Genomic DNA, 115,343 nt, shown 5'->3' on the forward strand with positions numbered 1-115,343 from the left:
AAACCCCACGGAAAGGGAAGTGGGCAGCCGGAGTGGTGGTCAAGCAGTAGCTATTATTCCATAATAGCTACTAGAGGAAGCGTAAATCTGAGCATTTAGTGATAAGGACTGAGCGAATTTTGCTCAGGTTTTCTAATGAAAATGCTATCTACATTGATAAGCAAGTGGAAATGTAAACTAGGACCACTGTCAAGAGCATACGTTTAGATGGAACTACAAAAATACTAGCTTTTTAAGTACGTTTTTCCTTCTCTTTGCTCTACCTTGCCATTTTTCATTAATTTTCCTAAAGCTCGTTTGAAAGCAGCCTTACTAATATGAAAAGTTCCTCGTATATCATCTGGATCACTTTTATCACTGAAAGGTATAACTCCTCCATTAGCTTCTAGATGCTGTAAAATAGCTTCTGCATCTTCGTGCATACTTTCTTGCTTTAATGGGCGTAGAGATATGTTTAATGTACCATCTGGTTTAACTTCAATGACTCGGCCATTTACTTGCTGACCAAGACGAGGTTCTTTCCTTCTTTCACTGTGATGAATAAAACCACGATAAAAATCACCCGTGATTAGAGCAGATCCTTCTCTACTAGTACGATATACTGTTCCTTCAATCATTGTATTTAAGAGGGAATCAGGCGCTAATTCCAATTCTCTAGCAATAACCCCTTCGCTAGCAGGAAGAGCAAGCAATTTCCCTTTTTGATCCTTACCTAAGGTAACAAAAAGCCTATCTCCAATTTGTGGCCATACCTGATCAAATAAGGGAAGGTCATCTTTAGATACAAGAATATCTTTTGTTGTACCAATGTCTACAAATACGCCAAGATTTGGAATAACATTTTTGACCTCTGCCCAATCGTATATATCCATTTTTATATGTGGAAGCTTTGTTGTAGCTACAACCTTTCCTTTCTTGTCCATATAGATAAATACGTCCACTTCTTGATTGGGTTCTAATATGGTATTGGTTTCGTTGTGATGTAATAGAAATTCATTCATTTCAAAGGTTAATACATATCCTGTTTCAATGGTCCGATCTACTGTCATCGTTTGAATGGTACCAACTAATTGATTCATTATGTAACCTACTTTCATTTGTATGTATATTGGAAAAGGGGCACTCACTTTTAAGAGTACCCCTTTAATACTAAAGTAACACATAAGTTTTATTTTTATTTATCCCCAAAATAATCTTCGGGTGGGAAATTCTTTGATATCAGATGTTGTTTAGCTTATACTTAAGCATTTCTAAGAAATATGCAACATAACATAATAATGTTATTCACTTTGGAAATCGTCTAAATAGATTTCCGTGTAGAATTTCACGTTAACCGCGGTAAAACTTCCACTGGATGTTCTCTAACTTAAGCAACGTAAGCCCTACCTGCTCTTACGTCCTTGCGACCCCTTAGTCGCGCCAGTGTGAATAAGCATCTTCAAAAACATTGTAGAATGCCAGATCACTTATCTGTTACTCCATTTTGTTAACTCTATCATAATCTCATAAAATTATTGGGTTGTCAAGTAAGATGGAGTTGTAATGTTTGATAAGGGAATGAATGTTTCTAAAGGTTGTATGAAGGGTATTTAGCTAACACGTATAAAACGAAAGGATGAGAAGATGCTACGTATGCTTTTAATGATTATTGGAGCGATTGTTGTTATTGGTTGGATAATCTCATTATTCTAAATAAAATATGTTAATAAGTTAACTCGAAATACTTCCTTTTAAAATATATTAGGAGTGATTTCGAGTTTTTATATGGAAAAGGAGATGGCTAAATGGATATGCAATACTGCCAGTAAATGTCCGATTGGTTTAAGGGCCTTTAGGTCATACCCTTGTGGTACTAACAATCCGTGGGGGAAAAAATCACCCCCCACGGATTGAAGTTTCACTTTATCCCGCATATAACTGGCAGTAAGCTCCCACTTCAAGCAAGGAAGTGAACGCAATATGGAGAAGAGTGATCAACTGCCAGTAAATGTCCGATTGGTTTAACTAACAATCCGTGGGGGAAAAAATCACCCCCCACGGATTGAAGTTTCACTTTATATGGCTTGATACGTTGGAAGCATTCTTCACATCATAAAGAACAGATTGTTCTCTAAGTTTTAGGGGTGATAGCTCTAAGCTATTTGTTGAGAATTTGAATAAGGAGAGTCCCCAGTAAACTCATGCAAAAAAGTAAACTGCTAAGCTCCATTCTTTTCAGCTTAAGCAGTTTACTAGATATTAGTATATTCACATTTTATTTGATAGGGTACAGTTCAACTTGTGTTTTCCGTAACCTAATGTATTAAGCTAGTTATTCCAAGGGCAATTAATAAAAGTGGTGGAAGAAAAGTCATACGCTGTAATTGTCTGCTCTTCGCTAACCATATCCCTGCTTTTAATCCACAGAATAAAAATGTACCACTCATAATTGCAATTAAACCGGCTGTTAAAAATGCTCCATAACCTAACATAGAGGCACCAATTCCAGCACCAAATGCATCAAGTGCTAATGCAGAACCTAGCAGGATTGCCTCCATTGGAGAAATAACGCCAGAATGATCCAAATCAGCCTTACCAGGGGTAGATAGAACGGTCGATAAGATATTTTGATTTGTATCTGTCTCTTCCAGCTCTTTTCTGGGAACGATGCAATTAAATAATGCAAAGCTACCTAGTATAATTAGTATGCTTCCACCAAGCATACTAGCAATATTCGGGGAAAGAATGGAGGTCAACATATTTCCAATCGTCATGGATAGCAAAACGATAATTCCTGAACATAGCATGATAATAATTAACGCATTTAGTGGTACACGAATATTTCGCATGCCATAAGTTATCCCTACACCAAATCCATCTAAGCTAACTGCAATAACTAAAAAAATTAAACCAGTATAAAAAAGCATAGCACCAATTCCTTTATCTATTTCTAAGGTATTGTATGGTTATTTTATAATTGTTGTGCGTATCCAACTTTTTAAAGTGATGTAATAAAGGAGGCCCAAGAGTGTGACGATAAAAATGGGGAAGTCTAAAATTTTGATTAACTACTCCGATCTGAAACGCAGGTTGAAATATGATAAAATAATGGATAGGTCTTTTTAGAAAGGAATTTAAAGATGAGTAAAATAGTTGTATTAGCAGAAAAGCCTTCCGTAGGGCGAGATATTGCCCGCGTATTACATTGTCATAAAAAAGGCAATGGTTTTATAGAAGGTTCCAAATATATCGTAACGTGGGCTCTCGGCCACTTAGTTACATTAGCGGATCCAGAAGTGTATGATAATAAATACAAAACGTGGAAGCTTGAAGATTTGCCCATGTTACCTGTCCATCTAAAACTAGCTGTTATTAAGAAGACAGGAAAACAATTTCAAGCTGTAAAGGCACAGCTTCAGCGTAAAGATGTGAAGGAAATTGTCATTGCTACTGATGCTGGAAGAGAGGGAGAGCTTGTTGCCCGCTGGATATTGGAGAAAGCACGTGTTCAAAAACCACTAAAGCGTTTATGGATTTCTTCTGTAACGGATAAAGCAATCCGTGATGGATTCAATCGATTAAAATCAGGCAAAGAATTTGAGAATTTATATGCTTCAGCGGTCGCACGATCTGAAGCAGATTGGTATGTTGGATTAAATGCAACAAGAGCATTAACAACTAGATTTAATGCGCAATTATCAACGGGAAGAGTGCAAACCCCAACACTTGCAATGATTGCTGCACGAGAAGCTGAAATTAAATCATTTAAACCGAAGAAATTTTATGGCTTAGCTGCGAAAACGAAACGAGGCTTTTCGTTAACATGGCAAGACAAAAAGAATAATAAGCGTATCTTTTCAAAAAAAGCGGCTGAAGCTTTACAAAAAAAGGTGCAAAACAAGCCGTTAACAATTACACATATTGATAAGCAATATAAAAAGAAATCAGCTCCACAGCTTTATGATTTAACGGAACTACAGCGTGATGCAAATCGTATCTTTAATTTCTCAGGAAAACAGACTTTATCAATTATGCAGAAATTATATGAGCAGCATAAAGTCTTAACGTATCCAAGAACGGATTCTCGTGTACTTTCATCTGATATTATTTCGACTTTAAAGGACCGTGTTAAAGCTTGTGGTGTCGATCAATACGCTCGTACTGCGAATAAAATTCTTAGGAAAGATTTAAAGCTATCTAAGTCTGTCGTAGATAATGCAAAGGTATCCGACCACCATGCGATTATTCCAACTGAACAATCAGTAGTTCTTGAAGATTTAAATGATAAAGAACGGAAGATTTATGATTTGGTTGTAAAACGATTTTTAGCTGTTTTGTCTGACCCGTACGAATTTGAACAAACAACCGTGCTTGCTGAAACAGAAGGAGAACAGTTTACAGCAAACGGAAAAATTATCAAAAAACAAGGCTGGAAAGAAGTATACCATAACCGTTATGATGACGGAGAATCGGCGGATGATCAACAGTTACCTGCTTTAGAAAATGGCCAGACACTTACGGTTAGTACCTATACCATTACGGCAGGGGAAACGAAGCCACCAGAGCGTTTTACAGAGGGGTCCCTACTACAAGCAATGGAAAACCCAGTACGTTATTTAGGTACAACGAATAAAAAACATGCAAGCACTTTAAATAAAACAGGTGGCATTGGCACGGTAGCTACCAGAGCTGATATTATTGAAAAATTATTTAATAATATGTATATGGAAATGAAAGGGAAATATATATTTATCACTTCAACTGGTAAACAATTACTCGATTTAGTACCAGAGGAATTGCGTTCACCGGCATTAACGGCTGAATGGGAAGATAAACTAACACAAATTGCTGAGGGTAAATTGAATAAAAAGCAATTCATATCTGAGATTAAAGGATACACGAAACAGGTAGTTCAGGAAATTAAAACAAGTAAAGAAACATTCAAGCATGATAATATGACAGGAACAAAATGTCCAGAATGTGGAAAATTAATGCTGGAAATAACAAATAAAAAAGGTAGAATGCTTGTTTGCCAGGATCGTTCCTGTGGCCATAAAAAAAATATAGCAAAACAAACCAATGCACGTTGTCCAAATTGTCATAAGCGTCTCGAATTACGAGGTGAAGGTGACGGACAAATATTTATCTGTAAGTGTGGTCATCGTGAAAAACTGGCTACATTTAATGCACGAAAACAAAAAGAGAAGAAACATAACGTTTCCCGTAAAGAAGTTAATAAATATTTGAAAAAGCAAGAGGATGGTTTTAGTAATAATGCGCTTGCTGAACAACTTGCAAAGTTAAAAAATAAATAATCACCAAAAAGCGTGCCAGAATAGATCTGACACGTTTTTTGGTTTAATAACTTGTTTCTTCAACAACGTTATGGAATCTATCTAAGATCGTTACTTTACTTGGACTATTCTCCTGTGCCATTTCTACCGCCACTGCAATTGCTTCATCTTTTGCATCATATAACTCCTCAGGTGCTACATTTTCTAACTTCACAAACCATCCTGTTGCATCGACATTTGGTATTACGGTATATGATTTCATCTGTAAAAACTCCTTTCCTTTACTTAAAAAAATTTTATTACACATATAACAGGCAGTAATACCCCCATTTCAAGCAATAAAATAGGTGGGCTATCGACTACCAGTAAATGTCTATGGGTTCAAAGCCCTTTAGGTCATACCCTAGTGGTACGAACAATCACTGTGGGATAAATAAAACCTCCAACTGATCGAAGTTTAACTTTATTTATAATTATGTAATTCCCAGTTATTTTATAATTAAAACGAAATTGGCAATGAATACATATTTATAAATTTTCATAATATAATATACATTGTCGAATTTTTTTTGTATACTTCTGATATGCCGAATTTTATCGAAAAATGAAACAGAGGGGGCATGGGAATGACAAATGTTCTAAAAGAACAAATAAGAGAAATCCAAGATGATGTTATTAGAATACGACGTTATTTACACCAGAATCCTGAATTGAGTAATCATGAAGCGGCAACCTCCCGTTTTATTCAAGAGAAACTAACTGAATACGGCATAGCTTTTCAAACGGGTTATGCTAAACATGGCGTATTAGGAATTATTAAAGGAACACAACCTGGTAAAGTCGTAGCGCTACGTGCAGATATGGATGCTTTACCAATACAGGAGCTAAATGATCATCCTTTCACATCCAATTATGCAAATGTTATGCATGCGTGTGGTCATGACGCACATACGGCAATGCTGTTGGGAGCAGGTCATGTTCTTCAACAAATGCGTGAACAGTTAAAAGGAACAATTCTATTAGTTTTTCAACCTGCTGAAGAGGATTCACCTATTGGAGGATCTAAAGTAATGCTTGATGATGGAGTATTTGCTGAGTATACTCCAGATGTTATTTATGGACAGCATGTATGGCCAGACTTACCAGTCGGACAATTTGGTATTCGTGATAAAGAAATGATGGGTGCCTCGGATCGATTTGAAATTACACTAAGTGGTAAAGGTGGGCATGCGAGTATGCCACATCAAACAAATGATGTCATGGTAGCGGCTGGACATCTTATTACTAGCTTGCAAACAATTGTAAGCAGAAGCTTAGACCCATTAGAAGCATCTGTCGTGACAATTGGAACAATTCATGGTGGTGAAGCAGCAAACATTATTCCAAACCAAGTGACATTAGAAGGGTCGATTCGCACCTATTCACCAATAATTCGTAAACGATTAAAGGAACGTTTTTTTACCATTACGAATCAAGTAGCACAAGTTTTTGAGGCAAAAGCTGCTATCACTTATTTAGATGGATACCCGGCAACCATTAATACGCCAAAATGGGCTAATGTTGCCAGGCTAGCTGCACAGAAAATAAATGGAGAAACACCAAATGTAAGCCCTTCCTTAGCAGGCGAAGACTTTAGTAGATTTTTAGAGAATTATCCGGGGGCATTTATTTGGCTTGGTACCCAGATTGATATTCCTGAGGAACAGGCTCCACTACATGATGCGCATTTTAAGTTAAATGAACGAGCATTGCCAATCGGTACGTCACTTTTAGTGCAAGTTGCTATAGATACATTAGAAAAATTAGCAAAGGAAGAGAATGAATGATTGATTTCTTAAATAAATTAAACCCACAACTTATTGCTTGGCGCCGTGATTTTCACAACTACCCAGAATTGGGTTTTATGGAATATGTGACAACCTATAAATTAGGAAAGGAACTAAACAGGCTTGGCTTTATGGTTCATTTAGGTGAAGATGTGATGAAAAAGGAAGTGCGTTTGGGTCTACCTCCTAAAGAGCAAATGGATATGTATGAGGAAAGAGCAACAGACAATGGCGTTGATGAATACTGGCTTTCTACTATGCAAGGTGGGATGACGGGGGTCATTGCTACTTGGGATACGGGTAAATCAGGTGATCATATGGCTTTTCGCTTTGATATTGATGCTCTTCCAATTGAAGAAACGAATGAAAAAAAGCATTTTCCGGCTCAACATAACTTCGCATCAGCAAATAAGCAAGTGATGCATGCATGTGGCCATGATGGCCATATGACAATCGGGCTTGGGTTAGCCTCATTTATTTCTAGCTATCATGCACAACTTAGCGGAAAATTCACATTGATCTTTCAACCTGCTGAGGAAGGTGGCCGCGGTGCGAAAGCAATTACAGAAAATGGTTGGTTGGACGATGTAGATTATTTCTATTCGGGACATATCGGAATAGAGTCCTTGCCAATCGGTACCATTACAGCTACAGTGGATGGTTTTCTTGCTTCGTCAAAATTGAACATTAACTTTAAAGGGACAGCCTCTCACGCAGGAATGAAGCCAGAGCTTGGCAAAAACGCACTTTTAGCGGCAACAACTGCTGTAGCAAACCTGTACGCTATTCCTCGGCATAGCAATGGAATTACGAGAATTAATGTAGGGAAGATGGTTGCTGGTAGTGGTAGGAATATTATTCCTGACAGTGCTTATTTAGAAGTAGAGACACGGGGAGAGACAGAGGACATTAATCAATATGTACGCTCCGAGGCCATGCGAATCGTTGAGGCAGCAGCAATAATGCAGAATGTTACTTATGAAATAGAAGCGGTCGGTCAAACAGAAGAAATCAATTGTAGTAAGTCACTTGCTTCTGCCATTATTAATGCTTGTAACAATAGTAGCTACGTAAAGAAAGTAATTCCTGTAGCGAAGGTGGCTGGATCTGAAGATGCGAGTTTTATGATTAATCGAGTTCAGGCAAGTGGTGGTAAAGCAACATATATGTTATTTGGAACAGCTTTAGACCATCCTCATCATCATCAAGCCTTTGATTTCCAAGAAGAAGTGTTAATAGTTGCCGTAGAAGCTTTGGCAAATATTGTTTTAAAAGGCAACGACTAAATACGTGTAAACGTACAAGAGAAAGGACGAAGTGTATGGCAGTAAAGGAAAAAAATTCAATAGCTACTCAATTATTAAATGGAATTGAACGGGTTGGCAATAAATTACCTGATCCCTTTATGCTTTTTATTAGTTTAGCTGGAATTATAATTTTATTATCCTGGATCATTTCATTATTTGACATTACCTATACACAGCCAGTTGATGGACAAGAGGTTGCTATTAAAAGCTTAATTTCTAAAGAAGGTCTTGAATTTATTCTAACCTCTATGCTAGATAATTTTGTGGGATTTGCTCCTTTAGGGCTCGTGTTAGCAATGATGCTAGGGATTGGTTTAGCAGATAAAGTTGGACTATTGGAAATTGGCATAAAAAGTACTATTTTGAAGGCACCAACTTCATTAGTAACATATGCAGTGATTTTTACAGGGATTTTAGGGAATATTGCTTCAGATGCAGCTTTTGTTATTGTACCGCCATTAGCTGCGATGGTGTTTTATAATATTGGTCGCCATCCTTTAGCTGGATTAGCTGCAGGTTTTGCAGGTGTTGGTTCTGGTTTTACAGCAAATTTTATGATTAATGGTACAGATGTATTGCTCTCTGGTATTTCAACAGAAGTAATGAAGACACTCGATGAAAATGTGATTGTAACGCCAGTAGATAATTGGTATTTTATGATTGTATCCGTAGTGGTTCTTTCTATAGTAGGTGCTCTCGTTACAGAGAAAATTGTAGAGCCACGTCTAGGTAAGTATGAGGGAAATGTAAAGAAAGAATTTGAAGCGGTGAAACCGATTGAGATAAAAGCACTAAAAAATGCGGTAATCGCAAGTAGTGTATATATTGCTCTAATATTAATTGTATTATTTATACCAAATTCTCCTCTACGTAGTGCGGAGGGGAAAATTGTACCTTCGCCATTTCTAGATGGAATTGTTCCACTAATTTTAATATTATTTATTATTGCTGGTATTACATACGGGGTTACTATTAAAAAGATTACTAGTTCTCGTGATGTAGGTAAATATATGGGAGAAGCTATGAAAGATATGTCTGGCTTCATTGTCCTTATTTTTGCTGCTTCTCAATTTATTGCATATTTTGATTGGTCCAATATCGGTTCATGGATCGCAGTAAGCGGAGCAAATTTCCTGGAATCTATTGGATTTACAGGTATAGCAGTTGTAATTGGATTTGTGCTATTAACAGCTGTGCTAAATCTATTCATTTTTAGTGGATCAGCACAATGGACATTGGAAGCACCAATCTTTTTAAAAATGTTTTATTATTTAGATTATCATCCCGCCTTTATCCAAGTTGCATATCGTATTGCTGATTCCTCTACAAATGTCATTACGCCAATGAATCCCTATATAATTATTGTTTTATCATTCATGCGGGATTATGATAAAAAGGCTGGAATTGGTACACTAATTGCATTAATGTTACCATACAGTATCTGCTTCTTACTTACATGGATCATTTTATTATTACTTTTTGTATTCCTCGGCATCCCATTTGGTCCAGGGATAGGTGTTTACTTGTAAATATAGTTGCTGATAAAAAATTTTCCAAGCTGTTTACTTGCAATGCGTATCACCTGTATCATTAAATAAGAAGTGGAAGCTTGTTTAAGGATATAAGGGAGGTTATAATAGATGGCATTTGTAATTCTAGATCCATGCCGAGGCGAAAAGTCAGGTGAATGTGTTAGCGTTTGCCCAGTTGATTGCATCGAAGAAGGTCCAGATCAATTTTATATTGATCCAGATATATGTATCGATTGTGGTGCATGTAAAGCTGTATGTCCAGTTGATGCAATAGAAGAGGAATATGACATATCGCCAGAACAAGAAGTCTTTCTGGAAAAAGCAGAAGAATTTTTTGCTAATAGATAGATTCGTACTTAAGAACGTGGTTGCTGTCTCTCAAGGGTATTTAGATACAAGTGTAAAGCGCTGTGGTTAAAACGGCAAAAGCCGAACGGAATGGAATTGCTCTCAGAAGTTAGATTTTTTTCACTCTAACTTCCGAGGGAGTACCATTTGAATCCGTTCGGCTTTAATTAAAATATCCTATTGCCAGTTATATGCGGGATAAAAGCTGGACTAATCTTCGATTTTCACCGCTAATTTACTTGCGATCCAGCGTTTTGCTGTCTCATCATCAACTTCATATATTTTTCCTGCACGTAATAAGTCACCATGGTATGCTGTTTGTACATTCATTTTTACTTTCATGTATAAATTACTCCTTTTTCACATCCTATACTCAGTATACCATGAACAAATCATTTAAATTAACGCAATTGACTTATGAAATGTTTCATCACGAAGCCCATCCTCATATATGTCGATAGACTTTGCTAGAGATACACATTTACCTATTCCTAATTTTCTTTATTGCCTCGGCAATATTTGTTGTTGGACGTTGGCAGGAAAAGTTTTCACAAATATAAATCGTAGTTTCTTGGTTGATCTGGTTGTAGACGCTCGCAAAGTCGGCAATATTATTTGCCTGTTCACTCGTTCCCAGAGAGAGAACCGATACATCAGGTAAGAACATTTGCTGAAGCTGTTCGATGAAAGCTTGTTTTTTTGGATCGTCAGCTAACCCAATAATAACGACTTCTTTTGTTGGATGATCAAATAGCTGAACGGACTGTAGAAAGAATGGACTAGCAGAAGGTTGTGCATCGATATCCTCATAAAATGTATAGTGCATTTCTTCAGCATGATCAAGGAAATTTGTTTCCCCCGTTAAATATCCAATACGAATAAGCATAACAGCTGCAACACTATTACCAGAAGGTATCGCACCATCATATACTTCTTTATCTTTAGTGATTAATTTTTCGCTATCTTTACCAGTAAAGTACAAACCGCCGTTGTCATTATCCCAAAACAGTTCCAGCATTTGTTCTGCCAGTTGTTTGCTTTTATGCAAAAATGTAAGATCAAACGTGGCTTCATATAACTCTACATAGCCCCATAGTAAAAAGGCATAGTCATCAATATAACCTGGATACTTTGTTTCCCCAGCTCGATAACGTGCCATGAGCCGTTCATTGTGAAATAGATGATTCTCAATAAAACGTACTGCTCTTATTGCAGCGTTAATGTATTTTTGATTTTGAAAAATTTTACCAGCTTTGGCAAGACCGGCAATCATTAATCCATTCCAGCTAGTCAAAACTTTATCATCGACGTGAGGATAGGTTCGCTTTTGTCTTTCTGCAAAAAGCTTTTGTCTTGCTTCTTCTAATTTTTCCTCTAGCACTTTTTTAGGGAGATCCAGTTCGTTGGCTACTTGGTCAAAATGACCTTGAATAAGATTGGGAATATTTTTTCCTGCAAAATTACCATTTGGCGAAATGTCATAGATTCTTGTATAAATCTCCCCAAGGTCTTCATCTAAAATATTCATCACTTCTTGATAGCTCCATACATAATATTTCCCTTCAACCCCTTCTGAATCTGCATCAATAGCAGAATAAAATGCGCCTTTCTCATCCGTCATTTCTCTGAGAATAAAGGTAATGATTTCTTCACCAATTTTTTTATAAAAGGGACGTTGTGTAATTTGATAGCATTCCGCATATGCAATTAACAAAAGTGCATTATCATAGAGCATTTTTTCAAAATGAGGTACAAGCCATGCCTTATCTGTTGCATATCTCGAAAATCCAAAGCCAATGTGGTCATAAATTCCACCAGCAGCCATGCTTTGTAAGGAGCTTTCAGCAATCTTTAAAGCTGCCGTGTTTTTCGTTAAGTAAGCATGTCTCATTAAGAATATTAGGTTGTGTGGCATAGGAAATTTAGGTGCTTTACCAAATCCACCATACTCGAAGTCAAAGCTCTTACCTAATTGATGGTAAGCCTGATTAAGCTGCTCCTTAGAAATTCGATTATTTCCTTTAGAAGGATGACTCTTTTGGAGGGCTTGTTGTACACTTTTGGTAACTTCGATTATATGCTTTGGATCTTCTGTGAACTTTCGAGAAAGCTGTTGTAAGACATTGACAAATCCTGGAACTTCATATTTCTTGTGCTTTGGAAAATACGTACCAGCATAAAAAGGAATTTTGTCAGGAGTCATAAAAATGGATAATGGCCATCCCCCATGTCCAGTCATCATTTGGCAAACCTTCATATAAATGGAATCAATATCTGGTCGTTCCTCTCTGTCTACCTTTATAGCGATATAACGATCATTAAGTATTGATGCCACTTCCGCATCCTCAAAGGATTCGTGTGCCATAACATGACACCAGTGACAAGTACTATAACCAATGGAAAGAAATATTGGTTTATTTTGCTCTTTGGCTGCTGTAAAGGCTTCTTCAGTCCATGCATACCAATGAACTGGGTTGTCAGCATGCTGTAATAAATATGGAGATTTTTCATCCATTAATCGATTGGGCATTAAAACACATCCTTCCTATTCACACTATACACGAAAAATCATTTTTCCAAACAAGAATAGCATGGTGAAAGGAAATTTTTTTCCTGCATATAACTGGGCACTTCAAGCAAAAGTGAAATTAATATGGATAAGTGGGGATCAACTGCCAGTAAATGTCCGATTGGTTCAAAGGTCTTTAAGTCATACCCTTGTGGTACTAACCATCAGTGAGGAATAAACAGAACCCCCACGGATTGGATTGAAGTTTCACTTTATTTATGACATGGGACAACATGATGTATACATATGCTTGTTAACAGAGGCTTAAATAGTTATAAAAAGAAAAGAGGTGTTTTTCTTGTTTTATCATGTGAAAGAATTACAATATCATGCTAAACCTGATCGTCCAGATCCTGTTTTTGCGAAAAAATTACAAGAAATATTAGGAGGACAATTTGGCGAGATTTCTGTCATGATGCAATATCTTTTTCAAGGATGGAATACAAGAGGTAATGGAAAGTATAAAGATTTATTGATGGATACAGGGACTGAAGAAATTGCCCATGTTGAAATGATTGCAACGATGATTGCAAGGTTGTTAGATGGTGCACCTGATGTAGAGGTGGAAGATGCTATAAAGGACCCAGTCATCGCAGCGATCATTGGGGGGTCCAACCCTCAGCAAGCAATAGTTTCGGGATTAGGCGCTATGCCAGTGGATAGTGTTGGAAATCGTTGGACGGCTAGCTACATTGCTGCAAGTGGGAATTTGCTCGCAGATTTTAGAGCAAATTTAAATGCAGAATCACAAGGTCGTCTTCAAGTAGCACGTCTCTATGAAATGACGAATGATGCCGGTGTTCGTGACATGCTTTCTTGGCTACTGGCTCGTGATACGATGCATCAGAATCAATGGTATGCAGCCATATGTGAATTAGAAGAAAAAGAAAACATCGTCGTACCGAGTACATTCCCAAGAGAATTAGAAAAGCAACAGGTCTCTTATACGTTGTTCAATCTGTCACAAGGTGATGCAAGTGCGGAGGGGCGTTGGGCATCTGGTCCAAGTATGGATGGTTATGGCACATTTAATTATGTTGATCGTCCAATTGCCTTTGGTTCTGTCCCACATTTAGATCCTGCTCCACCGTATATATATGACACTCCACTTTGGGCGCTTCGCCATTCAGATGATCCTCCAGAACCAAATTTGAAATAAATTATATCCCTTGCAACGTATGAGGGATTAGCTAGGCTAATATTTTATTTTAAGTTAAGAAAGTATAAAATCAGTGCAATGACTGCGTTAAGCCAAGTAGTTATTTTGAAATGTTTGATGGATATTGGCAATGCTCCGACGAATTACTTCGCTTTCCGCGGGCGCGGCCTCAACTAACTTTGCAAAGAAGAACACGTTGCAAAGTGGATTTTCGGCTCGCGCTAATCCCGCAGGAGTCTACGTAATTAGTCTCCGCTATGAGAAGGTGCAACAATTCTTGTCATAAGTAATAGGTTGACTTTTTTTCCAATGGGTAAAGTGAAAATCGTTATCCGTGATTATAAAAGCAGCTGTGTTACTTCATGCTAGCGTTGTAGAGCCTGATAATAACGAAGGCCAGCCACTTCAACTCCTGTGGGAAATGTTTGACCTGAAGATCCACTTTTTTGAGCGGGTTTTGCTAAAAAAGTTAGCTGAAGGGCAAACCCCACGGAAAGGGAATTGGGCAGCCGGAGTGGTGGTCAAGCAGTAGCTATTATTCCATAATAGCTACTAGAGGGAGCGTAAATCTGAGCATTTAGTGATAAGGACTGAGCGAATTTCGCTCCGTTTTTCTTTTCTAGCAAACCTTTTAGTAGTTAAAGACATTATCAGGGTATTTTCTTGATCAATATGGTCTATTCAACATATAATTGGCAGTACAATAAGACCCTCACTTCAAGTAATAAAGTGAGATCAATATTGGTAAGTGGTGGGATAAACAAAATTCCCAACTGATTGAAGTCGCTTTATAAGGCTAACGTAGGAATAGGATACAAAAAAAGAATGCTACGGTATCCAATTAATCGCCAAAGCTGATCAGTGCCATGTCTTATTATGTCACGAAAGACTTTGATGAGTGAACAATGATTAAGTAAGATAATAGCAGAGTCTATCATTTCTATATTTAAAATAGAATAATCTTTTTATTAATATTGGAATATCATCGCCCAGTAAAGAAAAACACGTAGCTTTATTCAAGATTTCTTTTACCTCTCACTATAACTCTAAATGGAAAATAGTGAGCAAAATCATCTGTCGATGACTGATATGCTCCCCTTAAGGTAGACAGGTAAAAAATAAAATCCATTTTTATTATTTCCACTGTCTACTTGACAGGGAGCAGTTCAGACTTTACCAACTAATCTTCTTATGTTTATAACAGCTAATATTATTCATTCACACCGTAGCTAATTAAATTCGTAAATATTCTATAACCGCCTGGGACTTGGTTATCTATTTGTCGATAAAATACAAGATTTGTATACAAATAAGTCCCTTTGCCATATTCCGCCATTAAAATGCCGCTCGTAAATGGATCTTCATTTGGATCAGACATGCTAACAAAGGTTTCAAAGTTGCTGTCCCAGCTCATCGGGAAGTATAATCCTCTTTCCTGCACCCAGTTTTGCCAATCATTTTCTGTAATTGTATTAGGGTAATTAAATAACTTGTGCTCAGGCTTCAATATGTTCACAACAGCATTTTCATCCGTTACACGCCATTCGATAGATGGACTTCCGATTTTTAATTGGTAAGGTGCGCTATTTTGAGTGTCCCAGTTATCGCCCGGTTTGTGATATTGGACAACGAGGTGACCGCCATCTTCAACATATTGAAGCAAACGTTGATTATTGGTCACTAAGTCTGTTCGAGATAAATTCGCTCTTATACCTGTAATAATGGTATCAAATTGTGAAAGATCTCCGGATGATAGATCTTCTTCTTTTAACGTTGTAACATCAAATCCAGTCTCTATTAAATAATCGGCTACTTTATCAAAACCACTTTCAATATAGCCGATTTTTAAGTTGTCTGGTTTTAATAATTTAAAAGCTTCCGCGTTAATCATTGAAGGATATTGGTAATAGGAATCTTTTATATGATCATATTGAATTTCTTGTACCGCTGTTTGATAGGTTTTTCCACTTGAATTAACTTTTGCCTCAATAGATAGACTGCCTTCTTCTATTTTAGAAGGGGGAATTAGATTGAATGTCACCTCTTTTTCATCATATCGTTCTTCGAATGAAATGTTGCTCTGCTTTGGTTCACTATTCCATCCCTTAGGAAGATTTAATGAGACGCTACCTTTTCTTTTTCCAGAGCTATAATTTTTAACAGTGATCGTAACAGGTATTTTGTCTTGAACGTCAGCTGTATTTACCACTATATTTGTTGGATTCGTAGTGACACTAAGTTCTGGTAAAATGGCCAACGTTTCTGGAAGCTCTTCGATAGCTGTAGCTTTCGTACCTTTTCCATTCATTGAAACCTTTGTTTTGATAATAGGTTCCTCATAAGGTTGAAAATACCCTGCGTTTTTTGGTACTTCATAGTCAAAAATAATAGTTTTTGATTCATTTGGTTTTAATGACTTTATCTGCTTTGAATTTACGTTTACCCAATCTTTAGGTAGAAGTAGATCAGCATTTATTTTTTTGAGTGTTTTCTTTCCTTTGTTTGTAAGTTCCATTGTAATAGATGATTGCTCACCCTGTGTAACGATAGATGATGCTGCACGGGTTTTAATTTGTAAGTTTGAAGCTGTAAAAATAACTTTTTGTAACTGTTCCTTTTTAAGTTCGAGTTTATGAAGCAGATCACGCTTCATTGATGTATCAAATTCTGTACGTTTTGTTTTATTTATGATTCGTTCAACAGTTTTCAGTAATTGCTGTGACTTTACGAAAATGGATTCTCTGTTTGGATATTCTTGAATAATCGAATCTAAGTCGTTTTGTAATTTTTTTAAATGATTGCTTATATTCTTTTTAGATATTCGTTTTGCCCAATCATTAAAGTCATATGCTATCCCATCAAATAGTTCGGTATTGTTATCTTCTACAGATTTGATTAACTCTAAATGTATTTGCCGTGGTTCCGCTGGAATATCGTTTCCCATACCTTGGCTCTTGTGCATATATCGAGACGCTTCTCCTAATTGTGGATACGTCATTTCATATATAGGATCATAATCACCAATTTCAATGGAAGTAGATGCTGTATCTTTTGACGCAGCAGGTAGATACATTTTTTTAATCTGCCAAGTAGATAAACCATTTTCTAGTTGTTCTGGGTAAACATTAGGGTTTGCTGCATCTTCAAATGCTCTTTCAGTTAGAAGACTTATTGCTCGATGGTGTCCATGTTGACTATCAACATTTCGAAAAGAAGGCATAACAATATCTGGCTGTTGGGTTCGAATAAATCGAATGAGTCTTTCATAGGTTACATTCTCTCCCCATTTGTCTAGCGTTTCTTCTGGTGATTTAGAAAATCCAAAATCATAAATAGTGTCAGAAGTGGTCCTGCTTAAATGAAAAGCTTTTACATCAGTAATTTTTGCAGATTCGATCATTTCATTAGAGCGAATGATTCCAAGCGCATTGCCAAGTTCATCACCTATTTCGTTTTGTCCCCCTTCTCCACGGTTAGCAATTAAACTTGTCGTTTTAACACCTAAACCCCTAGATAAATAGGCGAGAAAATCACTTCGTTCATCGTCGGGGTGAGCACCTGTATTTAAAAAAGTAACGGTCGTGCTCAAAGGATGAACAACATTCCAAAGTTCTTTATCGTGCTGTTTATCTGTTTCTTTTGCACTCCCATTGATAGATGTTAGGCTGAATACTAATAGCAAAACAAGTAAATTAGCAATAATTCTTCTCATGTATGAAACCCCTTTCAAAAAATGGATTAAAACACACTGCCCTCCTTTAAAATAATGTAGGTTAGTAAATTTTACTAACTAACCTGATGTAAACTACAACAACAAGATAACATAATTTGAATTAATGTAAATATTCCAAAATATCTATTTATTTAAAATGAGTAGGGAAATAGTTGCAAAATTTTATTTTTCCCACATATAAATGGCAGTAAGACCTCAACTCAAGCAATAAAGTAAAAACTAATGTTGGAAAGTGTAGGATCAACTGCCAGTAAATGTCCGATTGGTTCAAAGGCCTTTAGGTCATACCCTTGTGGTACTAACAATCAGTGTAGGTTTAATATCCCCAACTGATTGAAGTTTTACTTTATATGAATTTTTTAATTATTTTATCTTTACAATGATAAGGCTTTCATTTATAATAATTAAAGTTGTTAGATTAGTAAGTAAACTTTACTAACTAAAATGCAAGGAATATCAGTATAAGGAGCTTATATAATGCACAAAGGTAATCCATCCTATATGAAGCAGATGAATCGAAGGCTAATAATCAATTACATTAAAGAAAATGAAACGGTAAGCCGTGCAACAATTTCAAAGCAACTCTCGTTAAGTAAACCGACAGTTTCTGCTGTAGTGGATCAGCTTTTAAAAGAGGGCTGGATTTTGGAAACTGGTAGTGGAGAAGCTTCTTCGAGTGGAGGAAGAAAACCAGTTAATTTAAAGTTTAATCCTCATAAAGCTTATATTATCGGAGTTGATATTGGTGGTACAAAGGTAGCGATAGGCATTACAGATTTAAATGGATCTATGATTTCCTTTAGCGAGTTTCCTACCCAAGTTTATTTAGAAAAAAATTTATTTGAGCAGATAAAAAAGCATGTGGAGGAACAAAAAGAGAAATTAAATATTGATAACTCAAAGATACTTGGTATGGGTGTAGGTATACCAGGAGTAGTACATGTAGAAAAAGGAATAGTAAAGGAAGCTCCTGCTTTAAGGTGGATTAATTTCCCTATAAAAAAGGAGTTAAACAGCAAATTTAATTTCCCCATTTATATTGATAATGACGTTAATATTAGTGTGTTAGGGGAACATTGGAAGGGTATTGGAAGTACTCGTTCAAATCTTATCTACATAGCAATCGGTACAGGGATCGGTAGTGGATTAATTATAAATAATCAATTATATCGAGGTAGTAATTATAGTGCTGGAGAGATTGGTTATATGGTTACTGATAAGGAACATGCGCAGCAATATTATCCAGTTTATGAAGGTTATGGATATTTAGAAAGCGTTTCCAGTGGTTCTTCTATAGGGAGTCAATTATCGAAAAAATTAAAGAAGACATTAACAGCAAAAGAAGCTTTTAAACTGTATGAAAAAAATAATAAACAAGCAGTAGAAATAATTGAAACTGCAATAGAAAATCTTGGGATTGGTATAGCGAATTATATCTCTTTATTTGATCCAGAAATGATTGTTTTAGGAGGTGGTGTAAGTGAATCGTATTCATTAATAATTAATAAGATGCAGCCTATTATTGATCGGTTCACACCTGAAAAATGTGATGTTGTAAAATCAATTCTTGGAAAAGAAGCAGGGGTTGTTGGGGCAGTTGCATTGTTTTTAAAGGAGCATGACAGCATGTTAACAATTAAGGGAGAGGGGTAATTTTAGTGCGTCTATTAAAACGAGGTTATTTATTTTTTTTAGTAGTAATAGTGATAGGTATCCTTTCTGGATGTCTTGCTGGTGGCTCTGAAGAGTCAGGAGGAAAGTCCAAAAACGAATCTGGTAGTGACCTAGAAGAAAAGGTAGTTGTTTATTCTCCTCATGGAAAAGATATATTAAGTGAATTTGAAGCACAGTTTGAAGAGGAATACGGAATTGAAATGGAATTCTTAGATATGGGATCACAGGAAATTCTGGATCGAGTAAGGTCTGAAAAGAATAATACCCAAGCAGATGTCTGGTGGGGAGCACCACAGGTGAATTTTGATCAGGCTAAGGATGAGGGATTACTTGCTGAGTATAAGCCTTCTTATGCAGATGTCTTGGATGAAATGTATCATGATGAAGACTGGACTTGGTCCGGAACCTCCATTACACCAGAAGTTATCTTATATAATTCGAAAGAAATCTCCGCAGAGGAAGCACCTAAAGATTGGGACGATTTACTTGATCCTAAATGGGAGGATGAACTCATTATTCGTTATCCATTAGCTTCTGGTACGATGCGGACAATTTACTCATCGATGATATACAGAACGTATAAAGATACGGAAAGCCCTGATGAAGGTTATGAATGGCTACGTAAGTTAGATGAAAATACAAAAGAATACTCCGCAAATCCGGAGATTATGTACAATCAGGTAGCTAAGGGCGTTGGGAATTTGTCGGTCTGGAATATGCCCGATACTGTTATGCTTGCTGAAGAGAAAGGCTACCCGTTTGACTATGTTATTCCAGAAAGCGGTACACCAGTTCTGACAGAGGGGATAGCAATCATAAAAGATGCACCGCATCCTAAAGCGGCTGAAGCATTTTACGAATTTGTGAATACAAAGGAAGCTGCTAAACTGCTTGCTGAGACATATTACAGAATTCCGACAAGAGAAGATGTAGAAGATTTACCGGAATGGATTACTGAAACGGAGATTAATCCGATGGAAATTGACTGGTCACTGTTTCAGGAAAAACAAAGTGAATGGATGGAGTATTGGGACAACAATATCAAAAATGCAGAAAAAGATTTAAGCGAAGAATGATTGGAATAATGTCAAAGGGGGTTGTTGTGCATGTCAACAGTGAATTTATCTGCAATTACAAAGCAATTCGGTGATGTTACAGCAGTAGAAGAGTTGGACATCCTAATTAAGGAAGGGGAATTTTTTACATTTCTTGGTCCTAGTGGCTGTGGAAAGACAACAACGTTACGAATGATAGCGGGGTTCTATTATCCAACGAAAGGAAAAGTAACATTTAATGATAAAGATATGACTACTGTCCCCCCTGAAAAAAGAAATACAGGCATGGTTTTTCAAAACTATGCCTTGTTTCCCCATATGACAGTTTTTGAGAATGTTGCCTTTGGATTAAAGGTCAGAAAAATAACTAAATCTCAGACTAAAAAGCGTGTGGAGGACATACTCAAAAAAGTTAGACTTGATCAGTATATGGATCGGCAAGTAAGTCAACTGAGTGGGGGACAGCAGCAGCGTGTTGCATTGGCACGAGCTTTAGTCATCGAACCTGACATTCTTTTACTGGATGAACCATTAAGTAATCTAGATGCTAGATTACGAGATGAAATGAGAAATGAAATCCTACGTCTGCAAAGGGATTATGGCATAACAACAATCTATGTTACCCATGATCAGGCAGAAGCATTAACGATGAGTGATAGAATTGCAGTTTTTAACATGGGAAAATGTCAACAAGTAGGAACCCCTACAGAGATTTATAATCAGCCAGTTAATGATTTTGTAGCGGAGTTTATTGGTGAAACGAATTTAATACCTATAGCTTTTAAAGAGGAAAAAAATAATGAGAAAATTTATCACTGTGAACAATTGGATGCAGACATTCAAGTTCAGGCAACAGAGGTAAACATAGCCGAATACAACCGTAATGATCAGCTTTTAATGTCGATTCGTCCCGAATCCGTACAGATAGATAAAGCGTCACTAACAGGGGAAAACGTATTTAAAGGTGAAGTAATACTTGTACAATTTACAGGTGCCTCTGTACACACTTATATTAAGCTAAGTAGCGATGCAATTATTCGGGCAACGGATTTAAATGAAGGTCCAAGTACATATCTAACCAATGGATCAAAGGTAAATGTAAAGCTTCCCGCCGATCAAATAAGAGTGATCCCAAAGGCTAGGATGTGATGAAATGCTAAACGCTGAAAAAAGGAAAACATTACTTTTATTAATACCGGTTATTTTAGTTTTAATTGGGTATGTCCTCTATCCTTCAATTGAGACACTACTTGAAAGTTTTAAGAAAAATGGTGTTTTCTCATTAGAAAACTATTCGGATTTTTTTGGAGAAAAATCTGCTGCAAATTTTGAAGCATTATGGAATTCTGTCTACATTTCACTTTTATCTGTACTTTTAAGTGCATTAATAGGAATCCCCTTGGCTTATATATTTAATAGGTATGATTTTCCTGGACGCCAATTTTTCTCTAATATTGCAATAATGCCAATAGTACTTCCTTCTCTTGTTGGGGTAATGGCATTTATGTATTTATATGGAGAAGCAGGACTTGTTCCAAATGCTATTAAAGATGTACTAAATCTATCAGAGGTTCCATTTAGCATTGGCGGAATAACTGGAATCTTGATCGTACACGCTTATACGATGTATCCATACTTTTATATGACGACATCGTCAGCGTTAAACAATATCGATCCTTCTTTGGAGGAAGCCGCGTATAATCTTGGTTCAAATAAGTTTAAAGTTTTTTGGAAAGTTACATTTCCATTGTTAACACCAGGTTTAGTAGCAGCTTCATTATTGGTATTTATGGTTTCAATGGCGTCATTCAGTGCCCCATTTCTTCTGGCAGGCGGCTTTCGAGTTCTAAGCTTGCAAATATACTTTTCTAAAATCAATGGGGACCTCGAAATGGCTGCTACTCAATCGGTTATTTTGTCAGTTGTCTCCATATCATTCTTGCTATTTATGCGCTGGTATCAAGATAGGAAAGACTATCGAATGGCTAGTAAAGGGATAGGAGCTCACCGAAGTGAAGTAAGTAACCATATATTAAAATGGTGCATGGTAAGTTTAGGGATTCTGGCAATGATCGTTTTACTGTTGCCACATGCTACTTTACTTATTTTATCGCTCGTGCCAGAGGGAGCTTGGACATGGCAAACGTACCCAACAGCATTCAGTTTAGAAAATTTCATCCTGTTATTTGAGGATCCAAATATATGGGATCCAGTTAGAAACAGTATGGTGATGTCTCTTTTGGCATGCTTAGGTGTATTCGTATTTGGAATCATAACTTCATATGCATTGGTTAAACGTAAATTTATTGGAAAGAATCTTTTGGATATATTAGTTATGATTCCATGGGCATTACCCGCTACAGTTGTGGGGATGAATTTAATTCTTGCATTTAACGAACCTTCAGCTTTTTCATTTGGAAAAATTTTAGTTGGCACGTTTTGGATCTTACCATTAGCTTATTTTGTACGATTTATTCCATTGGTTGTTCGATCAACAACTGCTGTTTTAGAACAAATGGATGACTCTATAGAAGAAGCTGCTCAAAATCTTGGAGCCAAATGGTTCTATACATTTAGACGTGTTGTCATACCTATTATTATGCCAGGCGTACTTAGTGGTACATTGTTGGCTTTTGTACAGGCAGTTGGAGAATTTCCTACTTCAGTCCTGTTATATACACTAGATAATCGACCAATTTCAATAGAAATTATGAATCAATTAAGGATGTTCAATATAGGACAGGCATCTGCCTACGGAATGATTCAGGTTGGACTAATTGCAATCGTGATGTTTATTTCATATAAATTTCTCGGTGTGAAAACAGAGAATACATTGTAAATTTACTGAAATATAGAGGTGTATGAATATGGATTTTGTAAAGCAATTTGAAATGGATGAAGGTGTTGGCTTCCCCGGAAAAACATATATAACAGAATTACTAAAGCCTGTTTTTGATGACCAAAAAAAATATTTATTTCATGCTATGTTTATGATCCATAAAGCTCACACAATTATGCTAAAAGAACAGGGGATCATTAGCGAAAATGACGCTGATCGTATACTAGATGGAATAGCAAAAGTGGAGTCGATCAATAAGGATGAAATAGAATATTCGATTCTTTACGAAGATTTATTTTTTCTAGTTGAATCAAAAATTGGAGAGATAGTTGGAGAGGAATTGGCTGGTAAAATGCATATCGCAAAAAGTAGAAACGATATGGGAGAGGCGATGTATCGTATTGTCATTAGAGATTATATTAATCAGTCAATCGAGGCAGCAAAAAAATTAGCGGAAGCATTATTATATCAAGCAGAGTTACATGTAAATTCAATTATGCCTGCACACACACATACGCAACCTGCCCAGCCCACTACTTTTGGGCATTATTTACTGGCGATATACGATAATCTTCAAAGAGATATTAAAAGATTAGAACAAGCATATCGAACAGTTAATCAGTCTCCGATGGGAGCAGCGGCTATAACGACCACTGGTTTTCCAATTAATCGAGAACGGGTGATGGAGCTTCTGCACTTTGATGGATTAATTGAGAACTCTTATGATGCCATTGGTACAGGCGATTATTTAATGGAGTCGGCACAAGCTTTAATTAGTCTAATGACGAATTGTGGTAGGTGGATTCAAGAGTTTTTAAGAATGGCATCTAAAGAGGTAGGATTGCTAAAAGTGTCAGATGCATATGTGCAGATAAGCAGTATTATGCCTCAAAAAAGAAATCCAGTTTCGTTGGAACATTCACGTGCAATTGCTAGTAGTGCGGCTGGAGAGGGGATGACTGTTATTCATATGATTCACAATACGCCTTATGGAGATATTAATGATACGGAGGATGATTTGCAACCTCATCTATATCTAGGCTATCAAAAAGCTTTACGAGTTCTTAAATTAATGCGAGCGGTTATCGTAACAATGGATTTTGACCAAGAAAAGGCGATTCAACAGGCTAAGAATCATATGATCACTATAACAGAATTAGCCGATGTATTAGCTCGTGACTATCAAATTCCTTTTCGGAGAGCGCATCAGAAAGCGAGTAAGATAGCAAAAAAAGCGTTGAACCTTGATAAAGAATTGTACGAAATCCCCGTCGATCAAGTGAATGATTGGCTTGAAGATGTAACACTTACTAACGAGGCTTGGGACATGATTGTTGATCCTATTTGTTTTGTGGAAAGAAGGAGCATTACAGGGGGACCAAGTCCGAATGTGGTTACAGAAATGATCGCTAGAAGGAAAAATAAAAGCGGATAAGCGAAGAAGAAAATGAGGAAGAAAAAAACGAACAATTGAAAATGATGATTCGTGTGACGAAGCTGCTCTGGATGTATACTCCCTTTCCGTGGACGGGCTGGTGAGCCTCATGGTGCTTACCCACAATAGGGGCTCACTGATGCCTTTTCACCAAAGCTTCGGAAAAGCCCTATTCTTTTTCATAGTCTGGGAAATAAAGGGAATAGTACGAGAATACGTGTTTTATTTAATGTATTCAACCACAGACGGTGCTGGTTCTTTTTCAGTGTAAGCTATCCAGTATTTTATCTCTCTCGTGTAACTTTCTGTTTGTTGATGGTAATAGGTTACTGATTTAACTGGCACATCAAACACATTTACTTGCTTCACCTCAGGATCATCAGGTTTTATAAGATATACATATCTCGAATCTTCATATTGCAAAATGGTAGCGTCACCAGATCCAGCAATCCACTTTAACGTACCATTATTATTTTTTATTATAGCTAAATCCAATCCTCCATTGAAATTGACAGTAACACTGTAAATATAATCATCAATTATATCAAGGTCAATTATTTCTTCATATTTAAATTCATTTTCATCCATTAAATTCTCTAGTTGTTCTTGAAAGGAGGAGTTTTCTTGGCTTTTGTTCTTCTTCGCTGTTTCTGCCTCCTCTTGTTCATTAGAACACCCCACTAAAAACATGAACAGACATAAAATAAAGAATAATTTTCTCAATTTAAATCGCCTCCTGTATTTAATAACGTATAAAAAAAGAAAACGTTTCAGTAATAATTTTTAGTAAGATTATACATACTTTAAAACTGATGAAGGCGTCTAATTTGATTTTTATCCCGCATATAACTGGCAGTAAGCCCCACTTCAAGCAATAAGGTGAAGGCCAATATGGAAAAGAGTGGGGTCGACTGCCAGTAAATGTCCGATTGGTTCACCTAACAATCAGTGGGTTGATAAACCCTCCCCACTGATTGAAGTTTCACTTGATATTCTTACTTCTGCAGGTTTTTCTATAAATATTAAATCTCATTCATTTTCTGTTCATTCCTTTTTGATTATTTTCGTCATCAATATGTTTGGATGCACATGGAGAAAGTCGTAGAAGCTGGAAAACCTCGAAAAAAACCAATTTCTAATAGTAACTGTGATATGGAATGGCAACAAGAACTATGTAAAAGGTTGATTTAATGGAACAAGAATTTAATTCAATATATTTTTAGTTTTTCCTTCAAATGTAATGAATTACTTAAAAGTATAAAAAAAACGATTCCTGATAATCTCAAGAATCGCATTATATCCATATTTATATCTGATGCTGGTGAGAGGATTCGAACCTCCGACCCCTTCATTACGAGTGAAGTGCACTACCAGCTGTGCTACACCAGCAAATTCATAATGAATATGATACTACCATTTCTATTTTTCTTCAAGTCTCTTGCTTATCCTATGTTTTTTCCTTTAACCAGAAAAAACTTTACTGGACTTACCTATCGATAAGAACTATAAAACATGTAAAGGAATAGAGTGATGTTTACGATTAATAATCTGATTAATGATTTTTAACTATGAGAAAAACATATTCAATTATAGGGAGAAATTTTTAATGGGGCTGGGACAAAACACAACTTCTTTACTCAAAATACGAATAATCTTTTCATCTCATATGACTAGCAGTAATACCCCCACTTCAAGCAATAAGTGAAACCAATATGGATAAGTATCGGATCGACTGCCAGTAAAAGTCCGATTGGTTCCAAGGCCTTTGGGTCATACCCTTGTGGTACTAACCATCCGCGGAGATAACAAAACTCCCACGGATTGGGTGTTCCCACTGGATAAGGAAGGCTCCGGTAGCGATACATCGCAAGCAGAAAAAGCGTTCTTCATTTTCAAGGAGAGTCTCGCATATTTCAGGTACTAGATGAATGTATTTTGATCAAAAAACGAACAATAATTAATTCGATTGTTCGCTTTTGTTGTTTCTTCATTACTTTTATTCCAATTCCTTCATGTAAATTAGTTCTTTTGGTAACTTAAATGCTCATTTCGTATATCGGCAGCAGCCTCAACCATTATTTTTAAGGCTCCAATGGTCTCTTCCTCATTTCTTGTTTTTAATCCACAGTCGGGATTTATCCAGAATTGCTTTGGAGGAATGGTCTGTAATGCACGATTAATATTCTGTATAATCTCCGACTTTGCAGGTATTCGGGGACTATGTATATCATATACACCGAGTCCAATTTCTTTTTCGTACGTATTCTCTTCAAACGTAGTTACCATCTCCCCATGACTTCTTGATGTTTCAATAGAAATGACATCTGCATCTAATGCATCAATGGTTTCATAGATATCATGGAATTCTGAATAGCACATATGCGTATGAATTTGTGTGCTATCTTTCACAGCTGAAGTTGCTAAGCCGAAAGCATAAACTGCTGCTTCTAAATAATCTTCCCATTTCCTTTCATCTAACGGTAACCCTTCACGTAAGGCAGGCTCATCTACTTGAATAATTTGAATACCATTTTCTTCAAGTGCTTCAAGCTCTTTTCGCAGTGCCAGAGCTATCTGGTTTTGTATCGTAAAACGTGGAGCGTCATCATGGACAAAGGACCAATTTAAAATAGTGACAGGTCCAGTTAGCATTCCTTTCACTGGCTTTTCTGTTAACGATTGTGCATATACACTTTCCTTAACTGTCATTGCCTTATTAAAGGATACATCACCAAAAATCAAAGGTGGTTTTACACAACGGGAACCGTACGATTGCACCCAACCAAATGCTGTGACCTCAAAACCATTTAGTTTTTCACCAAAGTATTCAACCATGTCAGTTCGTTCAAACTCGCCATGAACTAGAACGTCAAGCTCAAGCTCCTCTTGAATAGTAATCCATTTATCGATGTTATCTTTTATAAATTGCTCGTATTTTTCATTAGATATTTCCCCTTTGCGCCACTTTGTTCTTGTTTTTCTTACTACTGGGGTTTGTGGTAAGCTCCCAATTGTCGTCGTTGGTAATAATGGAAGTTTTAATTCGTGTTGCTGCTTTTTAATCCTCTGATTGAACGGTAATGGCCGCTTTGCATCGGAAGTATCTAGGCTCTGAAGCTCTTTTCTAACTTGGTCATTTGTTCGCAATGCTGAACTATTAAAGCGCGCAAGCTGTTCTTGGTTCGTTTTTATTTTAGTGGCAATACTATGCTCTCCATCGTTGCAGCCCTTTGTAAGTGTAGTAATGTCTTCAAGCTTTTCGTCAGCAAAGGATAAGCCAGCTTTTATATCTGGATTTAAATCCACTTCTAGCTTTTTCGTTACCGGTACATGTAATAAGGAAGAGGAAGGCTGTAAAATAATATCTTGAATAGTCGTAATTGATTTTATTTCTTCAATAATAGAAAGCTTATCTGCTATGTTTTCTTGCCAAACGTTTCGACCATTAATAATACCAGCAGCTAATACTTTATCTTTAGGAAAACCAAACTGCTTAATTAGTTGTAAGCTATCACCATGAACAAAGTCAAGACCGATTGCTGCAACAGGGAATTCAATAATAGATTCATAATTGATCACATGTTCAAAGTATGTCTGTAAAATGAGTTTTAGTTTTGGTGCTGCTTCGCAGAATTGCGTATAGACTTTTTTTGCTTTTTGAATCACTGCATCATCTAATTTGGTTCCAAAGATAGGCTCGTCTATCTGGACCCATGTAGCTCCTGCTGATTCTAATTCCTCCAATATTTGCAGATACAATGGAACAAACACATCCAGTAATTCATCGAATTCTTCCTCTTTATACCCCTTTGCTAAGCTTAAATATGTGATTGGGCCTAAGATTACAGGTTTACCGTCGATACCTAATTCTTCTTTTGCTTCCTTATAAAAAGCAAGTGGACGATTTTCTGTTAGTATAGGCTGTGCATGTTCCAATTCGGGAACAATATAATGATAGTTCGTATTAAACCACTTGGTGATTTCTGAAGCAACAGCATCTTTAGTTCCACGGGCAATAGCAAAATAGGTTTCTAAATCAACCTTTCCACCATTGTAAGAAAAACGTTCTGGAATAACACCGAACATTGCTGATGTGTCAAGCACATGATCATAGAAAGAGAAGTCACCAACTGGTATTAGATCAATGCCAAGCTCCTGTTGCTTTTTCAAATTTTTTAACCTGATTTTATCTGTTTCTTTAATTAATTGTTCTTTTGTAATTTCTTCCTTCCAAAAGCTTTCCAGCGCTCGTTTCCATTCTCTTTTTTCTCCAATTCTTGGGTAACCTAAGTTAGAGCTAATTGCAGTAAATGTCATTCTTTTTCCTCCTGTAATTTGTATTTTGGTTATATTCGTTTCATCATTGATGAATGGTTTATCTCTAAAGATTTATGGATATAGTTTACTAATTGTATACTGATGTCATAACGCATAAATGGGGTTACTAAATAGATGCCTTGGAAATGTGTTAGCGCAGTATCAAGCAATTCCTTTGCAATCTCAATTCCTTGCTTGATGGACTGTTGCTTATCTACTGCTACGTTTTTCATTCGTTGCCGAATAATTTCTGGCATTTTAATTCCTGGTACTTCATTGTGCAGGAATTCTGCATTTTTGGTTGATGTCAATGGCATAATGCCTACATATATTGGCTTATCTATATGCTGTGTTTCTTCGGCAAGCTCGATAATTTTTTCTTTACTGTATATTGGTTGTGTTAGAAAGTAATCAGCACCTCGATCTATTTTTCTTTCCATTCTCTTAACAGCTTTATCTAGTCTTGCAACATTGGGATTAAAGGCCGCACCAACTTGAAACTTAGTAGGTTGTCTAAGTGATTTACCAGAGAATGACAAACCTTGATTAAATTGTTTTATGAGTTTAATTAAGTCAAGTGATGTTAGGTCGAAAACCGATGTTGCCCCAGGGAAATCTCCTATTTTAGTAGGGTCTCCAGTAATGGCTAGGATTTCATTGATCTCAAGTGCATGTAATCCCATTAGATGTGATTGCAATCCGATTAAATTGCGATCTCTACAAGTTAAATGCACGAGTGGTTTGATACCGATTTCCTGTTTGATTTTTGCAGCGATTGCTATATTGCTGATTCTAGGTGTTGCCAATGAATTGTCAGCAAGTGTAATTGCATCAATACCTGCTTTATCTAAAGCTCTAATCCCTTCCAAATACTCCTCCGTATCTAAGTGTTTCGGTGCGTCGAATTCAACGATAATAGAATGTCTTTGCTTTACCATATCTATTAAGCGGGGCTCTTTATCTATTGGACTATTACGAATTTCAATCGGTTCTGCTTTAGGAATTACTTCTTTTTCCTGTAACGGCTCTAAATCTTTAACGCCCTCTGCAATTGCTTGAATATGGGCGGGAGTTGTTCCACAACATCCTCCAAGAAGCCTTACCCCTTCATTACGAAAATCTTTGGCACAGCTTTTAAAATAATCTGGCTCATTTTCATAGATAAGTTTTCCGTCACGATATGCAGGAAGACTAGCATTTGGATAAGCTGCAAGAAATGACCTTTCTAGTAAAGGGACCTCCTTTAAAGAATCAAGCATATGAAATGGACCTAAGCGGCAATTAATTCCGACAATATCTGCTCCTGTGTTTTGTAACCGTTGTAATGCCTCTGGTAAAGGGATGCCGTTTTGTAGTATACCTGCCTCATGCATGGATACATTCGCTATAATTGGTAGCGCTGTCTCTTCTCTAGCTATTTCAAGTACAGTTGTCAACTCTTCTAGATCGTAGTAGGTTTCTAAGATTAGACCGTCTACCCCCTCCAATAGTAAACAATATAACTGTTCTCTAAAGCTTCTCTTAATTTCATCATTCGTGGCTTGAAGTGTTTGTGTACCATGTATACCACCAATCGTTCCAAGCACAAATACATCCTCACTAGCCGTTTGCTTTGCTATTTTTATAGCGGCTGTATTGATTTTTTTTACTTGATCCTCTAATCCATATCTGGCGAGCTTAATATAATTGGCACCATACGTATTTGTTTGAATTAAATCAGCACCAGCATGAATATATGCTTGGTGAATTTGTGCAATTTGTTCTTCTAATGTAAGATTTAATTCTTCAAAGCAGTGATCCACTCCATAGGAATAAAGTAAAGACCCCATTGCACCATCACCAATAAGGATTCTTCTATCTAATTCAGTTAATAAATCCATCTCTCATCACACTCCTTTCCAATTTTTATTTAAAAAAAGACACCCTACTAATACGAAGAATATATTCTTCTTCAAGTGGGTGCCTTTAGTCGTCTAATCAGCATAAGCGAAAGTTATTTAAGTAGCTTTACTTCGACTTTGCAAATATGGCCATTGGTGTTCCAATAAGCGCAACATACGAACAAAGTGGAGTAATAATGAAAGAAGTGAAAGAATTATTTTCCTATCACTTTCTCTTTACTTTTGGTTTTAATGGATAGCGTTTTTTCTCCGTTGTGTCAATTTGTGTAACCTCTCCTTCATGAACCGTAATTACTAATGATCCAAACTCGACCCTTTGAATTGCTGAAATAATATCGTTTATTTTCGTATCATCGATCTGTGCCATCTGATCCCTCCTTTTAAATCACCAAAATAGTTAGAGAAAAAAATAAAAACCTCTTTTCAGATTGAAAGAGGTTTGATTGGCTTATACATTACAGTTCCCATCTTTCAAACAACTTTCGTTTGCTGGATTTAGCACCGTATTACTCTTTTTGAATGAGTATGGTTGCCGCAGGATCAATGGACCAGTTTCCTCCCCTGACTCTCGATAGGTAAATTATGAAGTTTTGATTGTACTCATTATCTTAGAAAGTAAATAGACTGTCAAGAGAAAATTTTAAAAAATTATTACATTTCAAAAATACGATAGCTAAGTGGCTGTATTATTAATGGATCGGTTTTAGAATCCAATGCTTTCCTGATCATTCCTTGTTTTGATAGGAACCATTCACTAATAGATTTAGTCTCGTCCATGATAGAATGGATGCTAAGCTTTGTTTTCATTTTTCCTGCGTGTAAAATAAAAACTAGGCGCCTATTTATATTCCTTTTTTCATAGCAAATAAGATTTGCTTCATTATCATCATAAATAAATCTGAAATTACCATAATTGCCAAAAAGGGGATCTGTTTTTCGCAATGTGATGAGTGTTTGAATGAATTGAAATAGTTCAAGATTTTGCCTGTTGGTGTTCCATTCCATACATGAGCGACATCCAGGATCTTCACCACCTTGCATGCCAATTTCATCACCGTAATAAATGCAGGGTGTTCCCGCAAATGATAGTTGAAATAAATACATTAATTTTACTTTTTCTACATTACCATTTGCTAATGTTAACACGCGAGGCGTGTCATGACTATCCAAGAGATTAAAGGCTACTTCATTAATATTTCGTGGGTACATATGCAGTAATGTTGAAATTGACGCTGTAAAGTCAGATGCTTTTATTTCATTTTTGCCAAAAAAATCAATGACACTGTTTGTAAATGGATAATTCATAACTGCATCAAATTGGTCTCCATGTAGCCAAGGCATTGAATCATGCCAAATCTCACCTAAAATATAGGCATCTGGTTTGGCCTCTTTAACTGTACGACGGAAGTCTCTCCAGAAAGAATGGTCAATTTCATTAGCAACGTCTAAGCGCCAGCCATCAATGTCGAATTCCTTAATCCAATAACGAGCCACTTGTAATAAATAATTTCGTACTGCAGCGTTTTCTGTATTTAATTTGGGCATTGTCGATACAAAAGCAAACGTATCGTAATTTGGTACTGGTTCCGTACGGATAGGAAAATCTTTTATATGAAACCAATCCGTATAACTTGATTGCTCCTGTTTTTCTAGTACATCCTGGAACGGAGGAAAGTAAAATCCACTATGATTAAAGACAGCATCGAGCATTATTTTTATTCCACGCTGATGACATTTTTTAACCAATTCACGAAACAGCTTCTTGTCTCCAAATTGTGGATCAATTTCCATGTAATCTATCGTATCGTACTTATGATTTGAGTGCGCTTTAAAAATCGGTGTCAAGTATATTCCATTAATTCCTAATGCTTCTAAATAGTCAAGGTGGTTAATTATTCCTTGGAAATCTCCTCCAAAAAAATTAGTGGGGCTAGGGCAGGTTGAATTCCAAGGTAAACTTCCCTTAGGATTTAATTTCTCATTATCATTTGCAAAACGTTCAGGGAATATCTGGTACCATATTGTTTTCTTAACCCAGTCAGGTGGGTTGAAAACATCTGTTTTGTTCAAGTATGGAAAACAAAAATAATGAGCTATGTCTTTAGGAGGATGTGTAAAAAATCCTCCCTCACTGTAAATATAGGATTCTTCATCGTCAGAACAAATGAAAGCATAACGCATTCTTCGGAATGTAGGTTTTACTTGTGTAAACCAAAAATCATGGAAATGAGTAGAGCCTGATTTTTCCATCGGTTTTATGGTTGTCTGCCATTGACCATCTATCCAATCATAAGGATCACCATGGATAAGATCAATGGATTGTATATCACTCTTTTTTGTTTGCAAGAAAATATGTAATGTATCACAGTCATATGCATAGGCGAAATTATTTTTTGGTCGGTGATAGATAGCTTCTTTGTGCATTTTTCTCCTCCTTTGTACAATCGTTTGCGCTATTTTAAAAATAAGACGAAAATTTAAGGAATGTTTATCCCATATATAACTGACGATAAGACCACACTTCAACCAATAAAATGAAAACAATATAGGGAAGCGGGGGATAAACAAAACCCCAACAGGTTGAAGATTCACTTTATCGATTATCTTAACATTATTTATTTAATAATGTAAGCGCTATATTATTAGAAGAGTAAATAATATGAAGTTTCTAAATTTCAGTTGTGTTTTTAAAGAGAATCTGTATAATTAATATACAAAGATTGCGCAAACGTTTTCATTAAAAATGCAATCTTTCAAATTAATAAATTTAGGAGGAGTACAGGGTGAAAAAAAGCTTCATTTATTTATTTGTATTGGTAGTAGTGGCTGGGATTCTAGTCGCTTGTGGACCAGATCAACCAAAGGAAGACTCTAGCAACGATGGGAAAGCCGCAGAGAATGAAATGCCGGAAAAACCAGATTCTCTGAAACTTTGGGTGAATGCAGAGGAAAAACAACAAGAAGCAGTTAAGCAAATTACGAAAAATTATACGGAAGAAACAGGTATTAAAGTAGACATGGTTCCAGTGGATATGTTGGAGCAGGTTGAAAAACTGGACGTGGAAGGACCTGCTGGGAACGGACCTGATATCATTTTTCAACCACATGATAGAATTGGTGATTTAGTACTTAGGGGATTAGTAGAACCAGTCAATTTCGGAAATAAAGAAAGCGATTACACCGATACCGCTTTACAAGCTGTACAGTATGAAGATAACTATTGGGGATATCCTGCCGTCATTGAGACGTATGCAATGTTCTATAATAAATCGTTAGTAGAACAGACACCGGAAACAATGCAAGATATTATGTCAATTGCGGAGAGAGATACAGATACAAGTAGTGATGAATTTGGATTCTTAATGGAAGCAGCTAACTTCTATTTTGTTTATCCTTTCTTTTCTGGAAATGGAGCATATGTTTTTAGGAATGAAGCTGGTAACTATGATATTTCAGATATTGGATTAGCTAATGAAGGATCTGTAAAAGGAGGGGAACTTGTACAAAAATGGTTTGATAATAACTATATTCCTCAAGATCTGACTCCAGATATTATGAATGGTTTATTCCAAGAAGGAAAAGTTTCAACTGTTATCAATGGACCTTGGATGGTACGAGAATACTCGGAAGCTTTAGGTGATGACCTGGGTGCAGCTCCATTACCTGTTTTAGAGAATGGAGAAAATCCGAAGTCATTTGTAGGAGTTAAATCCTATATGTTGTCTTATTATTCCGAGAATAAGGAGTGGGCAGAGCACTTAATGGCTTATATTACCAACTATGAAAATTCGATGATTTATTACGATGTTGCTGGAGAGATTCCTGCTCGTGATGATGCGATGGAAGATCCAGTAATTGCGGATGATTCGATCTTTTCAGCATTTGCGGAACAAACGCAGTATGGTGAACCTATGCCAAGTGTTCCTGCTATGCAGCAAGTTTGGGACCCAATTAATGATGCATTAAATTTTATCTCTAAAGGGGAACCAGTGAAAGATGTCTTGGATGAAGCCGTTGAAACGATTCAGGGGCAGATAGACGCATCTGGAGCAAATTAGGCACAAGACGCTGGGACATAACAAAAATGGACTAAAAACGAACAATAAAGGGAAAATTTAATCAGTAAGGGTTTTGTGTATCCCCCACTGATGGTTAGTACCACAAGGGTACGACCTAAAGGCCCTAGAACCAATCGGACATTTACTGGCAGTTGATTTCCCACTTAATCCATATTGGTTTCACATTATTGCTTGAAGTAAGGGACTTACTGCCAGTTATATGCGGGATAAACCACGCCAGCTTCTGAAACATACGTAGACTTCCACGGTAAGAAAGGCATCACAATGTATTAGCTTGAGAAGTCTCATCAGTTGTCCGCACAAAGCGAAGTGTTTTCGAAGAGCTTCGTTGTACGAACCATCATTTTTTTTATTGGGTCAAAACACTTTTGTCCCAGCCTCAAGATTTTTAGAGTTACCAAGTGATTTGTGAAATATAGGAGGAGACTGGAATGGCAACAAATGATAGTAGTAGCGGTACCTGGATAAAAAAACCTCGTAATATTGCTACGATTTTATCCATTATTCCAGGATTAGGGCAATTATATAATCGTCGTTTTCTGAAAAGTATTATCTTTTTGATTGTGACGGTATCATTCTTGGTTACAACATGGCATTATATTGATATTGGAATATGGGGATTATTCACTTTGGGAACAATTCCTCGAGATCATCATTCTATTCAACTACTAATACAAGGGTTAATTTCACTAATTATTTTAGGATTTGGAATTGCTATCTATGCTTTCAATTTGAAAGATGCTAGATCAGATGCAATAGCTAGGGAGAATAATAGACCAAATCCGACTTTAATTCAAGGCGTAGCAGCCTTTTATAACAATGGCTTCCCATACTTTATGATTCTTCCTGGTTTACTATTGCTTTTATTTATCGTGGTAGTACCGTTATTGTTTATGTTGGCATTAGCATTTACTGATTATAATCAATACAATGCTCCACCACGACACTTATTAAGCTGGATTGGCTTTGATAATTTTGTGGATTTAGCTAATGTAGGTATTTGGAAAGATACATTCTTAAGTGTATTCACTTGGACAGTAGTTTGGACAGTAGTGGCTACAACTTTCCAAATTATTTTAGGATTGTTTTTAGCATTACTCGTTAATGACAAGCGAATTAAATATAAGCGAACGATTCGAACGATTTTAATTCTACCGTGGGCAGTACCAGCATTTGTATCGATTCTAATTTTTTCTGCCTTATTTAACCCGACTTTTGGTGCCATTAATCGAGATATCTTAAGTCAATTTGAAATCATGATTCCTTGGCTTTCGGATCCATTCTGGGCAAAGATAGCATTAATTATGATTCAAACCTGGCTTGGTTTTCCGTTTGTATTTGCTTTATTTACAGGAGTGCTTCAAAGCGTGCCTCAAGACATGTATGAAGCGGCTGACGTAGATGGCGGAACTCGGTGGCAAAAGTTTCGTCACATTACATTGCCTCATGTACTATTCGCAACAGCACCGTTATTAATCATGCAATATGCAGGAAACTTTAATAACTTTAACATTATTTATTTATTCAATGAAGGGAATCCAGCTGTTCGTGGTCAAAATGCAGGAGGGACGGATATACTGATTTCTTGGGTCTATAAACTTACATTTGAAACAAATAATTACAATATGGCTGCTGCAATTACAATTATAATGGGAATCATTATTTCTGCATTTGCGTTTTTCCAGTTTAGAAAAACGGCATCCTTTAAAGAGGAGGGACGTTATTAATGGCTATGTCACCAAAGAAAAAATCGAAAGTAGAGGTAGCACTCATTTATGTATTTTTTCTTATGATGTTCGTAATTATTGGTTATCCTTTATTTTGGGCATTAATGATGAGTCTCAACCCAGGCTCAAATATGTTGGTCACGGATTTATTTCCTGAATCTCCAACATTAGAACATTATAAATGGTTATTTACTGACCCGAATAGTGACTATATCATTTGGTATAAAAACAGTCTATATGTCGCGATAGTTAATGCGGTCGGTTCGGTCATTATTACTTCGTTAATAGCATATGTATTTTCACGATATACATTTTTGGGAAGAAAATATGGGTTATATATGTTTTTGCTTTTACAAATGTTTCCTGCATTAATGGGGATGGTAGCACTTTATATTTTGTTAAACACAATTGGTTTGACCGATTCGTTATATGGGCTTATGTTAATATATCTTGGAGGACAAATACCATTTAATGCGTGGTTAGTAAAAGGTTATTTTGATACGATTCCTAAGGAGTTGGATGAAGCTGCAAAAATAGATGGAGCAGGACATTTAAGGATATTCTGGACAGTTATGTTGCCATTAGCTAAGCCGATTCTTGCAGTAGTAGCTTTGTTTAACTTTATGGCACCTTTTATGGACTTTTTATTGCCACGTATCGTATTAACTAGTCCAGAAAAGTATACATTAGCTTTAGGCTTATATAATTTTATTAATGATCAATTTTCCACTAATTTCACTCGTTTTGCTGCTGGTTCAATACTGATAGCTGTACCAATTGCATTCGTATTTTTACTTTTACAGCGATATTTAATTTCTGGACTAACCTCTGGGGCTACCAAAGGGTAGGTTAAAGAAATTTAATTTCATCCACAATATGTAATTAGTTTGTTATAATAAGTTAAATAAACTAGCTACGCTACTATTAATGCATTTTTAAAAGTAAACGGAGACAGAGGGTGTGTGAATACTGTGGTAACAATTAAAGATGTGGCTAAAGTAACAGGTGTATCACCTTCGACTGTTTCTAGGGTAATTGCTGATAATCCACGAATTAGTCCTGATACAAAAAAGAAGGTAAGAAAAGCGATGAAGGAATTAGGCTATCATCCTAATGTTAATGCTCGCAACTTGGTTGCTAAGTCTACGAAAGCAATAGGGGTAGTCATGCCTTCCTCTGCTGATAAAGCACTACAGAATCCTTTTTTTCCGGAAGTTCTTCGGGGAATTGGTTCAATCACTCATCAAATGCAATATTCAATGACACTTTCCAGCGGTGAAACAGAGGATGAAAATTTTGCTGAGGTAGAACGAATGGTGTATGGCAGTTATGTCGACGGGATCATATTGCTATATTCGCGTGTAAACGATCGAATTATGAGTTTTTTACGAGAAAAGCGCTTTCCCTTTGTAATCGTAGGAAAGCCATATGAGCATATTAATGAAATTACGCATGTAGATAATGATAATTTCACAGCGGGAAAAGAAATTACTGCACATCTCATAAATGAAGGACATGAGCGAATCGCATTTATCGGTGGATCGAGAGATTTATTTGTAACGAGAGATCGAGAAGCTGGATATGGGAATGCGTTACTAGAAGCAAACCTAGCTGTTCGAAAGGATTACTTAATCCATACGGAATTTCTTAAATCTGGTGGAAGAGAAGCCGTTGCTAAGTTATTATCACTTGAGGTACGACCGACTGGTATTGTCGTTAGTGATGATTTAATGAGTCTCGGTGTATTAAGTACTTTGGAAGAACTAGGGCTGCAGGTTCCAAGAGATATTTCATTAGTAAGCTTTAACAATGTATATTTATCGGAAATGACAAGCCCAGCGTTAACCACTGTCGATATTCAAATATATCAACTAGGTGCACAGTCTGCAAAAGCGCTAATCGAAAAAACGAAGTCAAAAGATGAACCAGAAAAAAGAATAATAATTCCTCATCAGATTATTTATAGAGATTCTGTAGGAAGTATATAGAAGAAAACATGCCTGAATCGAAATATACGTTTCTTTTCAAGCATGTTTCTATTTTCACGATTAATTATTAAATTGCGGTAAATAATGTTTATGTGCTGCTAATAATTCTTCCATTATTTGTTTAGCTTTTAGATCACTCGTAACCAATGGATTTATACAAAGCGCTAGCAATGCTTTTTGAGATGAGCCAGATATTGCAGCATCAATAGCAGCAAGCTCAAATGACTTTATTTGTTGAATAAGTCCATTTATTGAAGGAGGCAGTGCACCTACTGTTAGCGGAATCGGTCCATTCTTAGTAACGACACAATTGACTTCAACAACCGTATCATTAGGTAGATTGGAAATGGCTCCATTGTTTATAACGTTTAAGGTTTGAATATCCCCTTTGTCGTTATGAATGGAGGAAATAAGGTCGCATGCTACATTACTATAATAAGCACCGCCTCGTTGTTCAAGCTGTGGTGGCTTGATATTTAGGCTTGTATCTTTATATAGTTCGAATAATTGATTTTCCAACTCCTTTACCACCTCGGCTCTTGTTTTGCCTTGACGGTATTCCTCTAACTCTTTTTCTAGGATTTCTCCAGTTTTATAATAATATCTGTGATATGGGGACGGGATCATTCCTAGTCCTTTTAGAAATTCTTCTTCCCATGGTATTGGTGTAATATTTTTCATCGATAATTGATTTTCTGGATTAGCTAGTAATGCAATCACTTCTTGCAACCTCGATTTTCCATTCACATGTACGTCCATTCCGTATGACATATGATTTAGGCCAGCAAATGTAATGTGAATGTCGTCAACTGGTACATCTAACAGCTTGGCAATGGTTATTTTCATATTAATAGGTACATTACATACGCCAACAACTTTACGATGGCTGCTATGTTTTAATAATGCTTCCGTAACAATTCCAGCTGGATTAGTAAAATTAATTAACCAAGCGTCTGGACATAGTTCCTGCATATCAGCCGCAATATCCATTAGTACCGGTACCGTTCTTAAAGCCTTAAATAGCCCCCCAGCTCCGTTGGTTTCTTGTCCGATCATACCGTGTTTTATTGGAATTCTTTCATCATTTATTCTAGCATCAAGTTGACCTACACGAATTTGGGTAGTTACAAAGTCCGCATTCTTCAATGCTTCTATCCTATCTAACGTTAAATGGATTTTCATGGGAATATTAGCCTTTGCAACCATACGTTTAGCTAAATTTCCAACAATTTCAAGTTTTTCTTTCCCAGCTTCTATATCTACTAGCCATAGTTCGCTAACAGGTAATTCCTTATAGCGATTAATTAAACCTTCGACAAATTCAGGCGTATAGCTCGACCCGCCGCCAATGGTTACCAGCTTCAATCCTTTAGTATCCAAATATATCTCCTCCGAAAACAAATATTATTAAACCACTAGAAACGAGACCAACAATAATTGATAGAATTACTCTCTTTTTAAATAATGGCTTATCTGTAGATGTTGCATCTATCTTTGTTAATACGAGAATACTACCAATGGACGATGAGACAGCACAGGCAATAAAGTAACTAACGAGCTTTGATAGCCCAAGCTGCATGAAAGGTGTAGGTAAAACGAGCAGTCCGATAAGTAGGAAAAGCATAAATATAAAAACACCTTTGAAGCTAATTCTTGGAACAATTCTATTGGAATTTATCATACAAGTAACCTCCTAATAGAAAAGGGGAATCAAGAGATTCCCTTTTCTTCAGTATGTGTCTCGCTATCTCCATGCTCCAGTGCCAACATTTTCTTATCATACATTTTAAAGAAGGGTAAATAAATTAAAGCTGAAATAGCAATATTAACAAAGACTAAAACGACAGCTTTCCAGTCCCCGCCGGTTGACAAATAGGCACCAATTGGAGCTGGCAGTGTCCATGGTGGCATGATATGAGTCGGTGTTACTAATCCAATGGACGTTACAATATAAGAAAGTGTTGCAGTAACCAGTGGTGTGATAATAAATGGTATTATTAGCAATGGGTTTAGTACAATTGGTGCACCAAATATAACGGGCTCATTGATATTAAATACACTCGGGGTAATAGTCGTTCTTCCTAGACTCTTCATATATTTTGATTTCGCAAAGAATAACATGACTAGTACTAACCCTAATGTCGCCCCAGATCCACCTATCCAAATAAACCATTGGAAAAATGTTTCTGGGGCGATATGCGGAATCGTCTCTGCACCATCAGCAACAGCCTCCGAATTATTGACTAGATAAACCTCCCATAGAGGTCTTGCAACAGAACCTACAACAGAAACACCATGAATACCAAAGGACCAAAAGAATGTTATTAAAAACACCGGTACTAATACACCAACTAAACTATCTCCAGCTGTTACAAGCGGAGCTGCTAGCTTGTCCACTAAGTGATGTAAATTCACTCCCATAACTACCGTAATGATTGACATTAGAATAATTACAATTGCTACGGGAATTAGCGCCTCAAAGGATCGTGATACAGAAGATGGTACTTGTTCAGGTAATCGAATCGTAACATTTTTCTGTTTACAGACTCTAAATATTTCTACAGAGATAATGGAAACAATAATCGTTACAAATAAACCATGTCCTCCCAAGTACTGCATTGGTAACACAAATCCTAATTCGTCAACAACGGAAGGTGTAATAGTTAATAATAAAGCAGCTACTGCAATTTGTGCTCCAGATAATGGGTCAACCTTATAAGATTTGGCAAGATTATAACCAATACCAAATGCTATGTATAATGACATGATGAACATCGTCATTCGGTAAGGTATTAGGATTTCTGCTGCGTGTTCGGTTGCCCACTTAGTGATTGCCCAACTCTCTGGAAGTGGTGGGAATGCAAAAATTAAAAAGAAAGAACCAACAATAATAAATGGCAGTGAAGAAATTACACCATCGCGAATAGCGAGTAAATGTCTCTGCTCAGATAAACGAGCCATTGGTGCAGAAAGTTTATTTTCCATAAAATCTACAAACTTACTCAACATAGCTCCCCCCTTGTATAGTTACTTTTTTAGTTCGTTTAATGTTTTAAATAATAAAGGTCCTCCTAATGGAGTATAAGCTTGTGGAGGAATTGGTCCACAAGGAACATTGTGCTCATCTGCATGTTTTTTTACTTGATTAAAACGGTGTTTAATTTGTGGGGCAACCATGCAGACGTCCCATCCTTTTTTAAGTTCTTCCTCAACTTCGTTTGTGCCAATAGCATGTACTTCCATCTCTTGTCCATGCTTCTTTGCCTCGTTCTTTAAGGCATTGACAACAATTGCACTTGACATTCCACCTGAGCATACAAACAGTACCTTCAAACTCTTCACCTCCTTAAGTTTTTCATTTTGTAGATTGTGAGATTTGTTTTGTCAAATTGTAGTTATTTGACGAAAAATGTTGAAAAGGTTTTCACTTGACCACATTATATAGTAATTAAAAAATAAATTCAATATTAATATAAAACTTTAAAATTTTATTTCATTTTATGTTATCTTAGTATATAGAAGACTTTTCAAGGAGGAATAAAATTGAATATGGAAACAGAGATCTTTTCAATAATTTCACATGGTGGCGATGCAAAATCAATTGCTTATGAAGCTTTAGAGCTTGCTCATGATAATAAATTTGATGAGGCCGAACAGAAAATAAAAGAAGCTAACGATGCTCTTACCAAAGCACATAATACACAAACCCGTCTAATTCAGGATGAAATTAATGGGAAATCTGTAACTATGTCATTATTAATGGTTCACGCACAGGATCATTTAATGACATCTATTAGTGAAATATCATTAATCGAACAAATGATTAAAATGTTAAAGCGTATTTATAAACTAGAATCAAAATAATAGAATGAGGTGACGTTATGAGTAAGTTAGGTATTTCCATCTATCCCAATCATTCTCAAGTAGAGGAAGATAAGCAATATATTAAATTAGCAAATCAATATGGGTTCGATCGTATATTTACTTGTTTACTTTCAATGGAGGGAAATTCCGAGGAAATTATTGCTAACTTTAAAGAGACGATTCAATTTGCAAAAAAACTAGGGATGGAAGTTATTTGTGATATTAATCCGCGAGTTTTTTCGGAACTAAATATTTCCTACCATGAACTATCTTTTTTCCATGAGCTTGGAGTTGATGGCATTCGATTAGATTTAGGATTTACTGGAAATGAAGAGGCACTAATGACATTCAACCCATTTCATTTAAATATAGAAATAAATATGAGTAACGCTACTAATTATCTAGATAATATTATGAGTTATCGTCCGAATCAGAAGCGATTAATAGGATGTCATAATTTTTACCCGCATAGGTATTCAGGTCTTTCCTACGATTTCTTTTTGAAGTGTAGTAAGAAGTTTAAACAGTATGGTCTGAGAACGGCAGCATTTGTATCTTCGCAAGCTGCTAGTTTTGGCCCATGGCCAATAATGGAAGGACTTCCAACATTAGAAATGCATCGGACGCTACCGATAGATGTACAAGCAAAACATCTATATGCTACTAATTTAATTGATGACGTCATCATAAGTAATGCGTATGCATCTGAAGCGGAATTGAAACAATTAAGTAGTATCGATAAAGAAAAATTAGTGTTTACAGTTGACGTTGAACAAAGTACAACGGAGCTTGAACGCCAAATCTTGTTTACGGAGCCACATTTTTATCGTGGTGATGTGTCCGAATACATGATTCGCTCCACACAAAGTAGAGTTAAATTCAAAGGAGAATCATTCCCTGTTCATCATACAAGAGATATTAAACGTGGCGATATTATTATAGAAAATGATCTGTATAAACAATATGCTGGAGAATTACAAATCGCATTAAAGGATATGGAAAACTCTGGTAAAACAAATGTAGTTGGTAAAATTCGTGAAGAGGAACAATTTCTAATTGATTACCTTCAACCATGGGACAAATTTGGCTTTAAGGAAAACAGAAAATAGAATTAATAAATATAAAATTTGTAATGACAATTACATGAGTTAGCAATACGTGAATAGTAAAAATAAGTGCATAAAACTTGAATAAATTCTATAAAGTTAATATAGTACCACATTTGCTAGATAATAATTGGGGGAGAGGTTAAGAAGATGAATTTAGATGAAATGTCTATTAGTAAGATTATGACTTATATGAATCAAGAAGATAAAACAGTTCCTTATACTGTTGAAAAGGCATTTCCACAAATTGAACCAGTAATTACAAAAGTAGTAGAAACCATACAAAATGGTGGCAAGGTTGTTTATATGGGGTCTGGAACTAGCGGTAGATTAGGGGTACTTGATGCATCTGAATGTCCACCTACTTTTGGTGTAAGTCCAAATCTGTTTACAGGGTTAATTGCTGGTGGAGATACAGCGATTAGGAATGCGGTAGAGAATGCAGAAGATAGTCAAGAAAGTGGCGCAAAGGATGCCGGTCAAACATTGACAGAGGGTGACCTATTAATAGCAGTTGCAGCTAGTGGACAGACACCTTATGTCATTGGGGGAATAAAGCAAGCGAAAAAAATGGATGTTCCTACAGCTGGAGTGGTTTGTTCCGATAATTCTACAATTAGCCAATTGGTTGATTTTCCCATAGAATTAATCGTTGGAGAGGAGATAGTACAAGGTTCAACCCGTTTGAAAGCTGGTACTGCACAAAAATTAGTTTTAAATATGATTTCAACGATCTCCATGATAAAATCAGGAAAAGTTTATCAAAATTATATGGTTGATGTACAAGCATCTAATGAAAAATTAAGAAATCGAACAATATCTATCATCCAAGATATTGCAGATGTAGACGAAAAAACAGCAAAAACAGCATTAGTGAAGTGCAATAATAATTTAAAAGCAGCTACTCTAGTAAGTAAATTTCAAATTGAGCCAAATAAGGCTTTTGAAATTCTTGAAGCCGCGAGTAATAATTTAAGAAGAGCAATGGCTATATTAAATGAGCAATAAAGCGAGTGAGGTGGGACAGTTGGTTAATGTTATCGGTATAGATGGTGGCGGAACAAAAACACATGCTATTTTGGCCGATTCGCATGGTAATACAATTACTCAATATATTACTGGACCGTCTAATCCCAATGCAGTTTCACCCGAAGCATTGGAGCATACATTTAAATCTATTTTCGCTCATCTTAAAAGGGAATATCCAGAAGAGTTTAATAAGGTATCTGGGGTGTATGCTGGGATAGCTGGTGCCGGAAGCAAGAATTCCCAGCAGCAATTACATAAATTGATTTCTCTCTATATACCAAATAATTGTAGGCTACAAGTAGAAGTGGATGCATTAAATGCATTGTATTCTGGAACTTTCGGGAAACCAGGAATTGTTCATATTTCCGGAACTGGTTCAGTATCTTATGGAATAAATCATCAGCATAAGCAAGATCGAGTAGGTGGCTGGGGACATTTACTGGGAGATGAAGGTAGTGGCTATGATATTGGGAAAAATGGAATATCTGCCGCATTGAGGTTTTTTGATGGAAGAAGTCATGAAACAATTCTCTTGGAAATGATTTATGACTATTTTAATGCGAAACATGTTCGAGAGGTTATCGATCAAATCTATTTTTCTGCTGAATCAAAGAAAATAATTGCAAGTATGGCAAAACTTGTGTTTAATGCATATAAGGCAGGTGATATTCCTGCAAAAGAAATAATAGAAAATGCGGCAAAGGAGATAGTGCTAAGTATTCTAACGCTTCATGAGAAGCTTTTTCCTGATAATCGATATGTGAAAGCGGTTTTATGTGGTGGAATCTTTCAGGATGATGCTATATTACCACCGCTAGTGAAGGAAGGAATTATGAATGGTGAACATAATATAACTATTGTTCAACCAACTTTATTACCAGCTCAGGGTTCCTTGATAGGATGTTATTTGAGCCTTGGGGAAAATATAACTCCAACGATGATTACAAATATGCGAAATCTAAAGTAGGGGGCGATATTAGATGTCACAAATGAAGGGTGGATTGGTTATCTTAAATGATATGATAAACAGTTTGCCTCCATCAGAACAGAAAATAGCAAATTATATATTATTACATCCGGAAGATTCTATACTACTTACAGCTTTACAGTTAGGCGAAAAGAGTGAAACGAGTAGTGCTGCGGTAATTCGTCTATGCAAATCGCTTGGTTTTAATGGTTTTCAAGAATTAAAACTACGTGTTGCAGGAGATTTAAGAGTGAATGAATCAGGAGGCTATCGAGATATCGAGCCCAACGAGGAATACGCAAAGATCATAGAGAAAGTAAACACTAATACGATACAGACATTAAAGGACACGGTGGACATTTTAAATATGGATCAGATAAAAGAAGCCGTTCAATTATTAATTAGAGCAAGATCTATTTTATTTGTAGGATTTGGAGCATCATATATTGCAGCGAAGGATGCAGAACAGAAGTTTCTCAGAGTTAATAAGCAGGTGCATTCATTTTCTGATCTACACATGGCGGCTACTGCAATTGCTAATAAAGGATCGGAAGATGTTGTAATTGGTATTTCCTTCTCAGGTGATACCTTTGAGGTTACAAAATTACTAGAGATGGCCAATAATAATAATTGTAATACGATTAGCATTACAAAATATGGTAACTCATCAGTTGCTAGTATTGCCGATACAAACCTTTATATTTCTGCTGCAAAAGAAGCAACATTTAGAAGTGGTGCAACAGCTTCTAGAATTGCTCAGTTGCATTTAATTGATGTGCTGTTCATGTGCTATGCTTCTGAAGAATATGACAAAACGGTAGAAAGATTAGATTCAACAAGAGAAGCATTAAGCAGTTTTAAACAACAATTTGATACGAAGCGAAAGATAAAAATAAAACGAGATAAAGGATGAAAGAGGCTGAGACAATAGAATGAAGAAACAATCAAAAACGAACGATAATTAGGTGGTTAGGTGGTTACCCCCAAAAGTTAGAGTTTATACTATGCAGCTGATTGGCTGGATTGCGTTCGGTACTCAACTGGACTCAGCCCAGCCAATTTTTCCTTTACCCCCTTTTGTTTTAATTCCAGGCCTTCCTTTACCTTGTCTGTTAAAGACAGGTACTTCTTATACAGAAACTGCTTCTTTGTATTTCTTCGTTCTAGTCCCTCCATACCGTGACGTTCATAGTTTTTCACCCATTCATATATTGGTGTAAAGCTACCCATATGATATTTTTTGGCTAAGGAACGATATGAAAGATTTCCATCTATATTCTCGGTGACAACCTTCACTTTAAATTCTTCACTATATTTAGCCACAAAAACACCCCCTGAAGTTAGACTTTTTACTCTAACTTCAGGGGGGCGGTATCGTATTTGAAATTAATTATCGCTCGTTTTTTGATTAGAATCATTCATTTAGCATCTGAAATAAGCGAGACTCCGGCGCGAACAGCACGAGTCCGAAGATCCACGTGGTAACGTGTTTTTCTTTACCAAGTTAGCTGAGGCCGTGCCCGTGGAAAGCGCGTATATTTTCACGGTGCGGCGATGATCCTCCTATTGATAACATGATTATTCGTATGTTGAGTAAAGAAGTTGTGTTTTGTCCTAGCCTCCTTTTATCCTACATATAACTGGCAGTTAGCGTCCCCGCTTCAAGCAATAAAGTGAAAGCAATATGGATAAAAGGAGAGATCAACTGCCAGTAAATGTCCGATTGGTTTAAGGGCCTTTAGGTCAAACCCTTGTGGTACTAACAATCCGCGAGCGATAAACATCTCCCTCACGGATGGAAGCTTCACTTTATTTAAAATTTACAATGAAATAGTTCTACACTATAATCTAGTAAAAGTGTGATTTTTTTGATTTTTCACTAAAATATGTCCGTAAAGGGGAGGAGTAATGAAACTAATATCGTGGAGTAAGGATAGAATAAGTGAATTGGTACAGTTATGGAATAAAGAAATCGGTCAATATTTTCCAATGAGAGAGGAATTATTTGGACAAAATAGTTTTGCAGATACGAATGTATGTTATGAAGCATCACAAATTGCGGTTAATGCTGAGAATAAAACTATTGGTTTCATTGTTGCTAAAAAATGGCAGGATGAAATTGAAGTAGGGTTACCCGCTAATACTGGTTGGATTCAAGTGCTACTTGTTCATCATAATTATCGTCATCAAGGTGTAGGTAAAGCATTGCTAGCTCATACAGAAAATACATTTAAACAAAGTGGAGTAACTAGAATTATTCTTGGACAAGATGTGTGGCATTATTTTCCGGGGATACCTAGTGTACTTCCACAAACATCAGCGTGGTTTGAGCATCAAGGATATCAAGCAAATGGTAAAGCGTTTGATTTACTAAGTAGTTATACGGCGTTAAGTTACCCCAAACCAAACAAGCCTGGTGTTGAATTATCTTTATTAAAGAAAGAAGAAAAGAGTTCGTTACTGACTTTCTTAAATCGATGTTTTCCAGGAAGATGGGAATATGAAGCCATTCAATATTTTAAGCACGGTGGAACTGGCAGAGAGTTTGTCGTATTGAAAAAAAATCAGCATATTATTGGTTTTTGCAGAATCAATGATGCAAGCTCACCGATAATAGCACAAAACGTTTATTGGAGCCCATTATTTAACGAAGCGTTAGGTGGTATAGGTCCGCTCGGGGTAGATGAGCAGGAACGAGGAAATGGTTATGGTAAAATGGTAGTTCAAGCTGGAATTCATTATTTAAGAGAACGTGGTATTAACCGAATTGTAATTGATTGGACCGGACTAGTGAACTTCTACAAGCAATTAGATTACGGTGTTTGGAAAAGCTATTGGTACTATGTTAAGGATTTAGTAAAATAGAAAATATTAAAAAATCAGTGGGCTCTCTTGCTTTTGTAAGAGGGCATTTTATATGTTCTATGAAGGATTAGCACAAATAACTATATTCTGTAAAATATTAGTAATATATTACATGTTATTTTGGTTTCTTAGAAAAAGCCAAATTCTAGTATTTAAAGGCATTGCTTAGTTATTTTCCTCATCACGAAAAAATAACTAGATAAATAGCAAGGTATAGGAATTAAAGCTTGTTCTTTACATACAATAAATAAAAAGCGCTTTGTTAACACTATTAGTAAATGCTGGAAAATGGTTGATTCCCATTAATAGATATCCTATTAGTGTGAATTCATATAAAAATTAAGTGAAAAAGGGGGAGTATACAGTTGAAGGGAATACTAAAATTCCGCTGGATATTGCTGTTTTTAGCTATATTTCTAGTGACTTTAACCGTAGGGTGTTCTTCAGAGGATGACGCTTCGGAAGAAGGTACTGGAAATGATTCAAGTGAAGGTGCAAAGGAGGTGGAAGGCGAAATAGCAGGTGATTTGGAAATACAATATTTTGTTGGGGGATACGGGGATTCATGGTGGAAAGAAGTTATTGCTGATTTTCAGAAAGAATACCCGGATGTTACTATCATTGAGCATGCAGGACCTAATATTAATGAAGAAATGCGATCACGTTGGGTATCGAATGATCCACCAGATGTTGTATATATTGATGGAGCGGGTTCTAGCGAAACGCAAATGGTAGAAGATGGACAATTAATGAATTTAACAGATTGGGTAGAAGGAATTGAACTAGAAAATGGTGATAAATTAGTAGAGAGCTTTATTGTAGATCCTGGTAAATTCGATGGAGAGATTTATTCGTTGCCTTTAGTTTTTGATACGTGGGGAACCTGGTATGATCGAGCCTTATTTGAAGAGAAGGGGTATGAAGTTCCTACAGATTTTGATAGCTTTATGAATGCTATGGCTGAAATTAAAAAGGGAGAAGGAATTGATCCGTTTGTAACGTCAGGTCAGCATCCCTATTATTTCCTTCGAGGAATGCTATATCCAGCATTTGGAGCAGCTGGAGGTGATGAATTATTAGCGGATTTAATTACTGGAAAAGAAGGGGCATGGACGAGTGATATCGTTTTAGAAACGATGAAAAAGGTAGAGAAAATGCAACAAGAAGGAATGTTTGATTCGGGTCTTGGTGCATTAAATCATACGCAGTCACAAATGAATTTTCTTTTGCATAAAAACGCCTTTATTCCAGTAGGTTTCTGGTTACCGAATGAAATGGCTAATGATATTCCAAAAGGATTTGACTTTGGATTTATACCTTCTCCAATGCAGGATGTAGGTGAGCCATTTGCTATTGTACCTGACTTACGTCCATTGGCAATTGCAGAAAATGCTGAAAATCCAAAGGCGGCAAAGGCTTTTGTTGAATTTGCCTTCACTAGAGAGTATGCTATGTCCTTCTCCGAACATACGGGGGCAATTATGAATCTAACAGGGGTAGATTTAACTGCGAATGATAAGATACCTAGCTATTTGACAGAGGCTAATGCCATGATAAACGATCCAGAACAAGTACAAATCTATGAAAAACCTCATCCAATGAGCGCCGATTTGGAAACGCCAATCGGAAATGCGCTGATGTCATTAATGCTTGGGAATATGACGGCAGAGGAATTCGTGAAAGAAGCCGAAAAAGCAGCTGAAAATTACCGTAATAGTAATTAAATGACAATGTAAGTGATGCCCGTCAGCTTTGTTTCACTGCTGACGGGGATTATTATCCGCAAGTCAGTATGGATGATGTTTAAGCAAAGCCTAGGAAGAATGATGTCGTGCTTAGTCCTTTATTTAGGTTACAGATATTCATTTCTTATAGTTCAATAGAAAGAGTGATTTGATGGTACAGTCAAAAAAACAGAAATATCTGTTTCTAGCATTTTGTTTAGTGCCGACATTTATCATGTTCGCGATTTTTACACTTTATCCATTGTTTAGCGGTCTTTATTATTCCTTCTTCGATTGGTCAGGTGCCTCGCAACATAAAGAGTTTGTCGGTTTAGCGAATTACATCAGCTTGTTGAAGGATGCTATTATCCCGGATACGATCATTCATGATTATTTTCTCGTTGCTACAAAGGTGATTGGTATCATGATTCTTGCTATGTTTTTTGCAGTGGCATTAACACAGTTAAAAATCAAAGAAGCACCATTTTATCGAATTGTTTTCTTTTTTCCGAATATCATGTCTGTAGTAGTTATTGGCATCCTATGGACGTTTATATATAACCCCAATTTAGGACTTATTAATTCTGGGTTGGAGTTTTTAGGCTTAGAAAGCTTTGCCAAGCCATGGCTTGGCGATGAGAATTGGGCACTACCAAGTCTTGTTCTTCCATCCATCTGGGCAGGTATTGGTTTATTTTTATTGATGTTGATGGGAGGAATAGCGAATGTGTCCAAAAGCTATTATGAAGCAGCGGAGATCGACGGTGCAAGTCAATGGCAGCAATTTTGGAAAGTAACCCTTCCGCTAGTGTGGCCACAAATTAAAATTTCTGTCCTCTATATTGTAATTACTACACTGAACGGATCTTTCATTATCGTACAGGTCATGACTGGTGGTGGACCAAACAATGCTACACATGTAATGGGGTCATATCTGTATCAACAAGCATTTGTGCAGTATAATTTTGGCTATGGGGCTACCATTGGAGTTATGATATTGATTCTTTCGCTACTTACGGTACTAATATTACAGTTCTTTATGCGTAGAGAAAAAGTGGAATATTAATTCGATTGTGTATGAAAGGAGGAGCTACCGTTGAAGCGAAGTGTTGGACAAATTCTTGGAAGGACAGGGATTCGAATACCATTAATCCTTTGGACAATAGCTGTATTATACCCTATCTTTTGGATGTTTCTTGGATCCTTTAAGTCAAATGCAGAAATTTATCGTAATCCATGGGGGATACCGGATTCATTTAATATCCAAAATTTTGTAACAGCATGGTCCAATTACAATATTGATATTAGTGTATTTAATAGCTTGGTTGTAACCTTAGTCGGTGCATGTTTGACCTTAATTCTCTCTATTCCAACAGCATATGCTATCGAACGAATCCATTTTCGTGGAAGTAAACTACTATTTACCTTATATGTATCAGCGATGATGATTCCAATGGTGTTAGGCTGGATTCCGTTATTCTTCCTTTTAATGAAATTGAACCTGTTGGATAATATTTTCGGATTGGCAATTGTATATGCTGTAAGTCAACTACCATTTTCTATTTTTGTATTAACAAGCTTTATTAGTACAATCCCCAAATCATTAGAAGAATCAGCAGCTATGGATGGAATGTCGCCATATCGTGTTCTGTGGAAGATCATTACACCGTTAAGTCTGTCAGGTATTATCACCGTCACCATAATGAATGCTATTCAATTTTGGAATGAATATTTTATGGCTTTAATATTTCTACAAAGTAGCGAGAACTATACACTTGCTTTAGCAATTGATTATATAAGTAGTGAGGCGCAGTATACAAATGCATGGGGAACGTTATTTGCCAGCCTAGTAATTGCTATTGTTCCTGTTATTATTTTATACGCTATTTTCCAGCAACGAATTGCTAAGGGGATGACAGAAGGGGCAATAAAGGGATAAAAAAAGGTGGTGGATGACAAGTTTCCACTCACCTTTTTCTAATAGTCTAGGAAATTAAAGGAAATTATAAATGTAGCCCATGCGGATAAGTAGGGGCATGTTGAGCCGAGAGCGACTTCACGAATCGCCCTAATCTAAGACATCATCGGCTCGCAAGCTTATAGTGATTTCTTTATCTCCGTTGACTCGCTCCAGTCGTTACGTTTCTAATCGAGCGTTTGCGCTTTTGTTCTTAGTCCTTCCATGTATTTTTTAAAACGCGGATCCAATTGCCATGGGCAATTTTTTGTAGCTCTTTATCAGAGAAACCATGTAGTCGTAGCTTATTCATCAGGTTAGGTAATCCAGTAACGTCTTTCATACTGTCCGGAACGGTTGTACCATCAAAGTCTGAGCCTAGGGCCACATGCTCTATGCCAAATTGTTCCGCAATATATGCGATATGGTGAACGATTTCATCAAGAGAAATAGCTGTACCAAATTGTCCATCCGCTCGAATCATATTAACAGCATAATTAATTCCAACAACACCATTACTCTCTTTTATCGCTTGTAGCTGTTTATCAGTAAGATTTCTCGAAATTGGACAGATTGCGTGAACATTAGAGTGTGTGGCAACAATAGGTGCATCGCTTAGATTTGCCACATCCCAAAAACCTCTTTCGTTTAAATGCGTCGTGTCGATCATTATTCCCAATTCGTTACACTCGCGAACCAGGTTTTTCCCTGCTTTTGTAAGCCCATCACCTATATCGGGTGTAGCTGGATAGCGGAAAGGGACTCCATGTCCATACTTGTTTGGGCGGCTCCAAACTATTCCCAGAGAACGTAATCCAGCTTGATAAAGGATATGGAGGGCATTAAATTCTTCATCTATTGCTTCAGCGCCTTCCATATGAAAGATAGCAGCAATTACATTGCTGTTTAAACAATGTTCTAATTCTGCGGCATTTTTAACTACTTTTAATGTGCCATTCGATACAGATTCAAGTTTAAATAAGTTTGCAGCAAGCGTATTTGTGTAATTTAACGCTGACATTTGATTAATTGGTGGAGGTAACGGGATATCGTAGCCGTTTTTTGTTAAATATTTTTCCGGTTCTGCATCATAGTCCGAATTGGGAGTGAAAGCAGCAAAGAATCCCCCACAAAAATTTCCCCTTCGCGCACGAGGCAAGTCAATATGTCCTTTAGCGGTTTCAGAAAAAAATAAGCCCTCCATATCTTCTGGATCGTGCAAAAGTCTTAACAACGTATCGTTATGTCCATCAAATATAGGAAAGTCATTCATGGAAACATCTCCTTATCCGTTTAAGCTTAATCCTTAGTTTAGCATGCCATTTAAAAAAATAGTAGGTTCTAAAATTAGCGGTATTGGCTAGTAAAAGTTCCATAGTAATATAGTTCTTTTTTAATGCTTGTAACTGAAGCATATACTATTCTCCTATTAAATGGTGAATCATAGGTAGTTCATTCTAATCATTTTTTGAAAAGTTAGATTTATTTGATAAATAGTAGTAGATATTTCCATATTTCTTTGCTATTGTCAAAATAACTACATACATACGAAGGATTAACATCTATGACCTGAATATCTTGAGGGAAGGTAGGTGTTATTTTTTTAGTAGATTTGAGTGTGAGATTCATGTTGGCAAGTTGATTCAATTCGACATTAATCCTCTTTGAATTTGCACAAGAATGTTGGGTTCCCACGTAAGCTAATTTTCTAAAGGGAGGAAATATCATTGAAACATTACCGATTGATATCCATCATCTCGGTAGTCCTGTTCTTCATTATGTTTCCGTTATCTAGCTTTGCAAACCAAGAAAATAAAAAAGATGCAAGCAATGATGAAATTAGAGAAATCATCGAGGGGATGACACTTGAGGAGAAAATAGGTCAGCTCTTTGTTGTGCATGTTTATGGACAAACTCCTACTGATCCAGATTATGAAGACATTAATTTGCGTAATCATCGTGGCGGAAAAAACTTTCAGGAAGTTATTGAAAATTACCATGTCGGTGGAATCATCTATTTCAACTGGACAGGAAATATTGGCATGCCGCTTGATGCTGCACAAGTAAATGGATTATCAAACGGATTACAGGAAATTGCGATGGATCAAGATTCTTCCATCCCATTATTTATTTCCACAGATCAAGAGGGGGGAATTGTCCAAAGAGTAACAAGTCCGGGTACTATATTTCCAGGGAATATGGCGCTTGGAGCTACAAGGTCGGAGGATTATGGCACGCGTAGTGGCAGTATTATCGGAGAAGAACTGAACAGCCTTGGAATTAACATGAATTTTGCACCAACGGTAGATGTTAATATGAATCCAGAAAATCCAGTTATCGGTATTCGCTCATTCGGGGAGGATCCAAACCTTGTATCTAACCTTGGTGTAGCTCAAGTAAAAGCTTATAAAAAGGAAAATGTAATATCTACAGCCAAGCACTTTCCTGGTCATGGTGATACAGCAGTAGACTCTCATTATGGATTGCCAATTATCGATCACGATCTGGAAACACTGCATGAAGTAGATTTAAAGCCATTTAAAGAAGCCATTGATGCCGGAATTGAATCGATTATGACTGGGCATATCGTAGTACCGGCCCTTGATGATTCGGGATTACCAGCTACATTATCGGAACCAATTTTAACCGATTTACTTCGAGAAGAAATGGGGTTTGACGGATTAATTATTACGGATAGTCTAGGAATGTCGGGAGCAAACGTCGTACCACCTGAACGAGTACCGGTGGAGGCCTTTAAGGCAGGAGCTGATATTTTATTAAATCCGCCAAATGTTGAGCTTGCATTTAATAGTATGCTTGAAGCTGTTCAATCTGGAGAGGTTAGTGAAGAAAGACTGGAAGCGTCTTTATATCGTATTCTACATGCAAAAATGGACAATGGCTTGTTTGAAGATCCGTATACAGACTCAGAGGCTATTCAAAATATTGGAGTAGCTGAGCATTTACAAACAGCACAGGAAATTGCTGATAGAAGTGTAACGCTTGTTAAAAATGATAATAACGTGCTACCGCTTGAAGAAACGGAAAAAGTGCTAGTGACAGGTCCATCAGTAGCGAAGCCTGTTATGATATCAAATCTTTTACAGGAAAAAGGGATCAATACGAGTAGTTATCCTACAAGCACATCTCCTACAGACCAACAAATAGAAGAGGCAGTTGCACATGCTAATACTGTAGATAAGGTAATAGTAACTTCTTATACAGCTAATACGAATGAAAGTCAGCAAGAATTGGTTTCAGCATTACAGGCATCAGGCAAGCAAATCATTGTATCTGCCCATCGAAATCCTTATGATATCATGGTTTTTCCTGAGGTGGATGGGTATTTAAGTACCTATAGTTATTTAGAGGTTTCCATGAATGCAGTAGCAGATGTTTTAACTGGTAAACAAAATCCATTCGGTAGATTACCAGTTACCATTCCAGAGCTGTACGATATTGGTCATAGTCTAGATTATATTGAAACAGAGCTTAGTGCAGATGGAATGAAGGAGCTTGTTGCTGAATTAGTTAATCAAGGTGAAATAATAAACGGTGAACGAAAACTAACGATGCATTTAACGGCAGTTAGTCGATATGAGCAAACTGGATTATCAGATAAAGTAATTAAGCATATGGATAGTTTCCAAAGATTATTAGAGCATCAGCTTGAAAATGATGCTATATCAGAAAAAGCATTTAGTTATCTGGATACGCAGGCAATTCTTTTAATAGAGCATTGGCAATCACAATAATAATTGCAATTATCGGGGGTATTGTACGTTGTTATGGACAAAACAGAAAAGAAATCATAAACGATGGGTACAACATGTTCTTGTGCGTACTTTAGCGAGTATGTACATTCTCTTTATGATTATATGCCAGATTTCTTCACCTACTACTGCTTCATTTTCAGATTCATCCAAGGTTAGCGGTACAATTGTAGCCTATAAGGAAGATAAGAAGCCTAAATCAAATGAAGATGATCCTGAGAATACTGATCAGACACAGAAAGAATCTGTAAAAAATCAGCCTAATAAGGAAGAAGATAAATTAGATAACAAGGAAGCTTCGGAGCAGGGATCAGCAGAAGCTGATGTAGAAGAAGCTACAGAAAGAGAAACTGAAAAGAAACAGCCTAGTGATGAAGATAATGCTGTTAATAAAGAGGAATCCTCTAGTAAACCAGAACAAGAAAAACAGAGAAATAAAGCAGAAAAAGAGGTTAACGGAGAAGTGTCTGAACGGAGTGATTCTGCCAATGAAGAACAAAGCGCTACTAAAGAAAATCAGTAGTGGGTTAACGAGCTTACTATTCATATTTCTACTATGTATGCTATTTCTTGTGTTCATTTCTAAGGTGACAGGAAATGAAGGAAATCTATTTGGATATCAACTGAAAACAGTTTTATCTGGATCAATGGAACCTAAAATCGATACAGGCTCAATAATCTCCATTAAAACTGGCGGGGATATGACAAGGTTCCATAGAGATGATGTTATCACATTTAATACGAAAGATGACATGATTGTCACGCACCGAATTACCGAAGTATTAAATGATGGAGAACAATATATTACAAAAGGTGATGCGAATGACGGACACGATCTAAATCCAGTACTTTCAGAGAATATCATTGGATATTATACAGGATTCACTATTCCGTATGTAGGGTACGTGATAAATTTTGCTAGTTCTCGTGAAGGAGCAGCCTTGCTCCTTATTTTGCCAGGATTTTTACTCCTAACTTACTCCTATATTATTATTCGTCGTACGCTCAGACAGGTGAAAGAAGTAATGGATGAAAAAGATATGAAGACTGGGAAAAAGACCCATTTTAATAAAAAAGGGGAGGATTTTCAATGAATATCAAAAAGCAATTAGGTATGGGAATGGTTTCAGCTGCATTAGGAATATCATTAATAAGTGGTGGTACATTTGCTTATTTCAGTGATAGCGAAACAACGAACAATACATTTGCTGCTGGTACGTTAGATTTAGCTGCCGAACCTACAGAAATTATTCAAGTAGAGAATATTAAACCTGGAGATTCGATGGTACGAGATTTTGAACTACAAAATAATGGAACACTCGATATTGATAAAGTATTACTTGATACAGATTATATCGTAGAAGATGCTAATGGTGATAATACCGCCGACTTTGGGGAGCATATTGAGGTTGAATTCCTCTATAACGCAGATAAATTAGATGAAGTAATCTACCAAACTACGTTAGCTGAATTACGACAGATGACCCCCGAGGCAGTGAATGAACATGTGTTTGATCCATTACTTGGAGAGCAAGGATTGCCAGTTGATTCCATTGATGATTTAGTAGTGAAGTTTAATTTCGTAGATAATGGTGAGGATCAGAATCAATTTCAGGGTGATTCTCTTCATTTAGAATGGACATTTACAGCAACCCAAGAAACAGGTGAAGAAAAATAACTGTTTATCCCGCATGTAGAGTGCCGTAGGACTCCCACTTTAAGTGCCAGAGTTAGTGAAAAATAGTCAAAGTGGGTGAAAAGGTACTTAGATGCCCGATTTGTTTAACTAATCTTCAGTAGGAGATGGAAGAAAACTCCTATTGAATGAAGTTTCACTTTATTTGAGGGGGGATGACCGGTATGAGAAGACAAGGTAAATCATTCTTGCTTATTTTAATATTTGCCATATCTATCATATTCACTAACCTTGAGGTTGGACAAGCCTCTGATCAGGAATTAGTACCTGGCGAACCGGCCAGTGTCGATATGATTGATAACCCATTACAAGATATCGATTATGCTATTGATCAAGCTATCGCTGAACAGGTAATGCCTGGAGCAGTTGTATTTGTTGCTAGAAAAGGGAAAATTGTAAAACACGAAGCGTACGGATATGCAGCACGATATACAGATGCAGATTTTACAGAGATGGAGCAGCCTATTGAAATGCAAAAAGATACGATAGTTGATATGGCTTCCATTTCAAAATTATTCACTGCAACAGCAGTCATGCAATTATGGGATCAAGGTATGTTTGATTTGGATGATCCTGTAGCTGATTATATACCTGAGTTTGCTGTAAATGGAAAAGAATCGGTTACTATTCGTCAGTTGCTCACACATACTTCAGGGTTTGCGCCGAGTCCTTCAAGATCTCTTTATTTAATAGAAGGGGGGAGGGATGGCCGGTTAGACTTCGTTTTGAATGAATCATTGCAGAATCCTCCAAATACAGAATATGTATATAGTGATGTTAATTACCTTACATTAGGTATATTGATCGAACGGTTAAGTGGAACGAGACAAGATCATTTTGTAGCTGATCACATCACAGACCCCTTAGGAATGGAAGACACCATGTATAACCCATCGTCTACACTACGAGAGCGTATTGCTGCTACTGAATATCAGCCGTGGACAAATCGAGGATTGGTATGGGGAAGTGTTCATGATGAGAATGCTTGGTCACTTGATGGTGTAGCTGGACAAGCTGGTATCTTTAGCACAGCAGCTGATCTAGCGACATTTGCACAAATGATGTTGAACAAGGGAGTATATAGTGGAGAAAGAGTACTGTCAGAACAAGCTGTAGAATTAATGAATACGAATTGGAATGACGCATTTCCAGGGCAAGATCAAGGATTAGGTTGGGAATTGAATCAGAGCTGGTATATGGATAACTTAGCAGAAGAAAATACGATGGGGCATACAGGTTATACGGGGACTTCGATTGTAGCAAGCCCAAATCAAGAAACAATCGCTATACTATTAACCAATCGGGTACATCCAACTCGTGAAACCGTATCTACAAATCCGATTCGCCGCAAGGTTTCTGAGCTTACTGCCGCAGCGATACATGCTTGGAGTGCAGAAAGTATGAAAGCGCAAGTAGAGATATTAGCAAGAAAAGGCGCCTTTACTAGCGAGCGAGCTGCCTATATGGTTAAACTTCACCTAACTGCGATTAGTAGATATGAAGAAATAAAAGATACTGAAAAAGTAATGAAGCATCTACAAGGATTTCAAGATCTATTAGACTACCAAAAGCAAAATCAATTGATTTCTGAGGATGCTTACACTACTTTGATAAATGATTCTGCATATTTAGTTAATAAGTGGAGATTGAAAGAGTAGTGAAAAGTAAGTTCCTAAGAGAATCATTTTCTATATGTGAAGTGAAAGACAGCTATGACTCACAAGTAATAAGGTGGGATTAGCTGTCTTTTTTGCTTCATATCCATATTGAAGTTGGAGAATTCCAGGAGGGGTGAATGATGAAAAAGGTAGTTGTAATAGTTTTAAGTCTAGCATTTATATGTTATACACTATCCATGGTTTTGGCAGATAGTACGAATGGAAGACTTGAAAATACGCAAGATGAATTAAAACTGGGTGTCGAAGTTTTATTAGATGAACAAAAAGAATTAATAGAGGGGAAGCGTGTTGGTTTAATTACCAATCCTACGGGAGTGGATCAAGCGTTAAATAGTATTGTTGATCGGTTACACAATGATCCTGCTGTAAATCTAACAGCACTTTATGGCCCAGAGCACGGCGTTCGTGGCGATGCACAAGCAGGAGAATATGTAGAGTATTATATTGACGAACAAACGGGCTTGCCAGTTTATAGCTTATATGGAGAGACAAGAAAGCCAACTCCAGAAATGCTAGAAAATGTGGATGTCCTGCTATTTGATATTCAAGATGTAGGAGCGCGTTTCTACACGTATATTTATACTATGGCTTATGCGATGGAAGCAGCGCAAGAGAATGGAAAAGAATTTATTGTTTTGGATCGCCCTAATCCATTGGGAGGGTATGACGTAGGAGGGCCCGTTCTTGATCCGGACTATGCTTCATTTGTAGGAAACTATCCAATTCCATTACGTCATGGATTAACTGTAGGAGAGTTGGCAAATTTATTTAATGAGGAATTTGCTATTGGTGCCGATCTAAAGGTTGTGGAAATGAATGGCTGGGAGCGCGGTATGTATTATAATGATACAAATTTAGAGTTTGTGATGCCGTCACCTAATATGCCGACGTTTGATACTGCTCTTGTATATCCGGGAGCAGCTTTAATTGAAGGAACTAATGTATCAGAAGGACGTGGTACGACAAAGCCATTCGAATTAATAGGAGCGCCTTTTATAAACAGTACTGAATTTGCACAGGCTTTGAATGAATTGGAAGTACCAGGTGTGTTATTCCGAGCAGCTTCGTTTACCCCGATGTTTTCAAAGCATAGCGGAACACTTACTCACGGTGTTCAAATTCATGTTATCGATAAAGAAGCATATCAGCCAGTAATTACTGGGCTGCATATTGTAAAAGCAATTCATGACATGTATCCGGATGAATTTGCATTTCGGGCCGAAAATAGCTCCGGTATATCTTTCTTTGATAACCTAATTGGTAATGGGTGGGTCCGTGAAGCAATTGAAAATGGTGACGCAGTTGAAGAAATGGTGATAACTTGGAATCAGGAGTTAGAGAGATTTAAGCAAACGCGAAGAAATTATTTACTTTACAAAATACTTGTAGATAATATGCAAGCAGCTGTGGATAGGTTCACAGAAAGTGGTGCCATTGAAGAAGCTGCAAAGCGGAAATTAACAATGCATTTAACAGCAGTAGCTCAATATGAAGAGAAAGGACAAGCTGATAAAGTAAGAAAACATATGAAAGGCTTTAAGCTCTTATTAGATCAGCAGAAAGATAGTCAACGAATTGTAGAGGAGGCTTATAGCTATTTAATGAAGCAAGCCAACGATATGATTAAACAATGGCAATAAAGAACGAGGCTGAGACAAAAAGAATGAAGAAACGGTTAAAAACGAACGATGATTAGTTGAAATTAATTATCGTTCGTTTTTTGATCAGAATCATTCATTTAGCACCTGAAATAAGCGAGACTCCGGCGGTAACAGCACGAGTTCGAAGATCCACGTATTAACGTGTTTTTCTTTACCAAAGTTAGCTGAGGCCGTGCCACGAGTATAGTTTAACGGTGCGGCGATGATACTCCTATTGATAACATGATTATTCGTATTTTGAGTGAAGAAGTTGTGTTTGTCCCAGTCTCGTTTTTGAAGCAATATTTTAAACGCTATCCGAAGTAACTTTAAGCATTTATTCAAAGGAGATGTGTACAAATTGAAGAAAATTGCTATAGTTTTATTTTCATGCATCGTTTGTTTTCCCACTTTATCCATCTTTAGTGCTGCTGAATTTAATGACTATGTAAATGAAGAGGAAATACCTATTAAAGTGGCTACCTATAATATGGCTGCTGGAAGGGGAACGGATGGAAACTATCAGTTGGAGCGAATAGCTGAAACCATCCAAGAAACTGGAGCAGATATCATAGGTCTTCAGGAAGTTGATGTTCATTGGGGGGCTAGGAGTAACTACGACAATACCATTCAATTACTTGCGGAAGAACTGGATATGTATTACTATTTTGCTCCAATTTATGATATGGAACCAGCCCAAGGTAGTGACCATCGTAGACAATTTGGGGTAGCTATGTTAAGTAAATATCCCATTACAAATGCAGCTAATAGGCAAATCACCAGACTTTCTACTCAAGATCCTAATCCTGAGCCGAGACTGGCACCAGGATTTTTAGAAGCAGAAATCACAATTGAAGGAGCGGTGGTTCACTTTTATGTTACTCACTTAGACTATCGTTCTAATCCAGCAATTAGGGAAATGCAAGTTAGTGATATGAGTGCAATTATGTTAGAAAATAATTACAATATTTTAGTTGGAGATATGAATGCTAGACCGAATGCAGAAGAATTGCATCCGTTATTTCAATGGTATGATGATGCATGGCATATCAATGATGTGCAAGGATATACGTATCCATCGACAGTTCCTAACCGGAGAATCGATTATATTTTTACGTCACCTCGTATGAAGATAGACGCTGCTCAAGTAAACATGTCCAATGCATCTGACCATCTTCCAGTCACAGCAGATGTAACAATCCTTCGTGAAAATCACTCCTATTCGATAAGAGGAATGAAATCGCTTATAGACTATTATGAACAACGAGGGGAGTTAACAAATCAGCAGCTGATCAATCGAACTCGATTACACTTAGATATACTTCATTATTATGAGGAAAAAAATCGAAAAGATAAAATGATAAAACACTTGGACAGTTTTGTAGACTTGCTTACCTATCAAAAAAATCATCAAATGATCTCAGATGAAGCGTACGATGTACTTGTATCAGATACAGAATTTTTAAGAGCGTGCTGGAGTTCTGAAAAATAACAAACGTGTAGGCGATGTATACGTACTTCGTCTTTTTGATAAGTTAAGAAAGTATAAAATCAGTGCAATGACTGCGTTAAGCCAAGTAGTTATTTTGAAATGTTTGATGTATATTGGCAATGCTCCGACTAATTACTTCGCTTTCCGCGGGCACGGCCTCAACTAACTTTGCAAAGAAGAACACGTTGCAAAGTGGATTTTCGGCTCGCGCTATTCCCGCAGGAGTCTACGTAATTAGTCTCCGCTATGAGAAGGTGCAACAATTCTTGTCATAAGTAATAGGTTGACTTTTTTTACAAAAAATCGCTATCCGTGAGTATAAAAGCAGCTGTGTTACTTCATGCTAGCGTTGTAGAGCCTGATAATAGCGAAGGCCGGCCACTTCAACTCCTGTGGGAAATGTTTGACCTGAAGATCCACTTTTTTGAGCGGGTTTTGCTAAAAAAGTTAGCGGAAGGACAAACCCCACGGAAAGGGAAGTGGGCAGCCGGAGTGTTGGTCAAGCAAGCAGTAGCTATTATTCCATAATAGCTACTAGAGGAAGCGTGAATCTGAGCATTTAGTGATAAGGACTGAGCGAATTTTGCTCAGTTTTTCTTATCGTTGAGAAGCTAAACCTCATCATTTTTAGATTAGATGAAATTTTCAGTTATTTATGTTAAGATGAAATCGTAATTATATCCAAACGCCAAGAAAAGGAGGAGAAACATGGAGTATGCGATTAGTGGATGGACTTTCTTTTGGTTTGCTGTTCCAATGCCATTGTTGGTAGTTTGGGCTGTCGTCACTTTTTTTACAGAAAGGGGGGATGAAGACTAATGAATCCCACAATCTTAACATTTATTGTTTATTTGATAGTGATGATCCTTATCGGAATTGTAACCTATCGTATGACAAATACATTATCTGATTATGTACTTGGTGGAAGAAAATTAAATAGCTGGGTTACAGCCTTCTCGGCTTCCGCTAGTGATTTTAGTGGATGGTTGTTAATTGGATTACCTGGTGCTGCATATGCTGCTGGACTTGGCACTTGGAGTTTATGGATTGCTGTTGGTTTAGCAATTGGTGCAATGATAAATTGGCAGTATGTTGCAAAACGACTTCGCATTTATACCGAATATACAAATGACTCCATTACATTACCCCAGTATTTTGAAAATCGTTTCCGTGATAACTCCCATTTGTTACGTGTTATTTCCGCTGTCTTTATTCTAGCTTTTTTTCTATTTTATACAGCCTCAGGCTTAGTTGCAGGTGCAAAACTATTCCAAGGAACCTTTGAAATGGATTATCACCTAGCATTAACTGTAGGTGCCATTATTATTGTTGCATATACGTTTCTGGGAGGTTTTTTGGCAGTAAGCTATACCGATTTTATTCAAGGTGCTCTAATGTCAGCTGCACTACTATTTACATCAATATATGGTTTGATTAAGATAGGTGGATTTGGGGAACTGTTTAATCAGCTTGGTCATATAACTCCAAGTTTAATCGATGCTTTTGCCGCTACAGATTATAGTCAAGCGGAAGGCATTCTTTGGGAATCTGCAGGTGCAATTGGGGCTGTTGGAATTATCTCAGCACTTGCGTGGGGGCTTGGTTACTTTGGTCAGCCACATATACTTGCTCGTTTTATGGCTATTCGTTCCCACAAAGAAGTGAGAAAAGCCAGGTTAATTAGTGTAACCATGGGTCTGGTCATTCCACTATATGGAGCACTCATTGTTGGAATGTTAGGGATCATTACATTTGACCAGCCACTTGCTGATTCGGAGCAAGTCTTTATTCAGCTTGTTCAAGTTGTTTATAATCCATGGGTAGCTGGGATCCTACTGGCAGCGGTTTTGGCCGCTATTATGAGTACAGTTGACTCACAACTATTGGTTTCTTCTAGTGCATTATCAGAGGATTTTTACAGAAGGTACCTCCGTAAAAATGCTAGTGAGAATGAGCTCGTCTGGGTTGGTCGTATTTCCGTATTAGTTATTGCATTGATTGCGGTACTAATCGCGTGGAATGAAACTAGTTCTGTACTTAATTTAGTTGGGTATGCATGGGCAGGTTTTGGTGCCACATTTGGCCCAGCAATATTGTTTTCTTTATTTTGGAGAAAAACTTCCCGAAATGGTGCAATAGCTGGCATTCTAGTTGGCGGGATAACAGTTTTTCTTTGGCCGTTAACTGGATCTGAACTGTACGAAATGGTACCCGGCTTTATTTTGTCTAGTATTGCCATTATCGGATGTAGCTTAGTTGGTAAGGGACCTTCCAATGAAATGCTCAAGGAATACGATAAAGTAACTGGCGTTAAATAAACTCTAGGAGTGGTACAACATGGTGCATGAAAAAATATATGGTAATACCCCTTGCTTTTTAGGTGGTTCAAAGGCAGATTTACATGACGAAAAAGTAAAAGAGAATGATGTTCTTATTTACGGAGTACCTTGGGAAGGTGCAGTTACATGGGGAGATTATACAGGTTGTGAATTAGGCCCAAAAGTCATTCGTTTAAACTCAGCTCGTTATTCTGGTTATCTACCTGAACTCGATAATGTAGATGTTTTAGAGCATTACAGGGTAGGTGATTTAGGAGATGTTGATGTTGTGCCAGCAGATACGGTAGAAACAATGAAACGAATTGAAAAATTCGCCATTAAAGTTTGGAATACAGGTAAATTTCCGATAGCTTTTGGTGGGGATCATGGGATAACCTACCCTATTGTTAAGGCATTAAGTGAAGATATTAATGGCAAAGTAGGAATAATCCACCTTGATGCCCATTACGATAATTATAAGGATTATGAAGGTGACCTTTATGCAAGAAGTACACCCTTCCATCGTATATATGAAAGTGAAAGTGTACGAAATGAAAGCATCGTGCATATGGGGATACATGGCCCACGAAACGCACCAGAGACTGGAAAGTATGCAGCAGAAGTAGGTGCGTCCACAATTACTATCCGAGATATTCGCAAATCAACAGATATAGCAGCACTTGCTAAGCATGCCTATTCCATTGCAAGTAAAGGAACAGAAGCTGTTTACTTAAGCATTTGCAGCGATGTACTTGATTTTGCTTATAATCCTGGTGGTCCTGTTGATGGGAATGGGCTTACTTCCTTTGAGCTATTGGAGCTTATTTATGCTTTTGCCAAACAGGGTGTTAGAGGAATGGATTATGTTGAAGTTTACCCACAGCAAGATACAAATGATAATTCTTCTCACTTTGTAACCTATGCAGTTCTTTATGCACTTGCCGGTAATATTATTCATGAACAGAAGCAATAGTGTAATATACAAGTCAGAATTTGGACTATAAGATCATTGATCTATAGAGTGAAACTTCAATCAGTCGGAGTTTTGTTTATCCCCACTTACCCATATTGGGTTCACTTTATTACTTGAAGTGGGGGACTGCCAGTTATATGTGGGATAAAAATCATTCAATGATCAGGTTCCCAAGAGGATAAGTTTCCTTGATAAAGGAGTGAATCCCAATTAATCGATAAATAGCTAACGTTTTCGGGTCGCTCCTTAATTCAAGGTTTAAAAAACACTTTCCAGATATATATACCTATTTTGAAGATGGGAATTCCTCCTATATACACTTGTTAGTTATAAGATTGCTTGTTACGATGACAATAATGTATGACAAAGGAGGAAACAGATTGACCAAACAGATGGTGGAAGATCTGTTGCATGCTATCACTGATGTCATGGAAGAATTAGAAGATGTAAAGACAAACAGTCGTCAGATTAATCAACTCTATACCAATCTAGAGTCAAGAATAGATCATATGGGGTTGCATATTGATGGATTAGAAAAAAATATGAAACGTATAGATAGAAAGATAGCAGTAGTAACAGAAGGTAGATTGGAAAGCGGTACAAAGAAGTTAATAGCACGAAAGGTTGTTTATTAAAAAGCGTGCATAAGCAGGCTTATTTTTTTATATTATTTAAAAGTTTCAAGGAATGAATCAGTTTCTATAAATTGAATATGTATGCACGTACCTATTCGTTTTCTTTTACATAGTAGTTTGGCATTCGTAATTATTGCTACATAGAAATGCTAATTTAGTATCCTATTATTTCTGCAACATTATATTTAGTAGTAGGAAGAAATTTAAAGGATACAGGTGAGTCTTCTCGAAATTTCATATTTTGTTCGGTTGTTGAGATAAATAGATGGTGGTATGCTTAGCATAAAAATATAGTGAAAAGGGGGAGAGGCATGAGTGAAATAACTTTACAGGACGTTTTTCAAGCAGTTATGGAAGTTTCTAATAACGTTAAAGTACTCCACGGAAAAGTAGATAAGTTGGAATTTAGAGTGGGAAAGTTAGAAATGAAAGTAGATAAGTTGGAATCCAGAGTGGGAAAGTTAGAAATGAAAGTAGATAAATTAGAATCTAGAGTGGGAAAGGCAGAAAGTCACTTTGCAAATATGGAAACAACTATCAGCTCTGTAAAAAAAGAATTAAAAGACTTGAAAATGGAAATCAAGTCAGATATACGTAAGGTCGATAAGAAATTCACTATCCTCTGCAGCGACATGTTGGAAACAAAAACTGATGTTGCCTTATTGTATCAAAGTTAAAGTTCTTATAGCGTGCATAAGCAGGCTTATTTTTTTACGTGTTTTTTGCTATGATATGAAAAAGGGGGAGAGAAATGGAGAAGTCTTCCAACGTTTTCATGGAGAAGTTAAAGGATAATCGAACCCTTATTGGCAGCCTTATTTTATTTATTACATTACTTTGGGGCTATGCATGGGTACTAATGAAAGAATCATTACAATACATGGGACCATTCACATTTTCCTCATTTCGCTTTGGTGTAGGTGCTATTACGTTACTGTTAGTAGCATGGATCTTGAAGCTCGGATTGCCTCCAAAAAAATATTGGAAACATATTGTTATCGTTGGCATTCTGCAAACAGCTATTGTCTTCTTACTAGTCATGTATGCTTTACGATTTGTAGACGCAGGGAAGTCCTCTGTTCTCTTATACTCCATGCCAATGTGGAGTAGTTTATTAGCAGTAAAATTCTTAAATGAAAAATTAAGCTTAGCTAAATCTATAGGGCTATTTATTGGTATGCTAGGACTTTTAACGATTTTAGGATGGGATATTTGGATTGGTCAATCGCCAGAAATGATAATAGGTGAGATTTTAATTATTCTTGCTGCCGTTTCATGGGCAGTGGCAAATACGTATTACCGATTAAAACTTGAAAACCTATCGCAAATACAGGTGTCAGCCTTTCAAATGTTCTTTGGAGCACTGGCTATTATGATGGTTACCCTTTTCATGGAGCATCATGAACCGTTATTAGTAAATAGTAAAAGTGTATACTACATATTATTTACAGGTGTATTTGCATCTGCACTATGCTTTACATTATGGTTTTTAATTCTTAGTTTAGTAGATATGGTTACGGCGACGATATCTACATTACTTGTTCCCATGTTTGGGCTGTTATTTAGTAGTTTTCTGCTTGGTGAAAAAATGACTTTTGGGATTCTAGGTGGGTCAGGGATGATAATTATTGGAATTATCATTGCGCAGAAAAAACGAGTACATGATACGTGATGATTATATCATTTTGGCAATTTGATAAGGGAGAGTATTATATGGGAATAGCTACTATTTATAAGAGTGTGGATGGGAAAAATAAGATTCAAGAAGCCTATGAAGATTATTTAGAAGCCTTTTCACTGCGTTTGGAGCGTGCGTATGTCAAAACACGCTTTGGAAATACGCATCTGCTAATAACCGGGCCGAAAAACGCAAAGCCACTCATTATTCTACAAGGCGGAAATGCAATTAATCCAATGACATTATATTGGTTTAAGGAGCTTTTTCATCATTATCGTATTTATGCGCCAGATACAATAGGCCATCCAGGTTATAGTGACGAAACACGTATTTCTGCAAAAGATCATAGTTTTGCCAACTGGATATCCGATATAATGGATTGGTTTCAATTGGAAAAGAGTGCATTCATTGGTCCATCCTATGGTGCAGGTATTATTCTTAGGTTGGCTACTTTCCAGCCAGAAAGAATAGCTTGTGCCGTTCTTATTAATCCCTCTGGTATTCAACTTGGTTCAAAAAAAGATATGCTACGCCATGTAATACTTCCTTTAGTCTCTTATCATCGTAATCGTAGTGAAGCTAGCTTAACTACAATTACAAATGCATTATCTGCTGGAGTAATGACGGATCAGGATCGCCAATTGATAGGAAATATATTTTCGCACGTAAAATTGGAAAAGAATATGCCAAAATTAACAACAAGGAAGGAGTTAAGAAACTATCACTCCCCTACAATGGTTATCACAGGAGAAAGAGATATCTTTTTTCCAAATCGACGAGTAATGAAGTATGCTCAACAGATTATTCCAAACCTTATTAGCTACCATACCTTTGATATGGGGCATTTTCCATCAACAAGTAATCTTGAACAAATACAAACAGAGATTTATACATTTTTACAAGAGCAGTATTAATGTTATCTCTAAGATTTGAACGAAATTGGTTACAGCCTCTAGTAAGTGTTTAGTTTACAGGAGGCTGAACCCTTACAAGTGGGAAAAAATAGTTTAAGAAGATACCTAACCTTTTGTAATTAATTATTGCTACTAAAAGAATAATAATCCAATAGAAATAGGTATGAAACTATATAATAATAGGATGACACAAAATCCCATTATATCTTTAACTTTTAATCCAGCGATAGCTAAAAGAGGTAATGCCCAGAATGGTTGGATCATGTTCGTCCATGCATCCCCCCATGCAACAGCCATCGCTGTTTTTGCTGTATCTACACCTAAGTCCAAAGCTGCTGGAATCATAATCGGACCTTGAACGGCCCATTGCCCGCCACCAGATGGTACGAAAAAATTAATAATGCCGGCACTAAGAAATGTAAACAGTGGAAAGGTAAACGCATTGGACATCTCAACAAACCATAGAGACATTTGCTCGGATAGACCAGAAGCAACCATCATTCCCATGATCCCAGCATAAAAAGGGAATTGCACAACAATACCACCGACATTTTTAACAGCGTGTGTTGCACTATTTAAAAATCGTCTTGGGGTGCGATGTAAGATAACTCCTAAGAAAAGCATAATAAAGTTAACAATATTGATATTTAAATCGAATCCGTTATTTATAAAAAAATAAATAACATATGCTAACCCCATGATGCCAATCAGGAAAGCTATCGTTTTGCTGTTTTCTAAACGGTCGGCAGGACTTTTATCTTCAACGGAATCTTTCTCGCTATTTTCGTCTATGTTATTTGTTTGCCACTCGGTTGCGTCAGAATGAATTAGTGGATGCCGTGCTTGCATTAAAAAGCGGTTGACAAAAGGTAAGGTGAATAATAGAAAACCAGCTATAAATAAATTAAAACCACTAAATAACGTTTCTGAAACAGGTACTATACCAATCGTATCTTCTAAGAAGTGGCCTGGTGTGGCAATTAATAATGGAATAGAAGCAGATAAGCCTCCATGCCACAGAAGAAATCCACTATAGGCACTTGCCATTAATACACGATAATCAACCGTTGGTACACGTTTCGCTACATGAATGGCAAAAAGAGCTCCAACTACAAGCCCGAACCCATAATTGATTAAACATGCTAAGGAAGCGATAAATGTGACTAATAGTATGGCCTGTGAAGGCGTATTTGCTAGATTACTAATCTTTTTTAACACAACTTTGACTAGTGGTGTATTTGCTAATATGTATCCAGTTACAACAATTAAGGACATTTGCATTGCAAATGCAAGTAAATCCCAAAACCCTGTCCCCCAATAATCAATCATTTGCATTGGAGAACTGTTAGTAAAGATAATTCCTAAAAGAAATACAGTGAATGTAAGTAGGATGGCAAATAAAAACGCATCAGGTAAAAAACGTTGTACCATTCGCTCACAAAATGCAGTGAAAGCCTTCATTCCTTTTCCTCCTTAAATTTTGTGAAATACTTAGCTTTCTCTTGAAAAGAAACCATAAACTTCCGAGTCACTCTATTATAATCATATGCTTCAGCTATAAAAATAGAAAAAATAAAAAAAACGTTTAAACATTGAAAGAATATGCCGATATAAGTAATGTAATCATAGAGATTAATGGTTACAGCCTTAACGTTAAGGACGACAGCACAGTGAATCTACTAATACTTGGTAATAACTCTATATGAGTTGTTATAGATGTGAGACATAAGGATGTGGCTCGCAAAAAATATGCTTACATGGAGGTAAGGAAAAAATGATTATTAATCACAACATTGCGGCGCTAAACACGCACCGCCAACTATCAGGTAACAACAACGCAGTACAAAGCTCATTGGAGAAGCTCTCTTCAGGCTTGAAAATAAACAAAGCTGGAGACGATGCTGCAGGTCTCGCAATCTCTGAAAAAATGCGTGGCCAAATTCGTGGGCTAGAAATGGCTCAAAAGAACTCACAAGATGGGATTTCTTTAATTCAAACTGCAGAAGGCGCACTAAATGAAACTCATTCCATTCTACAACGTATGCGTGAATTGACAGTGCAAGCGTCAAGTACAGGTACTCAAGAGCCAGAAGATTTACAAGCAATCCAGGATGAAATTGATTCTTTAATTCAAGAATTAGGTGGTCAGTCTGGAAGTAAAGGTATCTCTGATCGTACAGAATTTAATGGAAAAACATTGCTTGACGGTAGCCGTACAGGTAGTGGTCAGTTAACTTTCCAAATTGGTGCTAATCAAGGACAGCAATTATCTATCGAAATCGGCGATATGAGCGCTAGTGGTTTAGGTGTTGCAGATGTTTCTGTAGTAGATGGTAGTGGTAACGCTCTAACTACTTCTGGATACGATACACTACTAGACAACATAGACAAAGCTGTAAACACTGTTTCAACTCAACGTTCAGCATTAGGTGCAGTACAAAATCGTCTTGAGCATACTATTAACAATCTTGGGGCTTCTGCTGAGAACTTAACTGCAGCTGAATCACGTATTCGTGATGTTGACATGGCTAAAGAAATGATGTCATTCACTAAGAATAACATCCTTACTCAAGCTGCGCAAAGCATGCTTGCTCAAGCTAACCAACAACCACAAGGTGTGCTACAACTTCTAAGATAAGTTACATTCAATGATGAGCTGTACGTTAAACCGACTTCATGATATGAGGTCGGTTTTTATTTTCTCTATTATTTAATTTTCTTCGTTATTTGCCGATAATAAAAGTGTAATTAGATAGGAGGATTTCATATGAAATTACTACATAAACAAACGTCCTATACGGTAGAAAATGACACTTCTGCAATTCATTTCATTTATGAAAAAGTAAATGAACTTATCCAACAAGAAAACACAGTATTCAGTCATTTAGTTATAGATAATCAAGAGGTTTATGAGGAGCATGAAGCATATATATCAAAACATCTTCAAGAGATTCTTCAAGTGGAAATTGTAACCCATAGTAAGCAGGAGATGATTTGGGAAACGATGGATTCTATTAATGATTATCTAAAACGTGCAATACCAGCACTAAAAGAGCTAATTGATGCTAGCTACCATACGTTTACGAAGCAGACATGGGAAGGGATTGATCAGTTAGCTGAAGGGATGCAATGGATCTTACAGTTTAACATGTTCACAAAAGCATCCAAAATAAAACCAGCTTATTGGGAAAATATTGAGGAGAGTGTTTCAACTTGTGAACAAGGCTTCAAAGCACTGATGGAGGGAATTGAAACAAAGGATACGGTGCTAATTTCAGATATATTATCTTATGAAGTCGTTCCTGCCTATGAATCGCTAGAGAATAATTTAGAAAAGTCACTAGAAGATAGGGAGTTATGCAAAAATGCTAATTGACAACATAGTATTGCTAAGAGCGCGATTCCCTGAAATTCGAAACTATTTTTTAGAGCATGAGAACAAGATAGAATTGAATCGACTAACCATCCTTGAATCAAAAACAGGAGCTAAAACAATTCGATACCAAACGACTGAAGGCAATCCGTTGATGATTCATAGTTTATATGATCCAATTCGTGAAGCAGAGCGAATTATAACTGCACATAGCGAGAGTATTATGGAAGATACACATGTATTTTTCTATGGTGTTGGGCTAGGATATCATATTGAAAAGTTTAAGGAAATGTATCCTAGCAATACGTATTCGATCTATGAACCTTGCCCCGAAGTATTTTTTGAATTGACACAACAAAGGAAACTTAATCAGCTAATAACAAAAAAAACATTACAACTTTATATTGATACCTATGAAAAGGAAGCAATGAGTTATTTAAAGGAATTTGTCTCTAGTAATCAAAACATTTATATTATCACTCTACCAAGTTACGAAAATCTCTTTAAGGAAAAAATGATACAATTTCGATCTAATGTTAAAAAAGTAATTACTAATCGTCGTTCGAGATTACATACAAATGAGAAATTCCAAAAAAGATGGACAATAAATAGTGTACATAACTTTAAATCTGTATTAACTACTCCTAATATGATGAAAGATATTAAGCTTGAGCAATTTAAGAGGAAACCGGCAGTGATTATCTCTGCTGGTCCATCATTAGTGGAAGATATGGAATTTATAAGGTACATTAAAAAAAATGAATTAGCAAATATTTTTTCCGTTGGATCTGCCATAAATAGTTTACTTGAGTATGATGTTATACCGGATGCAGTTTGTACGTATGCTCCTAGCGATAACAATTATAAAGTCTTTGAACGGTTAAATGATAGTGGTTTACATGATATTCCGCTAATTTATGGATCCAGTGTTGGATTTGAAACGTTGGAGAGATTTACTGGACCAAAGGTACACTTTATAACAACAGTAGATAATGTATCTCAATATTTTTTAGGTTCGCAAATTAATGCAAATGATTGTATTAATGATGCAACGTCTATTGCGGTATTAATGGTACAGTTATTGTCAGAAATAGGCTGTGATCCAATAATTTTTGCAGGACAGAATTTGGCATATAAGGATGATGAACTATATGCTAAAGGAATTGGCTATACACACTTGAAGAATGGATTTAATAAAGAGATTATAAAAAAGGGAGTTCCGATTAAAGATGTGTATGGTAATGAAATTAAATCAAATATTACGTTTAATAACATGAGAGAAAGTATTGAGCAAATTGTAACACATTATAAAGGCAATACCTTTATAAATACAACAAAAGGAGGAGCTGAGATTAAAGGAGTTCCTTTTTGTCCTATTGAACAAGTGATTGAAGAAGTTTTAACTCATTCAATAATCAAAGAAAAATGGTGGGAAACAGCAAATTCTTATGATCAAAGTGTATTGTCGGATAAATTAAATAGTTTAGAAAATTACATGCACCAATTTTACAATATTATTGAAAACATAAACAAATTGATTCGAAAATTAAATAAAAATATTGCTTTAAAAAATAGAATTAACTTGGAAAAAGCTTTTGGAGAATTTGATTATCTTTATTCTAATTTAAACGAAAATATGTACTATAGAAAATTTGTTGTTCCTTATGTACGAGTTCATGTGGATTTTCTAATTAATGAAATGAATCATATCGTTATGGAAGCTGATCCAATTAAAAAAGCAAATCATATTGTTGAACTGTTTACTAGGTTTATTCAGAATTGTAGGAGTGCAGGTGTAGAGTTGGAACAACTAATTAATGAACAAATAGATAGGCAATTAATTTCATCAAAGATAAATTAATTGAAATATGGTAACTAGAAGAGGTAACGAGATGAATACGATTAACATATTACATATTGCTAGTTTTAATGGGAATATTGGAGATAATGCAAATCATAATGGATTGAGAAATAAACTAGAAAAAATCCTATTTCCCAAGAAACTGAATTTTAAAGAAATTGAGATGAGGGAATTCTATCAATCATGGAACTTACGAGACTTTAACAGTAATGCGTTTATTGAACTTTGTAATGAATATCATTTGGTAATCATTGGTGGAGGGAATTTTTTTGAACTTAAATGGGATTATTCATTTACAGGAACGACTATAAATATAAGCAAAGAAACATTATTGAAAATTAGTACACCAATATTGTTTTTTGGCTTGGGATGTGATATTGCTAAGGGTGCAAGTGAAAATGCTATTTATAAATTTGATGAATTTTTATCTAACGTAACAAGCTCTGATAATTATTTAGTGTCTGTTAGAAATGATGGCTCCTATCAAACATTACAATCGTTATACGGAACGAAGTATAACGATAAAATATATCGGATAGCTGATGGAGCTTTTTTTATGACTACTGATACGTATGACTTTCCTGAGTTACAATGTAATTATCAGTCAATTGGAATCAATATTGCACGTGATATGGAATCTATTCGATTTAATAAAAATATTACCTATAAAGAATTCATCAATGGATTTTCAACTGTATTAGATACATTTCTAGAAAACAATAAATTGTATCAAATAATTTTAATTCCACATATATATAGCGATCTAACCGCTATTTCTGATCTACTTAATTACTTGAATGATAAACATAGAAGAACAAGAGTGAAAGTTGCTCCATATTTAACAGGGAGAGGCTCAGAAAGTTATATTTTTGGATTATATCAACAATGTAAATGTATATTAGGAATGAGGTTTCATAGTAATGTCTGTGCTATTGCCCATAATATACCAACTATAGCACTAAGTAGTTATAAAAAGATAAATGATTTATACCGTGAGTTATCTTTAGAAGATAGATTAGTGAATGTAAACGAGAGAGGGTTTGAAGAAGTATTGTTAAGCAAGCTTAACAATACGTTGAAAACACTAACTACATTATCAAACGAATATACCTATAAAAATGAACAACTTAAAAAGCAAAATGATTCTTTTTATTGTGATCTAAAGAATTGGCTAGAGAGAAAGGGAATTTTATAGTTAATTTTATTCATAGAACAAATTGTAACATGCTACAGCAATATAATGGTAGCTCTAAATACTCCCAAGCAGACAGATTAGTATCAGCTATCTACTTGGGAGTATTTCAGTTATCTTTCATGATATAAATCATAGAAAAGTTCTACATCTTTTAAATCGTCTATATCCAAATCGAATTTTTCTTCCATGATATATGAATATTTGTTATCATTTAAGCTAGTATTGCTGTGAAGTGTAGCAGTATTATTTATATAAATTGCTCCATTTACTTTATACACCTCAGGAAAGTCCTGCCTTCTTAATGTACTCGTCTTGTTTATGATATTTTCTAATTTATTGTTCTTGTTTATAGTTCTCATTAAAATTGGGTGCTCTTTAACTTTTGTAACACTAACAAGACTTTCATGGTTATTATTAATAACACTTTCAATAGCCTCATCTATATGCCAATGTTTTCGTAGTGGTTGTGTTGGTTGTAAAACGACTACATAGTCGTAATTATATCCACGTTCTTTTTGTTTTTCCACAACATGCATAACTGTATCAATGGTTCTTGAATGATCTTGCGCTAATTTTTCTGGTCTTAGATATGGAACGTTAGCGCCAAGATTGATGGAAATTTGCGCTATTTCTTTATCATCAGTAGATACGATTATTTCATCTAAATAGTTTGATAACAGGGCTTCATCAATTGTATATTGTATTAATGGTTTATTGTGAATCGGTATGATATTCTTCCGTGGGATACCTTTAGAACCACCTCTTGCTGGTATTATAGCTAAAATTTGTTTTCCTTTATACATTTGTTACACCCACTAAATTGGTATCTATAAATTTTTTTTGTATGGGAATATTCCATATACTTTCATCCTCTAGTAGGTTAATAAATTTCTTATGACTAGTACCGTCACCAAAATTTAAATTTCTACTAGTTGGATGTTTAATGGAAGATATGGCATTTCCAATTTGTTGCTTTTCTTCCTCAATACTAATGATGATATCTTGAAATTTAGTAGGGTCATACCTTCCCTGCTGTCTGTTTCCTATATTTATCGATGGTATGCCATAAATACTAGCTTCTCTAATCCCAGCACTTGAATTTCCAATTATAAACTGTGCATGTTTAAGTAATGTTAAGAAATATTCAAATCGCATGGAAGGGTAGACTTTAATATTATCAATCTCTTTAAATCTATTATATTCTTTAATAATAATATGGTTGCCTTCATCATTATTTGGATAAATTACAATAAAATTCTGATTTGATTCAATCAGTGAATCTACCAGGTTGTTAACGTGGCAAGATAATTTATCTAATTCTGTTGTTACTGGATGATACATTACGATAGCATATGCCCCAAAATTAATATCATATCTATCTTTAACCATTGCCAATGACGGTAAATCATCAGAAAGCATTATGTCAATATCAGGTGAACCAATAATATGTATAGTTTCTTCTTTTTCACCTAACTGTAATATTCTTCTTCTCGCTTCTTCATTACTTACTAAGTGAATATGAGAGAATTTGGTTATCGCATGCCGAATTGATTCATCGATAGTTCCTGAGACTTCTCCACCTTCAATGTGTGCAACACGAATATTATTAAAGGCTCCGACTATAGCTCCAGCTAATGCTTCTAGTCTATCACCATGTATGATAATTAGATCAGGTTTATTTTCTTGTACGTAGTTACTAATTCCGGAAATCGTATTGCTTAGTGTAATATCCATGTGTGATCTATCGTTCTGGTTAATGTACAGGTACATATTCTTAAATCCGTCTTTTTCTATTTCCTTCCATGTTGAACCATATTTCTCTAACATATGCATACCAGTAACAAACACGTATAATTCAAAGGAATCACTTTTTTCAACTTCATTCATTAAAGATTTAATTTTCCCGTAGTCTGCTCGAGTACCTGTAATGAAAAGTATTTTCTTTTTTTTACTCATTTCCATCAGTTTATATCACTCCATGACAAGTGCTCATCTATATCTATATCTCGATTAACGGTTTTCCCAAGGATATCTTTGTAATGTTCCGCTTTTATATCTCCTGTACCTGGTCTTTTAACCCAAATATTGTCTTTTGTGAGCGTATTACCAGATTTTAGTTCTTTGGTAGTAACAACTGTTGCAAAGGCAAAATCAATTGTTACTTTTTCTTCATCTGCAGGTTTTTTGTCTCCTCCCCGCATTTTAAATATTTGTGAAGTTCCTTCTATCAATTCGCCTAGTTGATTTGGATCCATGGAACAAACAATATCAGGTCCTTTTCTAGACATACGATCTGTAAAGTGTCTTTCTAAAATAGAGGCACCTAATGCGCTAGCTGCTAAACAAGCATTATTATTAGTAGTATGATCGGAAAGTCCGATAATAGCATTAGGGAATTCCTTTTCCAATTGCTCCATACCTCCAAGTCTTACAAGTTCAGGAGGAGTTGGATATAAGTTTGTGCAATGCAATAGAGCGTATGGTATATTGTTTCTTTCTAGAATAGATACGGTTTTCTTTATACTGTCAATATTATTCATTCCTGTAGAAACAATCATGGGTTTGCCAAAGGAACAAATGTGCTCAATTAATGGATAATTATTACATTCTCCTGATCCAATTTTGTAAGCTTGAACATCCATTGCTTCTAATCGATTAGCTGCGGCTCGTGAAAATGGAGTACTGAGGAAGATCATTCCTTTACTTTCAACATAGCTCTTTAGCTCACGTTCATCTGCTTCATTTAAGGCACATCGCTCCATCACCTCATAAATGGAAACGTCTGTATTTCCTGGTATGACGTTTTTAGCTTCTTTACTCATTTCATCAGTAACCACGTGCGTTTGATGTTTAATTATTTCGGCACCCACATTATAAGCAGCATCTACCATTTTTTTTGCAATATCTATATTCCCTTCATGATTAATACCAATTTCTGCAATAACTATAGGTTTGAAATCTTTACCAATTTTACGATTTCCTATTTTTAAGTAAGGGTGAGTCATGGTTATACCTCCGTATAGGTCGTTGTTACATTCCCTTATATTAGGGGGAATGTTTAATCATGTATTTCTTTTTATATCGACAAATTACTACATATTTAAAATGTAGTTAAGAAATAAAATAATACCAGTCCCTATAAATTCATTACAACTGATCGATTTATCACTTTTAGACAGTAGGTTTTTAACTAGCAAACTGTTATATGGGCGGTTTCTTGATCTAATAAGTAAAACCAATTTTATTAATTTTTGTATTCAAAAAAGGGCTGCTTTTAAGGCAGCCCCTTCGGAAGTCAATCCATTAACTATAAGGATATTGTCGTGCTTTATGTTGTATACTAATCCATTTAAATGTTGTGAAGGCATCTAAGCTCCACTCTCCATTTAATCGGCCAAGTCCAGAATTTTTCACACCACCGAAGGCAACATTTGGTTCGTCGTTAATCGTACCATCATTAATATGGATCATACCAGTATCCATTTGCTTTGCGAGCTCTGCTCCTCGTTCCACATCTCTTGTGTGAATGGCTCCACTTAATCCATAATCACTTTTATTGGCATAAGCAATAACCTCTTCATCACTGGAAACTTTCATTATCGATATGACTGGAGCAAATAGCTCCTCATTTGCTAATGTCATGTCTGGTGTAACATCTGTAAATACTACTGGTTCCACAACATTTCCTTTAACTCCTCCGTGGACAATCGGCGTTGCACCTTCCTCAATTCCTTTTTCAATCAAATTCACGGTATTTTTCACTTGTTGCTCATTGATAAGTGGTCCAATAATTGTAGTTGGATCACTTGGGTCGCCGCAAGTTAATGTTGATACTTTTGCTTGATATTTTTCTACAAATTCGTCATACACGTCTTCATGAACAATTAAGCGATTTGCAGACATACAAATTTGTCCTTGATGGGTGAAACGACTAAAAACTGCAGCACTTACTGCTAAATCCATATCAGCGTCGTCAAGAACAACAAGAGCACTGTTACCACCTAACTCTAAATGAGCTTCCTTTAAGTTTTTTCCAGCCACTGCACCGATATGTTTTCCAACTTTTGTAGATCCAGTAAAAGAAATAGCTCGTGGAATTGGATGTTCCACAAAATAATCGCCAATTTCAGCAATTTCCGTAGTAATGACATTTAATAATCCCTTTGGTAATCCAGCGTCTTCAAAAATTTTGGCAATCATTGTTCCACCAGTAATCGCTGTATGCTCATGTGGTTTCAATACGACGCCATTACCAGATGCTAATGCTGTAGCTACTGATTTCATGGAGAGAAAGAATGGAAAATTAAATGGACTAATTACACCAACTACTCCAACAGGTACACGATACACTCTATTTTCCTTATGATCAATTGGTGAAGTTAATATTTTTCCATCCATACGAAATGGAAAAGTGGAAGCCTCTTTTATTATATTTGTTACGAGCCCGATTTCGAATTCAGCCTTTAGTCGGGTTCCACCAATTTCTTCAATAATAATGGATACAATCGATTCATGGTTGCTTTCAATGAAATGTACAGCCTTTTCAAACACTTCTCGCTGTGTAGTTGGATTAGTATTTGCCCACTGTTTTTGTACGGAGGCTGAAGCTTGATAAGCCTGATTCAAATCATCTGTAGTTGCAGCTTTGTAAGTAGCAATAATTTCTCCGTTATATGGATTTTTATTCTCCATTATTGTGGTTGATGAACCCTCACGCCATGTTCCGTTAATGTATTGACTGTTTAATTTTTTGAAATCCATTTGTATCACTCCTTGTTTAATTTTTTAGTTGAATGTTCTCTTTCGCTAATTGTGCCAATGTGTGTATGTTCCCATTTATTTCCTGCATTGTGGCAGTTAGCTCTTCGATCGCTGCCGATTGACTGTCTGATTCTAAGTTGGCATCCTGAATATAGGTATCGAGATTAGATATTACTTCCTTAATATTATCCGTAATGGTGTGTATTTCTGTTACCTGGTCTTTTGAATTAGCTGCCATATTTCTAATTTCATCTGCTACAACAGAAAATCCTCTTCCGTGTTCCCCAGCTCTCGCTGATTCAATTGCTGCATTAAGCCCTAATAAATTACTTTGATCGGCTATCCCCTTGACAACATTTGATACTTTTTCAATGGTATCAACGCGATTTGTGACTTCTGTAGCTTTTTCTGAAATAAAGGACATGTTACTGGCAAGCCCGGTAATGGACTCAGCCATATCTTGAATCGTATTAGTCACATCATCAAACACGGCAGATAAATTTGTTGCAACTTCCGATAGCTGATTTGCTTTTTCAACACTTAGGCCTACTCCTACACCACCAATAACATTTCCTTCTTCGTCGTGTAGAGGAATAGCTCGAGCAATTAGGTTTACGCCGAATAGTTCTGCAGGGACAATGGCTGCTTGATTTTTATTCTCTAAAATAGCATTTGTAACAATATCCCCTTCTACTAAAGGGTCACCAGGATTTACATTAAGCGAGAATGTTTCCGCTGGAAAGTTGATCACTAACTTTTCTGTATCATAAATTCCAATTGTTATATCATCATTTATTAAGCTTTGTAAAAATGGTCCAACGGTGACAAAAGATTGTAATAATGGATGAATATTTGTTTCTGCTAATTTTTCAGCATTGGCAAAGGTCATATTTTTCACTCCTGTCTTTATTTCAATTTGTTGTTAATAATTGTACGTCATTATTATCGGTAAAAATGCCTAGAATTAAAGAGACATAAGAAATTATTAACAGTTTTTACACATATGCAATAGATATATAGACTTATAAAAAAGCACATATTTCCAATTTTATCTTTATCATTTTAAAAATCCTGCCGATAACAATGGTATACAAAAATGAACATGACATGGTTGATAAGGGCAAACTTTTCGAAAGGGGAGGACGCAAAGCCTAGGGTCTAAGGATTCTATCTATGATCGCCTGGTTGCCAAGTATTTTCTTTTATTTGTTTCTTCTTATATAGAAGTGACACTTTTCCTACATCAGCTAGGTGAGGTGTTCACAACTATAAATAAAAGAGGTTTTTTGGCTATTCGTTATCAGGATAGCTTTTTTGATGGAAAGTTATGTAATTTGAACAGGAGGATTAAATGTGGACAAAACATCTATTATAGGAATCTTTTTAGGAATTATTGCAGTTGGCGTAGGAATGGTATTAAAAGGAGTTGATCTGGTTGCACTCGTTAATCCAGCGGCTATATTAATTATTTTTATAGGTACTGCTGCATCTGTTTGTATTGCTTTTCCAATGAGTACACTTAAAAAGATTCCAGCTTTAGTGAAAATTATTTTTTCGGATAAACAACAATATAATCATAGAGAAGTAGTTGAGATGTTTACACAATTAGCTGATCAAACGAGAAAAGAAGGTCTATTGTCATTAGAAAAGCAGCTAAAGGAAATTGATGATCCTTTTTTACAGTCTGGCTTACAGTTTGTAGTAGATGGACAGTCTCCTGAGTTTATTCGAGAAGTTATGCTAGAGAAAATTAATGCTATGGAAGACAGACATCAGGAGGGAGTTGCTGTTTTCTCTCAAGCAGGTACATATGCGCCGACCTTAGGTGTGTTAGGGGCAGTAATTGGGTTGATAGCTGCATTAGGTGATATGCAGAATATGGATGTGCTTGGACATGCTATATCCGCTGCGTTTATTGCCACTTTGTTAGGTATTTTTTCAGGATATGTACTTTGGCATCCTTTTGCAAATAAGCTTAGAGAAAAATCGAAAAAAGAAGTGCAAATAAAGGAGATCATGCTGGAAGGAATGTTATCTATTACAGTTGGTAATTCTGCAATGGTTGTACAAGATAAACTAGGCTCGTATTTGTCAACGAAGGAATTTGCTTCCTTAAAAAAGGATGAGACAGATGCGTAGAAATAGACAGCGAAAACAACATCATATTGATGAATCATGGTTACTTCCCTATTCCGATTTATTAACATTATTGCTCGCTCTATTCATCGTATTATTTGCAATGAGTGAGGTTGATACACAAAAATACAAAGAATTATCACGTGTGTTTCAAAATGAGTTTTCTGGAGGACAAGGTATCTTAGAGGAGAGTAATCATTCTATTGAACTCCCAAATAAAGTTGATGAGGACAACAAAGAAGAAGAGAAACAATTAACACCAAATGAACAGGAACTAAAGGATTTACAAGAAGTACAGAATCAAATGAATAAATATATTGCTGAAAAAGGGCTCCATGATAAATTAGACACAAAACTGACAGATGAAGGATTGTTAATATCTATATTAAACGATATATCATTTGATTCTGGGAGTGCTGAAGTTTCGACGAATGGTAAGCAAATTGCGGAGGAAGTATCAGAGTTTCTTTATACGGACCCGCCCCATCAAGTGGTAGTTAGTGGTCATACGGATGATCGCCCAATTAATTATGCCGAATTTACTTCAAACTGGGAATTAAGTGTGACTCGAGCTGTCAATTTCATGCATTTATTATTAAAAAATGAAAAACTAGATCCAACTAAATTTAGCGCTAAAGGGTATGGACCGCATCAACCAGCTGTACCTAATTCAAGCGAGAAAAATCGCGCGAAAAATAGACGAGTTGAAGTTCTTATATTACCGAATTATGAAATTGATACACAGAACATTGATCGGAATAAAAACAACTAGTTTTGTAAATCAGGAGGAACAGAATTGAAAAAAGTATTGACATTTAAGAGCATAAAAATGAAGTTGTTCGTTGCGTTTTCTGTCATCATCATATTTGTACTATTGCTAGGCATTACAAATTTTATTGGTATGAAACAGAGCAATGCAAACACAAAAGAGATAATAAAAGAAGAAATGCAGCTATTAGTGGCAGATGAACAGCTGGCTATAAATATGGCTGAACGGACAAGTCAAATCCGCGGATATTTGTTATATGGTGAAAATAAATACAAACAGAACTTTAAGGATACAGTGGAAGAAACAATCAAGCTTGAGAATTTTGTGTTGGATCACGCAGATTCAAAGCAAGTAAAATCTTTAATGGATAAAAAAATTGAGTGGGGCCATCTAACGGATAAAGTTTTTAAGGAGTATGATAGTGGAGACAAAGAAAAAGCAATGCTCATTATGACGAGCCAGGTGCAGCCACTTGCAAATGATTTGATAAGTGGATTTAAGGATTTAGCAGCAGATAAAGAAAGAACTATCAATAGCATGGGAGAGTCGATGATTGAAACAGGCAATTCCTTACTTATAATTGGTATAGTGGTTACTGCAGTAGTCATTATACTAGGAGCCTTGATTGCATTAATTACATCAAATTCAATTACGAGGCCATTGCAATTAGTTAAGCAGCGAATGAATATTATTGCCGAAGGAAAGCTTAACCATGAACCGTTGGTGGTTAAAACAAAAGATGAAATTGGGCAACTGACCAATGCAGCTAATACCATGAATGCTAATTTAAAGGAACTCCTATCTAAAGTGAAACAAGTTTCTTCAAAAGTAAATGACCAAAGTGAAGCATTAACACAGGCGGCTAATGAAGTTCAACAAGGTACAGAGCAAGTTGCTGTAACTATGCAGGAATTAGCATCAGGTTCGGAAGGACAAGCTAGTCATGCAGGAAACTTGGCAAGTATGATGCATGATTTTGATCGAAGTATTCAGGAAGTAAATACGAGTAGCGAAATGATTCAGAATGCTTCTATTGAAATATTAGATCAAACGGAAGCTGGACAGGTTACTATGGTATCTACAAAGGACCAAGTTAGGAAAGTTGATCAAATTGTGAAGGATGCTGTCCAGCGAGTAGAAGGATTGGATACTAAATCGCAGCAAATATCTAATTTAGTAACAGTAATTAGTGACATAGCAGAGCAAACAAATCTACTTGCATTGAATGCAGCAATTGAAGCAGCAAGAGCAGGTGAACATGGCCAAGGTTTTTCTGTCGTAGCGGACGAAGTTCGAAAGCTTGCAGAACAGGTTTCCTCGTCGTTAGATGAAATAACAAATGCCGTGGGAGATATTCAATCAGAGTCACAATTTGTAGTAACTACCCTACAAACAAGTTATCGAGAAGTAGAAGAGGGAACAGGTCAAATGGAGTCGACCGAAGAAACATTTAATACGATCTATACCTCTGTTAAACATATGACCGAACAAATTAGAGCAGTGAAAAATCACTTAGTAGGAATTGCTGAAAGTAGTAAAGAAATGAATGGTTCAGTAAGTGAAATTGCAGCTATTTCACAGGAATCAGCAGCTGGTGTGGAGCAAACTTCTGCTTCGACTCAACAAACCAGTAGTTCAATGGAAGAAGTTGCCGCTAACGCTGACCAACTAGCGGATTTAGCTGATGAATTAAATATGTTAATTAAACGATTTAATTTGTAGTATTATACAGGTTAAAGAAAGTAATACATGGAATGAATCTTGTTGTATATAAATAAAGAGATACTACCCCAGATTGGAGTAACAGCAAGCTCCAAACAAGCGGAATAAATAGAAAAACATGGTAATATATCATGTTTTTTTATTATGTAAAGCTAAGGGATCAAGGGTTCGACAAATAATGCCAAAAAAAGTCACAGAAAAGTCTTTGACCAAATAGGAGGATTGCGTTATAATTAAAAATCGTTATTAGCTAAAGATATAACTAAACAAATTAAAAATTGAGATTTAAAATTAGAGGTGAAAAAAGTGAAGAAATTAGTATCAACAAAAATGGGGTTCTTCGCGGTTGCACTGGTTTTATTTTGGATAAAAACGTATACGATATATAAATTTGAATTCAATCTAGGTGTAAGTGGGGCAATGCAAGAATTTCTATTATTCTTTAATCCTCTCAGTTCTGGATTAATTTTTCTCGGACTAGCCTTATTTGCAAAAGGTAGAAGAGCAGGAATATGGATTATCGTAATAGACGCAATTCTTTCATTTATCTTATATGCAAACGTCGTGTTCTATCGCTTCAATAGTGATTTCATTACCATTCCTACGTTAATGCAGACAGATAACTTTGGAAGTATTGGTGGAAGTATTGCTGATTTAGCTCAAATGCATGATTTGCTGTATGCAGTCGATATCATTTTACTAATCGTATTGTATACCACGATACGTAAAGGTTGGTCAGTAAGTCGTATACAACTCCGTAAGCCATTTATGGTATTAGCTGCAGGTGTATTAGCTTTTACTATTAATCTAGGATTAGCAGAAGCTGACCGTCCACAGTTATTAGAAAGAACATTTGATAGAAACTATTTAGTGAAATATTTGGGAGCATTTAACTTTACCATTTATGATGCTATTCAAAGTGCTAAAACGTCAACTAGACGTGTACTAGCAGATAGTAGTGACATCGTAAAAGTAGAGAACTACACGAAATCGAAGTATGCAGAACCGAATGAAGCGTATTTTGGTAAGGGTGAAGGAAAGAATATTATTAAAATTCATTTAGAGTCTTTTCAATCATTCTTAATTGATTATAAGCTACATGGAGAAGAAGTTACGCCATTTTTGAATTCTCTCGTTCATGATCAGGAAAAAGGCTTCACATATTTTGATAACTTCTTCCATCAAACAGAGCAAGGTAAAACAGCTGATGCAGAATTAATTACAGATACTTCATTATATGGGTTACCACAAGGAGCAGCCTTTGTTACTAAAGGTAGTAACACTTTTCAAGGGCTACCAGCTATACTAGGACAACAACAAGGTTATACAAGTTCTGTATTTCATGGAGATGGTAAATCATTTTGGAATCGTGATGAAGTATATAAACACTTAGGTATTGATGAGTTTTATCATGAAGCGTATTTTGATATGAGTAAAGAAAATGTTATTAATTATGGCTTAAAGGATAAACCATTCTTCGAAGAATCAATGCAATACCTTGAAGAAATGGATCAACCATTTTATGCCCATATGATGACTCTAACTCACCATCATCCGTATCTCATTGATGAAGAAGAGGCAAGTATTGAGCCAGCTGAAACAGGAGATGGTTCTGTTGACAGATACTTCCAAACAGCTCGCTATTTGGATGAATCGTTAGAACAATTCTTTAATGATTTGAAAGAAGCAGGTTTATATGAGGACTCAATTATTATGATCTATGGAGACCACTATGGAATATCTGATAACCATAACAGGGCAATGGCCGAGATTACTGGAGAAGAAATTACTCCATTGAAAAATGCTGATTTACAGCGTGTGCCCTTCATGATTAAGGTGCCAGGAGTAGAAGGGCAAGGTATTAATCATGAATATAGTGGCCAAATCGATGTTATGCCAACGCTACTGCATATTTTAGGAATTGATGCCAGAGATTACATTCAATTTGGTACAGACATGTTTTCAGAGGATCATAAAGATTTCGTCCCATTTCGTAATGGTAACTTTATGACAGAAAAATATAGTTATGTTGATGGGAAATACTACGATAATGCAACAAAAGAGGTTATTGAAGAGCCTACTCCAGAAATGAAAGAAATGCATGAGACAGTTATGAAGGAGCTAGAGCTTTCCGATGAAGTGTTGTATGGTGACCTATTACGTTTCTATACACCAAATGAAGATTGGCAACCTGTAGATGAAAATGAGTATTTCTACGGTGGACCAGATGATGAAAGTGGAAAGGTAGAAGAATAAAGAAAAAAATGGGAGACTATACTAAGCCTCCCAGTTTTTTTGTTTAGGTTATAATTTTCTAAATCAAGAGTAGGACAACTATATGGTGTATATGCTCATTTTTTACAGTAGCTATGCAAGAACTTAATTTGACCTGATAATTATCTGAAAATTTAACAAATAACCATTTTAACATAGAATCCTACCAAATGCATTACATCGTCTGTTAAAAGTTACATACAATAAATTATACAAGCATTAGATGCTTGGTGTATATCATATAGCAAGGAAACCTAAATATAAATGCAAACAAATGTTCTGTTTCGAGGTATTTATTTTATAATGTATGATATACTAATTAACAGATAACGTTCTTTTAGGACAATCGGCTAGCCCTATTTTTTTCTGAGGGGGTGAGCCAATTGAACATTTATGAAGTGTTTATGGTGATGTTTTCGTTTGGCACCTTTTTGGTAGCTTTCTTGACTCTGATCATACGGATCATCAATAAAAAATAGACCTCCCTTTAGCCTTACATGCATGGAGAGGCCTATTTGCGGAAAGCCGATCCCTAGGGGAACTGCTTATCTTTGACCACAGTTGCAGCTGTGGTCTTTTTAGTATATGCATAATTCTACCTATAGTATACCATAAAACAAGCATATACACAGAATTTAAACAGGAGCAAGAATGGATGAACACCTAGTGATTATGATAGTTGTATAACTTATAACATGTTTATGAAAAAAGTTCATAAATTTGTCACAAATAAACATAATTTGCAGACTTCGTCAAAATGCTTAGATGAAATCATGATTTTCATTGATTTTATGACAACAATTGATTGAATTCGACGAAATAAAACGCTTGTCACTAGTAATATACCCTTCAATTCGACATTAATGTCAAAATTTAAAATGCTTGACTACTATGAGATAATGAGTATATAGTCTTAGATATTTAGAATTATTAATGGATAGGAGGTTTATTTTAGAATTAAATAAATTGTAATACCTCTACTATGTACAACCTGTTCTTACAAAAAAGGGGGAATGAATAAGGAGGATTATATGAACAAGTCTAGATATATGCTTTCTGAACATCAAGCAGAGAAAAATTTACTTCCAAAAAATCATATAGCAAGTTGTTTTTCTCCCTATCATAAAAAACAATTAATATTTTCATCAAATGAATTCAATTACTTGTGTTGCTGTAAATATATGGAGAGAGTTCAGTCTAAAATGGTTGTATGTCAGCTTGAATGGATAAGTACATATGTTTTAACTAATTGATTCATGAAGACAAAGGAAATAAAGGTATAGCCGAACTATAATCTAAGGATACAAATATCCGGAGCGTAGTCCGGTTTTTTATTGGACATTAGAAATGGCTGGGTTATACGAGGATAGCACGAGTCTGATGATCCACTTGTCTAAGCAAATTTTGGTTGGATGTTAGTAGATGCCGTTTGGTGGAAAGTCTCTGTCATATTTCAGATTTTGATGAAGCATCATATTAGTATTCGGCATTATTTCAACGTGAATTATCTCATATACTATCTGGCAGTAAAAGCCCCACTGATTGAAGTTCTCTTTATTTATATCCATTCCCTTTTAACATAGAACAAACGATAATTGTACCGACCTGTAGGTTTTTAATTTTGAGAATGAATATCTCCTGCTTATAGTGTTTGTAGAGATATGCTATATTAAGGAAAGGATATATTTATGAAGGGAGCACCTCTAGTTGGAAATGCATCAATCGAAAGAACAAACAACGAATGTATATCGTTTTCTTCTCGTATTTGGAATTATTATTGTAGCATTTAATTTACGGCCGTCTATTACATCTGTTGGTCCAATTATTGGCACAATAAGGGATAGCTTGGGACTTTCAAATGGGAGTGCAGGACTATTAACCAGTTTGCCGTTAATTGCTTTTGCTGTTATGTCTCCAATTGTTCCAAAGTTAGGAAATCGTTTAACGAATGAACGAGTCATGTTACTTGGTTTAATTCTACTTTTTATAGGTATCAGTATTCGTTCCTTATCAACAGTTTTTTTGCTTTTCAGCGGAACATTGCTCATTGGTATAGGAATAGCGATATGTAATGTTCTTCTTCCTGGTGTCATTAAGGAAAAGTATCCTGCAAAGGTCGCTGTTATGACAAGTATCTATTCCACTGCAATGGGAATATTTGCTGCTACAGCTTCAGGGCTAAGTGTACCAATTGCTCAAGGACTTGGATTAGGCTGGCAAGTGGCCTTGTTCGTTTGGGCAACTCCAGCTTTAATAGGAATTGGTGTATGGGTTTATCTTGTTCGCAGGAATCCTACAAAACAGCAGGTATATCATTTTGAATCTGCTGCAGATAACCGTATCTGGAAGTCTTCTTTAGCGTGGCAAGTAGCAGCATTTATGGGATTTCAATCTTTTTTGTTCTATGTGACGATTTCATGGATGCCCGAAATACTTCATGATTATGGCATTAGTATAGCTGCTGCAGGATGGATGTTATCTTTTTTACAGTTTATAGGGTTACCGGCTAGTTTTCTCGTTCCTGTATTAGCTGGTAAATTTAAATCACAACGTGGCTTAGTCTTGGCAATGGGATTTTGTTCAGTAAGCGGGTATACAGGCTTATTACTAGGTGAATCTATTGTCGTCATGGTTATTAGTACAATCTTAATTGGTTTTGCTCTTAGTGGAACATTTGCGTTAGCATTAACTCTACTTAGTATGCGAGCACGAACCGGAAAACAGGCAGCGGAGTTATCAGGTATGGCACAATCGTGTGGGTATGTTTTAGCAGCTTTTGGTCCAATTGTTATTGGCTATTTGTATGATGTTACCCATTCATGGAATATTCCGCTAGTAACGTTGATTAGTGTAGCACTCATTGTAGTATTATTTGGCATGGGAGCAGGTCGGGATAAATATGTGTTTGATGAATAATGTAGGTTGTGACATCCGTGCTGAAGGCTTATAGCATTTGCGATTTTTATTTCTGGAAGGTAACGATACGCTTAGCGTTCACTTCTTTTTATTTTGCTAGTATGTACGCCGTCAAATTTATACTACTGATATTTGTTACCGCGTTTGATGTCCGTGTATCAGTTGCAAGTTTGTCCTTGTCGTTTGTAATTATTGGATCAATTATCGGATTATTCGTTATTGGATTTTATCTGACCCCATATTTAGTATGCTCTGTTTAATTAGGTCCATTATTCCTTTTCTGATATGCGATCATTAGAGTAATAGGCTCACTAATTACTTGTTGGCTTGCTTGTCTCTTTGGTTAAAAGTGAGTTCGTAGTTTACGCATTATTATTCTTTGCACTTGTATGATAATGACATTAAGTAACTACCTCATCTTATGATAATAGGACTCTGTATTACTTGTTATGGTTGTTTACAGCACATTCTTTAACGGCAACAGCAGTTAGTGAGGAAACTACTCATCATAAAGGGAGTGTGTCAAGCTTATATTTTTAGTATCTTATTATATCGAAGGATCACTAGGCAGTACCACTGTGCTTGCTCCATATGGGAGAATATGGATGGCTTTAATTACTTTTATAGGTATATTACGAGTTATATATGTATTCACTGTAAAGACCTTCAGTACTTTATCTCACATATAACTGGCAATAAAACCCCCACTGATGAAGGTTTCACTTTATTATTAGAAATAGATAAAAGAGAGGAGATTTGCTGTGATTAGATATCTACTTATGGAAGCAGTCGGATGGGTATTCACTGCAGTAGGTGCCTATTTTATATATGAAGATACTTCAAATATAATCGCCTATAGCATTTTATTTATAGGGATTATGCTTATCGTTTTTAACTTTCCGAAAGGTCTTAGGAAAAGAGATAAAAAAATTGAGGACAAGTGAATCGATTATATCTGTGCTTTTCTCTTTTTATCTCACATATAATTGGCAGTAATTCCCATCTTAGGCCATAGCGATAAGCGAGGGATCGACTGCTAGTAATGTCCGATTGCTTCCAAGGCCTTTAGGTCATATCCTTGTGGTACTAACAATCCGTGGGTGATAACAAAACTTCCACGGATTGAAGTTTCATTTTATTTCATGAAATCTGGTAGTTCGGTAAGATGAATTCCCCAAACTAAAGGGAGTAAAAAGTAAACACTTATTGTAACTAGAACGATACCAATAAGGTTTAATACGATTCCTGCTTTGGCCATATCTGGAATACGTAAATAGCCTGCTCCAAATACAACAGCATTAGGTGGTGTTGCAACAGGAAGCATAAAGGCACAAGATGACGCTACTCCTGCAGCGATCATGACAACATAAGGATGGACGCCAAGTGCAATTGCAAGTGCAGCCATAATTGGATACATCATATTGGCAGTTGCTGTATTCGAAGTGATTTCTGTTAAAAAAATGACTAATGCAGTAATAACAAGTAGGACAATAAAAATATGAATTCCTTGTAATGTGATTAACTGTGTACCAATCCATTCCGTAAGCCCTGATTGTGTAAAGCCTGCTGCAATAGCCAAGCCTCCTCCAAACAATAGCAAAATTCCCCAAGGTAATTTGACAGCTGTATTCCAATCCAATAAGAAATCACCTTGTTTATTTTTAGAAGGAATGATGAATAGAATGATTGCTGCAGCCACTGCAATAATGGCATCATTTATATTTTGGTTTAATTCTGCTAACACAAAGCTACGTGTGATCCACGCAAGGGCAGTAAGAACAAATATAGTAAATACAGCTTTTTCTTCTGATGAGGCGTTTCCAAGCTTTTGCTTTTCTTTTGTAATAACAGATTTACCTCCTGGAAGTTCCTTCAGCTTAAGTGGAAATGCAATTCTGACTAGATAAAACCAAATGATAAAGATAAATCCCCAAGCGATTGGAACACCAAATAGCATCCAAGTAGAAAAGGATAGTTGAATGTCATACATCTCATTAATAACTCCTGCAAGTGCAGCATTCGGTGGCGTACCAATTAACGTTGCAACCCCGCCAATGGAGGCAGAATAAGCGATGCTAAGCATCAATGCTTTTCCAAATGCAAAATTGTCTTTTGATGTATCGATAGACGGATCTTCTTTTAAAGCATCTGACACTTGATAGATAATAGCCAATCCAATTGGAACCATCATCATTGCTGTAGCAGTATTAGATATCCACATAGAGAGGAATCCGGTGGATACCATAAACCCTAATACGATTCGGTTTGTATTCGTACCAATCAAGGAAATGATTGTTAATGCAATTCGTCTATGCAGATTCCATTTTTCCATAGCCAATGCTATCATAAAACCTCCCATAAATAGAAAAATAGTATCGCTGCCATATGAAGATGTAGTAGTCCCGATATCTAACCCGCCTGTCATCGGGAATAGTATAATTGGGAGTAGTGACGTTACAGGGATAGGTATTGCCTCTGTCATCCACCAGACAGCAATCCAAACGGTACTTGCAAGTATTGCTATTCCTTCCCAAGCCAATCCTTTAGGAGAAAAAAATAGCAACATTACTATAAATAATAAAGGGCCAAGTATTAAACCAGCTTTTTGTGCTGGTCTATTGTATCGATGTTTCCCATTATTATTACTACTAGAATAATCAGTTGAATTAGTTGTCTTTTCGCTAGTTAACTTAGATGGGTGAGGCTTTACAAAGAGAAAGAAGGCTTCCTTTAATTCATCATGTTTTTTCCACATCCAGTCCCATGTAGTTGAAATCATTTAATAACCTCCTTATATATAATTGCTAGTAAAACAGAGTATTAGATTTCTCGTTTTAGGTTGTTGGTAAGGGACATAATTCACTAAGAGATAGAATTAGATTATATATATTAACAGATAAATGGAAGCTTGATATTCTTATTATATGGATGGAATTAATTGGATTCAAGTAATAATGATTACGCTTTCATTAAAAACCAAGGTAATGAACCACTTTAAAATATGCTATCATTTAAATAACTGAATTTTCGGAGGAATGGTTAATGGAATATAGTTTCAAGGCAGTTGGTGATAACGCTTTAAAGTTATTACTAGGTGGAGAGGTTTCAGAGCGAATGAATAAAACTATTCGATCTATATGTAAGAAGCTATCAGTTGCCTCTATATTAGGGGTAGTGGAATGGGTTCCTGCTTATAATTCAATTACAATTTATTATCAGCCCATATGTATTTCATTTCAACGATTAAAGCAAAAAGTAAACCAGTTGATTAATGAGCCGATCGAACATGATGATGTAACAGTTCGTATATTTCATGTGCCTGTTGTATATGGAGACAAATATGGTCCGGATTTGCAAAGAGTCGCTAATTTTAATCACCTATCTATAGAAAAAGTAAAGTTCTATCACCAACAACCTGAATATTTAATTTATATGCTTGGGTTCTTACCAGGATTTCCTTATTTAGGTGGTTTACATGATCAACTTGTCACGCCACGATTGGATATACCAAGACCATATGTTGAGGCTGGATCTGTTGGTATTGCATCAAGACAAACAGGGATTTATCCGGTGCAGTCCCCTGGGGGATGGAACATTATAGGGAAAACACCGGTTAAGCTGTTTCATCCTGATTTCCAACAAAATGCTTTTCTATTTGAGGCAGGAGATAGAATTAAATTTTTTTCTATATCGCATCAAGAATATGATGACATTGTGGAGAAGATGAAGCAAGGTAGCTATGAGGTTTTCAGTAAGGAGGTACGTAGATAATGCTCACTATTGATGTAAATTGTGATATGGGTGAAAGCTTTGGAGCATATACAGTTGGTGTTGATAAGGAAATAATAACATTTATTAGTTCAGCAAATATAGCTTGTGGAATGCATGCAGGTGATCCATTTGTCATGAATAAAACGGTTAGATTAGCTAAACAATTTGATATTGCTATTGGGGCACACCCTGGTTTTCCAGATCTTGCTGGGTTTGGACGTCGAATGATGGAATTTTCCAGCAAGGAGATTTATCAGATAGTTATCTATCAACTTGGTAGCCTTAGCGCATTTTGCAAGATTCATGAAGTGAAGCTAAACCATGTAAAACCGCATGGTGCATTATATAACTTGGCAGCACGTGACAGATTAATTGCTTCTACAATAGCACAAGCTGTGTATCAGTTTGACCCAAACCTTGTGCTTATTGGTTTGGCAAATAGTGAACTAATTAAAGCGGGAAAAGAGGTTGGGTTAAGGGTTGCGTCTGAAGTGTTTGCTGATCGAACATACCAATCAGATGGAAGCTTAACACCTAGAACAGAAACTAATGCGATTATTGAGAATGTGGATGAGGCCATTCAGCAGGTTAAGAGAATAGTTTTAGAGAATAACGTAGAGGCAACAGATGGATCTTTAATTAAGATTGATGCAGATACTGTTTGTATCCATGGTGACGGGAGCTATGCCCTCACTTTTGCTAAAGCTCTTCATCAGATGTTGAAGAATATTGGGGTATCCATAGCACATTTATGACGAAAAGAATATTTTGGGAGTGTTTCTGTTGATTTGTAGTGAAATAGTATTTAAGGTGCATAAGCCTGGCATTTTTACATCTTTTCAGGATCTAGGAAGAATTGGATATCAGCAATTCGGTGTTCCTGTATCTGGAGCAATGGATCAATACGCCTGTCAATTAGCCAATATTCTTGTCGGAAATTTAAGGAATAAAGCTTGCTTAGAAGTGACTTTAATAGGTCCAACATTGGAAGCCTGTACAGAATTAACCATTGCTATAACAGGTGCAGATTTACAAGCAAAAATTAACGGTGAAGAAGCACCTCTGTATTGTGCTGTTCCTATGCATAAAGGAGATATTCTGTCATTTGGAGCATCTAGGAACGGTGTTCGCGCTTATATTGCTATGGCTGGTGAATTCGATTGTCCATCCTATTTTGGTAGTAAGTCGGTTGATGTACAAAACGGCTTTGGACAAACATTAGAGCATATGAGCGTAATCAAAGGAATTCCCTTATATGTGAAACGGAAAATTAAATTGGCAAATTCACTAATACCAACATACTCTAGTGTGGTTAGTGTTGCAGTTATTGAAGGACCACATATGAATCATTTTACTGAGGAATCAAGAGCGATATTTTTTAAACAATTACATATCGTAGAACCAAATTCAAATCGAATGGGCTATCGTTTACATTCGCAAATGATTCCTACAAGTAAAGAGGTAAATAGTTGGACAGATGCTGTTCCATTTGGTGGTATACAGGTTCCTCCGAATGGTCAGCCAATTATTCTAATGGCAGATAGGCAAACAACAGGTGGATATCCACGTATTGGAACGGTAATCAGTAATGATATTCCTAAGATCGCCCAGCTTGTTCCCAAGGGGAAAATAGGTTTTTATCCGGTTTCTGTTGAAGAAGCACAAAAGCGAATCAAAAGAAAAGAAAGAGAGTTATATCAATTGCAAACCTTTCGTCAATTTATGTAATGAAACTTACTGGCGTTGTAAAAAGTTAATAGAATAGAAATTCTAATAACGAGTGTGAATACGTTAAACGCTATAATAGAATAATAAAGTAAAACTTCAATCAGTGAAAGTTTTGTTTATCTCCCACTTACCAATAGTGATTTCACTTTATTGCTTGAAGTAGGGGTAATACTGCCAGTTATGCATCGGAATAGTTTCTGGTAACTGAATATATAATAAGGCTGTATAATGTGTATAGACCATGCCGCGAGGCCCAGCTAGTCATGAGGAACTTACATTTGGAATTGGTGGTAACCATATTGGTACTAACGATTATTATAGGATATCTGCGATAAACCAAAATGACATAGGTAGTAGGTTTACTTCTGTAATTATTGGAGTTTTTCTAATTACAATGTTGTTGTCTGTTGTACGAATGAGGCGATTAAAATAAACTTTACAATAATTTTTAAAATGTTAATTGCTTCGTCTCTCGAAATGTATTAAAATAGCTTAGATAATACAAGAGACAGTGAGATGATGCATATGCCAAAGCAAATATGGCTATTGGTGATAGCGACAACAGTTAATGTAACGGGAGCCTCATTCTTATGGCCGTTGAATACAATATATATGCATAATGAGCTCGGTAAAAGTCTTGCTTTTGCAGGGTTTATTTTAATGTTTAACCAAGGAGCATCCATCGCGGGTAATCTAATTGGTGGAGCTTTGTTTGATAAATTTAGTGCCTACAAGACAATTCTATACGGTACTGGTCTAGCAGTGGCTGCCTCAATCGCTATGACCTTCTTACATCACAATATTTTATTTTACTCTATTTTTCTCATCATGATTGGTTTTGGAACAGGTATTACATGGCCAGTTATGTTTGCAATGGCTGGATCACTTTGGCAAGAAGGAGGGAGACGTGCGTTTAACGCAATTTATGTAGCACAAAATTTAGGGGTGGCATTGGGAGCAACAATTGGTGGATATGTTGCAAGTATTTCTTTCAACTATATATTTTTTGCTAATGCCTTTCTCTTTATCAGTTTTTTCCTTATTGTCCTGCTAACGTTTAAGCATATGGATAAAGAAAGAGATAGACAGATGCATACAACAATTATTGAACAGCGAGGTAAGATTAAGAATAAAGCAGCATTTATTGCGCTATTTATTTTATGTAGTGGTTTTTTAATTACGTGGATTGCTTATAGTCAATGGCAATCGACGATTGCTTCCTATACCCAGGACCTTGATATTCCGTTAGAACTTTATAGTTCTTTATGGGCTATAAATGGATTTCTTATCGTTCTTGGTCAACCTCTGTTAAAATGGATTACAAGCAAAGTAACATCGGAGAAAATGCATATTTATATAGGAAACACCATCTTACTAATTTCATTTATCATCGCAATGGTTTCAGATACCTTTAGTATGTTTGCTTTGGCAATGATTATATTAACTATTGGAGAAATGCTTGTTTGGCCAGCTATACCATCATTAGCTAATGAATTAGCTCCCAAAGGAAGGACTGGTTTCTACCAAGGAATCGTTAATAGTATAGGAGCTACGGGTAGGATGGTTGGGCCTGTGTTCGGCGGTTTCGTTGTAGACATATTTAATATCGAGATCTTATTTTTTGTATTGTTGTTCTTGCTTTTAATTCCTTATATGACAACTTTTGTGTATGATCGAAATATCCGTATGAAAAGACAAAGTTAATAATGGAGGATGCTACATGTCAGAAATAAAAACAGAAATTAAATTAATTGCATTGGATATGGATGGGACACTTTTAAATAGTGAGCATGAGGTGTCAGAAGCAACTCGTGAAGCAATTGCTGAAGCCTTAGCGAAAGATGTGCATGTGGTGTTAAGTACAGGACGCTGGCTGCAATCCTGTCATCCATACGCAGAATCGCTAAAGTTAACTTCTTATTTAGTTACAGCAAATGGTGGAGAAATATGGACAGTTAATAAGGAATTAGTAGAACAGCATCTACTGAAACCGGAGAAAATAGAAAAAATGTATACTTTAGCAAAAGAAATTGGTTTATCGATATGGATGATTTCCACAGAAGGAGTTTATCGTGATTCAGCACCAGATAACTTTTATGATCATAAATGGTTGAAATTCGGATGTGAATCTTATAATGAGTCAAGGCTTAGTGAAATGATGAAGCAGCTATCTTACATAGAAGGGTTGGAATTGACGAATTCATTACCGACTAATATGGAGGTTAATCCAAAAGGTGTTAGTAAGGCTAGTGCATTGGAAACAGTTTGTGAAAAAATTGGTATCTCAATGAAAGAAATTATGGCTGTAGGAGATAGCTTAAATGACATGAAAATGATCCAGGAAGCTGGCATCGGTGTTGCTATGGGGAATGCACAGGATGCAATAAAGCAAGCAGCTAATTATGTAACGGATACGAATAATAATGATGGTGTAGCAAAAGCAATTCATCGCTTTGTGCTATAAAAAGTAGAATAACGATCCATATTTTGGATCGTTATTCTTTTACGTCGTATTAAAAAAACCGTGGTTCTAGCGATGTTGGATAATTATGAATAACTTTCCAACATCTAACATAGAATATAGTATAGAGCAAATGAATCGGGTTATAGCTGTTAAGGTATAGTCCAAGCCTCATAGACAGTCAGGGGTCTTTCTTTATTTGTTAGAAAAGCGTATAATAGAAGTGTTACAAGAAAGGAGATGCTTTCATGTCATTCTCACGAGGACCGAAAGAACCGGTTCAAGAAGTGGAGACAAATGTCTGGTCATGCATAAGCGATGATTGCCAGGGGTGGATGAGGGAATCATACAGCTTTGAGGATGAACCGAAATGTCCGTTATGTCAGTCATCCATGAAGCAGGAAATAAGAATTCTTCCTGAAGTAAAATAAGCATGCTTTAGTATCTCCGGATATATGAGTTCGGTATTAAGCCTTGATTATTGATTAATCAAGGCTTTTTTCTTAGTTTAGGAAATTATAAAATTAGCCCATGTGGATAAATCTGCCGCTTGCGCTGTTGTTCTTATTAAATAGTTATTCAATTATTGGTATAATTTAGAATTAATTGTTATACTTTTTATATAAGTACAACTTAGATCTACATAAATTGTAAGCGTTTTCTATAAAGGAGGAATAATATGAGATATGCAAACCCTAATTCAGCTGGTGCTTTGGTCAACTTTCAGAGTAAGTACGATAATTTTATAGGTGGGGAATATCGTTCACCTGTAAAAGGGAAGTATTTTGAAAATGTAAGTCCAGTCACAGGTGAAGTATTCTGTGAGGTTGCTAGATCTACAAAGGAAGATGTAGAATCGGCTCTTGATGCAGCTCATAATGCGAAGGACACCTGGGGGAAAACTTCTGTAGCAGAGCGTGCGTTACTATTAAATAGGATTGCTGATCGAATGGAAGAAAACTTAGAAATGCTAGCAGTTGCGGAAACCTGGGATAATGGGAAGGCGGTTAGAGAGGCATTAGCAGCTGATATACCGCTAGCCATTGATCATTTTCGATACTTTGCTGGTGTAATTAGAGGACAAGAGGGCGGCGTTAGCCAAATTGATCATGATACAATTGCTTATCATTTTCATGAACCTCTAGGTGTTGTTGGGCAAATTATTCCTTGGAATTTTCCTTTATTAATGGCTACATGGAAGTTAGCCCCGGCTTTGGCGGCAGGAAATTGCGTGGTTATTAAACCTGCTGAACAAACACCAGCTTCTATACATGTTTGGTTAGAGTTAGTAAAAGATTTACTTCCGCCAGGAGTAGTTAATGTAGTAAATGGTTTTGGAGTAGAGGCAGGCAAACCTTTAGCATCGAATAGTAGAATTGCTAAAATAGCATTTACTGGAGAAACGACGACGGGAAGGCTAATTATGCAATATGCCTCGGAAAATATTATTCCAGTAACATTAGAACTTGGAGGTAAGTCTCCGAACATTTTCTTTGAAGATGTGATGGATGCAGATGATGGATTTTTAGATAAAGCGATCGAGGGGTTTGTTATGTTTGCCCTTAACCAAGGGGAAGTCTGTACATGTCCTTCCAGAGCGCTAGTACATGAAGCAATATACGAAAGATTTATTGAGCGTGCAATTCATCGAGTGAAACAAATAAAGATTGGTCATCCATTGGATACAGAGACGATGATGGGGGCACAGGCTTCTCAAGAACAGTTGGAAAAAATCCAATCCTATTTAGATATTGGTAAGCAAGAAGGTGCTGAAGTATTAATTGGTGGAAATCTAAATAAATTAGAAAATGAAGAATTAAAAAACGGCTATTATGTAGAACCTACTATCTTTAAAGGGCAAAATAATATGCGTGTTTTCCAAGAAGAAATATTCGGACCAGTATTATCAGTCACTACGTTCAAAGACAAAGCAGAAGCAATGTCTATAGCAAATGATACACTATACGGCTTGGGTGCGGGTATATGGACACGTAATATAAACACTGCATATCGCTTTGGGCGTGGAATTGAAGCTGGTAGAGTTTGGACGAATTGTTATCATCAGTATCCGGCTCATGCCGCATTTGGTGGGTATAAAAAGTCTGGAATTGGTAGAGAGAATCATTTAATGATGCTTGATCATTACCAGCAGACAAAAAATTTGCTAGTCAGCTATAGTGAAGGAGCTGCTGGATTATTCTAATGGATAATGCACGTTGATAAATAATGGGGTGATGAAGTGGTAGAACGCGTTATAGCAACGGAAGATGCCCTTGAATTAATTACAAAATTACATGATATTCATGGGGATTTAATGTTTCACCAATCTGGTGGATGCTGTGATGGGAGCTCTCCAATGTGCTATCCTAAGGATGAGTTTCGAATAGGGGAAGCAGATATATTGCTTGGATATATAGGAGCAGCTCCATTTTATATCTCCAAAGATCAATATGAATATTGGAAACATACACAACTTATTATTGATGCTGTTGACGGTAGAGGAGGAATGTTTTCGCTGGAGGGACCTGAAGGAAAACGTTTTTTGACACGGTCCAGAGTATTCTCTGAGGAAGAGAGAACAGAATTAAGTTAAGTAAGAATGGTTACGTACAGTGATTTTGGTACGTAACCATTCTTTTATGTTAATTAAAACAAAGGAAATAGAATTGGGAGGATAATTTGTTGAGAATAAAATACTAGTATTAATTATTTAATAGTCATAAAGTTGCGATTTTAAGGAATACTTAGAAAAATAATGAATAATCAAGAAAATGTTCTTAATAAAGTTGATGAATCGTACATTTACCGGTTTAATTTCCTTGTATTCTCGATTATACTTATTGTGATGTTCTTTTATAAGAACGTAGGTAATCGGATTCAATAAGGAGGCATTGGAATGGTACATGTTAAGAACTTTAGGCCCACTAGTATTAAAATTTGTATGAAGTATATTCTAGTGAATTTACGTAATGCAAGGTTCATAATTTCGATTCAAGGTGCTCCATATCAATTTATTCCGATAGCAGAAAAGGAAATAAAAATTAACCGAAGTACGTTTCAAGTTGAAAATAGGAGAATGCTATTTGCCTTTCAACATAACTCAAGTGTTATCTACATAAAGATGGAAGATCTGCTGAAGTTGCCAAGGTTTAGAGAGAAAGTTAATGCTGTTTTACGATCTACAGAACCACCACGAAATCAGACATTAACCAGGCACAAGCAATCTAACTATTCAATTGATCTTGTCATAGATGAGCTAGAACAGCTAAATATTAAACGATTAATAGACCAGGCGCTTGATCATAGAGATGAAAAAGCTTTTAGGGAACTGCTAAGGCTTTTATAGTATGAAGTAATAAAAGAATAGGGGGAGACATAAGCGTTTAATATAAAGAAGTATCGAACTATTGTCCGTATACATAGCTATATCCGGATAGTGTTTGGGGTTTTTTGCTCCATGTTTGGAAGTGGTGCTTATTTCTACAGAAAGAAATAGATATAATGGTAAGGTAATCATAGCAGCGGAAGTATGGAGGACACATACAGATATGGCATTAGTCCGAAGATTAAAGGGCAAAGACGAAGTTCACTTAATCAGCGTTAACTGTGGCAATTTCTCCGGAAAGTACCTCCCATATTTATTAGTACAATGAAAGAATAACAGTATGATTCTGCTAAATATTTTCTGTCCAATCTCTTTCACTTTTATCCCATATATAACTGGCAGTAATCCCTCACTTCAAGCAAAAAAGAGAAACCAATATGGATTAGTGGGGGATCGACTGCCAGTAAATGTCGATTGATTCAAAGGCATTTAGGTCATACCCTTGTGGTACGAACAATCAGTAGGGAAACAAAACCTTTATTTCATTTTATTTAAGAGGTCCACTACTTTTTTAGTAGTGTAACCACTTCCGCCTCGTTCCTTTGTCTCTTCAATCATCATAGCAATGAGTATATCCTCAGATTCGGTGGGGTAACCAACAAACCAACCATTTTCCTCACCTGAACCTTCACTAGTTAGCTTTAACTCTGCTGTTCCTGTTTTTCCAGAAATAGGGATTGCGCTATTTTTTCCGTATTTCTTTGCTGTTCCATTTTGAACTACATCTCGCAAGTCATTTTTAATACGATTGACTTGTTCCGGTGATAGTAAATCTTCTTTCCAATATTGTGATGTATCTTCACTAGTTAAAAGTGTAGGCTTTATCATATTCCCTTCGTTTAAAAACACAGTATATGCTGCTGCTAAGTGAATTGAACTCATTTCTAACTCACCTTGCCCATAACTGGAATTTGCCAATAGAACTTCATCATCTAGTTTACCGGAAGATGAAATAGACGATGGAGTAATAGGGTATTCGTACGGCAGTTCTTCTCCAAATCCAAATGATTTTAGCCCTTTTTCATAGGCTTTGGCTCCCATTTCAACAGCTTGCATCGCAAAATAGATATTATCCGACCTAACTAACGCATCGTGTAAATCAACTGGACCGTTTGATGTGGACGCTCTTGTAACTTTATAATCACCCCATCCTTCACCATTACCCCAAGTTTTTCCTTTGATTTCTAAACCTTCATCTGGATCGATTGAGCCATTCTTTAAGCCAATTGCTGCTGTTATCGGTTTTAAAACCGAACCAGGAGCGAATGTTGAATAGAAACGATTTAATAGTGGATTTCTTTCGTCATTTTCAAGTTTCTCCCAGAGATTAGGTTCTGTTCCGTAAAGAATTTCGTTTGGATCAAAAGAAGGGCTACTAATTAATCCAAGCGTTTCACCTGTTTTCGGATGTATGATTGCTGCAGTTCCCATATCTCCATTAAAGGATTCATATACTTTTTCTTGAATATTAATATCGATGGTCAGTTTTATATTTTCTCCATTCTTTACAGCTGTTTCTGCAAGTACTTTTTCTTCTTCATTGTCGTTTGTAACTATAATTTTTATTCCTTTTTCCCCTCTTAACTGTTTTTCATATAACTCTTCAAGTCCGCGTTTGCCTATTACAGAATTAGCATCGTACGTACCAGGATCTTTTTCTTTCAGTTCTTCTGCTGTAATTTGTCCAATATACCCAACTAAAGAGCCAGTTGCTTCACCTCCAGGATACACACGGCCAGTAGATTCTTGTCTTGTAATACCATCAATTGCTACTAATTTATTCCAAAGTTCTTGATCTGTTTTTGCAATTTTGGCTATTGGAACAAATAAGTTTGGCTCCACCCAACTTGCGTTGAGAGATTCGTTTATTGATTCGACGGAGACACCTAGTAAATTTGCAATTTTTTTCTTGTTTTGTTCTGCTGATGCTCCTAGTTTTTCTGGGACAATCCCAATAGTATATATGGTGTCGTTCATAGCTAATGGCATGTCGTTTCGATCACGAATTTCCCCGCGGACTGGTGCTGTAGATGTAATACTAATTTCTCCGCCATCCTTTATTTCAGGAAAAATAAAACCAGGATCCCATGAAATATACCAGTTTTCTTCTTTATCTTCACCCTGTTGCACAAGTTCTGCTTTATAGTCAAAAGAAACCGGACCAGCAATCGTTTCCATGCTTACGTTAAAGGGAATGGTTGCTTTTCCTTGATCCATTGCTTTCTCAAGTGAATCTTTATCTAACTTATCAAATTCCACCTGCAATTTTGAGACATTTAAGTCCTCATAAATCTTTTTATAGCGATCAACAAATTGATCTGTTGGATATGTATCAGTAGTATCGGAGCTTAACATCTTATACATATCTGCAAATTCTTGTTTATTCCATTTTTCTACGTATGAATTAAAACGATCATTTGGTGTAGCTTTGTCCGCTGAACATGCTGTAAGCAGTGCAATAAGCGTAACAAAAGCGATAACTATTGCTTTTCTCATCATTTCCCCCCTAATTATTATCTACTCTATCTTATGAACGAGAAGCAACATGGATGATTTAACCACCCATGTTGTTACGTTTCGTTAGGTATAGAAGTTTCCAACTTCATCTACTTTTCGTTCATATGTGCTTTAATTTCTGTTGTAATTCGATTGAATTCGGAGTCTGGAACAACATAGTACCACGTGTTATTAATACGTTGGCCGTTTCCGCTAATCTCCATTGAAGAAATATTTTTTCTCGTGCCGCGATAATCAGAGAATAGTGTTTGCATTGCATCCATATTCAGGTTTGTTTTTACGTTGTCTCCAAGTATGTTAAGGATTTCGCCGACTTTAGTAATACTTGAAAAACTTGCTCCCTTATTTATAGCAGCCATAATAACTGCTCGTTGTCGTTCATTTCTACCTAGATCTCCTCTTGGGTCATTTTTTCGCATTCGGATATAAGATAAAGCTTCTTTACCATTTAATTGAATCTCGCCTGCTGGAAATTGTATTCCGCCTTGGGAAAATGCTGTATCGTTTGTAATGGTAACACCACCTATTGCATCGACACCCTGTTCAAAACCTTCCATATTCACTCTTGCATAATAGTGGACTGGGAGGTCAAAGTTTTCTTCTACTGTTTGAACAGATAGCTCAACATCACCAAATGCATAGGCATGGTTTATTTTATCTTTTCCTTTACCAGGTATTGTCACATACGTATCCCTAGGAATACTTAGCATTTTCATGGAATTGGTTTTCGGATTTAATGATAATAAGATCATTGTATCCGAGCGTCCTTTATCACCATCTCGTTCGTCTACTCCAAGTAATAAAATATTCACTGATTTTGTATCTTTGAAGATAGACTCTAATTCCTTTTTGCGATCTGGGTCATTATCTCGATTTAGTGGATTATGCATAGTTTCCACTGTATCTCCTAGTTTATTCCAAACATAGATAGAGAAGACACCGACTACCAGGATCAGTGCGAGGATAATCCCTCCTACCCAGAACAACCACTTTCGTTTTTTATGTTTCTTTTTTTCCACACGTGAGTTCACTTTAAATTCTCCTCAATACTAATTGTTTGATACAGCAAAGTTTGAAAATAATAACAATTCATTAGTAAATTATAACGAAAATAGTGAATTTCGTCTATGTTCTTATGTAATCTATCCGTCATTATATCAAAATTAAGGCGCATATTCATAGAGATAGCTGATTTGATCAAGGTATAAACGGCAGAGTAGCTATTTTATTCATTTATAAATTGGAATAATATATCGTACGAAGCTGTTCTTTATAATGAACAAATATTTAGTTAAATTAAGTAATACGTAGAAATAATAATAAAATAAAAGTAAAATTAAAATAAATTTAATAAATTACTATATTTAGCAGTTTAAAACATTTTTTAATTGTTTTATACTAATTATGTCGTTCGTTATAAAATACAGACGATGTTCTTCAGGTAAAGTTGTAATTAGATATATCATCGTCACAAAATCATACTTCTTCATTACGTTGCTATGCAATAACTTTAATGCTTTTGCCGTCTTTGCTCATATCCTTAAGAGGAGGGTGTCATTAATCCCAGGTGGGTTAAAAAATAATCTATCGACATAGTAGTCCAAAATTAATATACTCGCTTTTACAAAACTAGTTGTAATATGACAAAACAAGCTACGGAAATAAGTGTGAATTTATAGTATGATAGTCATACAGAGATAAATTTATACTACATAGAAAACCACGTATAAATTCACAGGAGCAAAGTCGCGAATTAAACGATAAGCATTGTTGCAATGACTTAGCTGCTTTGGAAATTAATGGGGGTTGAATAAGTTGATGATTAAGCAAATTTCATTGGATTCAGAATGGGTTGATTTAATCAGACAGGCAAAAACATTAGGCATACCCTTAGAAGAAATTCGTGATTTTTTACATCAATCAGAGAATAAAAATAAAGTATGAATTACAGCAAACTATAAATAGAATAACTCACCTTACTTATGGTATAATTCCCATTGAAAGAAGGTGAGAACTTGATCGGTGAAAAAATTAAGAGTTTACGTACTGATAAGAAAATGTCTATCTCAGAATTAGCTGAAAAAGCCGGTGTTGCTAAATCTTATTTAAGTTCGATTGAACGTAATATACAGATTAATCCATCGATCCAGTTTATCGAAAAGATTAGCAAGGTATTAGGAGTTTCAGTCAATGAATTGATTCGAGATGAAAAAAAGAATGAACCTGAAGAATTGGATGAAGAATGGCTAAAAATCGTACAAGAAGCTATGGAATCAGGTGTTACGAAAGAACAATTTAAAGAGTATCTAGAATTCAATAAATGGAGAAGTAATAGACGTTAACCGTGAGCTTAAGCTAGCGGTTTTTATTTTGGGAATCGAAGTGAAATTTAAATTCTGTATTTCTATGATGTTTTTAAAGCTAAATCTATAGATTAGGGTGAATACATCTCAATCAAATAACATGAACGGTTGGAGACAGATTATAATTGCTTTACCTTTATTATTTCCATTTTTCCGAAGTTCTGCATATAATGAAGAGGGTAGTGTAGAAACATTTATCAACTTGACGGAATCAACCGACATTTAATGGTCAGAAAATAATGAATGAAAGCGAATGCTGTAGTAATGACGCTATTTTCTTTAAAGAAACGACATTGTTCGACAAATCCTCGTTTTATTTTATGTTATAGTTCTATGTATCTAGCAATTTATGTAAAAAAATAAGGGCGGGAACAAAATGGGTGAGCAAGAGAAATACAAGAACTTGCTAAAAAAAGTTATAAAGGAAACAGAAGATCATAAGATAAAATCATCCGAAGAGATGGTAAGAGCGCTAGTAAATGAGTTGGGAAATAGCAGTATGCCTAGTGCAGCTGGTGGAAAATCACAGTCTTTTGCAGAGTAATCAACATAGTAACAATTAACAAATATTGCGTATATTTCTCATAAAGCAGAAAGTGGGGCTATTTCAACATATAAGAAATGGTTCTGCTTTTTTGTGTTTTATGTGAAAGATTACCTTATCTTCAGCAAAATCCTACCAAAGTATGGTATGATGAAATTTGAGTTTTTAAGATAACATATTCGATAATTGATACTATCAGTTTTTACTTATATAAAATAGAAATACTGCGCAACCATAGTGAACGGAGAAAGGATGAATGCGAAATGGATCAAGACAATCCTATTTATATTAAGAATGCTACAATATATGCTGAGCAGGAAGTCATTGAAAATGGTGGTCTGCTACTTTCACATGGGAAAATAGCAGGAATTTATTCTAAACAGGAACCAAAACAATTACCAAAAGAGGTACAAGTAATTAATGGGGAAGGTTTAAATATAATACCTGGGTTTATTGATGGGCATATACATGGGGCTGCAGGTGCAGATGTTATGGACGCTACAGAAGAAGCCTTAGATACAATGGCTTCAACTCTTCCAAAAGAGGGAACCACCAGCTTCTTAGCGACCACGATCACACAATCTCCAGAACAAATTGAGCAGGCACTTATGAATGTGGCATCCTATAAAAATAAACCCGGTCAGTCAGACATTATCGGTGTTCATTTGGAAGGACCATTTATTGAAAAGGGAAAAGCCGGAGCACAGCCGCTTGAATATATTGTTAAGCCAGATGAGAAACTATTCAATAAATGGCAAAAGCTTTCTGGAAATAAGATTAAAACCATTACAATGGCACCTGAGCATGATCAAAATGGAAGCTTTATAAAAAGACTAACGAAAGCTGGAATTAATGTCTCAGCTGGGCATACAGATACAGATTATGCTGGAATTAAGCAAGCGGCAGCATACGGTGTAAGACAACTGACACATTTATGTAATGCAATGTCCGGTATCCACCATCGTGACATTGGTGTTGTAGGTGCTGCTTTTGAGTTGGAAGAATTACGGGCAGAGCTCATTGCAGACGGCATACACGTTGTACCTGAGATGCTGCAATTAATTTATCAAAATATGGGAAGTAGTAGGCTATTGCTCATAACTGACGCAATGCGAGCAAAGTGTCTCCCGCCAGGTAATTATGAACTTGGAGGGCAGCCTGTTAAGGTTTCTGAAGACCGTGCCTTGTTGGAGAATGGTACACTTGCTGGAAGTATCTTGAAAATGCATGAGGGAGCACAACAAATGCTAAGCATGAAAGATGTTTCTATTAAAAATATAGTGGAAATGACAGCGATGAATCCAGCAAAGCAGGTAGGAATGTTTAAGACAAAAGGTAGTATCTTAGACGGTAAGGATGCAGATATCCTAATCGTGGATGACCAGCTTTCTATTAAATACACGATTTGTCGAGGTGTAGTTGCTTTTGAAGGAGATGACGGAAATGGAACTAATTAAGGTAAAAGACTACAATGAAATGAGCAAGCGGGCTTGTTCATTCATTTTAGAAAAAGTAAATAATATGGAGAAGCCTGTACTAGGCTTGGCGACAGGTTCAACTCCAGAAGGCTTATACCAAAATTTAATAGAAAAATATCAAAAGCAGGAAGTTACTTTTGATCACGTTCAAACCTTTAATTTGGATGAGTATGTTGGCCTGAAAAAGGACGATCCGAATAGTTATGATTACTATATGAATGAGAAATTATTTAAACATATAGGTATTCCGAGAGAGCAGACCCACTTACCAAGTGGAGATGCTGCTGACCTGAGTCAGGAAGCTTTGCAGTATGAATCACTAATTCAGGAAGCAGGTAATATTGATGTTCAAATTTTAGGTCTTGGTCTAAATGGACATATTGGATTTAATGAACCGGGTACGCAATTTAGTAGTCGTACACATATTGTACAATTAGATGAGTCAACCAGAAATGCAAACGCGCGATTCTTCCCAACAATTGAAGATGTTCCAAAACAAGCTATAACAATGGGAATAGATACGATTATGCAAAGTAAGATGATTGTATTACTCGTTTCTGGTGAAAAAAAAGCGAATGCTCTTTCTCAATTGATTGACGGAGAAGTAACAGAAGCATTTCCAGCTTCTATCTTACAAACCCATAGCAATGTTATGATTATTGCGGATCAGGCTGCTTGCTCGAAGCTATAATACGAGGCTGAGACAAAAGAATGAAGAAACAATCAAAAACAAACGATAATTAGTTAAAATTAATTATCGTTCGTTTTTGATGAAAATTATAATTTAGCACCTGAAATAGGCGAGACTCCAGCGGGAACAGCACGCGTCCGAAGATCCGCTTGATAACGTGTTTTTCTTTACCAGGTTAGCTGAGGCCGTGCCCACGGAAAGAGCGTATAGTTTCACAGTGCGGCGATGATAATCCTATTGATAACATGATTATTCGTATTTTGAGTAAAGAAGTTGTGTTTTGTCTCAGCTTCCTTAATATCAATTCATATCTATTTCCATATAAATCGTATTCGTTGGAGTCATTACAGCCTGATCACTTGTTAAATCTACGATCGTTTCTTTAAATTCCTCTTCTTGACCAATTTCAACGAAGACTACAAACTCTACTTTGTCTGAATAGTTTATCCTCTCTAATCGATATTTGGAACGACGAATTTCATGTTCTAGCTTCCCTGATTGCGTATAATCAACCGTAACCGAAAAACCTTGCATCCGTTGACGTTTTACTACACCAGTAGTCTTAATCGCTTGTGAAGTAGTACTTCCGTAGGCGCGGATTAAACCACCAGCACCTAATTTTATACCACCAAAATAACGGGTAACAACCACAACCGTATCCTTTAGGTGTTGTTTTTTTAATACTTCTAGTATTGGAACACCAGCAGTCCCGCTTGGTTCACCATCGTCGTTTGCCTTTTGAATTTGATCATGTTCACCTACTAGATAGGCTGAGCAATTGTGTGTGGCATCATGATGCTTCTTTTTTATTTCTTGGATAAATGACTGTGCAGCTTCTTCTGTCTCTACACGCTTAACGTAGCCGATAAAACGAGATTTTTGGATGGTTAGCTCATCTCGACCTTCAAGTTTTACTGTTAAATAACTATCTAGCACCTGTGTTCACTCCTCCTATTCAAGCATGATAGAATAAGGGATATAAAAATTAACATACCATAAGAAAAAAGTTTCACAATAAATAATCACTAAGTATGCAAAAAGACCCTATAAAAAATATTAATATGTGCGTATAATTATAACATAGGTTGGTGGATAATGATGGCGCAGAAAATCAGTGATAGAGCATTAGATTATATTATCAATGAAATGATTGAAGTGGTTGAGAACAGCAAAGATGAAATTTTTAACATTAGTGAAGAAGCTAGAAATGAACATGAACATCTCGTTAAGGAATTGAAGGAAACAAAGGTCAAGGTAATGCAACATATCGAAGACGGGGATCAGCTCGAGCAAAAAGTCCGATTTTCTCGACAACGGTTAGCTGAAGTTAGCAAATATTTTGATCGTTATTCTGAAAATGAGATACGAGAAGTGTACGAAATGACACATGCCATGCAAACAAAGCTAGCTGTTCTGCGTCAGGAAGAAAGTGTTTTACGTGAAAAGCGAGACGATCTGGAGCGAAGGTTGATTTCTTTAAATCAGACGATAGAGCGAGCAGAAGGATTGGCTGGGAAAATCTCTGTCGTACTAAATTATTTACATGATGATTTTCGACAAGTGAACGAAATGATTGAAGAAGCAAAGGAAAAACAAGAATTTGGTCTGAAAATTATTGAAGCACAGGAAGAAGAACGAAGAAAGATTTCTAGAGAAATACATGACGGCCCAGCACAAATGCTTGCGAATATCCTCTTGCGTTCTGAATTGGTAGAAAGAAATTTCCGTAAGCAGGATATCGATCAAGGACTTATTGAGATTAAGAGTGTTAGGAAGATGATCCGCTCTTCTTTATATGAAGTACGTAGAATTATATATGACCTTAGACCAATGGCGCTTGATGATTTAGGACTAATACCTACGATAAAAAAATATGTCGCTACTATTTCTGACTATAACGATTTGAAAATTGAGTTTACATCTATGGGAGAAGAAAAGCGATTAAATCAGAAATATGAGATTGCTTTTTTTCGGCTCGTACAGGAAGCGCTACAAAATGCGGTAAAACACGCTGAAGCATCGTTAATTCAGGTTAAGCTTGAAATAGCAAAAAATAATTTAACGATGATTATTAAAGATAATGGAAAGGGATTTGACCCATCCATGAAGCGAGATAAGTCGTTTGGATTAATTGGAATGCGTGAACGCGTAGAGATGCTAGAAGGAAAAATGGATATTAAATCCATGATAGGAAAAGGTACAACTATCTCCATTAAGGTTCCCTATGTACCCTCATAGCGGTATAATAGGTTAAATAGAGTTTTATCTCACCTTACTTAAAATAAAGAGAGAACATAGTTCTATCATAGTAAACTACTAGGGTAAATGAATAGAATAAGATGTAGGAGGAACATAACGATGAACACAGAAAGAAAAATACGTATTGTATTAATTGATGATCATAAGCTATTTCGTGAAGGAGTAAAGAGAATATTAGACTTTGAGCCTTCTTTTGAAGTTGTAGCAGAGGGCGACGATGGATCAATCGCAGCTAAGCTGGTTAAGGAAAATAATCCTGATGTCGTATTAATGGATATAAATATGCCAAATATGAATGGGGTACAGGCAACATCTGATTTAGTTCGTTATTTTCCAAATACAAACGTTATTATTCTATCGATACATGATGACGAAAGCTATGTGACCCATGCTTTAAAAACAGGGGCGCAAGGATACTTACTAAAAGAAATGGATTCAGATGCATTAATTGATGCGATAAAGGTTGTTAGTGACGGTGGTTCCTACCTTCATCCAAAAGTTACACATAATTTAGTTATGGAATATCGGAGACTTGCTAAAGAAAATGCCTCTAATATTTCAGAAAATGGTATTGAATATCGCAAGCCATTACATTTATTAACAAAAAGAGAATGTCAAGTATTACAGCTGTTAGCAGATGGAAAAAGCAACCGTGCAGTAGCAGAAACGCTGTATATTAGTGAAAAAACGGTTAAGAACCATGTTAGTAACATTTTACAGAAAATGAATGTAAATGACCGTACACAAGCTGTTGTTTCAGCGATACGAAAAGGTTGGGTTGAAGTAGTCTAGCCATTCACATGATGTTCTGCTACATTTCCTTTTTAATATATGATAGATGTTTACTCTGATACTACGTAAGAAGGTATCAGAGTTATTTTTTTATCGTATATTTTTGCTTGCTAATACGAAGTCCTGTATATTATAATTCATTCGCTCTATGAATATGAATCCATTTGGTGATAGTTTCCAGCATAGTATCTGTATCAGCTTTAAAGGAACCATAGAAATGCTCCAATTACCTTAGTTTTAACTTGAAGTATGCACGTGCTTTTTTCACTTTACTGATGCATTTTTTAATAGGTTCATGTAAAATAAATGAGTGTAATATAACATTAGTGCTAGTTAACGTGCAGCAGTTAGTAGCGACGTTTTTTTGTGAATAGAGTATGGAAACAGGGCAGATGACAGAAACTATTGAAACGCTATTTTTTAGCTACGAAATATATAAAATAGAATTAATACCAATGTCGGATTTATCCCGCATATAACTGGCAGTAAGATCCGCACTTTAAGCAATCAAGTGAAACCAATATGGATAAGTGTGGATCAACTGCCAGTAAATGTCCGATTGGTTTAACTAACCATCCGTGGGGAAAAACAAAACCCCCCACGGATGGAAGGTTCACTTTATATAACAGTTACTACAAACACATGAAAATTATTCAAATAGTACTAATTTGATGACCGTAAAACATTAGTAAAGAGGAGAAGGTGTCATGAAAATCGCTGTAATGACAGATAGTACAGCTTACATAACCAAAGATGTTCGTGAAGAAAAACAGATACATATGGTTCCTTTAAGCGTTCAGTTTGAAGAAGCATCCTTTCAAGAAGAAATAGATATTACAACCGATCAATTTTACGAGAAATTAAGAGAGGTAAAGGAACTTCCAAAAACATCACAGCCATCTATAGGGTTAATCACGTCCAAATTAGAAGAATTAGCCAAGGATTATGATGCGGTCATATCTATTCATCTTTCTAGTGGTATTAGTGGTACGTATCAAGCAGTTGCAAGTGCAGGAGAAATGGTTGAAGGTATAGAAGTGTATCCCTATGACTCTGAAATAAGCTGTATGGCACAGGGGTTTTATGTATTAGAGGCAGTTGAAATGATACAAGAAGGTAAACAACCAACGAAAATTATGGAACGCCTTGATGAAATAAAGTCATCACTACGGGCCTATTTCATGGTAGATGACCTAAGTAATTTACAACGTGGTGGAAGGTTAAATGGTGCCCAAGCAATCGTAGGGAGCTTATTACAGGTTAAGCCAATCTTACATTTTGTTAATAAAATAATTGTTCCTTTTGAAAAAATCCGTACAAAGAAAAAAGCAATTAATCGGATCCTAGGATTATTGGATGAGGATGCAGGTGAAGGCAAGCAATTAAAAGTTGTTTTTATCCATGCAAACGCTGAATCAGATGCCATTGCGTTGCAAAAAAGCTTTTTGGAGAAGTATCCAGAGATGGATACTTCGATTAGCTACTTTGGTCCTGTTATTGGAACACACCTCGGTGAAGGTGCACTCGGTGTAGGCTGGTATAAGAAATAAGCTTCAACTTATGGAGCTGCCTAATATGCAGCTCCTGTCTACTCATTGGAAGGATAGCTCTATCGTAAAGCCTCAATTTCTCCATAAAAACTATCATTCATTTTTTACTGAATTACCCTCTACCACTTCTTTATCCTCGCATATAACTGGCAGTAAGCCCCCACCTTAAGCAATAAAGTGAACCACTATGGATAAGAGTGGGATCAACTGCCAGTAAATGTCCGATTGGTTCACCTAACAATCCAAAACCCCCCCACGGATTGAAGCTTCACTTTATCTATAATTAGATAACCATACTTTTTAGAGAAAGGAAGTGATTTTATTTGCAGCAAATGAAGGCTCTCCATTTAGATACCATCGCCTTATTACTCTCCGGAAAGTTACTATTAAGAAAAGAGATACCTCTAGATGATAGACAATTTCACACACTCCTAAATCATCGCCTTATTACTCCAGTACCATCAATAGTACGTGAGCGTTTTACTTGGAAATGCCAGCGTTGTGGTAATCGACATAGATTTTTATTTTCTAGCCTTGATAAAGCTTCTATCTATTGTAGAAAATGTATTGAGATGGGAAAAGTTATTAAATCTGAATGCCTTTATATATGGAGTGGAGCCATACCAACTTGGAAAAAATATGAAGCTGCTTGTTCTTGGAACGGAGAATTAACACTTGCGCAGGCTAAAGCAGCAGAACGCATTGTACAGACTATACAGAAACGGGAAAGCACCTTGCTCATTTGGGCTGTTTGTGGAGCTGGAAAAACTGAGATGCTTTTTCCAGGAATGGAGGAAGCTCTCCGGTATGGAATGAGAATTTGTATAGCAACCCCCCGAACAGATGTTGTTCTAGAATTAAAACCTCGTATTAAAAAAGCATTTTCAACTGTACCTATAGATGCATTATATGGGGGGAGTAAAGTTAAATTAGCAACTGCTCAAGTGGTTATCTGTACTACTCATCAGCTCTTACGTTTTCAACATGCCTTTGACTTAATAATTATCGATGAAATTGATGCATTCCCTTATCATAAGGATCCATCCCTTGCTTTTGCCGCTAAGCGAGCAAAGAAGCTAAACAGCACTACCATCTATTTAACCGCTACACCCAGATTGAAATTCCGATTACAAATGGCAACAAAGCAATTGTCGTATACTTTTGTCCCAATAAGATTTCATGGATATCCACTACCAATTCCAAAATTAAAACTATGTAGATCATTAAGAAAAAACCTTCAATATTCAACTCCACCACCAGCACTACTTCACTGGATACAACAGAGGGAAAATAAAGGTAGACAGCTACTCATTTTTTTACCAACGGTAGAAATCACGAGAAAATTTGAAAAATCGCTTACGACGTTTTTTCTAAAGCATGGGATTATTATAATGCCCTCGGCATTAAGTTGCGTACATGCTCAAGATGAAGATAGGAATTGGAAGATCAAACAATTTCGTGAAAAAGAAATCCAAGTATTATTGACAACTACTATTTTAGAACGTGGTGTTACGTTTCCAGCTGTTGATGTTGCTGTGCTTGATGCAGGACATGAAGTATTCGATGAAGCGGCCCTTGTCCAAATCGCAGGGCGGGCTGGAAGAAGTTTTGATGATCCTACCGGTGAAATTATTTTCTTTCATGACGGTAAAACAATAGCTATGATCAAAGCAGTTGAAATGATAAAAGAAATGAATAAACAGGGAGGGTTTTAAAAAATTGTAT

General features: G+C 36.2%; 97 protein-coding genes, 1 tRNA gene, 1 pseudogene and 2 riboswitches (1 of these 101 running past the window's edge). Of the genes and pseudogenes, 71 read left to right on the top strand and 28 right to left on the bottom strand.

Going from position 1 to position 115,343, the window contains the following annotated elements:
* Positions 1-224: 224 nt before the first annotated feature.
* Both RVS70_RS00965 and ytaF read right to left on the bottom strand, forming a co-directional pair.
* On the bottom strand, positions 225-1,079 hold the full coding sequence (locus RVS70_RS00965; RefSeq protein WP_026679594.1) for a S1 RNA-binding domain-containing protein: 855 nt from the start codon (positions 1,077-1,079) through the stop codon (positions 225-227).
* 1,215 nt (positions 1,080-2,294) lie between these two features.
* On the bottom strand, positions 2,295-2,906 hold the full coding sequence (gene ytaF / locus RVS70_RS00970) for a sporulation membrane protein YtaF (protein ID WP_026680418.1): 612 nt from the start codon (positions 2,904-2,906) through the stop codon (positions 2,295-2,297).
* A 213-nt stretch (positions 2,907-3,119) separates the two neighbouring features.
* Here ytaF and RVS70_RS00975 point away from each other — a divergent pair, with 213 nt between their 5' ends.
* On the top strand, positions 3,120-5,294 hold the full coding sequence (locus tag RVS70_RS00975) for a DNA topoisomerase III (protein WP_321132396.1): 2,175 nt from the start codon (positions 3,120-3,122) through the stop codon (positions 5,292-5,294).
* Between the two features lie 43 nt (positions 5,295-5,337).
* Here RVS70_RS00975 and RVS70_RS00980 read toward each other — a convergent pair whose 3' ends face one another.
* The gene (locus tag RVS70_RS00980) at positions 5,338-5,535 is read right to left on the bottom strand and encodes a DUF2188 domain-containing protein (RefSeq protein WP_121605729.1); all 198 of its coding nucleotides are present in this window, start codon (positions 5,533-5,535) and stop codon (positions 5,338-5,340) included.
* A 364-nt stretch (positions 5,536-5,899) separates the two neighbouring features.
* Between RVS70_RS00980 and RVS70_RS00985 the strand changes: the two genes are divergently transcribed.
* The 4 genes from RVS70_RS00985 (at position 5,900) to RVS70_RS01000 (ending at position 10,286) form a co-directional block, all read left to right on the top strand.
* Positions 5,900-7,099 (top strand): M20 metallopeptidase family protein, encoded by a 1,200-nt coding sequence (locus tag RVS70_RS00985; RefSeq protein WP_026680415.1) that lies wholly within the window; start codon positions 5,900-5,902, stop codon positions 7,097-7,099.
* Entirely contained in the window at positions 7,096-8,385 is a 1,290-nt protein-coding gene (locus RVS70_RS00990; RefSeq protein ID WP_321132397.1) for an amidohydrolase, read from the top strand. Before RVS70_RS00985 ends, RVS70_RS00990 begins: the two co-directional genes overlap by 4 nt.
* Before the next feature lie 35 nt (positions 8,386-8,420).
* Positions 8,421-9,935, top strand: coding sequence for an AbgT family transporter (locus RVS70_RS00995; RefSeq protein ID WP_121605728.1), 1,515 nt, complete (start codon positions 8,421-8,423; stop codon positions 9,933-9,935).
* Between the two features lie 111 nt (positions 9,936-10,046).
* Positions 10,047-10,286, top strand: a complete 240-nt coding sequence (locus RVS70_RS01000) for an indolepyruvate ferredoxin oxidoreductase subunit alpha (RefSeq protein WP_026680412.1) — start codon at positions 10,047-10,049, stop codon at positions 10,284-10,286.
* Positions 10,287-10,496: 210 nt separating this feature from the next.
* On the opposite strand, the gene RVS70_RS01005 is transcribed toward RVS70_RS01000, so the two are convergent.
* Positions 10,497-10,628, bottom strand: a complete 132-nt coding sequence (locus RVS70_RS01005) for a hypothetical protein (RefSeq protein WP_255637716.1) — start codon at positions 10,626-10,628, stop codon at positions 10,497-10,499.
* A 139-nt stretch (positions 10,629-10,767) separates the two neighbouring features.
* On the bottom strand, positions 10,768-12,816 hold the full coding sequence (locus RVS70_RS01010; protein ID WP_321132398.1) for a thioredoxin domain-containing protein: 2,049 nt from the start codon (positions 12,814-12,816) through the stop codon (positions 10,768-10,770).
* A 337-nt stretch (positions 12,817-13,153) separates the two neighbouring features.
* On the opposite strand from RVS70_RS01010, the gene RVS70_RS01015 reads away from it, so the two are divergent.
* Together RVS70_RS01015 and RVS70_RS01020 are read left to right on the top strand one after the other, a co-directional pair.
* A complete protein-coding gene (locus tag RVS70_RS01015; protein ID WP_121605726.1) occupies positions 13,154-14,014 on the top strand; it encodes a manganese catalase family protein in 861 nt (286 codons plus the stop codon).
* Between the two features lie 334 nt (positions 14,015-14,348).
* The gene (locus RVS70_RS01020) at positions 14,349-14,546 is read left to right on the top strand and encodes a hypothetical protein (RefSeq protein WP_321132399.1); all 198 of its coding nucleotides are present in this window, start codon (positions 14,349-14,351) and stop codon (positions 14,544-14,546) included.
* Between the two features lie 678 nt (positions 14,547-15,224).
* Here RVS70_RS01020 and RVS70_RS01025 read toward each other — a convergent pair.
* The gene (locus tag RVS70_RS01025) at positions 15,225-17,726 is read right to left on the bottom strand and encodes a PIG-L family deacetylase (protein ID WP_205388842.1); all 2,502 of its coding nucleotides are present in this window, start codon (positions 17,724-17,726) and stop codon (positions 15,225-15,227) included.
* 498 nt (positions 17,727-18,224) lie between these two features.
* Between RVS70_RS01025 and RVS70_RS01030 the strand changes: the two genes are divergently transcribed.
* From RVS70_RS01030 to argH, 5 genes are read left to right on the top strand one after another with little or no spacing between them, the layout of a single operon-like run.
* Positions 18,225-19,400, top strand: a complete 1,176-nt coding sequence (locus tag RVS70_RS01030) for an ROK family transcriptional regulator (RefSeq protein ID WP_026680407.1) — start codon at positions 18,225-18,227, stop codon at positions 19,398-19,400.
* Between the two features lie 5 nt (positions 19,401-19,405).
* Complete coding sequence (locus RVS70_RS01035; protein WP_321132400.1) at positions 19,406-20,497, top strand: extracellular solute-binding protein; 1,092 nt, start codon at positions 19,406-19,408, stop codon at positions 20,495-20,497.
* Positions 20,498-20,527: 30 nt separating this feature from the next.
* Complete coding sequence (locus RVS70_RS01040; RefSeq protein WP_026680405.1) at positions 20,528-21,625, top strand: ABC transporter ATP-binding protein; 1,098 nt, start codon at positions 20,528-20,530, stop codon at positions 21,623-21,625.
* A gap of 4 nt (positions 21,626-21,629) precedes the next feature.
* A complete protein-coding gene (locus tag RVS70_RS01045; protein WP_026680404.1) occupies positions 21,630-23,315 on the top strand; it encodes an ABC transporter permease in 1,686 nt (561 codons plus the stop codon).
* Positions 23,316-23,343: 28 nt separating this feature from the next.
* A complete protein-coding gene (gene argH / locus RVS70_RS01050; RefSeq protein WP_321132401.1) occupies positions 23,344-24,750 on the top strand; it encodes an argininosuccinate lyase in 1,407 nt (468 codons plus the stop codon).
* A gap of 222 nt (positions 24,751-24,972) precedes the next feature.
* Here argH and RVS70_RS01055 read toward each other — a convergent pair whose 3' ends face one another.
* The 6 genes from RVS70_RS01055 to RVS70_RS01080 form a co-directional block, all read right to left on the bottom strand.
* Positions 24,973-25,473, bottom strand: coding sequence for a hypothetical protein (locus RVS70_RS01055; RefSeq protein WP_205388839.1), 501 nt, complete (start codon positions 25,471-25,473; stop codon positions 24,973-24,975).
* 593 nt (positions 25,474-26,066) lie between these two features.
* Positions 26,067-26,139, bottom strand: a tRNA-Thr gene (locus RVS70_RS01060).
* A gap of 630 nt (positions 26,140-26,769) precedes the next feature.
* Positions 26,770-29,067, bottom strand: a complete 2,298-nt coding sequence (metE, locus tag RVS70_RS01065) for a 5-methyltetrahydropteroyltriglutamate--homocysteine S-methyltransferase (protein WP_321132402.1) — start codon at positions 29,065-29,067, stop codon at positions 26,770-26,772.
* Positions 29,068-29,096: 29 nt separating this feature from the next.
* Positions 29,097-30,947, bottom strand: coding sequence for a bifunctional homocysteine S-methyltransferase/methylenetetrahydrofolate reductase (locus tag RVS70_RS01070; RefSeq protein ID WP_121605718.1), 1,851 nt, complete (start codon positions 30,945-30,947; stop codon positions 29,097-29,099).
* Between the two features lie 226 nt (positions 30,948-31,173).
* A complete protein-coding gene (locus tag RVS70_RS01075) occupies positions 31,174-31,335 on the bottom strand; it encodes a YezD family protein (RefSeq protein ID WP_080668636.1) in 162 nt (53 codons plus the stop codon).
* Between the two features lie 94 nt (positions 31,336-31,429).
* Positions 31,430-31,546: riboswitch (SAM riboswitch) on the bottom strand.
* A gap of 73 nt (positions 31,547-31,619) precedes the next feature.
* Positions 31,620-33,392, bottom strand: a complete 1,773-nt coding sequence (locus RVS70_RS01080; RefSeq protein WP_121605717.1) for a glycoside hydrolase family 13 protein — start codon at positions 33,390-33,392, stop codon at positions 31,620-31,622.
* Positions 33,393-33,751: 359 nt separating this feature from the next.
* On the opposite strand from RVS70_RS01080, the gene RVS70_RS01085 reads away from it, so the two are divergent.
* From RVS70_RS01085 to RVS70_RS01100, 4 genes are all read left to right on the top strand, one after another.
* Positions 33,752-35,026 carry an extracellular solute-binding protein gene (locus RVS70_RS01085; protein ID WP_166530190.1) on the top strand — a complete coding sequence of 425 codons (1,275 nt, stop codon included), beginning with the start codon at positions 33,752-33,754 and terminating at the stop codon, positions 35,024-35,026.
* A 452-nt stretch (positions 35,027-35,478) separates the two neighbouring features.
* Positions 35,479-36,774: a carbohydrate ABC transporter permease gene (locus RVS70_RS01090; protein ID WP_121605715.1), complete on the top strand. Its 1,296-nt coding sequence runs from the start codon at positions 35,479-35,481 to the stop codon at positions 36,772-36,774.
* A gap of 5 nt (positions 36,775-36,779) precedes the next feature.
* Positions 36,780-37,622, top strand: coding sequence for a sugar ABC transporter permease (locus RVS70_RS01095; protein WP_026680395.1), 843 nt, complete (start codon positions 36,780-36,782; stop codon positions 37,620-37,622).
* A gap of 123 nt (positions 37,623-37,745) precedes the next feature.
* Complete coding sequence (locus RVS70_RS01100) at positions 37,746-38,762, top strand: LacI family DNA-binding transcriptional regulator (protein WP_121605714.1); 1,017 nt, start codon at positions 37,746-37,748, stop codon at positions 38,760-38,762.
* A gap of 60 nt (positions 38,763-38,822) precedes the next feature.
* Here RVS70_RS01100 and RVS70_RS01105 read toward each other — a convergent pair whose 3' ends face one another.
* The 4 genes from RVS70_RS01105 to RVS70_RS01120 are packed head-to-tail and all read right to left on the bottom strand — an operon-like array spanning position 38,823 to position 42,095.
* On the bottom strand, positions 38,823-40,142 hold the full coding sequence (locus RVS70_RS01105) for a 6-phospho-beta-glucosidase (protein WP_228089180.1): 1,320 nt from the start codon (positions 40,140-40,142) through the stop codon (positions 38,823-38,825).
* Positions 40,132-40,443 (bottom strand): hypothetical protein, encoded by a 312-nt coding sequence (locus RVS70_RS01110; RefSeq protein WP_228089181.1) that lies wholly within the window; start codon positions 40,441-40,443, stop codon positions 40,132-40,134. Before RVS70_RS01110 ends, RVS70_RS01105 begins: the two co-directional genes overlap by 11 nt.
* A 29-nt stretch (positions 40,444-40,472) precedes the next feature.
* Positions 40,473-41,768, bottom strand: a complete 1,296-nt coding sequence (locus RVS70_RS01115) for a PTS sugar transporter subunit IIC (RefSeq protein WP_026681996.1) — start codon at positions 41,766-41,768, stop codon at positions 40,473-40,475.
* A 21-nt stretch (positions 41,769-41,789) separates the two neighbouring features.
* Positions 41,790-42,095 carry a PTS sugar transporter subunit IIB gene (locus RVS70_RS01120; RefSeq protein WP_321132403.1) on the bottom strand — a complete coding sequence of 102 codons (306 nt, stop codon included), beginning with the start codon at positions 42,093-42,095 and terminating at the stop codon, positions 41,790-41,792.
* A 216-nt stretch (positions 42,096-42,311) separates the two neighbouring features.
* Between RVS70_RS01120 and RVS70_RS01125 the strand changes: the two genes are divergently transcribed.
* From RVS70_RS01125 to RVS70_RS01145, 5 genes are all read left to right on the top strand, one after another.
* Positions 42,312-42,626 (top strand): PTS lactose/cellobiose transporter subunit IIA, encoded by a 315-nt coding sequence (locus tag RVS70_RS01125; protein WP_026681994.1) that lies wholly within the window; start codon positions 42,312-42,314, stop codon positions 42,624-42,626.
* Positions 42,627-42,643: 17 nt separating this feature from the next.
* Positions 42,644-43,735, top strand: a complete 1,092-nt coding sequence (locus RVS70_RS01130; RefSeq protein WP_321132404.1) for a DUF871 domain-containing protein — start codon at positions 42,644-42,646, stop codon at positions 43,733-43,735.
* Positions 43,736-43,882: 147 nt separating this feature from the next.
* Positions 43,883-44,740 (top strand): N-acetylmuramic acid 6-phosphate etherase, encoded by an 858-nt coding sequence (gene murQ, locus RVS70_RS01135; protein WP_205388832.1) that lies wholly within the window; start codon positions 43,883-43,885, stop codon positions 44,738-44,740.
* A gap of 19 nt (positions 44,741-44,759) precedes the next feature.
* Complete coding sequence (locus RVS70_RS01140; RefSeq protein WP_321132405.1) at positions 44,760-45,728, top strand: N-acetylglucosamine kinase; 969 nt, start codon at positions 44,760-44,762, stop codon at positions 45,726-45,728.
* A gap of 13 nt (positions 45,729-45,741) precedes the next feature.
* The gene (locus RVS70_RS01145) at positions 45,742-46,641 is read left to right on the top strand and encodes a MurR/RpiR family transcriptional regulator (protein WP_321132406.1); all 900 of its coding nucleotides are present in this window, start codon (positions 45,742-45,744) and stop codon (positions 46,639-46,641) included.
* An 89-nt stretch (positions 46,642-46,730) separates the two neighbouring features.
* Here the strand turns inward: RVS70_RS01145 and RVS70_RS01150 are convergent, their stop codons facing one another.
* Positions 46,731-47,051 carry a transposase gene (locus tag RVS70_RS01150; protein WP_281948792.1) on the bottom strand — a complete coding sequence of 107 codons (321 nt, stop codon included), beginning with the start codon at positions 47,049-47,051 and terminating at the stop codon, positions 46,731-46,733.
* 585 nt (positions 47,052-47,636) lie between these two features.
* Here RVS70_RS01150 and RVS70_RS01155 point away from each other — a divergent pair.
* From RVS70_RS01155 to RVS70_RS01170, 4 genes are all read left to right on the top strand, one after another.
* Positions 47,637-48,593: a GNAT family N-acetyltransferase gene (locus RVS70_RS01155; protein ID WP_026680690.1), complete on the top strand. Its 957-nt coding sequence runs from the start codon at positions 47,637-47,639 to the stop codon at positions 48,591-48,593.
* Positions 48,594-48,958: 365 nt separating this feature from the next.
* Entirely contained in the window at positions 48,959-50,317 is a 1,359-nt protein-coding gene (locus tag RVS70_RS01160) for an ABC transporter substrate-binding protein (RefSeq protein ID WP_205388829.1), read from the top strand.
* A gap of 172 nt (positions 50,318-50,489) precedes the next feature.
* The gene (locus tag RVS70_RS01165) at positions 50,490-51,383 is read left to right on the top strand and encodes a carbohydrate ABC transporter permease (RefSeq protein WP_121605705.1); all 894 of its coding nucleotides are present in this window, start codon (positions 50,490-50,492) and stop codon (positions 51,381-51,383) included.
* 30 nt (positions 51,384-51,413) lie between these two features.
* Positions 51,414-52,256 (top strand): carbohydrate ABC transporter permease, encoded by an 843-nt coding sequence (locus tag RVS70_RS01170; protein WP_121605704.1) that lies wholly within the window; start codon positions 51,414-51,416, stop codon positions 52,254-52,256.
* Between the two features lie 232 nt (positions 52,257-52,488).
* On the opposite strand, the gene RVS70_RS01175 is transcribed toward RVS70_RS01170, so the two are convergent.
* A complete protein-coding gene (locus RVS70_RS01175) occupies positions 52,489-53,547 on the bottom strand; it encodes a dipeptidase (protein WP_121605703.1) in 1,059 nt (352 codons plus the stop codon).
* A 454-nt stretch (positions 53,548-54,001) separates the two neighbouring features.
* Here RVS70_RS01175 and RVS70_RS01180 point away from each other — a divergent pair, with 454 nt between their 5' ends.
* From RVS70_RS01180 to RVS70_RS01245, 15 genes and pseudogenes are all read left to right on the top strand, one after another.
* Positions 54,002-56,029: a glycoside hydrolase family 3 protein gene (locus tag RVS70_RS01180; RefSeq protein ID WP_321132407.1), complete on the top strand. Its 2,028-nt coding sequence runs from the start codon at positions 54,002-54,004 to the stop codon at positions 56,027-56,029.
* Positions 56,030-56,057: 28 nt separating this feature from the next.
* Complete coding sequence (locus RVS70_RS01185) at positions 56,058-56,570, top strand: SipW-dependent-type signal peptide-containing protein (RefSeq protein ID WP_321132408.1); 513 nt, start codon at positions 56,058-56,060, stop codon at positions 56,568-56,570.
* Complete coding sequence (gene sipW / locus RVS70_RS01190; protein ID WP_321132409.1) at positions 56,536-57,141, top strand: signal peptidase I SipW; 606 nt, start codon at positions 56,536-56,538, stop codon at positions 57,139-57,141. The genes RVS70_RS01185 and sipW overlap by 35 nt, the downstream gene beginning before the upstream one ends.
* Entirely contained in the window at positions 57,138-57,725 is a 588-nt protein-coding gene (locus RVS70_RS01195) for a CalY family protein (RefSeq protein WP_321132410.1), read from the top strand. The genes sipW and RVS70_RS01195 overlap by 4 nt, the downstream gene beginning before the upstream one ends.
* A 182-nt stretch (positions 57,726-57,907) precedes the next feature.
* Positions 57,908-59,401, top strand: a complete 1,494-nt coding sequence (locus RVS70_RS01200; protein WP_166530183.1) for a serine hydrolase domain-containing protein — start codon at positions 57,908-57,910, stop codon at positions 59,399-59,401.
* Between the two features lie 140 nt (positions 59,402-59,541).
* A pseudogene (locus tag RVS70_RS01205) lies at positions 59,542-60,798 on the top strand (exo-beta-N-acetylmuramidase NamZ domain-containing protein); the annotation flags it as partial.
* Between the two features lie 18 nt (positions 60,799-60,816).
* Positions 60,817-61,062: an FIMAH domain-containing protein gene (locus tag RVS70_RS23350; RefSeq protein WP_374489095.1), complete on the top strand. Its 246-nt coding sequence runs from the start codon at positions 60,817-60,819 to the stop codon at positions 61,060-61,062.
* A gap of 361 nt (positions 61,063-61,423) precedes the next feature.
* The gene (locus RVS70_RS01210) at positions 61,424-62,554 is read left to right on the top strand and encodes an endonuclease/exonuclease/phosphatase family protein (protein WP_226983545.1); all 1,131 of its coding nucleotides are present in this window, start codon (positions 61,424-61,426) and stop codon (positions 62,552-62,554) included.
* A gap of 312 nt (positions 62,555-62,866) precedes the next feature.
* Positions 62,867-63,082: a hypothetical protein gene (locus tag RVS70_RS01215; protein WP_205388827.1), complete on the top strand. Its 216-nt coding sequence runs from the start codon at positions 62,867-62,869 to the stop codon at positions 63,080-63,082.
* 290 nt (positions 63,083-63,372) lie between these two features.
* The gene (putP, locus tag RVS70_RS01220; protein ID WP_026679680.1) at positions 63,373-64,872 is read left to right on the top strand and encodes a sodium/proline symporter PutP; all 1,500 of its coding nucleotides are present in this window, start codon (positions 63,373-63,375) and stop codon (positions 64,870-64,872) included.
* Between the two features lie 19 nt (positions 64,873-64,891).
* The gene (locus tag RVS70_RS01225; protein ID WP_026679679.1) at positions 64,892-65,845 is read left to right on the top strand and encodes an agmatinase family protein; all 954 of its coding nucleotides are present in this window, start codon (positions 64,892-64,894) and stop codon (positions 65,843-65,845) included.
* A 380-nt stretch (positions 65,846-66,225) separates the two neighbouring features.
* Positions 66,226-66,480, top strand: coding sequence for a hypothetical protein (locus RVS70_RS01230; RefSeq protein WP_121605699.1), 255 nt, complete (start codon positions 66,226-66,228; stop codon positions 66,478-66,480).
* Positions 66,481-66,791: 311 nt separating this feature from the next.
* Positions 66,792-67,157: a hypothetical protein gene (locus RVS70_RS01235; protein WP_228088985.1), complete on the top strand. Its 366-nt coding sequence runs from the start codon at positions 66,792-66,794 to the stop codon at positions 67,155-67,157.
* Positions 67,158-67,231: 74 nt separating this feature from the next.
* Positions 67,232-68,152: a DMT family transporter gene (locus RVS70_RS01240; protein ID WP_051388223.1), complete on the top strand. Its 921-nt coding sequence runs from the start codon at positions 67,232-67,234 to the stop codon at positions 68,150-68,152.
* A gap of 41 nt (positions 68,153-68,193) precedes the next feature.
* Entirely contained in the window at positions 68,194-69,072 is an 879-nt protein-coding gene (locus tag RVS70_RS01245; RefSeq protein ID WP_121605697.1) for an alpha/beta fold hydrolase, read from the top strand.
* 132 nt (positions 69,073-69,204) lie between these two features.
* Here the strand turns inward: RVS70_RS01245 and RVS70_RS01250 are convergent, their stop codons facing one another.
* Positions 69,205-70,533, bottom strand: coding sequence for a short-chain fatty acid transporter (locus RVS70_RS01250; RefSeq protein WP_121605696.1), 1,329 nt, complete (start codon positions 70,531-70,533; stop codon positions 69,205-69,207).
* Positions 70,534-70,846: 313 nt separating this feature from the next.
* On the opposite strand from RVS70_RS01250, the gene hag reads away from it, so the two are divergent.
* From hag to RVS70_RS01270, 4 genes are all read left to right on the top strand, one after another.
* On the top strand, positions 70,847-71,710 hold the full coding sequence (gene hag / locus RVS70_RS01255) for a flagellin Hag (RefSeq protein ID WP_026679676.1): 864 nt from the start codon (positions 70,847-70,849) through the stop codon (positions 71,708-71,710).
* Between the two features lie 129 nt (positions 71,711-71,839).
* Positions 71,840-72,448, top strand: a complete 609-nt coding sequence (locus RVS70_RS01260) for a hypothetical protein (RefSeq protein WP_026679945.1) — start codon at positions 71,840-71,842, stop codon at positions 72,446-72,448.
* The gene (locus RVS70_RS01265; protein ID WP_026679944.1) at positions 72,438-74,306 is read left to right on the top strand and encodes a motility associated factor glycosyltransferase family protein; all 1,869 of its coding nucleotides are present in this window, start codon (positions 72,438-72,440) and stop codon (positions 74,304-74,306) included. The genes RVS70_RS01260 and RVS70_RS01265 overlap by 11 nt, the downstream gene beginning before the upstream one ends.
* A 31-nt stretch (positions 74,307-74,337) precedes the next feature.
* Positions 74,338-75,501: a polysaccharide pyruvyl transferase family protein gene (locus tag RVS70_RS01270; RefSeq protein WP_321132411.1), complete on the top strand. Its 1,164-nt coding sequence runs from the start codon at positions 74,338-74,340 to the stop codon at positions 75,499-75,501.
* A gap of 110 nt (positions 75,502-75,611) precedes the next feature.
* Here the strand turns inward: RVS70_RS01270 and RVS70_RS01275 are convergent, their stop codons facing one another.
* The 5 genes from RVS70_RS01275 to RVS70_RS01295 all read right to left on the bottom strand — a co-directional run bounded on the left by RVS70_RS01275 (position 75,612) and on the right by RVS70_RS01295 (position 81,151).
* Positions 75,612-76,304, bottom strand: a complete 693-nt coding sequence (locus tag RVS70_RS01275) for a cytidylyltransferase domain-containing protein (protein WP_121605693.1) — start codon at positions 76,302-76,304, stop codon at positions 75,612-75,614.
* On the bottom strand, positions 76,297-77,463 hold the full coding sequence (neuC, locus tag RVS70_RS01280) for a UDP-N-acetylglucosamine 2-epimerase (RefSeq protein ID WP_228088987.1): 1,167 nt from the start codon (positions 77,461-77,463) through the stop codon (positions 76,297-76,299). The genes RVS70_RS01275 and neuC overlap by 8 nt, the downstream gene beginning before the upstream one ends.
* Positions 77,463-78,506 (bottom strand): N-acetylneuraminate synthase family protein, encoded by a 1,044-nt coding sequence (locus RVS70_RS01285; protein ID WP_026679941.1) that lies wholly within the window; start codon positions 78,504-78,506, stop codon positions 77,463-77,465. Before RVS70_RS01285 ends, neuC begins: the two co-directional genes overlap by 1 nt.
* 298 nt (positions 78,507-78,804) lie before the next feature.
* Entirely contained in the window at positions 78,805-80,262 is a 1,458-nt protein-coding gene (locus RVS70_RS01290; RefSeq protein ID WP_121605692.1) for an aldehyde dehydrogenase family protein, read from the bottom strand.
* Between the two features lie 16 nt (positions 80,263-80,278).
* Positions 80,279-81,151, bottom strand: coding sequence for a methyl-accepting chemotaxis protein (locus RVS70_RS01295; RefSeq protein ID WP_034678428.1), 873 nt, complete (start codon positions 81,149-81,151; stop codon positions 80,279-80,281).
* A 220-nt stretch (positions 81,152-81,371) separates the two neighbouring features.
* Positions 81,372-81,455, top strand: a riboswitch (cyclic di-GMP riboswitch).
* 160 nt (positions 81,456-81,615) lie between these two features.
* Here RVS70_RS01295 and motA point away from each other — a divergent pair.
* The 7 genes from motA to RVS70_RS01330 all read left to right on the top strand — a co-directional run bounded on the left by motA (position 81,616) and on the right by RVS70_RS01330 (position 91,023).
* Positions 81,616-82,401: a flagellar motor stator protein MotA gene (motA, locus tag RVS70_RS01300; RefSeq protein ID WP_026679938.1), complete on the top strand. Its 786-nt coding sequence runs from the start codon at positions 81,616-81,618 to the stop codon at positions 82,399-82,401.
* Positions 82,394-83,170: a flagellar motor protein MotB gene (gene motB, locus RVS70_RS01305; protein ID WP_026679937.1), complete on the top strand. Its 777-nt coding sequence runs from the start codon at positions 82,394-82,396 to the stop codon at positions 83,168-83,170. The genes motA and motB overlap by 8 nt, the downstream gene beginning before the upstream one ends.
* A 24-nt stretch (positions 83,171-83,194) precedes the next feature.
* Positions 83,195-84,889: a methyl-accepting chemotaxis protein gene (locus RVS70_RS01310; protein ID WP_321132412.1), complete on the top strand. Its 1,695-nt coding sequence runs from the start codon at positions 83,195-83,197 to the stop codon at positions 84,887-84,889.
* 306 nt (positions 84,890-85,195) lie between these two features.
* Positions 85,196-87,145, top strand: a complete 1,950-nt coding sequence (locus RVS70_RS01315; protein ID WP_321132413.1) for an LTA synthase family protein — start codon at positions 85,196-85,198, stop codon at positions 87,143-87,145.
* A gap of 416 nt (positions 87,146-87,561) precedes the next feature.
* Positions 87,562-87,642 (top strand): putative holin-like toxin, encoded by an 81-nt coding sequence (locus tag RVS70_RS01320; protein WP_228088988.1) that lies wholly within the window; start codon positions 87,562-87,564, stop codon positions 87,640-87,642.
* Positions 87,643-88,876: 1,234 nt separating this feature from the next.
* On the top strand, positions 88,877-90,079 hold the full coding sequence (locus RVS70_RS01325; RefSeq protein WP_121605942.1) for a CynX/NimT family MFS transporter: 1,203 nt from the start codon (positions 88,877-88,879) through the stop codon (positions 90,077-90,079).
* A gap of 761 nt (positions 90,080-90,840) precedes the next feature.
* Positions 90,841-91,023, top strand: a complete 183-nt coding sequence (locus tag RVS70_RS01330) for a hypothetical protein (protein WP_026679932.1) — start codon at positions 90,841-90,843, stop codon at positions 91,021-91,023.
* A 191-nt stretch (positions 91,024-91,214) separates the two neighbouring features.
* Here RVS70_RS01330 and RVS70_RS01335 read toward each other — a convergent pair whose 3' ends face one another.
* Positions 91,215-92,858 (bottom strand): SLC13 family permease, encoded by a 1,644-nt coding sequence (locus tag RVS70_RS01335; RefSeq protein ID WP_121605688.1) that lies wholly within the window; start codon positions 92,856-92,858, stop codon positions 91,215-91,217.
* Positions 92,859-93,121: 263 nt separating this feature from the next.
* Between RVS70_RS01335 and pxpB the strand changes: the two genes are divergently transcribed.
* From pxpB to RVS70_RS01385, 10 genes are all read left to right on the top strand, one after another.
* The gene (gene pxpB / locus RVS70_RS01340; protein WP_026679931.1) at positions 93,122-93,850 is read left to right on the top strand and encodes a 5-oxoprolinase subunit PxpB; all 729 of its coding nucleotides are present in this window, start codon (positions 93,122-93,124) and stop codon (positions 93,848-93,850) included.
* Positions 93,850-94,605 (top strand): LamB/YcsF family protein, encoded by a 756-nt coding sequence (locus tag RVS70_RS01345; RefSeq protein WP_026679930.1) that lies wholly within the window; start codon positions 93,850-93,852, stop codon positions 94,603-94,605. Before pxpB ends, RVS70_RS01345 begins: the two co-directional genes overlap by 1 nt.
* A gap of 28 nt (positions 94,606-94,633) precedes the next feature.
* Complete coding sequence (locus tag RVS70_RS01350; RefSeq protein WP_226983543.1) at positions 94,634-95,578, top strand: biotin-dependent carboxyltransferase family protein; 945 nt, start codon at positions 94,634-94,636, stop codon at positions 95,576-95,578.
* A 241-nt stretch (positions 95,579-95,819) separates the two neighbouring features.
* Positions 95,820-96,011 (top strand): hypothetical protein, encoded by a 192-nt coding sequence (locus RVS70_RS01355; protein WP_162986484.1) that lies wholly within the window; start codon positions 95,820-95,822, stop codon positions 96,009-96,011.
* A gap of 83 nt (positions 96,012-96,094) precedes the next feature.
* Positions 96,095-97,282 carry an MFS transporter gene (locus tag RVS70_RS01360; RefSeq protein WP_308036035.1) on the top strand — a complete coding sequence of 396 codons (1,188 nt, stop codon included), beginning with the start codon at positions 96,095-96,097 and terminating at the stop codon, positions 97,280-97,282.
* A 16-nt stretch (positions 97,283-97,298) separates the two neighbouring features.
* On the top strand, positions 97,299-98,042 hold the full coding sequence (locus tag RVS70_RS01365) for a Cof-type HAD-IIB family hydrolase (protein ID WP_026679927.1): 744 nt from the start codon (positions 97,299-97,301) through the stop codon (positions 98,040-98,042).
* A 245-nt stretch (positions 98,043-98,287) separates the two neighbouring features.
* A complete protein-coding gene (locus RVS70_RS01370) occupies positions 98,288-98,470 on the top strand; it encodes a cold-shock protein (RefSeq protein ID WP_026682043.1) in 183 nt (60 codons plus the stop codon).
* A 248-nt stretch (positions 98,471-98,718) separates the two neighbouring features.
* Positions 98,719-100,242: an aldehyde dehydrogenase family protein gene (locus tag RVS70_RS01375; protein WP_121605687.1), complete on the top strand. Its 1,524-nt coding sequence runs from the start codon at positions 98,719-98,721 to the stop codon at positions 100,240-100,242.
* 36 nt (positions 100,243-100,278) lie between these two features.
* Entirely contained in the window at positions 100,279-100,632 is a 354-nt protein-coding gene (locus tag RVS70_RS01380) for a DUF779 domain-containing protein (protein WP_026682041.1), read from the top strand.
* Between the two features lie 303 nt (positions 100,633-100,935).
* Entirely contained in the window at positions 100,936-101,385 is a 450-nt protein-coding gene (locus tag RVS70_RS01385; protein ID WP_121605686.1) for an IDEAL domain-containing protein, read from the top strand.
* A 516-nt stretch (positions 101,386-101,901) separates the two neighbouring features.
* On the opposite strand, the gene RVS70_RS01390 is transcribed toward RVS70_RS01385, so the two are convergent.
* Positions 101,902-103,920 (bottom strand): penicillin-binding transpeptidase domain-containing protein, encoded by a 2,019-nt coding sequence (locus RVS70_RS01390; RefSeq protein WP_121605685.1) that lies wholly within the window; start codon positions 103,918-103,920, stop codon positions 101,902-101,904.
* A 110-nt stretch (positions 103,921-104,030) separates the two neighbouring features.
* On the bottom strand, positions 104,031-104,972 hold the full coding sequence (locus RVS70_RS01395; protein WP_026682039.1) for an LCP family protein: 942 nt from the start codon (positions 104,970-104,972) through the stop codon (positions 104,031-104,033).
* Between the two features lie 787 nt (positions 104,973-105,759).
* Between RVS70_RS01395 and RVS70_RS01400 the strand changes: the two genes are divergently transcribed.
* From RVS70_RS01400 to nagB, 5 genes are all read left to right on the top strand, one after another.
* Entirely contained in the window at positions 105,760-105,885 is a 126-nt protein-coding gene (locus RVS70_RS01400; RefSeq protein WP_121605940.1) for an anti-repressor SinI family protein, read from the top strand.
* A gap of 71 nt (positions 105,886-105,956) precedes the next feature.
* Entirely contained in the window at positions 105,957-106,283 is a 327-nt protein-coding gene (locus RVS70_RS01405; protein WP_026682038.1) for a helix-turn-helix domain-containing protein, read from the top strand.
* Between the two features lie 397 nt (positions 106,284-106,680).
* Positions 106,681-106,848 carry a hypothetical protein gene (locus tag RVS70_RS01410; RefSeq protein ID WP_162986483.1) on the top strand — a complete coding sequence of 56 codons (168 nt, stop codon included), beginning with the start codon at positions 106,681-106,683 and terminating at the stop codon, positions 106,846-106,848.
* Between the two features lie 263 nt (positions 106,849-107,111).
* Positions 107,112-108,305: an N-acetylglucosamine-6-phosphate deacetylase gene (gene nagA, locus RVS70_RS01415; RefSeq protein WP_121605684.1), complete on the top strand. Its 1,194-nt coding sequence runs from the start codon at positions 107,112-107,114 to the stop codon at positions 108,303-108,305.
* On the top strand, positions 108,292-109,017 hold the full coding sequence (gene nagB / locus RVS70_RS01420) for a glucosamine-6-phosphate deaminase (RefSeq protein WP_121605683.1): 726 nt from the start codon (positions 108,292-108,294) through the stop codon (positions 109,015-109,017). Before nagA ends, nagB begins: the two co-directional genes overlap by 14 nt.
* Positions 109,018-109,317: 300 nt before the next feature.
* On the opposite strand, the gene RVS70_RS01425 is transcribed toward nagB, so the two are convergent.
* Entirely contained in the window at positions 109,318-109,953 is a 636-nt protein-coding gene (locus tag RVS70_RS01425) for a YigZ family protein (RefSeq protein WP_121605682.1), read from the bottom strand.
* A 162-nt stretch (positions 109,954-110,115) separates the two neighbouring features.
* Here RVS70_RS01425 and RVS70_RS01430 point away from each other — a divergent pair, with 162 nt between their 5' ends.
* The 5 genes from RVS70_RS01430 to RVS70_RS01450 form a co-directional block, all read left to right on the top strand.
* Positions 110,116-111,255 (top strand): sensor histidine kinase, encoded by a 1,140-nt coding sequence (locus RVS70_RS01430; RefSeq protein WP_026682033.1) that lies wholly within the window; start codon positions 110,116-110,118, stop codon positions 111,253-111,255.
* Positions 111,256-111,375: 120 nt separating this feature from the next.
* Positions 111,376-112,068, top strand: a complete 693-nt coding sequence (locus RVS70_RS01435; protein WP_026682032.1) for a response regulator — start codon at positions 111,376-111,378, stop codon at positions 112,066-112,068.
* 707 nt (positions 112,069-112,775) lie between these two features.
* A complete protein-coding gene (locus RVS70_RS01440) occupies positions 112,776-113,618 on the top strand; it encodes a DegV family protein (protein ID WP_026682031.1) in 843 nt (280 codons plus the stop codon).
* Between the two features lie 332 nt (positions 113,619-113,950).
* The gene (locus tag RVS70_RS01445) at positions 113,951-115,333 is read left to right on the top strand and encodes a DEAD/DEAH box helicase (RefSeq protein WP_121605939.1); all 1,383 of its coding nucleotides are present in this window, start codon (positions 113,951-113,953) and stop codon (positions 115,331-115,333) included.
* Positions 115,334-115,337: 4 nt separating this feature from the next.
* Positions 115,338-115,343 carry the 5' portion of a ComF family protein gene (locus tag RVS70_RS01450; protein ID WP_321132414.1) on the top strand. Its footprint extends 672 nt past the window's final position, so 6 of the gene's 678 nt are visible here — the first part of the coding sequence; its start codon is at positions 115,338-115,340; its stop codon lies off the right edge, out of view.

The sequence above is a fragment of the Virgibacillus sp. M23 genome, from assembly GCF_034190895.1.
GTDB classification, from domain to species: domain Bacteria; phylum Bacillota; class Bacilli; order Bacillales; family Amphibacillaceae; genus Virgibacillus; species Virgibacillus salarius.

Bases quoted from the DNA above. Each gene is read 5' to 3' on its own strand.
- RVS70_RS00965 (WP_026679594.1), bottom strand. From the start codon at position 1,079: ATGAATCAATTAGTTGGTACCATTCAAACGATGACAGTAGATCGGACC.
- ytaF (WP_026680418.1), bottom strand. From the start codon at position 2,906: ATGCTTTTTTATACTGGTTTAATTTTTTTAGTTATTGCAGTTAGCTTA.
- RVS70_RS00975 (WP_321132396.1), top strand. From the start codon at position 3,120: ATGAGTAAAATAGTTGTATTAGCAGAAAAGCCTTCCGTAGGGCGAGAT.
- RVS70_RS00980 (WP_121605729.1), bottom strand. From the start codon at position 5,535: ATGAAATCATATACCGTAATACCAAATGTCGATGCAACAGGATGGTTT.
- RVS70_RS00985 (WP_026680415.1), top strand. From the start codon at position 5,900: ATGACAAATGTTCTAAAAGAACAAATAAGAGAAATCCAAGATGATGTT.
- RVS70_RS00990 (WP_321132397.1), top strand. From the start codon at position 7,096: ATGATTGATTTCTTAAATAAATTAAACCCACAACTTATTGCTTGGCGC.
- RVS70_RS00995 (WP_121605728.1), top strand. From the start codon at position 8,421: ATGGCAGTAAAGGAAAAAAATTCAATAGCTACTCAATTATTAAATGGA.
- RVS70_RS01000 (WP_026680412.1), top strand. From the start codon at position 10,047: ATGGCATTTGTAATTCTAGATCCATGCCGAGGCGAAAAGTCAGGTGAA.
- RVS70_RS01005 (WP_255637716.1), bottom strand. From the start codon at position 10,628: ATGAAAGTAAAAATGAATGTACAAACAGCATACCATGGTGACTTATTA.
- RVS70_RS01010 (WP_321132398.1), bottom strand. From the start codon at position 12,816: ATGCCCAATCGATTAATGGATGAAAAATCTCCATATTTATTACAGCAT.
- RVS70_RS01025 (WP_205388842.1), bottom strand. From the start codon at position 17,726: ATGAGAAGAATTATTGCTAATTTACTTGTTTTGCTATTAGTATTCAGC.
- RVS70_RS01030 (WP_026680407.1), top strand. From the start codon at position 18,225: ATGCACAAAGGTAATCCATCCTATATGAAGCAGATGAATCGAAGGCTA.
- RVS70_RS01040 (WP_026680405.1), top strand. From the start codon at position 20,528: ATGTCAACAGTGAATTTATCTGCAATTACAAAGCAATTCGGTGATGTT.
- RVS70_RS01045 (WP_026680404.1), top strand. From the start codon at position 21,630: ATGCTAAACGCTGAAAAAAGGAAAACATTACTTTTATTAATACCGGTT.
- argH (WP_321132401.1), top strand. From the start codon at position 23,344: ATGGATTTTGTAAAGCAATTTGAAATGGATGAAGGTGTTGGCTTCCCC.
- metE (WP_321132402.1), bottom strand. From the start codon at position 29,067: ATGACATTTACTGCAATTAGCTCTAACTTAGGTTACCCAAGAATTGGA.
- RVS70_RS01070 (WP_121605718.1), bottom strand. From the start codon at position 30,947: ATGGATTTATTAACTGAATTAGATAGAAGAATCCTTATTGGTGATGGT.
- RVS70_RS01075 (WP_080668636.1), bottom strand. From the start codon at position 31,335: ATGGCACAGATCGATGATACGAAAATAAACGATATTATTTCAGCAATT.
- RVS70_RS01080 (WP_121605717.1), bottom strand. From the start codon at position 33,392: ATGCACAAAGAAGCTATCTATCACCGACCAAAAAATAATTTCGCCTAT.
- RVS70_RS01090 (WP_121605715.1), top strand. From the start codon at position 35,479: ATGGCAACAAATGATAGTAGTAGCGGTACCTGGATAAAAAAACCTCGT.
- RVS70_RS01095 (WP_026680395.1), top strand. From the start codon at position 36,780: ATGTCACCAAAGAAAAAATCGAAAGTAGAGGTAGCACTCATTTATGTA.
- RVS70_RS01110 (WP_228089181.1), bottom strand. From the start codon at position 40,443: ATGATAAATTCCAATAGAATTGTTCCAAGAATTAGCTTCAAAGGTGTT.
- RVS70_RS01125 (WP_026681994.1), top strand. From the start codon at position 42,312: ATGGAAACAGAGATCTTTTCAATAATTTCACATGGTGGCGATGCAAAA.
- RVS70_RS01130 (WP_321132404.1), top strand. From the start codon at position 42,644: ATGAGTAAGTTAGGTATTTCCATCTATCCCAATCATTCTCAAGTAGAG.
- murQ (WP_205388832.1), top strand. From the start codon at position 43,883: ATGAATTTAGATGAAATGTCTATTAGTAAGATTATGACTTATATGAAT.
- RVS70_RS01145 (WP_321132406.1), top strand. From the start codon at position 45,742: ATGTCACAAATGAAGGGTGGATTGGTTATCTTAAATGATATGATAAAC.
- RVS70_RS01155 (WP_026680690.1), top strand. From the start codon at position 47,637: ATGAAACTAATATCGTGGAGTAAGGATAGAATAAGTGAATTGGTACAG.
- RVS70_RS01165 (WP_121605705.1), top strand. From the start codon at position 50,490: ATGGTACAGTCAAAAAAACAGAAATATCTGTTTCTAGCATTTTGTTTA.
- RVS70_RS01175 (WP_121605703.1), bottom strand. From the start codon at position 53,547: ATGAATGACTTTCCTATATTTGATGGACATAACGATACGTTGTTAAGA.
- sipW (WP_321132409.1), top strand. From the start codon at position 56,536: ATGAAGAACAAAGCGCTACTAAAGAAAATCAGTAGTGGGTTAACGAGC.
- RVS70_RS01195 (WP_321132410.1), top strand. From the start codon at position 57,138: ATGAATATCAAAAAGCAATTAGGTATGGGAATGGTTTCAGCTGCATTA.
- RVS70_RS01200 (WP_166530183.1), top strand. From the start codon at position 57,908: ATGAGAAGACAAGGTAAATCATTCTTGCTTATTTTAATATTTGCCATA.
- RVS70_RS23350 (WP_374489095.1), top strand. From the start codon at position 60,817: ATGCAAGCAGCTGTGGATAGGTTCACAGAAAGTGGTGCCATTGAAGAA.
- putP (WP_026679680.1), top strand. From the start codon at position 63,373: ATGAATCCCACAATCTTAACATTTATTGTTTATTTGATAGTGATGATC.
- RVS70_RS01225 (WP_026679679.1), top strand. From the start codon at position 64,892: ATGGTGCATGAAAAAATATATGGTAATACCCCTTGCTTTTTAGGTGGT.
- RVS70_RS01235 (WP_228088985.1), top strand. From the start codon at position 66,792: ATGAGTGAAATAACTTTACAGGACGTTTTTCAAGCAGTTATGGAAGTT.
- RVS70_RS01240 (WP_051388223.1), top strand. From the start codon at position 67,232: ATGGAGAAGTCTTCCAACGTTTTCATGGAGAAGTTAAAGGATAATCGA.
- RVS70_RS01245 (WP_121605697.1), top strand. From the start codon at position 68,194: ATGGGAATAGCTACTATTTATAAGAGTGTGGATGGGAAAAATAAGATT.
- RVS70_RS01250 (WP_121605696.1), bottom strand. From the start codon at position 70,533: ATGAAGGCTTTCACTGCATTTTGTGAGCGAATGGTACAACGTTTTTTA.
- hag (WP_026679676.1), top strand. From the start codon at position 70,847: ATGATTATTAATCACAACATTGCGGCGCTAAACACGCACCGCCAACTA.
- RVS70_RS01260 (WP_026679945.1), top strand. From the start codon at position 71,840: ATGAAATTACTACATAAACAAACGTCCTATACGGTAGAAAATGACACT.
- RVS70_RS01265 (WP_026679944.1), top strand. From the start codon at position 72,438: ATGCTAATTGACAACATAGTATTGCTAAGAGCGCGATTCCCTGAAATT.
- RVS70_RS01270 (WP_321132411.1), top strand. From the start codon at position 74,338: ATGAATACGATTAACATATTACATATTGCTAGTTTTAATGGGAATATT.
- RVS70_RS01275 (WP_121605693.1), bottom strand. From the start codon at position 76,304: ATGTATAAAGGAAAACAAATTTTAGCTATAATACCAGCAAGAGGTGGT.
- neuC (WP_228088987.1), bottom strand. From the start codon at position 77,463: ATGGAAATGAGTAAAAAAAAGAAAATACTTTTCATTACAGGTACTCGA.
- RVS70_RS01285 (WP_026679941.1), bottom strand. From the start codon at position 78,506: ATGACTCACCCTTACTTAAAAATAGGAAATCGTAAAATTGGTAAAGAT.
- RVS70_RS01290 (WP_121605692.1), bottom strand. From the start codon at position 80,262: ATGGATTTCAAAAAATTAAACAGTCAATACATTAACGGAACATGGCGT.
- RVS70_RS01295 (WP_034678428.1), bottom strand. From the start codon at position 81,151: ATGACCTTTGCCAATGCTGAAAAATTAGCAGAAACAAATATTCATCCA.
- motB (WP_026679937.1), top strand. From the start codon at position 82,394: ATGCGTAGAAATAGACAGCGAAAACAACATCATATTGATGAATCATGG.
- RVS70_RS01325 (WP_121605942.1), top strand. From the start codon at position 88,877: ATGCATCAATCGAAAGAACAAACAACGAATGTATATCGTTTTCTTCTC.
- RVS70_RS01335 (WP_121605688.1), bottom strand. From the start codon at position 92,858: ATGATTTCAACTACATGGGACTGGATGTGGAAAAAACATGATGAATTA.
- pxpB (WP_026679931.1), top strand. From the start codon at position 93,122: ATGGAATATAGTTTCAAGGCAGTTGGTGATAACGCTTTAAAGTTATTA.
- RVS70_RS01345 (WP_026679930.1), top strand. From the start codon at position 93,850: ATGCTCACTATTGATGTAAATTGTGATATGGGTGAAAGCTTTGGAGCA.
- RVS70_RS01355 (WP_162986484.1), top strand. From the start codon at position 95,820: ATGCCGCGAGGCCCAGCTAGTCATGAGGAACTTACATTTGGAATTGGT.
- RVS70_RS01360 (WP_308036035.1), top strand. From the start codon at position 96,095: ATGATGCATATGCCAAAGCAAATATGGCTATTGGTGATAGCGACAACA.
- RVS70_RS01365 (WP_026679927.1), top strand. From the start codon at position 97,299: ATGTCAGAAATAAAAACAGAAATTAAATTAATTGCATTGGATATGGAT.
- RVS70_RS01370 (WP_026682043.1), top strand. From the start codon at position 98,288: ATGTCATTCTCACGAGGACCGAAAGAACCGGTTCAAGAAGTGGAGACA.
- RVS70_RS01375 (WP_121605687.1), top strand. From the start codon at position 98,719: ATGAGATATGCAAACCCTAATTCAGCTGGTGCTTTGGTCAACTTTCAG.
- RVS70_RS01385 (WP_121605686.1), top strand. From the start codon at position 100,936: ATGGTACATGTTAAGAACTTTAGGCCCACTAGTATTAAAATTTGTATG.
- RVS70_RS01390 (WP_121605685.1), bottom strand. From the start codon at position 103,920: ATGAGAAAAGCAATAGTTATCGCTTTTGTTACGCTTATTGCACTGCTT.
- RVS70_RS01400 (WP_121605940.1), top strand. From the start codon at position 105,760: ATGATTAAGCAAATTTCATTGGATTCAGAATGGGTTGATTTAATCAGA.
- RVS70_RS01410 (WP_162986483.1), top strand. From the start codon at position 106,681: ATGGGTGAGCAAGAGAAATACAAGAACTTGCTAAAAAAAGTTATAAAG.
- nagA (WP_121605684.1), top strand. From the start codon at position 107,112: ATGGATCAAGACAATCCTATTTATATTAAGAATGCTACAATATATGCT.
- nagB (WP_121605683.1), top strand. From the start codon at position 108,292: ATGGAACTAATTAAGGTAAAAGACTACAATGAAATGAGCAAGCGGGCT.
- RVS70_RS01430 (WP_026682033.1), top strand. From the start codon at position 110,116: ATGGCGCAGAAAATCAGTGATAGAGCATTAGATTATATTATCAATGAA.
- RVS70_RS01435 (WP_026682032.1), top strand. From the start codon at position 111,376: ATGAACACAGAAAGAAAAATACGTATTGTATTAATTGATGATCATAAG.
- RVS70_RS01440 (WP_026682031.1), top strand. From the start codon at position 112,776: ATGAAAATCGCTGTAATGACAGATAGTACAGCTTACATAACCAAAGAT.
- RVS70_RS01445 (WP_121605939.1), top strand. From the start codon at position 113,951: ATGAAGGCTCTCCATTTAGATACCATCGCCTTATTACTCTCCGGAAAG.